The sequence below is a fragment of the Streptomyces spirodelae genome (assembly GCF_017676385.1).
Lineage (GTDB): Bacteria > Actinomycetota > Actinomycetes > Streptomycetales > Streptomycetaceae > Streptomyces > Streptomyces spirodelae.
This window is the reverse complement of sequence record NZ_JAFFZN010000004.1, coordinates 1-115343: the sequence shown is the minus strand read 5'-3', so window position 1 is coordinate 115343 and position 115343 is coordinate 1. Positions and strand designations below refer to the sequence as shown.

Genomic DNA, 115343 nt, shown 5'->3' with positions numbered 1-115343 from the left:
CTCGACGCGATCCTGGCGGAGTCCGGCGAGATCATCCACGCCCTCGAAGCCGGCGTTCTCACCAAGGACGCTCTCACCGAGCTGGGCACCGCGCTGACCGGCACCTCGGCGAATCACTCCAGGCGGACGGTGTTCAAGACCGTCGGCGTCGCCATGCAGGACTGGGCCGTCGCCCGCCTTCTGACCGACAAGTTCCTCGACTGATCGGACTCGCCTTCCGTAACTGACCGGACTCGCTCCGGGCCCATCCGCGAAGGGGCAGCAATGGCAGACAGCGCAGTGATCGTCGGTGCCGGCGTCATCGGACTGGCCACCGCCTACCGACTCGCCCGCGACGGGCTCGCCGTCACCGTGGTGGACGCGGCGAGTGGCGGTACGGCCGGGACGTCCGTCAACAACGCAGGGTGGATCGTGCCCATCATGTCGGCTCCCGTTCCCGCCCCTGGCATGGCCGGGGCGGCCCTGCGGTGGATGGCCAGGAAGGACAGTCCCCTCTACGTCCGCCCCTCGCTGCGACCGGCGCATGTGCGCTTCATGGCGAGCCTGCTGCGTCACTGCAACCATCGCGACTTCCACCACGGCGTGGAAGCCCTGACGGCATTGAACGCGCGAACGGTCCCGTTGTTCGACGCGTACGACAAGGACGGCGTCCGTTTCGAGTACCACCGCACGGGCCAGCTGATGGCCTTTCACACCCGCGAAGCCATGCGGGCGTACCAGGCGGAGACAGCGCCCCTGGAGCGGATCGGCCACACGGCTGTTCCCCTCTCCGGTGACGAACTCAGGGACCTCGAACCGGCGCTGGGGCCGCACGTACGGGCGGGCCTCCGGTGCGCACAGGAACGCCACGTCGACCCGGTCCGGCTGCTCAAGGGCCTGGAAGAGCGCTGCGCACAGCTCGGTGTCCACTTTGTGCGCAACGCCCGGGTAGATGACATCCACTTCCGGGGACCGGCCGCGACATCGGCCCGCGCCGGACGGGACGAGATCAGCGGGGATGTCTTCGTCCTCGCCGCCGGAGCACATACCGGCCCGCTGTCCCGGCTGGCCGGATTCCCGCTGCCCATCCAGCCGGGCAAGGGGTACGGCTTCGATGTCACCGACGGCCCCGTGACGCTGCGGCACTCGGTCTACCTCGGTGAGGCAAAGGTGGCTGTGACACCTCTGTCGGACCGGCTGCGGTTCGCCGGAACCATGGAGTTCGGCAGCTCCGGCAGGGCCGTCGATCCCCATCGGCTGCGCGGCATCGTCCGCTCCGCCCACGCGTTCCTTCCTGACTTCCCCGCGAGCACACAGCCGCGCGGCTGGACGGGCCTGCGTCCGATGACGCCCGACGGCCTGCCCGTCGTCGGCCCCCTGCCCGGAAAGGACAACGTGCTGGTCGCCAGCGGGCACTGCATGCTGGGCGTGACCCTGGCGCCGATGACGGCGGAACTCATCGCGGCCCTCATCGCAGGCGGCCGGCGGTCTTCCGACGCCGCCGCCACAGCCCGGCCCTTCGCCCCATGCCGGTTCGCACGGCATCGCCGTGCGCCGGCGGGTGCCTGACCGACGGAGCAGTGGGCCCCGGACCGCCCGCCTCTCGTACCTGCTCGGCCCTGCTCGGCCATGCGAGCCGGCGCGCCATGACGGCCACCGTCCTCTGCTCGTGCGGCGTCGACGGCCCAGCCGATCGACCCGCTTCGAGGCGCACACCCGCGAGTTGCCCGTCTCGGGGGCTTGAGCGGGCGAGGTCAGGAGGGAAAGGGCACGAGCGGTGATGTCCGATGCGGCGACGCAGACCTTCGCCTGCGAGGGGCGACGCAGACCTTCGCCTGCGAGGGGCCCGGTGGCGTCATCGGGGGATCGGAGTGGCGCCGGTCGCCGCGACGGACAGGTCCCACAACCGTGCGGCCGAGTCGGGGTCGACGGCGTACGCGCGGACGCCGCCGTCATCCATGGGTGCCTGGGCAGCGGAGATGCCGGCGATGTCGCAGTCCTCCAGGTAGAGGCCGCCACGGTCGTCGAGGAGGGGGGAGGTGGCGGCCCACAGGCCGGTGGCGGCACCCTGAGCGGGAGTCTTGAAGTCGGCGCCGATCACATTGCCGTGCTCGTCCACCCACCCGCGGTCGATCTGCTCCTGAAGTGCCATCTCTCGCTGAAGTCCGGTGATGATCTTGCCCGGGTGGAGCGCGAAGGCGCGGACGCCGTCACCGCTCCCGAGTGCATCGAGGTGCACGGCGAAGAGGGCATTGGCGGTCTTGGCCTGGCCGTATGCCAGCCATTTGTCGTAGCCGGTCCGGAAGTGCGGGTCGTGCCAGCGGATGCCGGTGAGAGTGTGGCCGGCAGAGCTGTTGACCACGACGCGTGCGCCGTCGGCGGCCAGGAGCGGGTAGAGCTCGCAGACGAGAGCGAAATGCCCCAAGTGGTTGGCGGCCAGCTGGCTCTCCCAGCCGGGTCCGACGTGTCGTTCGGGGGTGGCCATGACCCCGGCGACGGCCATGAGCAGGTCGATCCTGGTGAGGGAGTCGCTGATCCACGCGGCGGCGGCGCGCACACTGTCGAGGTCGGCCAGGTCCATGGGGACGACCTCGCAGCTCTTCACGTCCGCGAGTGCCGCGCGGGCGGTCTCGGGTCGTCGCGCCGGGACGATGACGTGGGCTCCGGCGGCTGTCAGTGCGCGGGTGGTCTCCAGACCGAGTCCCGAGTAGCCCCCGGTCACAACGGCGCTCTTGCCCGAGAGGTCGAGACCGGCGGTGATGTCGTGGGCGGTGCTGGTGGCGGAGAAGGGCGAGCCGAGCGGCTGCTGATCCGTGCTGGTCATGCCGACGACGCTACGAGCTGGAGTGAGGTCTAGATCAAGCCGTAGGCTGTAACGCATGGGAATCGCCGAGACCGCTGATGAGCAGCTGAGCATCGGCGAGGTGGCCGAGCGGACGGGCCTCAGCGTGCATGCTCTGCGCTTCTACGAGCGCGAGGGCCTGCTGGTCGGTCGGGTCCGACGCACCTCCGGCGGTCGGCGGAGGTACACCCCGTTCGATGTCGACTGGCTGCTGATCTGCGTCAAGCTGCGCGAATCCGGGATGCCGCTGGCCGACCTCAAGCAGTTCGCCGAGCTGGTGCGGCAGGGTCCGGGCAACGAGGCAGAACGTCTCGAGCTTCTCGATGTCCACCGGCAGCGCGTCGACGCCCAGATCCGGGCACTGGAGGAGTGCCGCTCCGTCATCGCCTGGAAGGTCGGTGTCTACGCAGAACACCTCGCCCGCGGCGAGGCCGGCGGGCTCTGGGACCCGACAGCCTGAGCCACCGCCTTCCGTGGCCCGTACGCTCCGGCTGGGACAGCTGCGGCCGCCTGCCGAGCCTGGTCGGCAGACGGCCGTATGCCGCTTCGATTCGTGGTGGAAGGGACCGCTTTCAAGCGTTCCGCTCGGTGCTCTCCTTTTCCTTGCGCCAGGCGACATAGGTCAGCCAGCCCATCGTCAGCACGGTGCCCCCGAAGAGAATCAGCGTCCAGATCAAGGTTTCCGCATCCATGGGTCAGCCTTCCTCGGTTCGGTGGGCAACTGACACATCGGCGTGGCCTTCAACGCCGGTGTCGGGTGCAGGTGCGGGCGCGTGGACGGAGCCGACGCCCTCGGCGGTGAGCGGTCCGCGACTGATCCTCCGGTAAAACAGGCTGTTGAGCAGCAGCGTGACGACGAAAACGGCCACCCACTGAAGGACCATCGTGCCGACGCTGAACGTCTGGAACGGGTCGTACCAGGTCTGCGAGGAATCGGTGATGGAGAGGTACATGAACCAGCCGAACACCACGGCGGCCATCAGCGGGAACATTCCGATCAGCACCTTCCACCAGGTGCCGACCCTGAAATCGCTGGCGCGGTCGAGTTCGCGGCGGGCACGTTCGAGGCCGTAGCGCATCATGGCGATGGCGGCGAACAGACCACTGATCAACAAGCCGACGCCCCATACGTTGTCCTGGTTGGTCAGCACGTCCAGGTCGAGCGCGGAAGGTATGCCCCCGACGAGGGTGACGAGAACGACGGCGACAACGGCCTTCTTCCGCTTGATGCCGAAGTCGATCACGTTGCGCACGGCGAGTTCCATCATGGCGATCAGGCTGGAGAGGCCCGCGAGTACGAGCACAAGGAAGAACAGCGGTCCGAAGAACCAGGTACCGCCGGGCATCTGACCGAAGAGGGCGGCGAGGTAGACGAACATCAGCCCCTGGTCACCCGCACCGACCGCCTCCTGCGCGTAGTGCGGGGACTGCATCGCGAAGACCGTGCAGATGACCGCGATACCGGCGAGCAGTGAAGCCAAGTGGTTGCCCGCGACCACGATTCCCGAGTTGAGCGCGAAGTCCTCCTTCTTGCGCATGTACACCGAGTAGGTCAGGTAGAGGCCCCAGCCCGCGCCGGTGGAGAAGGCCATCTGGACAAAGGCGCCGAGCCACATCTCGCCGTCCAGGAATCCGCTCCAGTCGGGGACGAACATGTAGCGCAGGCCGTCCCCCGCTCCCGGCAGGGTCATGGCGCGTATTGCGAGCAGTACCAAGATGACGAAGAGCGTCGGCACGGTGACATTGAGAACTTTCTCCAGGCCGCCCTTCAGACCGCGGATCACCACAAAACCCACGAGAAGCGCCGCGATCACGTGGAACAGGATCGTCTGCGCCGGAGTCGCGACGAAGTCGTCCCACAGTTTCGACGTCTGCTCCGTGCCGATGCCCGAGGTGAACTTGCCGCTCACCGCGTAGCCGAAGTAGCGGATGGCCCAGCCGCAGATCACCGTGTAGTAGAAGAGGATGCCGATCGTGACGACGGCCATGAATCCGCCCATCCAGGCGAACTTGCGTCCCATGAAGTCACGGAAGGCTCCGACAGTTCCGAGCCGGCTGCGGGAGCCGAGCAACGACTCAGCCATCAGCAGCGGGATCGCCCAGACGAGATTGGCGAGCACCACGGCGATGATGAACACTCCGCCGCCGCCCGCTCCGACATCCCGGGGAAATCGCCAAATGTTTCCGGTGCCCACCGCCATCCCGATGGCGGCGGCCACGAACGCGAAGCGGCTGGAGAACACCTCTCTCGCCGAGCCTGCTTTCTGACGCACCATGATCAGATTCACTCCGTTCGGCCGGTTGGGGACTACCGCGCCCTGACGGGTCGGAACCGCAGCTCGCCGTGTTCACCTCCCCGCGACAGCGGGTGCAGGTAGTGGTTCTGGGTGGAGTAATGTATTACACCTCACATGCTCCCCTGCCAAGGGTTGCGTCACGTTCGAAACGGGTCCGATACCACCGGCGGACGGACTCCTTCCGGCGGCCCGTCCACAGGACCGGCGATCGCCCGCCGCAGACCCGGGCGACAGCCCGCAGGATCGGCGGACCCCGCCCCGCCCCCGCCTACAGCGCCGTGCGCCATCTGTTGACTGGTCCACACCCGCCGCTCATACTGACGGCCAAATCGATTTGGCCAAATCGATTTGGCCACCGTCCGGGCCCGATTGTGCAGGCCAAGAAACCGAGCGAGCAGAACCCGAAACGGAGACTCACCCGTGTCGATACGCAACGCTCTCCGCCGAAGCCCGGACCCACGCAGCGCCTCAGGGGCCGACGGCCGACAGCCTCATCCCGTCGACGACTACCGCCCACTCCACCGGATGCTTCTCTTCGGTGTCCAGCACTTCCTGGTCATGGCTGCCACACCGATCTCCAGCGTCTTCCTGGTCAGCTCAGCGCTGCAGCTGTCCCCGTCGCTCACGGCCAACCTGCTGTCCGCCGCGTTCGTGCTCTCCGGACTCGGCTCGCTGCTCCAGTCGCTGGGCCCCTGGGGCATCGGCGCGCGGCTGCCGTTCGTGATGCTGCCCGGCGGCGCGCCGCTGATCCTCTTCCTCTCCATCGCCGACCAGCACGGTCTGCGCACCGCGACCGGCGCAGTCATGATCACCGCCGTCTTCTACTTCGTGGTGCTGCCGCTCTTCTCCCGGCTGCTGAAGTTCTTCCCGACGCTGGTCATCGGGACGATGATCGTCATCGTCGGCGTGAACCTGGTAAAGGTCGGCGCACTGCTGGTCACCGGGCGCCCCGGCAGCAGCGGGTTCGGTGAGCCGCTTGCCCTGCTGCTCGGCCTGGCCACGGTCGGCTGCACCGTCGTCGCCTACGCGCTGTTGCGCGGAACGCTGCGCCAGCTCTCCGTGCTGCTCGGCCTGTTGGCCGGTACGGCGCTGGCCGCGCTGCTGGGCCGAGTGAAGCTGGAGGCCACCGACGACGGAGCGCTGCTGCACGCGCCGCAGCTGATGCCGTTCGGCAGCCCGCAGTTCAATCTGCTCGCCTCCCTGCCACTGCTGGTCTACAGCCTCGCCTCGATGGCCGAGGCCACCGGACAGACAGTGATCAACAGTGAGGCCGTCGGCAAGGAGCCGGACGCCCGTCGCGACGCGCCGAAGACCATCCGGGGCGACGCGGTCATCTCGCTGGCGGGTGGGTTCTTCGGGCTTCCGCTGATGGTCACCAGCGGGGAGAACATCGGCATCGTACGGATCACCGGCGTCCGCAGCCGCTTCGTCACGGTCGCGGCGGGCCTCGTGCTGATCACCGTCGGCTTCCTCGCGCCGGTGGCCTGGCTCGTCAACGCCATTCCCGCACCGGTCGTGGGCGGGACCGCGCTCGTCGTCTTCGGAGTGATCACGGTGCTCGGCGTGCAGATGCTCGGGCGCAGCGGGCTGGACGACCACACTGACACCTTCATCGTGGCCGTCGCGTTGGGGCTGGGACTGCTACCGATCCTGGTGCCCGGCGTCTACGGTCACCTGCCCGCGAACCTGCGGATTCTGCTGGAGAGCGGCGTCGCGGTCGGGGCGTTCAGCGCTGCCGTGCTGCACGCGCTCTTCCACCGGACGCCCTGGCGGACGCGTACCACGACGGCTGCGGGCACCACCGCAACCACCGGTACTGACACCGGAACCGGCACCGGAGCTGCCGCTGCGGCGGATGTCGGAGAAGTCCCCGCCCGCTGACCACTCACACCTGCGCTCGGCCCACTCACCTCAACGTCCACGTCGAACAACAAGGACACCATGCACCCCCTGGACTCTTCCGGACCCGGCGCCCTCGCGCGCGGCGACGACGCCCCCCTGCTCCTCGTCCCCGAGACCGTGCTGCTCCCCGACGGCCCCGCCGACGACCACGCGGTCGTCGTGGACGGCGCCGAGTTCACCGCCGTAGGCCCGGCCGCTCGGCTGACCCGCGACTTCCCCCAGCTGACAGCTGTCCGACTGCCCGGCACCGCGCTGCTGCCCGGCTTCATCGATGCCCACCACCACCTCACGCAGAGTTTCGGCGCCGCGCTGGCCTTCGGTGAACCGTCGGAGATATTCCGTCGGGTGTGGGTGCCCTTGGAGAACGCGCTGGACGAGGAATCCGCATACGTGGCGGCCAAGCTCGCCTCGCTCGAGGCGCTGCGCGGCGGATTCACCACCGTGGCCGACGCCGGGACCCGCGCCCCGGTCGACGTCGAGGTGGTGGCGTCCGCCGCCCGCGACGCGGGGCTGCGCTGCGTGCTCGGTCAGATCTGCAACGACGCGGAACCCGGTGCCGAGTCGGACGGTTCGGGCGCAGCCGAGGACGTCAGAGCCCGAGCGGCGAAACATCTCGCCCGCTATGCGGGCGACCCGCTGATCCACCCCTCGCTGGCGGTCTCCATACCGGAGGCGGCCACCGAGCAGACCCTCGCAGCCATGGCCCGGCTGGCTTCCGAAGCGGGAGCGGTGCTGCAGATCCACGTCAACGAACACCTCGCCGCAGTCGAACGCTCCCTGGTGCGGCACGGCTTGCGCCCCCTGGAGCAGCTGCACCGTCTGGGCGTGCTCGGACCGCACCTGCTGGCCGCACACGCCACCTTGCTCACCCCGCGCGAGCTGACCCTGCTGCAGGACAGCGGCACCGCCGTGAGTTACAACCCCGTGGCCAGTGCGTGGAAGGGGAACGCCGTCGCACCCGCTCTCTCCATGGCCGAGCGCGGTATCCGGTTCGGGCTGGGCAGCGACGGCACACGCGGCGACGCCTTCCGGCTGCTCGACGCCGCCGAGACCGCCCAGCGGCTCGTCCACGGACTGGCCGGCGGAGACTCCTCGTGCGGGGGTGGCTGGACGTGGCTCGACCACGGCACCCGGCTGGGTGCCGAAGCAGTCGGGCTGGATGACGGCGCAGCGGGCAACGGAGTGCGTACGGGAGTGGTGGCGGCGGGTGCCGCAGCCGACTTCCTGCTCCTCGATCTCACGGGCCCCGAGATGTGTCCCTCCCACGACCTGCCCTGGGAGCTGGTGCGGCGCGGCAACCGCGATCAGATCAGCGCGGTCTTCACCGCCGGCCGGCTGCGCCTGTGGCACGGCTGGCCCCTCACGTGGGACGGCAGGGAACTGGTGAGGCGCGCTGCTGAGCTGGCCCGCGAGGTGGTGGCGCGGGCACCGGTCGTCCGGGTCCACCCACCCTCCACGGAAGCGGCGCAGCACACCGGGCGGGCCGGGCAGCCCGCCGCGCGAACCGGGCGGCACTCCCGTACGGCGGCCGGACCTGGCGGCAGCCACGGCGTGCCGGGGATCAGCCGATGAGCGGAGAACTGCTGCTCCTGCTGGGGCTGACGGTGGCAGCGGCCGCCTTCGTGCAAGGCGCCAGCGGCCTCGGCTACGCGCTCATCGTGGCGCCGGTGGCGGGTCTGGTGGACCCGGGGCTGCTCCCGGTCTTCCTGCTGGCGTCGATGATTCCGCTCAACCTGTACGTGGCCTGGCGGGAGCGGTCCAGCCTCGATCTGCGCGGCGCGGGGTGGATCACCGGTGCCCGACTGGCGGCGACGCCTGCGGGGCTGCTCCTGCTCGCGGCCGTTCCTGAGCACGGCCTGGGGCTCCTCGTCGGCGGCGCGACCGTACTCGCCGCGCTGGTCAGCCTGGCTGCCCCGGCGTTCGCTCCGGGGCGCGGCGCGTACCTAGGAGCCGGGCTGGTCACCGGGATCACCGAGACGGCCACCGGAGTGGGCGGCCCCCCGCTGGCCCTGGTCTACCAGCACCGGCCGCCGTCCGAACTGCGGTCGACGGTCGCCGTCTGTTTCCTGGTCGGCGAGATCGCCTCGCTGGCTCTGCTGTTCGCGACGGGGCGCGGCACCCCTGACCGGCTCGGCACGGTGCTCTGGGTCCTGCCGGCCCTCGCCGCCGGTGCGGCGCTGAGCCGGTACGTGCACCACCGGCTCGACGCACGCCGTCTGCGGCTGGCGGTACTGGTGTTCGCGCTGGTCTCGGGGCTGGTACTGATGCTCGGGATCTGACCCTCATGCCCGGGCTCCGAGCCCGGCACCGTCGGCGTCCTCGGGCCTGCGGCTGGACGACGCACGTGGCACGAGGCGGGGGTCCGGTGCTCGGAGCGGGGTGGCGGCGGAAGCCCCCCGCAACCGCCGCAGCAGCAGCTCGACCGCGTCGGCCGCGGCCTGCTCCAGGTGGAGATCGACGGCGGTCAGCGGAGGTGTGCAGGTCCTGGCGCGCAGGCCGTCGTACCGGGTGACGACCATGACATCGTCGGGAACCCGGCGTCCGCTGTCCCGGGCCGCTCGCACCGCACCCACGGCGAAGGCGTCGACCAGTACGCACAGCGCGTCGGTGCGCGGGTGTTCGTGCAGCAGCGCCGCGCACGCCTCGTAGCCGGCCTGCTCACCACCGGACTCCCCCGCCGTGGCGGTCACCGGCGGCCACCCGTACCGTTCGGCGGCGCGGGCGTAGGCGGCCCGCGCGTCCACCGCAGAGGAACGGGCACCGGCCGCCGTGACGAGGGCGGGACGCCGGGCGCCCTGCCGGAAGAGGTGGTCCAGCAGCAGCTCGGCAACCGTCTCGCCGTTCAGATCCACGTACGGCAGGTGGCTCGCGTCCGGCACCGGCCGGCCCAGCGCCACACAGGGCAGTCCGCGCCCGGTCAACTCGGCGACCAGGGGATCGTCCTCTCCCGGCTCCACGACGATCGCCCCGTCGATGTCCACGGTCCGCAGCCCCTCGCCCCTCTCCCCAGGCGGCAGCAGCACCAGCGCGAACCCGTGGGCCAGCGCGTGCTCGGCGGCTGCTGCTGCCACCTCCATGTAGAAGCCGAGGCGGGAAGGCCCCCCGGCCACCGCCAGTGGCATGGAGGACAGCAGGGCGATCGCCTTGGCCTCACCCCGGCGCAGCCGCTGGGCCCGCAGGTTGGGGCGGTAGCCCAGCTCCTCGGCTGTCCGCTTGACACGCTCCCGCGTGCGGGGGTCGACCTTGCCCAGCCCGTTGAGCGCGTGCGAGACCGTCGTAGGGGAGACGGAAGCGGCCCGCGCGACATCGGCGATCGTCGGCTGGCGCGGTGCGGAACCCCGGCGGGGACTGGCCATCGGTGCGTGAACCCCTCACAGTCTGCTGCGTACGGCACCAGTCTCCCCCGAAACCTCGGACCACGGCGACACCCTCGCCTGGCCCAAGGTCCGGCCCTCGCGCGAGGCCCGAGGCGTCCAGCCACCATCTCAGGCGGGCTGTTGGGTGTCCCCCCGAAGAGGGCCGCTGATCACCCACAGGTGGCCGAACGGGTCCCGCACCCTGCCTTGCCGCTTGCCGTACGGGCGGTCCTCGACCGGGATCACCAGCTCGCCGCCCAGCTGCACCATGCGCTCCGCCGTCCCGTCCGGGTCGGCGACACCGGCGGTGATCAGAACGGGCGAGCCGCCGACCGAAACGGGGTCGTGCCAGCCCCACTCGTGCACGCTCTGGGCCAGCGCGAGAACCGCTGAGCCCAGGGTGAGTTCGGCATGGTTCACGACTCCCGCGTCGTCGGCCACCCGCAGGGTCACGGTGGCTCCCAGAGCCTTGGCGTAGAAATCGATCGCGGCGTCGGCGTCGGACACGAGCAACTTGGGGTGGAGTTCCGTGGTCATGCCTCAAGTTTTACGGCGCCGGGTGTCTCCGGCCTTGTAGATTTCGGCCCTCCTCCGCCAGCCACGCGGTCGGTGTCGTGCACATCAGGTCACGGAAGTCATGCACGAGGTGGCTCTGGTCGTGGTAGGCGCTTTCGGCCGCGATCCGGGTCCAGGAATCGGCCCCGTCGCCGACGCGGCGGACGGCGGCGGCCAGCCGCGCGACGCGCGAGGCGAACTTCGGCCCGATGCCGAGTTCGCTCCGCATCACCTGCCGCAAGCGGCGCGGGCTCAGGTGGACCCGCCGGGCCAGCTCCTCGACGGACACCTGCCCACCGCCGACTTCGATGATCTTCAGCGCCTCGAAGGCGTCCCGTGACCCGCAGCGCTGAGCAGTTCCCTCCACACGCTCCAGCTTTTCGAGGAGCCGGAGCCGCATGAGCGCCTCGCGCTGGGACGCCGGGTGGTCGGCCAGTTCCTCGCTCAGCCGACTCACCCATGGCAGGAGTGCATCGGCGTCCACTCCGCCCGCATCCACTTCGCTCAGTGGTACGCCGACCAGACGCTGGGCGGCCACGGGCGACAGTTCGACGTAGACGATCGGCTGGCTGGGCCGCAGGGTGAGGGACGGAGTGGCCACGCCGGGTCGCATCATCCCGGCGATCACGGCCTGCGTGCTCCGGGCGTGCCCGCCGTACCGGATGTCCATGGGTGGCCCGAGGCTGACGACCAGACGCGCCGAGAGGGCCGGCAGAGCCCGGTGCGAGCGGGGCCGGCCGATGTGCTCGCTGGCGGCAACGACGCCGATACCTGCCGCGCCGGCTGCCTCACGTGGTCTCACCTGGGCATTGTGCATCACTTGCGCCTGAGTTGTGCCTCGACGGACGGTCCTGAGCCATGCTCGTTCGCGCTCCTCTGCCCTCCCCCCGGGTCCTGAGTTCCGTGGATCGGTCACATTCCGCGGCTCCGGTCCGTCATGGCGGTGTCAGCGATATGAAGCCCGAAGAGGAGACGACGATGGAAGCACGCCCGATCACAGCCGAGGTACCGAAGGGGCCGCGGATGCGGCAGGACCCCGCTGAGCTGGTCCCCGAACTGGCGGAGGTGTCGGCGGCGCTGTTCAAAGCCACCGGGAACCGCTCGATACCACGGGCCACGATCAGTCTCGTCCAGCTGCGCGCCGGTCAGATCGCCGGCAACACCTATCTGACCGTTCTGCACACGGGGTTCCTCCGCAGTGCGGGGGAATCGGAGGAGCGCATCACCGCGGTGGCGTCCTGGCAGGACGCGCCGTGTTTCACCAGCGCCGAGCGGGCCGCGCTGGCTCTGGTGGAGGCGGTTCTGCGACCGTCCGCGCCGCACAGCGAGCGGGTGCCCGACGAGTTGTACGCCCAGGTGTCCGAGCACTACGACGACAAGGCGCTCGCCACCTTGACCATCGCCATCGGGCAGGTCAACTTCTTCACGCCCATCGCACTCATCGCCAAGCCTGTCCCGGGACGGTCGTTCACCGACCCGTGGGAGTGAGCGCGGCCGTGTGACACCAGGCTGATCCGGCCGGGGCCTCGACGCGAGCCCTCGGGCCCCGGCCGGATCAGCGGACGGGACGGCGAGCCGACGGCTCCGCGACCATTCGGCGCCCGCAGTTGTGGGGGTGGTCACATCGTCGGCGTCCGATTCGTCAGTGCGGTGAGAGTGAGAGCACGGACGTCGGCGACGACAGCAACCACGGAACGACCCACAGGACGATGATGAACGAGCGAGACTTCCTGACCGAGCGGTTCGAAGAGCACCGCGCCCACCTCAGAGCGGTGGCGTACCGCATGCTCGGCTCCCTGGCCGAGGCAGACGACGCCGTACAGGAGGCGTGGCTGAGGCTCGCCAGGACCGGGACGGGCGACATCGGCAATCTCGGTGGCTGGCTGACCACGGTCGTGGGCCGGATATGCCTCGACATGCTGCGCTCACGCACACAACGCCGCGAGGACCCACTGGAGTCCCGCCTGCCGGACCCGGTCGTCAGCGAGCAGGTCACCGATCCCGAACATCAGGCCCTCATCACCGACTCGGTCGGGCTGGCCCTGCTCGTCGTACTGGAATCCCTCAACCCGCCGGAACGGCTGGCCTTCGTCCTGCACGACATGTTCGGCCTGCCGTTCGAGGAGATCGCCCCGGTCGTCGACCGCACACCGGCCGCCGCCCGCAAGCTGGCCAGCCGCGCCCGGCAGCGGGTCCGGGGCGCGGCCCCCGAACCCGACCCCGACCCGGTCGCGCAGCGCCGGGCCGTCGACGCCTTCCTCACCGCCGCGCGCGACGGCGACTTCGATGCCCTGGTAGCCGTACTGCACCCTGAAGTCGTACTGCGCGCCGACGGTGGAAAGGCGCTGCCCGGCGGCATGAGGGTCCTGCGCGGCATCGAGTCGGTGGCCGGTCAGGCCGCCACCTTCCAGCGCATGGCCACCACCTCCACCAGCCGCCCCGCGCTCGTCAACGGCACGGCCGGACTGATCAACACCGTGGACGGCGAGCTGTTCTCGGTCATCAGCTTCACCGTAAGCGGCGAGAAGATCGTCGCGATCGACATCCTCTCCGACCCCGAACGCCTCCTCGCCCTCCCCCTCCCCGACCCGACCCTCTGACCGTTCACTCCAAGACGCCGCACGCCGCCCACGTGCACCAGAATGCGAGGGTGAAATCCCCGGACGACGGGTGGGGCCTCACCCCCAACTGGCGCGCGGCCGACAACAATCTGTACGGCGTGCTGCGGGGCCGCCTGAACGCCTCCGATGTGGCCGAGTGGTTCGCTCGCACCGGCTGGAGGTCCCGGGCGTCTTCCTCGGTTGCGTATGAAGTCGAAACCAACTGGTGCCAAGTCGACCTCGTTCCTGTTGGGGGGCCAGCCATCCTCCTGCACGGCGTCATCGCCCCGGTCTGGTTCGACACCCTGGCGGCACTGCTCTCAGGGTTCGGGCTCAGCTTCGGACTCGAACTGTACGACGACGAAGGCGGCCTGCGCCGGGAGATCGACCGGTGATCGCGCACCCGCTCAGACCGGTTGGCCCGTGTGAACAAGAAGCGAGTCAACGTGGGAGGCTCCGGCCGCCTCCCTGCGTCGCCTCGCCCGCCACGCGCTCCCGTGCTGCGGCTATCCACTCCCGGACGTCTGACGCCGCGTCCGCTCCGGCTGCTTCTGTCCGGCAGGTCTGGCTGGAAGTGGCTATGTGGTGGCGGATCATGCGCAGCACGTCCTGATCGTCGAAGTACGACGTGTGCACCAGCGCCTTGGTGGAGATCTGCGGCTGCCGGCCGGAGACGACTCCCGTCAGCCGGTTGCCGTTCATGGCCGCGCGGGCGATCATCTGACGTATCTCCAGGCCCAGCAACCCCGCGTGGGCCATGGCGTTGGTCTCCAGTGCCTTGTTGACGCGGTCCGGCAGTCCGGTGGCACCCCCGTCGAGGGGCAGGGGCCACGTCGAGACGTGGACGAGATCGGTGTACGGGACATCGCACCCCTGGCCGGTGCGCAGCAGCCGTTTGGCCAGCGCCGCGTTGACGCTCGGCATGAGCCATTTGTTGATGAGGCCATAGGCGCCATCGGTCGGAGTGGAACCGGGGTAGTAGTACCCGTATCCCATCGAGGCTTGCGGAGCGAGCGCGATGTCCTTCAGCGGAGCGTTCAATCGCAGCAGCGTGGGCACGCGCGGCCACACGCCGGCCGGCTTCCGCGGCACCTCGCGCTGTGCGGCCGGTACGAAGAACTGGGAGTATCCGGGGGCGTCGGGCGGGCACAGCGTACGTAGTCCGCTGATGGCTTCGTCCGTTGCCGCGTACAGGCCCAGCCACCGTGAGTGGAAGCGTGCGAAAGCGGACCGGGCGAGCCTGGCACGGATCATCAGCGCATGGGCGAGTTCTCCCCGAGTAGCGACCCTGAATGCGTACTTCAGCCCCGCGGCTGCCAGGAGCAGCCATACCAGGCGGATGATCCACGAGAGCTCGAACCACGAGAAGGCGAGCGACAACACCATGCTCGGGAAGAACACCAGCAGCATGTAGACGAGCATGAGCAGCATCGTCCAGCGCGGGGCCTTGACGTCCCGGGGACTTACCGCGTCCGCCAAGGAGAACTCCCCCTCACGCCACCCTGTTGCCAGCAGACCGCCCTGCGGCAGATGGCACAGGAAGGGGGTTCCAATCGTCGTCCAGCTCCGCAGGCGGCCGAGCTCCAGCTCCTGGCGCACTTCCCGGTATCTCTTGGCGAGGAAGCGGCTCCCCGTAACCTCGGTGCCGGATGCGTCACCGGTGACGACGCCTCGCCGCACCAAGGGGTGGTACAGGTGGGCGGCCAGCGTTCCTCCGCGCCGCAGGACGTGGCTGGTCAGGAGGGCTTCCCAGATGACCGAGCCACCGTGGCTGTGCCCGACCAGGTGATACGGGCGGCCTTTCCGTTCCAGATCGACGAGGAGCGCCAACAGTTCCATGGAGGCGGACAGCCGCGCCGACTGGGTGTTCGCACCGCTCCAGTGGAACAGCCTGCCGCTGTGTGGAAGGCTCACCCCTGCCGGGAGGTTGTTCTCCAGCCACCTCCATGTGTCGCTGCCGCGCTGCCACCAGCGCGGCCCCTCATCGTTGCCGTCCTTGTCGCCGGCGAAGGTGCCGTGCACAAGGATCACGAGCTCGTCCTGGTCCAGCGAGTCCCCACCTGAATCCGTCACCCGAACATCATGGCGGGACCCACCGACAGAATGGCCTCCGTGCGGCAACTCGCGCTGTGAGTACGTGTTTCGGCGGTGTCACGCCGCCAGCACGTGTTTCGGCGGTGCCCGCGTACCAGCGCGTGCTAGGAAGAACGCATGCCCGCACACGAGCGATACGACGCCGTCATCGTCGGCGGCGGCCACAACGGTCTGGTCGCCGCCGCCTACCTGGCCAGGGCCGGCCGCACCGTGCTGGTGCTGGAACGTCTCGACACCACGGGCGGCGCCGCCGTCTCCACTCGCCCCTTCGCCGGGGTGGACGCCCGCCTGTCCCGCTACTCGTACCTCGTGAGCCTGCTCCCGCAGAAGGTCGTCCGGGAACTGGGGCTGAAGTTCACCCTCCGCAAGCGCACGGTGTCCTCGTACACCCCGGCCCACCGCGACGGCCGCGCGACAGGGCTGCTCGTCGGGGGCGGTCCCGACCGTACGAGGGAATCGTTCGAACGGCTCACCGGCGGCAACGCCGAGTACAGCACGTGGGAAGCCTTCTACGGGATGACACAGCGAGTGGCCGAACGCGTTTTTCCGACTCTGACGGAACCGCTGCCCACCCGGGACGAACTGCGCCGCCGCGTCGACGACGACGCGGCCTGGCAGATGCTGTTCGAAGAACCTGTCGGCGCTGCGATCGAGGCGCACTTCAGGGACGATCTGGTCCGCGGTGTCGTCCTCACGGACGGCCTCATCGGCACCTTCGCCGACGCCCACGACCCGTCCCTCAAACAGAACCGCTGCTTCCTCTACCACGTGATCGGCAACGGGACCGGAGACTGGGACGTGCCCGTCGGCGGTATGGGCGCGTTCACCGACGCGCTGGCCGACGCCGCGCGGTCGGCGGGCGCCGAGATCGTCACGGGCCACCAGGTGACCCGCGTCGAGACCGACGGCCGGGAGCACGCCGAGGTGACGTACCGGACGGCGGAATCCGAAGGCACCGTCGCCGCCCGCCACGTCCTGGTCGGCGCTTCGCCCCGGGAGCTCGCAGGGCTGCTGGGCGAGGAGCCGCCCCCGCCCGCCGAGGGCGCCCAGCTCAAGGTCAACATGCTGCTGAAGCGGCTGCCCCGGCTCCGCGACCCGGCCGTCGATCCGCGAGAGGCGTTCGCGGGCACCTTCCACATCGCCGAGGGCTACCAGCAGCTCGCCGCCGCGTACGCCGATGCCGCCGCCGGGCGACTGCCCGCCGCGCCGCCCTCCGAGATCTACTGCCACTCGCTCACCGACCCCACCATCCTCGGACCGGAACTCGCCGAACAGGGCCACCACACCCTCACCCTCTTCGGTCTGCACACCCCGGCTGGACTCTTCAGCCACGACAACGACGCCGTGCGCGACGCTCTGCTGGCCTCGACCCTGGCCCAGCTCGACGCCCACCTCGCCGAACCGCTCGCGGACTGTCTGGCCACCGACGCCGACGGCAGGCCCTGTATCGAGGCGAAGACCCCGCTCGATCTGGAACGCGAGCTGGGGCTGCCCGGCGGCAACATCTTCCACCGCGACCTCGCCTTCCCCCACACTCAGGAGGGCACAGGACGCTGGGGCGTGGAGACCCGGCACGCCAACGTCCTGCTCTGCGGGGCTGGCGCCGTACGCGGCGGTGGCGTCAGCGGCATCCCGGGCCACAACGCGGCCATGGCCGTACTGGGCCACTGACGGTCCGGTGTGGCGGGCCGGTGTGACCGGGCCGGATCGGTGCGCACGCACCGGGGGCCGACAGGGTGTTGCCGTCCGGGCGAGCGACGCGTTCCTGTGCGGAATTCCCGCCCCCACCGGAGAACCAGTGGCCGCTCACCGTCATCACATCACTCGAACGCTGATCCTGGCCATCGGGCAGCGCATACGGACAGCAGGAGGCGGTCGACGTGACCAACGGGACGGTGGACGACGATGACGGCGCGAGAGGAACGGCAACATGTGCGGAACGGCCGATTGGTGAGTACGAGTCGGCCCAACGCGGAATCGTCCGTACGACGTTCACCGTCCTGCGCCGCAACAGGCGGCACCTGCTGCGGCAGACGGCATGCGTGACCGGGCTGGCAGCGCTGGGTGGGCTGCTGGTCACAACCGTGGCGTTCCTGGTCGCCTGGCCTGTCTTCGCCCAGATACGCAGCGACGCGGCCGTGGCCCGGCAGATGGAGGACTCGTTCGCCCCCGACGGGAGCCTGGTCGATGAGCTGTGGCTCATCGCCCTTGCCGGTCTGCCGTTGTTGATACTGCTGCTGCACCTGGGCTGCGCGGCACTCCAGACCGCGTCCGCCCGTGCGGCGTCGGCCGAGCCGGGAGGCGGCCTCCGCACGCAGTCCGGCGGCCGGTCGATCGCCCGTCCCCGTGCTCGCTTCCGCGCGGTGCTGGGCGTGTACCTGCTGCGCGGCGTGTGCGTGTGGGCTCCGCTGGTGGCCGGGGTCCTGGTGGAGCAGTACTTCACGACCACCATGTTCCGGGAGCACACCGTCATCGTTCCGAAGTGGCAGTATCCCAACGGGTTCGCTCTGCTGCGCTACGGACCGCCCTTGCTGGGTCTGGTCATCACGTTGGTACTCCGGTTCAGCTGGGCACTGGCCCCGGCCGCCGCGGCACTCGAAGGTCTCCCGCCCTTTGCGGCGCTGCGCCGCTCCTGGTCGCTGGTGTGGGCGCGTGCGGCCGGCTGGCTGCGCACGGTGGCTGTCACACTGCCGCTGGGCGTGCTCACCGTCGGCATGTACGTGCTGCTCCACCTCGCCGCCCGGCCGCTGCGCTCGCGTACCGTCTCGCTCTTCCTGGAGTGGGGCCCCGACAACACCTACGGCGCGTACGTCGCCGGGCTTCTGGCCCCGATCGCCGTCGCCCTGCTCCTGACCGGTGCCCTCACCCTCCCTCCCGCACACACGGCCCTCACGGTCCTGCATCAGCGGCTCGTCCAGCTCCGCGAGCGAGCAACCTGAGGAAGCGGGTACCCGTCCGGGGCCAAGGGTGTCACTCCGTCTTGCGGACCTCCGCGACACCTACCCCCCACACCCTCACCCTCTGGGCCTGCCAGGTCCATGCGGGTCCTCAGGGCGCGTCCGGCGGGTCCTGCCGGGTAGGGGCTGCCCCCGACTGTCCGCCGCAGGCTGCGGCAGCGCCGTGGCCGGGCTCGAACACGGGGGTGGTGTCCGCGTCGTAGGGCAGGGTGGAGATCACGTCGCCGTAGCCCCGCTCCAGCGTCTCCCACCGGTGTGCGGTGTGCGGGTCGCCGGGGTGCGCGGCCAGTCGCGCCAGGCGTTCCTCGTGCGCGGCGGTGATCTCCTCGGCGGTCGCGCGCCAGTCGGCCTCGTCCGGCAGTCGGACCAGTTCGACGCAGGGCGGTTGCATGCCCTCCGCCAGTGCGGCGGCGGCCCGGTCGTGGCCGTCGAGGAGCAGCCATCCGTCCAGGAAGGACACCCACCACAGCAGGACGGGCGCCAGGATGCCCTCGCGGGCGTGCTTGCGGTACGCCTTCACGCGGGGAGCGCCCGGTGCCGGAAGCGGCCGCAGCGGCAGCACGCCGTGCCAGCCGCCTCCGCAGAGCAGTCCGATGGTGGCGTGCGGCCAGTCCTGGACGAGGTCGCAGCTCCAGATGCCGGGCGCGAACGTGGTGCGCGTGGTCAGCCGCCAGCGGCCGTGGTGCAGCGGGCCGTGCTCGGTTTCCTCGAGCCAGCGCGCGTACCGGTGGGGCCAGTTGCCCCCGGCTCGCATCATCGCGGCGGTCAGGCGCGGTAGCGGGGAGCGGTGGCCGGGCAGCCGGTGCATGCTCAGATCGCGGCAGCAGCCCTCGCCCTGTGACCGGGCCTGGATCAGCGGCCGTTCGCCCTGCCGGAGGACCCACTGGCGACCGGTGACCCGCTCGAAGCGCAGCGGGGGCGGGCCCGGCCGGTCGTCGGGTACGGCCAGGGCGAGGCCGCCCGCCGGCAGCAGTTCCCTTGTCGCCCTGGTCATGGGCCAGTGTCAGCATGAAGATCCGTGTCCGGGCAAGGGATTTCCTTGCGCGCCGAGCCCACAGCGAGCCGATGCGCGGGCCTGCGCGGGAGGGCACGGACCGGCGGGCCCGCGTGCCTGTGCGAGGCCGCGTACGCCGAGCGGTGAGCCCAGGGCCGAACGGCCCTGGTGTGGCGGCCGTCAGGCCCTGACTTCAGCGGTCACGGCGGTACCAGAGACCTGTATCGCCGGGTCACTGGTCCCTCACCACTCCGCTGGTCGGGCAAAACGGGCAGAGTCCCTGATTCTGCTTGCTATACAGGATCCGGGCCTGCCGCCTGGGCCCCGCTCGGCGCCCGGTTCCGCGCCCAGGCCCCAGGCCGCAGGCCGCACCCCAGCCCGTCTCCACCGGTTTGAGAGGTCCCATGCTGTCCGAAGAGTCCGCCGCCCTGGTCCGGGCCACCCTGCCCGCCGTATCCGGGGCGCTCGACGAGATCACGGCCCGCTTCTACGACACGATGTTCCGCGACCGGCCCGAGCTGCTGGACGGGCTGTTCAACCGCGGCAATCAGGCCGACGGAGGCCAGCGGAAGGCCCTGGCCGGATCGATAGCCGGCTTCGCCCGCGCACTGCTCGACGAGCCGGACGCCTTCCCCGACGCGCTGCTGGCGCGGATCGCCCACAAGCACACCGCAGTGGGCGTCACCGACGACCAGTACACGCTGGTGCACAAGTATCTGTTCGGGGCCATCGCCGAGGTGCTCGGCGACGCCCTCACCCCCGAGGTGGCCGCAGCCTGGGACGAGGTCTACTGGCTGATGGCCGGGGCCCTCATCGCCCGGGAGGCCCGCCTCTACCAGCAGGCAGGTCTCGAACCCGGCGAAATCTGGCGGCCTTGGACGGTCGTCGACCGCCGCGTGGAGACAGCCGACGTGGTGTCCTTCCTGCTGCACCCCGCCGACGGCCGCCCCGCCCCGGCGGCACGGGCCGGGCAGTACGTCAGCGTCAAGACGCTGATGCCGGACGGTGTGCACCAGTCGCGCCAGTACAGCCTGTCCTCCGACCCCGGTGGCGAGGTGCGCCGTATCACCGTCAAGCGCGTCGCCGGAACGGAGGGGGCGCCCGACGGCGAGGTGTCGAACCTGCTGTACGAGACGGTGCGCGCCGGGGACGTGCTGACCGTCTCCGCGCCCTTCGGCGATGTCGTCCTGGACGACGCCGACAACCCGCTGATCCTCGCCTCGGCGGGCATCGGCTGCACCCCCATGGTCGGGATGCTCGCCCGTCTCGCCGCGATCCGCTCACCCCGTCCCGTGCAGGTGCTGCACGCGGACATCTGCCCGGCGGAGCACGCCCTGCGCCCCGAGACCCGCGAGCTGACGGCCCGACTGCCGCACGGGGAAGCGGTGTTCTGGTACGAGCGGCCCGGGACCGCCGAACCGGGGGCCCGCACCGGCCTGATGGACCTCGGCGCTGTCGCCGTACCGGAGGACGCCACCGCCTACCTGTGCGGACCGCTGCCCTTCATGCGTACCGTCCGCGCCCAGTTGCTGGACCGGGGGATTCCCCCACACCGTATCCACTACGAGGTGTTCGGCCCGGATCTGTGGCTGCCGGACGCGGCCCGGGGCTGACGACGGCGCGAGGCGTCCGGCCATCCCTCGCCCACCGGCGCGCTCCACACCACTGTGGTGCCGCCGCCGGGCTGAGCGCCGATCTGCAGTCCGCCGCCCAACTGCTCGGCACGTTCGGCCATGTTCCGCAAGCCGCTGCGGCGGCCCCCGGCGGGGATGCCCCGGCCGTTGTCGCGGACCGTGAGCCGGACGTCCTGCCCGTCGGTCTCCAGCACCACCTCGGCACGGTCGGCCCCGGAGTGACGGGCGATGTTGGTCAGCGCTTCGGAGAGCACCGCGATCACATGGTCGGCGGTCTCCTTGTGCACATGTGTATCCAGCAGGCCGTCCATCCGCATGCTCGGAGGGAAGCCGAGGACCGGCGCCGCCTCGTCGAGCACCCGTACCGCCCGGGTGCCGTCGGTGCGGATGGGGACGGCGACCGCGGGGCCGAGCCCGGTGAAGCGGGCAGGCCCGGGCGAGATCCGTCTCTCGCCCTCCGCCGCGGGCGCTCCCCGCTCGCCGCGCTCGTCCTTGGAGATGTCGGGGCTGGTGACCGGCGCTGCCGTGACGAGCGCGTACCGACAGCGTTCCGTCTCCGGCTGGGGCGGCACCGGAACGGCGCGAGGAATGACCGGGGTAGGGAGTCTTGTCCGGCGGTCGCGGGCCGACGGGGCCGCTCGGGCCGGCGGGGCCGCCGGCGGGCCGGGCGGGCACCGACCGACCCGGAACGGCTTCGACGGGCCCCGTGGTCTTCAGCGTCCGCCGTGTTTGAGCCGGTCCTGGGCCTGGGTGGCGATCACGGCTGCCTGGATGCGCCGCTCCACGCCCAGCTTGGCCAGCAGCCGGGAGATGTGGTTCTTGACCGTCTTCTCGGCGAGGAAGAGCCGCTGACCGATCTGCCGGTTGGTCAGTCCCTCGCCGATCAGCGTCAGGATCTCCCGCTCCCGGTCGCTCAGCCCCGACAGCGCCTCCGGCTCCTCCTGCTGGTTGCCGCCGCGCAGCCGGCTCATCAGCTTGGTGGTGGCGCTCGGGTCCAGCAGCGACTGGCCGGCGGCCACCGTACGCACCGCGGAGACGAGGTCGGAGCCCTGGATCTGCTTGAGCACATAGCCCGAAGCGCCCGCCATGATCGAGTCCAGCAGGGCCTCCTCGTCGTCGAAGGAGGTCAGCATCAGGCAGGCCAGCTCCGGCATCCGCGAGCGCAACTCGCGGCAGACGCTCACCCCGTCGCCGTCGGGCAGCCGCACATCCAGCACAGCGACCTGCGGGCGGAGCGCGGGCACGCGGACAAGCGCCTGCTCGGCGGTGGATGCCTCACCGACCACGGTGATGTCCCGTTCGTCGCCGAGGAGGTCGTGCACCCCGCGCCGGACCACCTCGTGGTCATCCAGAAGGAAGACCCGGATCGGGTCCACCCTGCCGGGCTGCTCACTTTCCGCCATCGGAATACTCCCTCGTCGTCCATCTTCCGCACCACCGTCCCGGGCCTGTCCTGCCGGGTCGGTCCACCCAGTGATCGTGCCCTCCGCAGGGGCGAAGGGACAGGGCCGCTCGGCCCCAACCGCCGTGCGGCACCCCCGCAAGCGGCGGCAGCGCCGCTCCCTCTCTCCCGCTCAGGGCCGGTCGCCCTGCGGCAAGGCCCAATGGTCCCTGGTCTCACACCCGCGGTTGGCGTTCCATCGAGGTATCCGGACCGGTAGGCGCGAGGACGTGTTCCGCGTACCAGGCCCGGCAGCTACCACCGCGAAGCCGGGAAGGAACACCGAGATGCAGCTCCGGCCCACAAAGCCACACCCGGCCGCTCTCCGCCGGAGGGTCGAACTCGACGGTACCGAGTCCCTGCGGCTGCTCGGCAGTGTCTCGCTGGGCCGGATTGTCCTGACCCAGGATGCACTGCCCACCATTCGCCCGGTAAATCATATCGTGGACAGGGGCGACATCATCATCCGCACCCACGACGGCGCCGCCCTCACCCAGCGGACCCGCGAGGCCAACAGCCCAGGTGTGGTCGTCGCGTACGAGGCGGACGACATCGATCCGCGCACCCACCTCGGCTGGAGCGTCGTGGTCACCGGTTACGCCCAGCTGATCTCGGACCCGCTGGAGCTGGACCGCTACCGGTCGATGCTCCTGCCCTGGGTGGAGGAGAGGATGGAGCACGCCGTGCGCATCCCCCCGGACCTGGTCACCGGGATGCTGCTCGTCCCCGCCGACGGAGCAGCGCCCGCTGACCAGTTGGCCCCACCAGGGTGACCGGTCAACGCGGGCCCGCACTGCCGTAGGGGCCGAACAGGTCCAGCAGCCGGGTCCTGGCCGCGTGCAGCCGGTGGGAGAGGACCCGGGCGACCCAGCGCGCGACGGCGGCGTCCAGACGGGGATCGGCCCGGCACAGCCGGCGGACGGCATCCGCGTCGAACTCGTACGCGCGCACCGGCGACATGGCCTCCGCGCCCAACTGCCACTCGTACGGCGGGAACAGCCACGACAGGCCGACCAGCTGACCATGGCCGAGGGTCTCGATGACCGGGGACCGGCGTCCGGGCACATGCATGTCGAGGGTCACCGTGCCGGTGCGCACTATCCAGAAGTTCCCGGCGGTCTGCCCCTCCAGGAACAGTCGCGCTCCTTGCGGGAACGAGACCTGGCGGGCGATCGGCAGCAGTTGCTCGCGGTGCTCGGCGGGCAAGGCGTTCATCGTGGTGGTGGTTGCGGCATTCATCGTGGCAGCCCGCCTTCCTTCCCTGGTCGGATTCCCGGGGCGACCAGTGGTGGCGCCGCTGTGCGGACCACCATCCGTGTGTGCCCCCTGTGTTCCGATCCTGCTGCTGTGCGGACCGCTGTGCCCTGGGCCGAACGTCCCGCGGGCGGGCCCGGACGGACCGGATTCGGCCGGGGCGCCGGTGATCGTCTCGGGCTGCGGCTGGAAGGTGAACAGGCCGCGGAACCATGCTCCGGTGCACCTCCCCGCCGCTCTTCCTTCGGCCGCTTTCACCTCCGGCAGCAGACAGCCGGAGGTGAAAGCGGTCGAAGCGCGTCTGTGTGATCGTGGCTCGCCGAGCGGACACCCGCGTCACAGTGACCGCGCGCGCAAGGCGTGTCCTGACATCTGCAGGGTTGATCAATAGCGCGAACCTTCGTCTAATGATGTGACGATTTTGGGAGGTCCCATGACCCGATCAGATGCTTCGCCCACATCCCTCTCGCAGCGATGGCTGCGGCCCCTCGCTTTCGGAGCCGACCCCGCCGGTGAGCGGATGGAGCGTATCCGCCGGTCCCCGCACTTCGCCGACGGAACGTTCCGGAACCCCGAGGCGGCCCGGATCGTCCCCTCGGGATCCAGGCTCGAGTTCGCCAAGGCGTTCTTCCGCAAGGAGGCCCGCCGACGCCGTCGGCCCGCCGCGCCCATACCACTGCACCGCGGCACCCTCGACGAGCTCGGCAGGCCCCCGGCCTCCGGTCTGCGGCTGACCTGGATGGGCCACTCCAGCGTGCTCGCCGAGATCGACGGCCGAAGGGTCCTCTTCGATCCGGTGTGGGGCCGCCGTTGTTCCCCGTTCGCCTTCGCCGGGCCGAAGCGGCTGCACGCCGTTCCGGTACCGATCGCCTCGCTCGGGCCGGTGGACGTGGTCGTCATCTCCCACGACCACTACGACCACCTCGACATGCCCACGATCCGTGCGCTCGCCTCGACGGACACGGTCTTCGCCGTACCGCTCGGCGTGGGGGCCCACCTGGAGCGCTGGGGCATTCCCGGCAGTCGGCTACTGGAGCTGGACTGGCACGAGTCGGCGCGCGTGGACGGCCTGCAGCTGACCGCCACCCCGGCCCGGCACTTCTGCGGGCGCGGGCTGCGCAACCGCCAGCACACCCTCTGGGCGTCCTGGGTGGTCCAGGGAGCTGACGGCCACCGCGTCTACCACAGCGGCGACACCGGCTACTTCCCCGGCTTCCGGGACATCGGCGCCGAACACGGCCCCTTCGACGCGACGATGATCCAGATCGGCGCCTACAGCGAGTACTGGCCCGACATCCACATGACGCCCGCCGAGGGCATGAAGGCCCACGTCGACCTGCAGCAGGGCCGGACATCCGGGGTGATGCTGCCCATCCACTGGGGCACGTTCAACCTGGCGCTGCACCCGTGGGACGAGCCGGTCGAAGGCACCCTCCGAGCAGCTGAGGAGGCGGCTACGCGCGCCGCCTTCCCCCTGGTCGGTGAGCCCTTCGAGCCGACGGCGGAACACATTCCGGCCGCGCCCTGGTGGCGCTCCGTCGCCGCAGCACCGACCACCGGCGAGGCCGTCGGCTCACAGGCGTCCCCGACAGGCCAGGCCGCCACCGCCAACGACACCACGGAGGCTTCCGTGCCGGACCCGGGGCCGGCCGAGAAGGCGCCGACGGCGTAGGCGTCCTGGCGGCCCGCACCCGGTCACCGGCCCGTCGAGTTCCGGCCCGACTCGTCCCGGCCTGTCGAGTTCGGACCCCTCTCGTTCCGGGTCCTCACCAGCCCGTGTCGTCGAACTGGTCCAGCAGGGCGTCGGTCGTCAGTTGCTCGGCGGCGCGCGCTGAGGGGCCGGCGCGCAGGTACTGTTCGGTCCAGATGACCTTGCCGCCCGGGATGTAGCGAGTGCCCCAGCGCTGCGCGAACTGGGCGACGAGGAAGAGGCCGCGCCCGCCCTCGTCCATGGTGGAGGCGCGGCGCAGGTGCGGCGAGGTTCCGCTGCCGTCCGAGACCTCGCAGATGAGGCTGTCGTCGTCGTGCAGGAGCCGGACCTGGATGGGCGGCCGACCGTAGCGGATGGCGTTGGTGATCAGCTCACTGAGGATCAGTTCGGTGGTGTGGCCGATCTCCTCCAGGCCCCACTCGCGCAGCCGCGCGGCGCATTCCGTGCGGACCGGGGCCACCGCCGCCGGGTCGGGCGGCACCTGCCACTCGGCGACCTGGCCCAGGTCGAGCCGCCGGGCGCGGGCCACCAGCAGGGCGACGTCGTCGGACGGGTGCGCGGGCATGACGGTGTCCGCGACCGCGCGGGCGGTCTCCTCCGGGCTGCTGCCCGCTGTCCCCTCCAGGGTCTCCCGGAGGATCTCGAGACCGGTGTCGATGTCACGGTCCCGGGTCTCGACCAGACCGTCGGTGTACAGCACGAGATGCGCGCCCTCGGGCAGGCGCAGTTCGGTGGTCTCGAAGGGGTGGCCGCCCAGGCCGAGCGGCGGTGAGGCGGGGACGTCCGCGTAGCTGACGGTGCCGTCCGGGTACACCACGGCGGGGCAGTGGTGTCCGGCGCGGGCCAGCGTGCAGGAGCCGGTGACGGGGTCGTAGATGGCGTACAGACAGGTCGCCCCGGCCACCTCCTGGTACTGCCGCACGCTCGCCAGACCGGCGCTGCTGTCCTCGTCGTCGATGCGGACGACCAGCTCGTCCAGGTGGGCGAGCACCTCGTCGGGCGGCAGGTCGAGGGAGGAGAAGTTGTGCACGGCGGTGCGCAGCCGGCCCATCGTCGCGGCCGCGTGCAGTCCGTGGCCGACCACGTCGCCGACGACGAGCGCCACGCGCGCCCCGGAGAGCGGGATGACGTCGAACCAGTCGCCGCCCACGCCCGCCTCGGCCGGCACATAGCGCCAGGCCGCCTCCAGCGCGGAGTGCTCGGGCAGTCCGCGTGGCAGCAGACTGCGTTGCAGGGTGACCGCCATCGCGTGCTCACGGGTGTAGCGGCGCGCGTTGTCGATGGCCACCGCGGCGCGGGCGGCCAGCTCCTCGGAGAAGGACACATCGTCCTCGTCGAAGGCCGGCGAGTCGCCGCTGCGCCAGAAGTGCGCGATGCCCAGGACCACTCCCCTGGCCCGCAGCGGAACGGTGATCAGCGAGTGCACGCCGTACTCCAGGGTGCGCCGCGCGCGGTCCGGGTCGTGGCGCAGCCACGCCTCGGCCCGGTGCAGGTCCGGCTCCAGCACCGCCTGCTCGGCCTCCAGGGCCCGGGCCTGCGGGGAGCCGGCCCGGAAGGTGATCACTTCCCCGACCTCGTACAGCGGCATCCCCTCGGGCCGGTCGCTGACCGTCACCCGCCGCACCCGGCGCTGCGCCTGGGAATCCGGCTCCTGGCCGCGCACGACTTCGTCCAGCAGATCGACCGCGGCCAGGTCGGCGAACCCGGGCACCGCCACCTCGGCCAGCTCCGTGGCCGTACGCGCCACGTCCAGCGTCGTGCCGATCCGCACCCCCGACTCGTACAGTAGTTTGAGCCGCTCCCGGGCCACCTGTGCGCGGCCGGAGACGGCCGACAGCTCGGTCGTGTCACGGAGCGTCACCACGCTGCCCGGCTCGTCACCGTGCGGGGCCGTGGGGCGGATGTTCACCGCCAGCAGCAGGTTCCCGGACAGCCGCACCTCGTCGGTGACGGCCTCGCCGGAGGTCAGCAGCTGGGCCATGCCCTCGTCCAGGCCCAGCTCGGTCACGTGCCGGCGCTCGGTGCCGGTGGGCAGGGCCAGCAGGCGGCGCGCCTCGTCGTTGGCCAGCAACAGGCGCCGTTCGGAGTCGAGGATGAGCACGCCCTCCCGCACCGCGTGCAGCACGGCGTCGTGGTGCTCGTACATCCGTGTCATCTCGGCCGGCCCGAGGCCGTGCGTCTGCCGCAGCAGCCGTCGGGAGATCAGCGCTGTCCCCGCGGTGACGGCGATGAGAGCAGCGGCGCCGGCGCCGAGGATGATCGGAAGCTGCTGGTTGATCATGCCGGTGACACTGCGGATGGCGAGTCCCGCCGACGCCAGTCCGACGATCCTGCCGTCGGAGTCCCGCACCGGGACCACCGCCTGCACGACGTGGATGTCCCCGCCGGTGCGGGGGCCGGTGACCCTCTCGACGGTGGTACGGCCGCGGAGCGAGGGCTCGATCGTGCCGACGAACTTCTTCCCGATCAGTGACGGGTCGGGCTGGGTGAAGCGGATTCCTTTCCGGTTCATGAGCACGATGAAGTCGACGCCCGCGTCCTTACGGGCCGCCTCGGCGCGCGGCTGGAGCACCTTCGCCGGATCGGGGCCCTGTATCGCGTCCGCCACGCCCGGTGCGTGCGCGAACGCCTGGGCCACCGCGACCGACTTCTCCCGGGCCCGGCTGGTCGCGTCCTGCCGCGCTTGCACCACCTGGGCCGTCACCGCGGCGGCGACCAGCAGCAGGACCAGCCCGACCTGCAGAACGAACACCTGTCCAGCCGCGCTGCGCAGACGCAGCAGCGAACGCCACTGCCCTCCGGAGCGGGCCGACTGGCGCTCCGGCCGAGTCCCGGGGCGGCGGAAAGGCAGCTTCATGACTCATTCCTAACACCGCACCCCTCCCCTGGCCGCAGCTACACCCTTTTTGTCACAGCAACCATGCCTCACATGCCGGACCGTGGGGCCGGCTGCACTGCAGCATCGACCGCACTCCGTGCCTGCATGCCGGGCGGAGGGCCCTGGCGTGAGCCATATCACCACAAAAACGCGATTCGGGTGGAACAGGAGCAAGTCTGATGTCGTTGTTCCTGGTGCGGCTGCGGAAATCCGCGGACCGCCTTCGAACAGCCCCGGTCGGCATCTCCCCCCCCACCGGCCAGGGCCTTGCCCCGGTCAGCCTCTCCCCCCAGGCTGGCCGGGGCCTTTCTGCCTCAACGGCGGCAACGGCGTCAACGGCCCTCCTTGAGCGAGACCCGTCAACGCGCCAGGACGACAGAGGTCACGGCGCCATCGGCGTCACGGGCGACCCGCGCGATTTCGGCCACCGCCGCCGCTTCGGTGCGCGCTTCCGTTCTTGACACCTCCGCTGAGTGGCCGTCGCGTCATTCCGCGCGGCCGGCATGGAACAGCCGTCCACACCAAAAACACACGGCAGCTTCACAATTCAGCTCACCGGTACCCACTTCGCCCTCCACTTCGGCACACGCTTCCGCTTCCGCAGCCGCATCCGTATTCGTCAGCGAACGGGCCTCCTCGGGCACCGGGGTGGCCCCGTCCGCCCAGGTTTCTGTCATAAGCACCCGCCACGCCCACGACCGCTGCCGGCCCGCCCGGGACTCGAACTGCAGCGCGATACCAGCAGTCATCTGCTGGCCTGGCACGCGTACTTCAGCACTGCGCAGGACCCTTTTCCGCATTACTGCGCGCATTACGCGGCCTTGGGCGCTCTCGTGGGCAGCGCGCCCGGGTCACGCGTGCTGTCCTCGCTGGTCACAGCTTGCCGATCAGTACTCCGCGCCAGGTCCATCCCGCGTCGAGCACCGTGCTCCGAAGGGGTTCCCTCATCTCCGCGCTGTCGAAACGGAATGTCTGTGTCACCTCGAAGCCGCGCCCGTCCCGTTTGCGACCGATCGTCCACTCAGCGGACCTCTGATTCAACGGCCCGCGCCCGTACTCCCGGGAAACCGGAACGCCGTCGACCCACTGGATTTTCCATTGCTCTTCGAGGACACGGACCTCACGCTCTGCACGGACCAGGCGCAGGCGAATTCGGAGGCGACGACTCAACTGCTTGCTGGCAAAGAAGGATCGCCAGGCCGGCTCCATGAGCCTCCACTCCGCCACCAGGTAATCCTGGTAAGAACTCCCCTCACCACCACCGCGAATAGTGAAGGGAACGTCCGGTCCATTGAGACCGAGCAGCATGGCTTTCAGGTCCTCAGCCGGCTGCGGGGACACATCACTGCGGGGGTGCTTCGTGCCGTTCAGTTTGTCGAAGAAGCCCATCACGCCAGCCTATTGAGCTGCCGGACGCCGGGACAACCGGTGACCGACTGAGCGCGCACGCCGCAAGCCCCTCCGTATCCCGCCGATCCACCTCGACCGCATGCCAGTCGGGGCGGGTCTCCTTTCGGACGCGGGTCCTCCCTCCGGCGCATCCGCGGTACGGAGATCCGGGAGGTCCGGGGCAGGCACGGCAGCACCGCGAAGGTGAGGGCGGCGGCGACGCGCTGCGTATGTGCCGGTGGACGAGGGGGAGATCGCGAGGGCCGGGCGTCGGGAAGCCGGGCGGGGAGCCGCCCAGGGGGCCGACGGCAGCCGGGGGCGCGGCGCCGGTCGTCCGTCCCTGGCACACAGGAGCCTTTGATCACAAGTCCGGAAGGCGACATTTTTTCCCTGCAAGCGACTGCTTGACCCGGTTCCGAGCGAGCTGTTAGAAAACATGCCGTCAAAAGCACGCACCGTCTCCGGCGATGCGCTGCGCCACGGGGGAGTTTCACGGGGGAGTCTTGGGCGATACAGCCATGGGGAATTCCGGCCCCCGTCGAGCCGGAAATGCACGGGTCACAGGTTCATTCCCGTAACGCCGCAGATCGCTGACCCCGTCCGCAAGGCTGCTCACGTTGCGGCTCGGTCCTGCCGGCGCCTTTCTTGCGCACACCCACCTGTCGGTGCCGACGTGCCCCGCACGCCTGCCCGGCTGTCTGCTCTGCCATTTTCGGCCTACTGAACGGTGTGGACGTGAAAGCGTATCTGAGCATTTTACGAATCGGGGACTACCGTCTCCTCTGGTCGGCCCTGGTACTCAACCTCCTCGGTGACGGCGCCACGTACGCGGCCCTCGCCTGGATCACTCTCGACAAGGCCGGCGCGGCGGGCCTCGGTGTGCTGGGTGTCTGTCTGACGCTTCCGGTGATTCTGGGCGGCGCCGTCATCGGGCCCCTGCTCGACCGGTTCTCGCGGCGCAAGCTGTTCATCTACGACTCGGTCTTCCGGGCCGCCGTCGTGGCCCTCGTTCCGGTGCTGGCGGTGACGGGTGCGCTGCACGCCTGGCACCTGTACGTGGTGGCGCTGGTCTACGGGCTGCTGAAGATCATCCCGCTGGCCGGGACGCCCGCCGTGCTCCCTGAGCTGGTCCCGGCTGACAAGCTCCAGGCTGCGTCCGGTCTGGAGGCCACCGCGATGGGGGCGGCGAACGTGCTGGGGCCGCCGATCGGTGCGGGGCTCATCGCCCTCTTCGGCGCCCCCAATGTGCTGGTGCTCGACGCCGCCACCTACCTGCTCTTCGCCTTGCTCATCAGCCGGATCAAGGCTCCGCTCGCCCGTCCCGAACCGTCGGCGGAGCCGGGGGCGAAGGACGCGAAGCCGGGCTGGGCGCCGGTGTTCCTGCTGATCGTGCGGGACCGCTTCCTGCTGGTGCTCACTCTGTCGTTCGGGGCGTTCAACGTCTCGGCCGGGGCACTGGTGGTGGCGATCCCCTGGCTGACCAAGTTCGAGTTCGGCAGCGGCCCCGGTGTGCTCGGTCTGATGCTCGCCGTGATGGCCGCGGGTGAACTGGTCGGCTCCCTGGTCTCCGGCGCCGTGGAGACGTCCGAGAAGCAGATGCTGCGCATCGGCGTACTGCAACTGCTCTCCGGCGCCGTGCTGTTCCTGCTGCTCCCGACGGCGCTGCCGTGGATCCTGCTCGGTCTCGCGCTGAACGGCATACTCTCGGCCCCGATGACGGTACTCGGCGGCGTGGTCCGGATGACCCGGGTGCCCAACGCGATGCGGGGCCGGGCGATGACGCTGATGCGTACGGTCATGGCCGGCGCGCTGCCCGCGGGTTCGGCGCTGGGCGGCGTGCTGCTCAGCGGCAGCCACTACACCGCGCTGATCTTCTTCGTCGCCGCCCTGGCCACCGCGCCGGGCCTGCTGACGGTCGTGCTCTTCCGTGACACGCCCTTCAGACTGGAGGTGACAGCAGCCGATGAACAGCGTGCAGAGCGGGACTCCGACCCGGACGACGCGGGCACCGTCCCCGCAGCTTCCTGAGGGGGCACCCACCGCAGACGACGTGGTTGTGCCCCTCACCCCGGACAGCGCGACGATGCCCACCACGACAGATGACGCGGTGGTGCTCGTCACCGATCGCCCCCGCACCCGGGAAGCGGCCCGCGGCCCCTGGGGCACGGTCCAGCTGGCCGGTGCCGAGGGACCGGCGGCCCTGGCGGCCTTCCTCCTCGTGCTGCACCGCTGGACCGGGCAGCGACGGCTCCGGGTGGACACCGACCTCGCCGACGGCGGCGCGGGCACCCTGACCGTGGACGTGGCCGGAAACGAGCCCGTCGCCTCGCTCGCCACCCGGGTGGCTCGGACGACGCCGACGCCACGCGGCCCGCACAGCGCCACAGCCGTGCTGTTCGCAGACCGCACCCCGGCGGCCGAGAGCCCGGGCCGGGAGCCGGACGCCGGGCCGTACGAACTCTCCCTCGCCCGGAACGGCACCGGTCTGCTGCTCGGCTACCGCGCCTCCCTCTTCGCCCGGGAGACCGCCGAACGCCTCGGCCGCCACCTCACACAGGTGCTGCGGTGCCTGACGGAGCAGCCGCAGACCGCCGTGCGCGAGGTGGGGCTGCTGGACGACGGGGAGCGGGAGCTGGTCCTGCGGACGTTCAACGACACGGCCCGGCCCTACCCGTCCTCGGCCACCGTGCACGAGCTCTTCCGCGAGCAGGCGCGGCGCACTCCGGCGGCGCCGGCCGTCACCTGGCGGGACCGCACCATGAGCTACGCGGAACTCGACGCGCACACCGACCGGCTGGCCGCCGCGTTGCGGGCGGCCGGGGCGCGGAGCGGGGACCGGATCGGGCTGCACACGTCGCGCACTCCTGACCTGCTGGTCGGCGCACTCGGCATCCTGAAGGCGGGGGGTGCCTACCTTCCGCTCGATACGGAGTATCCGGCGGAGCGCACCGAATGGCTGCTCGCCGACTCCGCCGTCGTACTGCTGGTCGCCTCCACAGACCGGCCCCCGCAGTTCACCTTCGCGGGGACGGTCCTCGATCCGTGGTGCGACGCCGACACCGACGCCGGCCCCCAAGCCTCCGCCCAGGATCTCGCGTACATCTGCTACACCTCCGGGACGACCGGACGGCCCAAGGGTGTGGAGGTCACCCACCGCAATGTGGTGCGGCTCGTCCGGGGCGCGGCGTACGTGCGCTTCGGACCGGACATGAGCGTCATGCCGACGGGTTCCATCGCGTTCGACGCGAGCACCTTCGAGCTGTGGGGCCCCCTGCTGAACGGCGGGCGGGTGCATCTGACGGACAGTGACACGGTGCTCGACGCCGGATCGCTGGGCCGGGAGCTGGCCGCGCGGCGCATCACGACCCTGTGGCTGACCTCGCCGCTGTTCAACCAGCTGGTGGAGCAGGACGCGACCGCGTTCCGGCCGCTGCGGGAGCTCGTCGTCGGTGGGGACGCGCTCTCCGCCCCCCATCTGACGAGGGTGATGGCAGCCTGCCCGGAGCTGACGCTGGTCAACGGCTACGGCCCCACGGAGAACACCACCTTCTCGGTCACGCACCGGCTCACCCGGGCCGATCTGGAGCGCATTCCGATCGGACGGCCGATCGCCAACTCGACCGCGTATGTGCTGGACGAGGCGGGGCAGCCCTGCCCGGTGGGCGTGCCCGGAGAGCTGCATCTGGGCGGCGACGGGGTGGCCCGCGGCTATCTGGGACGCCCCGAGCTGACAGCGGAACGTTTCATCAAGGACCCGTTCACCCCGCGCGGCGACCGGCTGTACCGCAGCGGCGATCTGGCGCGCTGGCGCTCCGACGGGGTGCTGGAGTTCCTCGGCCGACGCGACCACCAGGTCAAGGTCCGGGGCTTCCGGGTGGAGCCGGCCGAGGTCGAGAGCGTCATGGCCGGCCACCCCGGTGTGGCGGAGGCCGTCGTGACGGCCAGGTCCCGGCCCGGCCGCAGCGACACCTACCTGTGCGGGTACTACACGGGGAAGGCGGGGCAGCATCCGCCGGCGCCGGAGGACCTGCGGAGCCTGCTCGCCCGCACGCTCCCGGGGCACATGGTCCCCTCCTACCTGGTGCCGCTGCCCCAGCTGCCGCTCAACCGCAACGGCAAGGTGGAGCGAGCGCTGCTGCCCGATCCGGACGGCTCCCATCTGCTGGCCGGGACCGCCTATGTGCCGCCCGCCGACGAGACCGAACGCGTCCTGGTGGAGCTGGCCGAGGCCGCTTTGGGCATCAGCGGAATCGGAGCGGCCCACGATCTGCGGGAGCTGGGCGCCGACTCGCTCACGGCGACGCTGCTGGCCGCCGGAGCCCGGCGGCGGCTGGGCCGTGCGTGCCCGGTCAGCGCCGTGCTGCGCTGCGGCACTCCGGCGCGGCTCGCGGCGCTGCTGCGTGACTCCTCGCCCGTCGAACGGGGTACCCAGATCCCGCCCGCGCCTCGGCGGGAGACGTATCCGCTCACTCCGCAGCAGCGGCAGCTGTACTTCGAACAGCTCAAGGACGAGCGCGCGGTGCACTACAACGTGCCGGTCACCCTCGCGCTGCCGGCCGACACCGACCCGCTGCGGCTCGCCATGGCGCTCAGACAGCTGGCCACGCGCCACGACGCGCTGCGCACCCGGTTCGTCACCGAGGGCGGCGGCGTCCGACAGCGCGTCGAGCCGGCCGTCGACGTGCCGGTCCGGGTGGCCGAGGGGCCGCCGGGACCGTTACGGGGGTTCGTCCGCCCCTTCGATCTGGGCCGGGCCCCGCTGTGGCGGGCCGAGATCAACCGGACGGCCACGGAGGTGACGCTCCGCCTCGATCTGCACCACATCGTGGTCGACGGGTTCTCCCTGGCGCCGCTGTTCGCGGACCTGGCGGCGCTGTACGGCGGCGAGGAGCCGCCCCCGCCCGGGCTCCAGTACCGCGACTACGCCGAGTGGCTGGCCGGGCCGGCCGGTACTGCGTTGCGTACGGCCCAGCGGGCGTACTGGCAGCAGGTGTTCGTCACCCCGCCCGACCCCGCCGACCTGCCGACGGACCACCCTCGCCCTGACCTGCGGTCGCTCGACGGCGATGTCGTCACCTTCGACCTCGGTCAGGTACGCACCCGACAGCTGCGCGGGCTGGCCCACGACCACGGCGTGACGCTGTTCGCCGTGCTGGCGTCCGCGTACAGTCTGCTGCTGGCCGGACTCAAGGGCACCGGCGACGTCACGGTAGGGGTGCCGGTCTCCGGCCGTACGGCGCCGGGGCTGGAGGCGACGGTCGGCATGTGTGCCGGGACGGTGTGCCTGCGTTCGGCGCCCGAACCCCAGGTGCCCTTCGGGTCCTTCCTGCGCAGCACCGCGCAGGCGGCCGAGGACGCCCTCGCCCATCAGGACTTCCCCTTCGAGGACCTGGTCTCCCTTGCCGCGCCGGTGCGCGACTACAGCCGTACCCCGGTCTTCGACGCGCTGATCGCCCTGCACAGCGGGCGCTATCTGTCGGTGGACTTCCAGGGCGCCAGGGTGCCGCTGCGCCTGGAACAGACCGGCCAGGCCGTCTTCGACCTCAACATGCAGATCTACGAGGACACCGGCACCCTGCGGGTGGCCTGGCAGTACGCCGCCCGGCTGCTCCGCCGCGAGACGGTCGAGGGCTGGCGTGAGAGCTTCACGGCTCTGCTGGACGCGATCGTGACGGACCCCTCGGCTCCGCTCGGCTCGCTTCTTCCCGCGCTCGACGCGGCACCATCCCGGCCGGCACAGCCGGCACCCGCCGCCTCGGCCTCGGGTGCGGCCGTCGCGTCCGGATCAGGCACCCACTCCGATCTCACTCCCGACTTCGACTTCGATCTCTGATCTCCCACCGCCGCTCGTCGCCCCGCCTTCGCTCCGCGACCCACCTTCGCTCGACGGGCCGCCTCCGCTCACCGAGCCGTTCCAGCCCTTCGAGTGGGCTTCTCACCACAAGTGCAGGAGACATCCATGCCTCTGCTCGCATCCGAAGCAGCATCCTCCGCACCCACCCCGCAGGCCGCGTACTGGCGATCCCAGTTGGCCGCACTCGCCGAGACCTCCGGCTTCCTGCCCGACTTCCGTCCCCCCACGACCCCGGACATCACCCCGGCGGCGGACGCGGACGACAGCGCCGGGCGCCACGCCACTCTCACGGTCACCCTGGGCAGCACCCTCACCGGGCGACTGGACCGCATAAGCCGCGGCCGCCCCGAGATGCTCTGCGTCGTTCTCGCCTCCGCGCTGGCCGCACTGCTGGGCCGCTGCACCGGCCAGGAGGAGGTGGCCGTCGCCCTGCCGAAGCGGGGCGCCATCGCCCGGTTCGCCGCCGGTCCACTGCTGATGCGTACGGACCCGTCCGGGTCACTGCGTCAGCTGCTGACCCGGGTGGGCGATGCCCTGCGGGAGGCCGAGCGGCACCAGAACTGCGACGTGGCCTCCCTCGCCACCGAGTTGGGGCGCCCCGGGGCCTTCGACACCGGTCTCGCGCTCGACGGCTTCCATGAGCCGGGGTTCGTGGCGCCCGGCGTCATGGTCAACGTCGCCCGGCGGCACGGTGAACTGTCGCTCACCCTCGCGTACGCCACCGACCGCTTCGCCGAGGAATCGGTGCGCCTCGTAGGCGCCCAGTACGCCCTTCTGCTGGAAAAGGCCACGGACGAGCCCGACCGGCCGGTGCAGACCATCCAACTGTGGACGGCCGAGGACGAGAAGACCGTCGCGGCGGCCAACTCCACCGAGCGCGGCTTCGACACGCACGCCACCTTGCACGGACTCTTCGCCGAGCAGGCAGCGCGCACCCCGGAGGCACCCGCGCTGCTGACGGAGGACGGCACCGTCACCTACGGCCGGCTCGACGCGCGCGCCAACCGATTGGCGCGCACTCTGCGGGAGCGTGGCATCGGCCCGGGCTCGGTCGTGGCGCTGCTCACTGAGCGCTCCCCCGAGCTGCTGACGGCCGTGCTGGCGGTGCTGAAGGCGGGCGCCGCCTACCTGCCGGTGGACCCGTCGTATCCGCAGGCCCGCATCGACCACCTGCTCACCGACAGCGCGGCCGGGCTCGCCCTCCACCAGAGCAGGTTCAAGGCGCTGGCGGGCTCCACCCCGGTCCTGGACATCGAGGACCCGGCGTCCTACGCGGCGTCCGCTGAGCCGCTCCGGGAGACCGGCGGCGCGGAAGATGTCGCCTACGTCATCTACACCTCCGGGTCGACCGGCCGTCCCAAGGGCGTGCTGGTCGAGCACCGCAGCGCCGTCAACCGGCTGCTGTGGATGCAGCGCGCCTATCCGATCGGCGCGGACGACGTCGTGCTCCAGAAGACGTCCATCTCCTTCGACGTCTCCGTGTGGGAGCTGTTCTGGTGGTCGTTCACCGGCGCGGCGCTCGCGCTGCCGGCCCCGGGTGTGGAGAAGGACCCGGCCGCGCTGCTGGCCGCCATCGAGAAGCACCGGGTGACCACGATGCATTTCGTGCCGTCGATGCTCAGCATGTTCCTGGGCCATCTGGACCGGTTCGGCGGCAGCGGCGCGACCCGCTGTCTGCGGCAGGTCTTCGCCAGCGGTGAGGCGCTGGCTCCCGCCCAGGCGGCCCGGTTCGCCGAACTGGTGCCCCAGGCCGGGCTCGTCAACCTGTACGGACCGACCGAGGCGACCGTGGACGTCACCCACCAGCCCGTGGAAGGTCTCACCGGCCGAGCGCGGCTGCCCATCGGCCGGCCGATCGACAACGTCCGGCTGTATGTGCTGGACGGCGAGGGACGGCAGGCTCCGGTGGGTGTGCCGGGCGAGCTGTATGTGGCCGGTGTGGGCGTGGCCCGCGGCTATCTGGGCAGGCCCGAGCTGACCGCGGAGAAGTTCGTGACCGGTGACGGGGTGCGTGCCGCCACCGGCGAGGAGCGGCTGTACCGCACCGGTGACCGGGTCCGGCGGCTGCCCGACGGCAGCCTCGACTACCTGGGCCGGGTCGACGAGCAGGTCAAGGTACGGGGTTTCCGCGTCGAGCCCGGCGAGATCGAGGAGCGGCTGCGCACCCACCCCGGGGTGCGGGAGGCGGCCGTGGTCGCCGTCGACGACGGCTGGCAGACCTCGTTGCGGGGCTTCGTCGTGCCCAGCGACGCGATGACGGGCCAGGCGACCGAAGCGGAGCTGAAGGAGCATCTGCGGGCCGCGCTGCCCGCGTACATGGTGCCGGGCCGGATACGGGTGCTGGACGAGTTGCCGCTCACCCCCAACGGGAAGCTGGACCGGGCGGCGCTGCGCAGCCCGGACGCGCTGCGCAAGAAGGCTCCCGCTCATGTCGCGCCGCGCAACGCGACCGAGGAGGCGCTGGCGCGGATCTGGCGGGAGGTGCTCGGTCTGGAGAAGGTCGGGGTGCACGACAACTTCTTCGCACTGGGCGGCAACTCGATCCACTTCGTGTCCGTGCTGGCCAAGTCCCGTGAGGCCGGGCTGGACTTCACCTTCCAGCAGCTGTTCCGGCACCAGACGATCGCGCTGCTGGTGGCGTCGATGGAGGAGCAGTCCGGCTCGGCGGCGGCGAGCGTGCCGGACGTCGCGGCGCGCGGCGCCTTCCGACCGTTCGAGCTGATCGGCCCGCGGGACAGGGAGCTGCTTCCCGAGGACGCCGAGGACGCCTACCCGCTCTCGATGCTGCAGGCAGGGCTGATCTTCCAGACCGAGATCACCGGCGGGCTGGGGCAGTACCACGACGTGCTCAGCTACGCGGTCACCGGTGCCTTCGACGCGGAGGCGTTCACCGAGGCCGTACGGCTGCTGACGCTGCGGCACCCGATCCTGCGGACCACCTACCACCTGACCGGGTACAGCGAGTTCCTGCAGATCGTGCACCGCGAGGTGGAGCCCCCGCTGACGATCGAGGACCTGCGCCACCTGGACCGGGCCGCGCAGGAGGTCTGGCACGAGGAGTGGCTGGCCCGCGAGAAGTCCCGCCGGTTCGAGTGGGAGCGGGGCGGTCTGGTCACCCTGCACATCCAGGTGCTGGATGACGAGCTGTACCGCTACACGGTCAGCCAGCACAATTCGGCGCTCGACGGCTGGTCGATCTCGCTCCTGCACACCCAGCTGTTCGAGCTCTACCACCAGGTGCTGGAGCGCCGGGACACCACCGTGCGCCCGGTCGACAACCATCTGCGCAACTTCGTCGGGCTGGAGACCGAGGCGCTGCGCTCCGAGAGCTCCAGGGATTTCTGGCGCGAGGTCATGGCCGATCCGCACCCGGCCGACGTACCCCGCAGGCCGGGCGCCGTGGAGACCGCCGACTTCCGTGTCGTACTGCGGGACGTACCGCTGCCGGCGGGGCTGACCCAGCGCATCGAGGCAACGGCGGACGCGCTGTCGGTACCGGTCAAGGACGTCCTGCTGGCCGCCCACATGAAGGTGCTCAGCCTGGTGTCGGGACAGCGGAAGGTGATGACCGGCTACGAGCACAGCGGCCGGCCCGAGCTGCCGGACGCGGAGACGACGCTCGGACTGCACCTGAACACCGTGCCGTTCCAGGTCGAGGTGGCCTCGGGCAGCTGGGCCGAGCTGATCCGGCGGGTGTACCGCGCGGAGCTGGCACTGCTGCCCCACCGCCGCTACCCGATGGCGCAGATGAAGCAGGACCTGGCCACCCAGCGGCAGCTGTTCTCGACCACTTTCAACTTCACCCACTTCTATCTGCTGAAGAACCTGCGGCACCTGCCGGAGTTCTCGCTGCTGGAGATGCGGGTGGACTCCGAGACGGAGTTCCCGTTCCGTACGGAGTTCTCCCGCAGCTTCGTCGACGACGAGGTGCAGCTGTGCCTGCACTACCACACGCATCTGTACGGCGAGGAGCAGATCGACCGGATCGGTGGCTACTTCGTGCGGGTCCTGGAGCTGATGGCGGCCGAGCCGGACGCGCCGCACGAGGCGCACCGGTTCCTGGCCGAGGAGGACCTGGCTCTGCTGAACGGCGACGCCCCGGCCGGGGGCCGGCCGGAGCCGCTGTCGCAGTCGCAGTCGCAGTCGCAGTCCGGGCCCCAGCCGCAGTCACATTCGCAACCGCACCCGCAGCCGGGCGCGTCGGCGTCCCACACGACCGTCGCGCGGATCAGGGCGGCCTGGCAGCACGTCCTCGATCTGCCCGAGGAGGAGATCGGCGAGGAGGACGACTTCTTCGCACTGGGCGGCAACTCGCTGTCCGCGCTGCGCGTCGTGCTGGAGCTGGACGGCCTGGTGACGCTCTCCGACCTGACCCGTCTGCCCCGGCTGGGCGAACTGGCAGCGCTGGTGGACAGCGGCGGAACAGTGGAGGGCGAGGAGGAGGAACTGCTGCAACTGCTTTCCTCGACCGCCGAGGGCGCCCAGGCCGCGGTGGTGTGCGTGCCGTACCCGTGCGGGCATCCGGTGAACTTCAAGCCGCTGGCCGAGGCGGTGGAGAAGCGCACCCCTGATCTCGCGGTGTACGGGCTCGAACCGCCGGGCCACAGCCCGAGCCGCCCCGGCCGCTTCACCGACGTGACCGAGACGGTGGAGCGGACGCTGGCTCAACTCGAGCAGAGGCCCGAACTGGCCGACCTTCCACTGATTCTGTGGGGCCACTGCGGTGGCGCAGCGGTGACGGTCGAGCTGGCGCGGGCCCTGGAGGAGCGCGGGTTCGACCTGCGGCAGGTCTTCATCGGCTCCAAGCTGCTGCCGTCGGCGGACGAGATGCGCGAGTCGATCGAGATGATCGAGAGCTGGAGCGACGACGACATCATCACCTACATGGTCGAGGAGACCGGCTACACCGAGATGGACGGTCTCGACCGCCGCTACACCTCGTTCATGGGCGACCTCTTCCGGCACGACGTGTGCGGCGGCTACCGCTACTTCATCCACCTGACCGAGAACGACCCTGGCTGGCGGATCGAGGCGCCGCTCACCGTCGTGGTCGCCGGGGACGACACCGGCCTGGCGCACGCGGCCGAGGAGTACCGCTGCTGGGAGCGGGTGGCGGACCGGGTGGGCTTCCACCGACTCGGCTCCGGCGGCCACTACTTCGTGCGGGGCAACCCCGCACAGACGGCTGAGCTGATCGAGCGGACGTGGGCGTCCGCCGCAGAGTTGGAGGGCTGACATGCCTGTTCCCGTATCCGGGCCGATCCCCGTGCTGTGCTTCCCCTTCGCGGGCGCCGGGGCCTCCGCGTTCCGCCGCTGCCAGGAGTACGGCAGCGACACCGTCCTGATCACACCGGTCCAGTTGCCGGGCCGCGAGGAGCGGTTCGGTGAGCCGCTGTACACCGACGTGACGGCCGCGGCGGACGGGCTGCTGCCCGAGGTGCTCGACCAGTTGTCCGGCAGGCCCGCCGTGGCGCTGTTCGGGCACAGCCTCGGCGCAGTGATCGCGTACGAGATGGCGCACAGGATCGCCGCGCTCGGCCACCCCCAGGTCGTCAAGGTGTTCGTCAGCGGCTCACCCGGGCCGTGGACACGGCGCGAGAAGCGGGCCACCGGGCTGTCCGACGAGATGTTCCTTGAGCAGGTGCAGGAGTTCGCCGGCTACACCCACCCCGCGCTGGCACACCCCGAACTGCGGGAGATGCTGCTGCCGCCGCTGCGGGCCGATGTGGAGATGCACGAGAACTATCTGGCGCCGTCCGAGAAGCCGCTGAGCGTCCCTGTCGTCTCGGTCCGGGGCGCCGAGGACGGTCTGGTCTCCCGTGAGCAGGCAGCCGAATGGGAGAGCGCCACCTCCCAGGGCTGCCGACAGGTCGAACTGCCGGGCGGGCACATGTATCTGGTCGACGACCCGGCCGGGCTCGTGCGCCTTCTCGACCAGGAGCTGGCCTCGCAGGGGGTGGGGCTGTGAACGGAGCGCTCACGGCTCCCCTGCCGGACGGAGTCACCGCAGCGGGAGCGCTCGCGGGCAAGGCAGCGCTGATCACGGGCGCCGCACGCGGTATCGGCCGGGCCTGCGCACTGACGTACGCGGGCGCCGGGGCTGATCTGCTGCTCACCGACATCGGCCACGACCTGGACGGTGTTCCCTATCCGCTGGGCAGTGCCGGCCAGTTGGCGCACACCGCCCGGCTCTGCCGGGAGCTGTCCCCCGCCTCCGTGGTGGCCACAGCCGAGGCGGACGTACGCGATCTGGACGCCGTGCGCGCGGTGGTGGACGGTGCCCTGGACCGGTTCGGGCGTCTCGACATCCTGCTCAACAACGCGGGCATCGCGGCGCCCTCGGGCAAGACCGTGCACAACATCTCGCCCGACGAGTGGGATCTGATGCTCGATGTCGATGTGTCGGGGGCCTGGCGGATGATCCGCGCGGTCGGCGCCGCTCTGACCGGCCAACGGGCGGGCAGCATCATCAATGTGGCCTCGACCGCGGGGCTGGTCGGCTACCGGCACTTCGCGGGCTATGTCACCGCGAAGCACGCGCTGATCGGGCTGACCAAATCGGCCGCGCTGGACTTCGCGCCCTTCGGGGTACGGGTCAACGCGCTGTGCCCCGGCTCGGTACGGGACGACGACGCGGCCGAGGGGCGGATGCTCAGCGAGATCGCCCGCTCCTTGGACGTACCGGTTGCCGAGCACCAGGAGACCTTCCTGGCCGCGCAGCCGATGAACAGGCTGATCGAGCCGGAGGACGTGGCCGGAGCCGCCGTATGGCTCGGCTCGGACGCATCGCGCCAGGTGACGGGCTCGACGGTCACCGTGGACGGCGGGTTCACCAGCCGGTGAGCGGCGGCGAAATCACCACGTACGGCAGGGATCACGGGGACAGCGGGGAGACGAGGACGATGAACGACACCGGCAGGCTCTGCCAGGCGCTCGCCCTGCGCCTGCACTGCGGGGCCGAGTCCGAACGCCTGCGCGGAAATCTGGCACGGCTCGCGAACGGCGCACGGCTGTGGGTGGAGGAGATCCCCGACGGCGCCGACAGCCGGCTCGCCGAGGTGCGCCGCGAACGCGAAATGTCCCGGCCGGCCGACCCACGCACCGGGCCGGGGGCACGGGCGGTGCTGCTGCGGTACGCCGACGGGACGGAGGAACTCGTCGTGGTGGCCCACCGGGCGGTGGCCGAGCCGTACGACCTTGCCAGGGCCCTGCTGGGCGAGGCGGCGGGCCTCTCGGTGCGGCCCGCGGAACAGACAGCGGAGCGGGAGGCGGAACTGCGGGCCGCCCTGGCAGAGCTCGACCGTGGCCCCGCGCCGGAGTGGGGCCTGGGTGAGACCGGGGCCGCGACGGTGGGGCACCGGAGCTTCGCGGTCCCGGCACACGCCGAGGTGCCCACCGAGGCGCTGCTCCGGGCCGCGCTCGGGCTGGTGCTCGCCCGTTGCACCGGGCAGTCCGAAGTGGTGGTGGGCAGGGACGCCGAGCACTCGGTGGAGTTCTCCGCGGCACCGTCGCAGACCGTGGCGGAGTACCTGGAGGTGGCCGGCGGCGCCGGGCCCGGGTCGGGCCGCGCCCCGGTGGTCGGGCTGACGGTCGCTCCGACGGCCGAGATGATCAGCGGCGACGGGGTGAAGGCCGAACCCTTCGAATCGAGGCCGTTCCTCGCTCCCGTGCACCCGATGTCGCTGTACCTCGCCGGCGACGGCTCCACCGTGCTGAGCGGAAGCTGCGTCCACCGGCACGCGGCGTTCGGCGACGCGGCGGTGGAGTGGTTCACCGGCATGCTCACCACCGCGCACCGGGCGCTGGTCACGGCGGCCCCCGACACGCCGGTGGGCGAACTGTCCCTCTTCGACGACGAGCGGCGGCAGGAGCTGGCCGAACTGGGCGGCCTGGGGCAGGATCTGGCCGTGCCCCGGGAGCGGATCGAGGAGGCCGTACGACGCCGTGCCGAGCGCACCCCGGACGCGGCCGCGGTCACCTGCGAGGGGGAAACCCTCACTTACCGGCAGCTCGACCGGCGCGCCGACAGATACGCCGCTGGGCTGCGCGGTCACGGAGTGGCGCCCGGCGACCGGGTGGGCGTCTGCCTGGAGCGGTCGCTCGACCTGGTGGTGGTCCTGCTCGCGGTGCTCAAAGCGGGTGCCGCCTACGTGCCGATGGATCCCGCGTACCCGGGCGAGCGGCTCGCCTTCACCGCCGAGGACGCCGGGCTGCAGCTCGTCGTCACTCGGTCGGAGAGCTTCCCGCGGCTGGAGGGCGTGCTTCTGGTCGGCCCCGCCGCGCTGGACGGTCCCGGCCGGGCCCGGCGCGGACCGGGGCAGCCGCGGGACAGCGGCACACCGCCGCGCGTCTCACCGGACGGCGCCGCGTACGTCATCTACACCTCGGGATCGACGGGCCGTCCCAAGGGCGTCGTCGTACCGCACCGCAACGTCGCCGCACTGCTCGCCGCCACCGAGGGGGACTTCGCACTCGGCGGGGAGGACGTGTGGACGCTCTTCCACTCCAGCGCCTTCGACTTCTCGGTGTGGGAGATCTGGGGCTGCCTGATGACCGGCGGAAAGCTGGTGGTGGTGCCGTACTGGGCGTCCCGCGATCCGGCCGAGTTCGCCGCGCTGCTGGAGCGGGAGCGGGTCACGGTGCTCAGCCAGACGCCGAGCGCCTTCGCCCAGTTGGCACAGGCCGACCGGGAGAGCCGGATCACCGGCTCGGTGCGGCTGGTCGTCTTCGGCGGCGAGCCCCTCGACACCCGGCCGTTGCGCTTCTGGCTGGACCGGCACCCGGAGCGGGACTGCCGTCTGGTGAACATGTACGGCATCACCGAGACCACCGTGCATGTGACCGCGCAGACCGTCGACCGCCGTGCGGCGCTGAGCGGTTCGCGTTCGGTGGGCCGGCCCCTTCCCGGCTGGCATGTGTACGTCCTCGACCCGGAGGGCCGTCCACTGCCGCCGGGTGTGCCGGGTGAGATCTGCGTCGGCGGCGCTGGGGTGGCCGGACAGTACCTCAACCGCCCGGAGCTGACCGCACAGCGTTTCGTCCCCGATCCGCATGCGCCCGGGCTGATGTACCGCAGCGGTGACCGGGGCCGGCTGCTGCCGGACGGCCGCCTGGAGCACCTGGGGCGGCTGGACAACCAGGTGAAGCTGCGCGGTTTCCGCGTCGAACTGGACGAGATCCGCGCCCGGCTGCTCGACGCGCCGTCGGTGACGGCGGCGGCCGTGGTGCTGCGCCAGGGCCAGGAGGCGGACACGGCCGGTGCCCGGCTGGACGCCTATGTCGTCCTCCGCCCGGAAGTGGCGGATCAGGCGCGCACGGGCGCCACGGAGGAGGTACGGCAGCACGCCGCGCGCTTCCTGCCCGCGCACATGGTGCCCTCCACCGTCACGGCGCTGCCCGCGCTGCCGCTGACCCCGAACGGAAAAGTGGACGCGGAGCGGCTGCCGCTGCCGCTGGAGGGCAGGTCCGACGGTGCGGAGGAGGAGCCGGCCGGAGCCGGGGACGACGTCGCCTCGCGGCTGCGCGCGGTGTGGGAAGAGGTCTTCGGCTTCCGCGTCGGCCTGGACGACGACTTCTTCGCGCTCGGTGGCAACTCCCTGCTCGGAGTGCGGCTGCTGGCGGCGCTGAAGGCGGCCGGGATGCCGGGCTTCCCGTTGCCGCAGCTGTATCTGCACCGCACTGTGCGCCAACTCGCCCCGCTGCTGGCCCAGGAGGGAGTCTCGGCATGACGCTGGTGCTGATCGGTGCGGGCTCACAGGTGTACCGCGAGTATCTGCTGGCTTCGGTCGCCACCGCGTACGACATCCACCTGCTCGCCGAGCGTGCGCCCACCTGGGAGACGCCGTATCTGTCGGGGCACACGGTGGTCGACACCTCCGATGTGGCCGCCATGGCGGCGGCTGTCCGTAAGCCCGCCGTCGAAGGGGTGCTCACCTGGGACGACACCCGCGTCGTGCACACGGCGGAGCTCGCCGAGCTGCTCGGTCTGCCCGGCAGTACCTCGCGGGCCGCGCTGCTGTGCCGGGACAAGCGCGCCACCCGCACGGCTCTGGACGCGGCGGAGGTCCCACAGGCCCGCTCGGAGCTGGTCACCTCGCTGCCGCAGGCCCGGGCCGCGGCAGCGCGGACCGGCTATCCGCTGGTTCTCAAACCGCGCGCGCTCAACGCGAGTACCGGTGTGGTGCGGGTGACCTCGGCGGACCGGCTGGCGCGCTGCTTCCGGCTGGCGCGCGGCGCAACGGCGCCGGGCGCCGTGGAGGTGGCGCCGGGCGACGTCCTGGTCGAGGAGTATCTGGACGGGCCCGAGATCAGCGTGGACGCGGCCTGGTACCGGGGCCGGATGGCGCCGGCCTTCGTGGCGCGGAAGGAGTGCGGCTTCCCCCCGTACTTCGAGGAGACGGGCCATCTCGTCGACGGCTCGGACCCGCTCCAGGACGATCCCGCGGTACTGGACGTGGTGCGGCGGGCGCATGCGGCGGTCGGGTTCGACACCGGGTGGACCCACACCGAGCTGCGGCTGACCACCGAAGGGCCGAAGGTGGTGGAGATCAACGCGCGGATCGGCGGCGACCGCATTCCGGACCTCGGCCGGCTGGCACTCGGCACCGACGCGGCGCTGACCGCGGCGCGGGTGGCCTGCGGCGTCGAACCGGACCTCGGACCCGACCGCCGCCGCGCTGCCGGGGTGCGCTTCCTCTACCCGGAGGCGGACTGCCTCGCCCGCGAGGTGCGGACCGACCAGGCCGCGCTGCCGCCCGCGGTGACGGAAGCGCTGCCGATCGCCCTGCCGGGCCAGGAGCTGCGGCTTCCGCCGCACGGCCAGGTGGCCGGAAGGTACGCGCTGGTGACGGCGGTCGCCGAGACGCCGCAGGAGTGCCATGCCGCCCTCGACAAGGCCACCGAGGCCGTCCGGCTGGAGGTGCTCAGGCCGCTCACCGACCGCCGCTCCCCCACGGTTTGACGGCCACCGTCCTCCCCCTCCGGAACCGGCTCCCTCCCGGAGGGGGAACTCCCCTGGGCTCCGGGCGCACCGCGCGCCCCTACACGCCGTACGACACGCAGGCACCGCACCACGACAGGGCATTCCTCACCGAGCCGGCCGGATGGTCGCGTACGCCTGCCGGGAGGTAGGAATTCCGGTGTACCGGAAGTGTGGGTGAGCATCATCAACTCGTCGTCGCCACGCACCACCGGGGACGGTTCCGGACCGCCGAGGACATCGGAGAGGGCGAGCGCGTCCGGGACACTCCCGTCGAGGCACAAGGTGCGCTCCGCGAACGAGGAGAGCGTACTTCCGTCGCTCCCCTTCTCCTCCAGCAACCGCCGGTTGCCCACCAGCAGTTCGGGAGCGACCCGCTGCAGCAACGGCCGGACCGAGTCGGGCGGCAGCAGCCCCGACAGCATGACCGGAACGGCGCCGATCCGCACCCCGGCAGCCGCGAGCAGCAGACAGTCGAAGTGGTTCTCCTTGTAGACGGCGAGCCGGTCACCGGAACGCACCCCCTGCCGCGTACAGCGCACCGGCGGTGTTTCTGACACATTCGGCGATCGCCGTGACGTCGAGAATTCTCTGACTCGCAGGGTCGATATCCATCGGACGGCTGAGACGGAAAAGCATGGGCTTCCCTGTTTCAGCCCTGCGGTCGAAGAGGAGCCCGACGCTCGACTCCCATAAATGGCTTCCAGGCACTGTTTTGCCCATTGATCAGTGCGAGCCCGACTGCGAGGCAGGTTACGTTCGCGTTTCACAACCGGTCAAGATGGCCAAGTGCCCCCGGGCTCCCGCCTGCCGGGCCGACAGCCCTGAGCGCGGTTCAACAGCCCTGAGCGCTGTTCACAGGACTTGGGCCACCAAGACGCCCCGACGCGCAGCGGACGAAGCCACCAGTTCGACGTGTCGGGCTTGCGTGGGTGCCTCGTCCGTCGTTGTCGCCGGTGCCTCGGCCTGGTCTCCCCAACCGTGGCCGTCGCCGCCCCCGTACATGGCGGCGGCAGCTTCAACTGGGTGCGCCAGCGGGGCGAGAAACACCCCGACTGCACCATCGCAGGCCACGGCTGTCACCCTGTTGACAACCAGACGCCCCCTATCGGTTCCCAGGTCGAGGATTCGGGCATGACGTGGAGCGAGGCTGAGTACCGCGAATGTCTGCATTCCGAGCGGCGTGCCTACGCGTGGGTGATGCGGCACCATGGCGGTCTGTCACCGGCAGCGGCATGGGAAGCGGCCCTGGAGTGCTATCCGTTCGAGCCGGACGGTGACCCCTACCGTGGCCTCGTCTTCCACGACGAGGCGTGGCACTGGGCGATGCTGGCTCTGCACGGTGAGCGGTACCCGGTGGAGCACCCCGAACTGCTCGACCCGCCGCCCGCCTACCGAGCCCTTGAGTGAGGGTCGGGCCCCTGCCAGGCAGGGGCCGTAAGGTCCTCACCCGAGGGCGCCATCCATGGAACTCAGCGATGGAAAGCCGTGGTCTCCGTGAGTGCGGCCCGTGGAGTCGCGACCCGGTTCACCGGCGCCGCCTCGTCGGCATAGCCGAAGGAGATTCCCACGAGCAGCTTTCCCTCGCTGATGCCCAACTCGTCGCGGACCGTGTCGGCGTAGAAGCTCAGCAGCCCCTGTGGACAGCTGTCCACGCCGTAGGCGGTCATGGCCAGCAGCAGGGTCTGCATATAGGCACCGACGTCCGCGGCGAGGCGCGCCCCGCCCTCGCCCGTGACGAACAGGAAGGCGACGTGCGGCGCGCCGTAGAAGCCCAGACTCTCGGCGTCGTAGGCGGCGCGCGCCGCGTGGTCGTCCTGGCCGATGCCCAGAGTGCCGTAGAGCTCGGCACCGAACGCGGCCCGGCGGGCCTGGTGCTGCTCCGTGTACATCTCCTCGGAGTACGGGAAGTCGACCGAGACACGCTTGTGGGCGTGGGCCGTCTGGAGGGAACCTGCCAGACGCTCACGCATCGCGCCGCTCACCACCTCGACCTGCCACGGCTGCGCGTTGGAGTTGGACGGAGCGGCGCCGGCCAGCGCGAAGATCGCACGCAGCGTCTCCTCGGGCACCGCTTCCGGCCGGAAAGCGCGGGTCGCATGGCGGCCCCGTATCAGCTTCTCCGCGTGTGCGCTCAGTTCGGTGGTGTCCGACCAGGTCATGGGATCTCCTCGAAAGCGACTCGATAAGTAAACGGAGGCGTTTACATTGAGTCCGACCTTAACCCACCCATCTCCGCCAAGTAAACGCGGGCGTATAGTTGGCTCATGGTTACGGCGCCGACGACGGGTCAACGACGGGGGCGCGGCGGGCGCGAGCGCATCCTGGCCGCCGCCGCGCGGCTGTTCGCGACGCAGGGGATCAACGCGACCGCCATGGAGCAGGTCGCGGAGGAGGCCCCGGTGTCCAAGCGCACGCTCTACGCGCACTTTCCGGCGAAGAGCGACCTGGTGATCGCCCATCTGAAGGACCTCGCGTCGTCGGGCGCCACCCTGGAGAGCGCGCTGACCCGTGAGGACATCTCCGTGCGGGAGCGGATTCTGAGCCTGTTCGACCAACCGACGGCGGAGGCGGCGCCGGTGCGCGGGTGCCCGTTCATCGATGCCGCGGCGGAGTTCCCCGACCCCGGGAGCAGGGTCCACTCCTACGCCCGCGAACAGAAGCTGCGGATGGTGGAGCTGGTCACCGTACTGCTGACGGAATTGGACTGCCGCAGCCCCGGGCCGCTGGCCGAACAGCTGGTCACCCTCGCCGACGGAGCGGCCAGCCGCGCCATGGTGCTGGGCGAAGCGGACTACGGTCGGCACGCGCGGGCGGCCGCGGAACTCCTCCTCGAACACGCGCTGGCGAAGCCGGGCTGACCTGGGGAGCCTCGGCGGCAGGCGCGGATGATCGCCTGAGATGCTGGGGCGACCTTGGCGGGGGTTCCGGCGCTGGAGGCGGGCACCCCGCGCCCGATCCGCCGCCGTGCGCCTGAGGACCGAGGACCGCTGCATCCGTGTATGACATATCGTTCACCGCCGTGGCGGTGCTGTGCGTCGCCGCCGCACTGGCCGGCTGGATCGACGCGGTCGTCGGTGGGGGCGGCCTGCTCCAGCTGCCCGCTCTCCTGATCGGACTCCCCCACCTGCCTCCGGCGTACGCACTGGGTACCAACAAGGCGGTGAGCCTCGTCGGAACCGCGGCCGCCGCCTCCACCTACCTGCGCAAGGCACCGGTCGATGTGCGGCTGGCGTGCCGGATGGGCGTGGTGGCGGCGCTGTCCTCGGCGGGCGGGGCGTTCTTCGCCGCCGGGGTGAACAGCGCCGTGCTCCGGCCGTTGATCATGGTGCTGCTGCTGTGTGTCGCCGCGTTCGTGGTGCTGCGCCCGCAGTTCGGACAGGCTCCGGGCGGGGTGGTCACCCGACGGCGCCTGTTGACGGCCTTCGCGGTGGCGGGGGTCGGCATCGGCTTCTACGACGGGTTGCTCGGCCCCGGCACGGGAGCCTTCCTGGTGATCGCCCTGGTGGCCCTCCTCAATATGGACATGGTCACCGCCTCGGCCACCACCAAGGTCGTCAACGTCTGCACCAATATCGGTGCCCTCTCCTTGTTCGCCTGGCAGGGCGCGGTGCTGTGGAAGCTGGCGGTGCCGATGGCGGTCTTCAACATGTCGGGCGGCCTCGTCGGCGCGCACATGGCCCTCAAGCGGGGCAGCGGCTTCGTACGGATCGTCCTGCTGACCACCGTCGTCGGCCTGGTCGGCAAACTCGCCTATGACCAGTGGTGGAGCTGAGACACCGGCAATTCTCGGCGCCGGGCCTGTCAGCGCGCGTCGATGACCATGAGTGCGGTGTGGAGCGACGTGCGTGACTCGGCCGATTCCAGCGAGACGCCCAGGATGCGCTCCAGGGTGCGCAACCGGCTGTAGAGAGTGGGGCGGCTCAGACCCGTGCGGCGGGCTGTACCGGTCTTGGAGCCGGCGCATTCGAGGTGAGCGCGCAGGAACGCCAGGAGGTTCTCTCCGGTACGCGCGTCGTGGTCGAGCAGGCGGCCCAGTTCCGTCTCGGCGAACGCCTGGAGGCGGTGGTCGTCACGGAGCAGGGCGACGAGTCCGCGCAGCCGCACGTCGGTCGAGCGGTAGAGGCGGTGCGGTTCGGGCATGGTCAGGCCGACGTCGGCGACGTGTTCCGCCTCGGTGAGGCCGTGTGCCGCCCCGATGAGGCCCGTAGCGGAGGGTGCGGTTCCGGCGGCCCAGCCCTGGGTGCCGCCACGGCCGGCCAGGCGCTCCGCCAGTCCCCTGCACAGCGCTTCCAGGGTGGGGTCGGCACCCTTGGGCGGGCAGGCGATGACCGCCGAGACGGCCCCCTCGCGGCGGATGGCGGCGATGGCGCTGCCGCCGACGGCGGTGGCCGCCTGGCGGACGGCGGTCAGCAGGCGCCGATCGGACTCGCCCTGTGCGAGTGCGTCGGTGCCAGGGTGCTGGGGGATGCGCACGGACAGCGGCGCGTACCGGCTGCCGGGAGTGAGGCCGAGTGCTGTGGCGCGGGCCATGGCCTCGGCCTCCTCGGTGACGCGGCCGCTCAGCAGGTCGTCGAGGAGGCCGCCGAGCGCCTGCACCACGAGCGCTTCACGCTCCTGCTGGATCATCCGGTGCAGTTGGAGGGACTGCGCCGCGCGCTCCAGGACCATCCGCACGCGAGAGGTCTCCCGGGTCTGCGCGGGCAGTACGAGGCGGCCCCAGCGCTCGGAGCCGACGCCCACCGGGACAGCGGGCCAGGCGAGGGTGCCCGCACGGCCGGTGGCCGCACGGCCGGTGGCTGCACGGCCGGTGGCCGGGTTGTCGGTCGCCGCGTCGTGGAGGCGGGAGCGTTCCGCCCAGCGGTGCAGGAGAGCGGTGGTCGAGGTGTCCAGGGCGCAGAAGGCCAGCACATGGCGACTGAGATCTTCCAGGACGAGCGGGGCACCGAGGGTCTGTGCCGCGCGGGTGACGATGTCAGTGGTGGAGGCCCCGGCGAGATTGAGCGAGGTGAAGACCTCGTGGGTGGTGCGGGCGAACTCGACCTCCTCGTACTGCTCGGCCACGATCAGCCGGTGCACCTGCTGAGTGACCTCGACGAATCGGATTCTGCCGGTCAGGGTCACCACGGGCAGCGAGAGGGAGTCGGCGAGGGCTCCGAGGTGTGCGGGCAGGTCCTCGATGTGGGTGCCCGGCTCGACGACGACACCAGCCACGTCCTGGGCTGCCAGCATGCTCAGATACGCCTCGGCCCGGGGACCGCCGTCGACCAGGGGAAGGCCGGTGGTCAGTACGAGTTCGCCGCCCTCCAGCAGGTCGGTGAGGTCGGGAAGATCGCTGATGTGCACCCATCTGACCGGACGGTCGAGGTGGTCACGGCCGCCGACGACGCGCGGCCGCCCGGCGGCCAGCGCTGACAGCTGGAGGACTTCCCGTACGGTCGGCTGCATTTACACATCGTAAAAAACTTGCCGCCCTGCTGTACAGACTGTCGGCGCCCCCACTGGCAGCCTCACTGTGGGCCGGGCCGGGCCGTCGGACGGCTCCCCGGTGTCCGGCCCGTGCCGCAGTGAGGTATCGAGCGAGAGCGAGGCGGTCAGTGGTGACCAGCGAGGTGACCCGGGTCGGGCATTGGGTCGACAACAAGGCGTTCCCGGGTACGAGCGGACGTGCCGCCGCAGTGACCAATCCGGCGACCGGCGCGGTCGCCCGCGAGGTGGCCCTGGCCCACGAGACGGACTCCCGCACCGTGATCGAGTCGGCCGCGGCAGCCTTTCCGGCCTGGCGGGACACGTCGCTGGCCAAGCGTGTCGCGATCGTCTTCCGCTTCCGCGAACTGCTCAACCAGCGCAAGGACGAGCTCGCCCGGATCATCACAGCGGAGCACGGCAAGGTCCTGTCCGACGCGCTGGGCGAGGTGACCCGCGGCCAGGAGGTCGTGGAGTTCGCCTGTGGCATGCCACACCTGCTCAAGGGCGCCTTCAGCGAGAACGCCTCGAGCGAGGTGGATGTGCACTCGGTCCGGCAGCCGCTCGGGGTGGTCGGCATCATCGCCCCGTTCAACTTCCCCGCGATGGTGCCCATGTGGTTCTTCCCGGTGGCCATCGCGGCCGGCAACACCGTGGTGCTCAAGCCGAGTGAGAAGGCACCGTCGGCGGCGCTGTGGCTGGCCGAGCTGTGGGCGGAGGCAGGGCTGCCCCCCGGCGTCTTCAACGTGCTCCAGGGTGACAAGGCGGCGGTCGACACCCTGCTGTCCCACCGGTCGGTCAAGGCCGTCAGCTTCGTCGGCTCCACCCCCGTCGCCCGCCACGTGTACGCCACAGGGACCGCCAACGGCAAGCGGGTCCAGGCCCTGGGCGGGGCCAAGAACCACGCTGTCGTGCTGCCCGACGCCGATCTCGACCAGGCCGCCGACGCCATGGTCAACGCCGGATTCGGCTCGGCCGGTGAGCGCTGTATGGCGATCTCGGCCGTGGTGGCCGTCGGCGCCGTCGCGGACGAACTGGTCGCGAAGATCGCCGAGCGGGCCCGGGGCATCAGGACCGGCGACGGCACCCGGGGCTGCGACATGGGGCCGCTGGTGACCGCAGCGCACCGCGACCGGGTGGCCTCCTACATCGACCAGGCCGAGCGGGACGGCGCGCGGCTGGTCGTGGACGGCCGCCAGGTCCGCGCCGACGGCGGCCAGGACGGCTTCTGGCTCGGGCCCACGCTGCTCGACCACGTCACCACCCGGATGAGCTGCTACACGGACGAGATCTTCGGGCCCGTCCTGTCCGTCCTGCGCGCCGAGTCCTACGACGAGGCCCTTGAGCTGATCAACTCCAATCCGTACGGCAACGGGACGGCGATCTTCACCAACGACGGCGGCGCGGCGCGGCGCTTCCAGAACGAGGTCGAGGTCGGCATGGTCGGCGTCAATGTGCCGATCCCGGTGCCGATGGCCTACTACAGCTTCGGCGGCTGGAAGAGCTCGCTGTTCGGCGACACCCATGCGCACGGCACCGAGGGCGTGCACTTCTTCACCCGCGGCAAGGTCGTCACCACCCGCTGGCGTGCCCCGAGCCAGGCCGGCCTCGACCTCGGCTTCCCGCAGACGGCCTGAAGGAGACACCCGCCATGACCCTCGTCCAGCACGAGCTCAACAGCCGCGCCGTCGCCCGGACCTACGAGCTCGACCGCCGCCACGTCTTCCACTCCTGGTCGGCGCAGGCCGAACTCGACCCGATGGTCGTCACCCGCGCCGAGGGCTCCTACATCTGGGACGGCGAAGGCAACCGGCTGCTCGACTTCTCCTCCCAGCTGGTGAACACCAACATCGGTCACCAGCACCCCTACGTCGTCGAGGCGATCGCCCACCAGGCCCGTACCCTGGCCACCGTCGCCCCGCAGCACGCCAACGACCAGCGCTCCGAAGCGGCCCGCCTGATCTGTGAGCGCACCCCCGGCGACCTGGACCGGGTCTTCTTCACCAATGGCGGCGCCGACGCCAACGAGCACGCCGTACGTATGGCCCGGCTGGTCACCGGCCGCCCCAAGGTGCTGACCCGCTACCGCTCCTACCACGGCGGAACGCAGACCGCGATCAACCTGACCGGCGACCCGCGCCGCTGGCCCAACGACAACGGCGACTCGGGCGTGGTCCACTTCTTCGGCCCGTACCTCTACCGCAGCCACTTCGACGCGACGACAGAGGCGGAGGAGTGCCGGCGCGCGCTCGCTCATCTCGAACAGGTCATCGAGCTGGAGGGCCCGCAGACGGTCGCGGCGGTCCTGCTGGAGGCAATCCCCGGCACCGCCGGGATCATGCTCCCTCCACCCGGCTATCTCGCCGGCGTACGCGAACTGTGCGACCGATACGGCATCATGCTCATCGTCGACGAGGTGATGACCGGGTTCGGCCGTACCGGTGCCTGGTTCGTCTGCGGCGACGAAGGTGTGGTCCCCGACCTGCTGACCTTCGCCAAGGGCGTCAACTCGGGCTATGTGCCGCTCGGCGGTGTCGCCCTCGGGGACCGGGTCGCCGACCACTTCGCCCACCGCGCCTACCCCGGTGGCCTCACCTACTCCGGCCACCCGCTGGCGTGCGCGGCAGCCGCTGCCGCCATCACCGTCATGGAACGTGACGGCATCCTGGACAACGCCCGGCGCATCGGAACCGAGGTCATCGGGCCGGAACTCGACCGGCTCGCCGAGCGGCACCCCAGCGTGGGAGAGGTCCGCGGCCGCGGTGTCTTCTGGGCCGTCGAACTGGTCGCCGACCGGCACACCAGGCAGCCCGTGGCACCGACAGGCGGCAGCAGCCCGGTGATGGCCGAGGCCGTCCGCACCGCGAAGAAGCTGGGCCTGCTCCCCTTCAGCAACTCCAACCGCATCCACCTCGTCCCGCCCTGCACCATCACCGACGCGGAGACCCGCGAGGGTCTCGCCGCCCTCGACCAAGTGCTGGAACTCGTCGACACCCTGGTCCTGGGCGAGGGCACGGGCACGGGCGCCGACGACGACCGGTAGCCGGCTGCCCGCGACACCTCCGTCGCGTACTGCGGTCGCCTGCTTCGAACGGGAGGCGGGACGGTCACTTCCCGCGTGCCCGCCGGAAGCGCTCCGACGCGGCGGCGAGGTCGACGATGGGCTCGGGGTAGTCCGGAGCAGCGTGATTCTTCCCGTGCGGGCCGCGCAGCTTCCACGGCTCGTGGACCGCACGGCCTTCGATGGCCGCCAGTTCGGGCACCCAGCGCCGTACGTAGTCGCCGGCCGGGTCGTACTTCTTGGCCTGGACGAGGGGGTTGAGGATCCGGTTGGGACGGGTGTCGGTGCCCGTTCCCGCCACCCACTGCCAGTTCATCTGGTTGTTGGCCATGTCGCCGTCCACGAGGAGGTCGAGGAAGTGGCGGGCGCCGATGCGCCAGTCGACGTAGAGGGTCTTGGTGAGGAATCCGGCGGCCAGGAGGCGGCCCCGGTTGTGCATCCAGCCCTCGTGCCGCAGCTGGCGCATGGCGGCGTCGATCACCGGGTATCCCGTGCGCCCCTGCTTCCATGCTTCGATCTGATCGCGGGCTTCCCTGGCGGAGCGCCAGCGGTCCCCGTGCGTACGGTAGTCGACCCGGGCGGCCTGCGGTCTGGCAGCCAGGACCTGGTGGTGGAAGTCGCGCCAGGCGAGCTGCCGCACGAACGCCTCGGCGCCGGTCCCGCCCCGCTCACGGGCCCTGGCCACCAGTTCGACGGGCGACAGGGTCCCGAAGTGCAGGTGCGGGGAGAGACGCGAGGTGCAATCGCCCGCCAGATCGTCGTGGTGGTCCGCGTAGGCGTCCATGCCCTTTTGCCGCCAGCCGGCGAACTGCTTGCGGCCGGCGGTCTCGCCCCCCGCCGGGACCCCGGGTGAGACACCCTCGATCCGACGGCGGGAAGGGAGCTTCTCGGTGGCGACGCCTTTGGCGGCGGTGATCCGGGCGGGCGCGCCGTGCGAGGGGCGCTGCCGGGCCTTTTCCCAGCGCCGGAAGTACGGGGTGAAGACGGCCATGTGGTCCTTGCCTGCGGGGGTGATCTCGCCCGGGGCGACTGCTGTGACCATCCGGTCGTGGACACGCAACCGCCGACCAGCGGCTGCCAGCGCCGAACTCAGCTTCTTCTCCCGCCGGTCTGCGTAGGCGCTGACGTCGGCGGACATGTGCACCTCGTGCGCGTCGGCCTCGTGCGCCACCCGGCAGACCTGCTCGACGACATCACCCGTACGTACGATGAGGCGGGCGCCCCGCTCCCGCAGCTGACGGTCGAGGTCGGCGAGGCAGTCGGCGAGGAAGGCGCGCCTGTTGGGTACGGCGTAACCGGCGGCACAGATGGCATCGTCCTGCACGAAAAGCGGAACCACGGCGTCGGCGGTGTCCTGGGCCGCACGCAACGGCGAGTTGTCGCGCAGGCGGAGATCCCGGGTGAACAGCACCACCGAGGTGGCCATCGCGCCTCTCCAGTGTCGATGTTGCCCTTCTCGACGGCTTCACTCGGCGTGATACCGCCCGTCCGCCCCGATCGGCCGCCGACTGCGCCAACCGGAATCCGGCGGCGCCCCAGCATGCCGCGCCGCGCCCGCCGCCGCTACGGCTCGCGCCTGTCCGGCGTGTCGCCCCCGGCAGGTGGCCGAGCCGGTGGGGGCGTTCCACCGAGCCCCTCAAGCGGCGGATGTCCGGCAGACGGGGCCGAACAGCTCGTTCCGTCCCGCGGAAGGCTCAGCCGGGTCTGCGTACGGCGAGCAGGGCGACATCGTCGTCGTTGTCGTCGGGCCGGACGCGGCTGAGCAGCAGGTCGCAGAAGGTGTCGAGGGGCCGACGAGCCAGCGCGGCGGCGTGCTGGCTCAGCCGGTCCAGACCCTCGCTGAGGGCATGCGACCGCGACTCGATCAGACCATCGGTGTAGAAGAGCAATGTGCACAGGGGCGGCAGCTCCACGGCAGCGTCCTCACGGCCGACGGCGAGTCCCGCGCCGATCAGCGGGTCGACGGTGCTGTCCAGGAACTGGGCCGCGCCGTCGTGCGTGACCAGCAGGGGCGGCGGATGTCCCGCGTTGGTCCAGCTGACGCGGCAGGACTTGCCGTCCTCGCCCCCGCCTTCGATCCGGCCGAAGATGAGGGTGGCCAGCGAGGCATCGGTCATGTTCCGCATGGCTTGGTCGAGCCGGTCGACGATGCCGCTGGGTGGTTCCTCGTACGACCAGGCGTAGGCGCGCAGCATGTTGCGGACCTGTGCCATCGCGGCGGCCGCGTCGGCGTCGTGCCCCACGACGTCACCGATCGCCACCGCCACCGTTTCGTCCGGTAGTGGGAAGGCGTCGTACCAGTCGCCTCCCACCTCGGAGCCCTCCGGCGCGGCCACATACCGCACGGCCATCTGCAGGCCGGGCTCGTGGGGCAGTTGCGGCAGCAAGTGGCGCTGCATGGTCTCGGTGACCCGGCGCTGGCGCTGGTACAGACGCGCGTTCTCCAGTGCCAGCCCCGCCCGGCGCGCGATGTCCTCCAACAGCGCCAGATCGGCCACCCGCTCGGGCCGTTCGGCCTGGCCCAGCGTGAGCGCCCCCAGTACCTCACGTACTCCATGGATCGGGGCGATGGCCGCGTAGCGCATCCCCGTCACCTCGAACAGCTTCCGCTGTGCGACCGCGATGCCCGCGTCCGGCGGGCCCTGATAGGTCTCGGGCCCCGCCAGCGTCGACGCGGCTCCCCGCAGCGCCCGCGACAGCGGCATCCCGGACTCCTGGGGGATGGGGGGCATCGGCCCCTGGAGGTCGTCCCGGATGACCAGGTCACCGTCCTCGTAGTGGACGACCGAAGCCCGCCAGACCTCGTCCCCCTCGGTGATCAGGTCGATGATGGCCCAGTCCGCCAGGCGCGGCACCACCAGCCGCGTGAGCCGGCGCAGCGCCTCCTGGACGTCCAGGGTCGACGTCAGCGTGGTCGTGACCTCGGCCAGCAGCGCCAGCCGGTCCAGCTCCGACAGCGGCTCCTCTTCGGCGGCCTCGCGCTCGTCCTCGCCCGCGCCTGGAGCGTGCTCGTGGAGGAGGATCATCGCGCCCTCGACGCCGTCAGCCGTCCGGCACGGCGTGATCAACCAGCGGACGGGCAGCAGGGTGCCGTCGCCGCACTCGTACCAGCCCCACTCCCCCTGAGCCGGCCGGCCGCTGTGATAGGCCCGCAGTGCGGGGCAGCTGCTACGGGGCGTCGTGTGCCCGTGCTGGTCGCGGTGCAGACGGTCGTGGGCGTCGTCGCCGAGCAGCTCGGCCGCCCGGAAACCCAGCATGCGCTCGGCCTCACGGTTCACTTCGACGATGCGCGCCTGGTCGTCCAGCAACAGCATGCCGGCGCCGTGCACCTGGGTGGGTCCGCCCGAAGGCTGCCGCCCACCGTGCCCGTCCCCGCTCGGGACCGTCATCCGTGACTCCTCGACCTGGTTGCTTCCCGTCTCGGCGCGATGATCGCCCCCGTCGCCGCCGAGCGGAAGGCGGCGCGCAGGCGCCGGGGAGCCCTCTTGTGCCCACCCGGCAGGGGCGCTGTGAAGAAATGATGCATCCACCGACTGTCGAGGGGTTCCCATCGATATTCAATGGATGCGCTGAAGATCGAGCAGGACTCCCCCGGATCTCGGCGAATCGGGCGGCCCGTCAGCCGGGTGGGCGGCGGGCCGGTGAGGCGCGGCAGGAATGGAGAGCCGCGCTTGTATCACGATCCGGAACCGATCACGGCTTCGTGTGTCGCATTCTCTCGCCAGTAAGCGCTGCCCCTTCTTAAGCTCCAGCCTCTCCCTGCCCGAGTGTGGCCGCATACGCATATGCCAAGGGTCGCTTCCGCAACACAGGAGTAATACGCATGATCGCCCTGACCGTCCCAGTCATGATCACATTCGGAGTCTTTCTGATTGCGATGGTCATGGTCGGCGTCGTGACGCATGAGGAAACGACCACATTCGACGACTTCACGGTCGGCAGTCGTAAGCTCACCGCTCCGGTGGCCGCCCTGTCCGCCGGAGCCGCCGACATGTCCGGCTGGCTCTTCCTGGGTCTGCCGGGCGCCGTGTACGCGGCGGGAATAGGCGCCACCTGGATCGCCGCGGGCCTGATCGTCGGCACGTATCTCAACTGGCGCCTCGTCGCTCCCCGCCTGCGCGTCTACACCGAGCGGGTCGGCGCTGTGACCCTGCCCTCATATCTCGAGGAACGGTTCGAGGACCGCAGCAGAGTGATCCGGCTCCTCTCGGCGACCGTCACCGTCGTCTTCTTCACCGTCTACGTCGCCAGCGGGCTGGTCGCCTGCGGGCTGCTGGCCGACGAGATCTTCGGCGCCGGATTCGAGCTAGGGCTGACCGTCTTCGCCGTGGTGATCGTCATCTACACCATCCTCGGCGGGTTCCGGGCCCTGAGCGTCAGCCACTCCATCCAGGGCACGCTGATGATCCTCACCGCCGTCGCCCTCCCCGCGATCACCCTCTGGCAGCTCGGCGGCTTCGAGGCGCTGCAGAGCGACCTCGACGCGGTCACTCCCGCGCTGCTCGACCCGGGAGCCGAGGCATCCTTCGCGGAGAAGAAGTGGACGGCGGGCGAGCCGCTCGGGGCCGTCGCGCTGATCTCCCTGCTCGCGTGGGGGCTCGGCTACTTCGGCCAGCCCCACATCCTGACCCGCTTCATGAGCATCCGCAGCACGCGGGACATACCGCTGGCCCGCCGCCTGGGCGTCAGCTGGGTGATCGTCGTCCTGGCGGGTGCCTCGCTGATCGGTCTCACCGGAATCGTCGCGCTCGACAAACCGCTCTCGAACCCGGAGACGGTCATCATCACGCTGTCCGCCCACCTGACCTCCCCCTGGGTCGCCGGGGTCCTGCTGGTGGCCGTACTGGCAGCCATCAAATCCACCGTGGACAGCCAACTGCTGGTCTCGGCCACCTCGCTCACCGAGGACCTCTACCGGGCGTTCCTCAACCGGCGTGCCTCCGATACGACACTGCTGCTGATCGGGCGGCTGAGCGTGCTGGCAGTGGCGCTGATCGCCTATGTGATCGCGCTGAGCGGCGGCGGCGTCCTCGACATCGTCGCGTACGCCTGGGCGGGATTCGGCTCGGCCTTCGGGCCGGTGATCCTCCTGTCGCTGTTCTGGCCGCGCATGACAGCGGCCGGGGCGAAGGCCGGAATGGTCACCGGAGCCCTCACCGTGCTGCTGTGGAAGCAGATCGACCCGCTCCTCGGCCCACTGGAGTCCGGCATCTACGAGATGGTGCCGGGCGTGGTCGCCGCCACCGCCGCGGCGCTGGTCTTCGGCAAGTTCGTCGGCCGCCGCCCGACGCTCGACTGGAGCAACGTCGCGCTGACCGACGCCGCCCCGCAGGCGGCGCCGGGGACCCAGAACGTCCCGCCCCCCTCCCCCGCGCCGCCCATGGACGACTCGGGGAGGTGGTGACTTCCCCGCACGGCCTAGCGGGTTGCCGAGGTGTCCGGGCCGGGTTGAAAGCCCTTTGACGTCCGTCGGCGCACGGTGTCCGGTTTCCGGATGACGTCCACGAGCACCGGGCATACGCACCTCGGCACGCATCCCGGCCCCTGTCCGGTCGACGACGGCCTCGTGCGGCGAATGATCGGCGGACAGTTCCCGCAGTGGACGGGTGCGGCGATCGCGCGCCGGCGGTCCGGCGGCACGGTCAATGCCGTCTACCGACTGGGCGAAGACAAGGCCGTGCGGCTGCCGCTGACGCGGGGCGGGGCCGACGATGTGCCGACGGAGCGGGAATGGCTGTCCCGGCTCGTGCCGCTGCTGCCCACGCGCATCCCCGAGCTGCTGGGAGCCGGGGAGCCTGCCCGCTGCCCGCGAGGCTGAGGCCCCCGGTCCGGCGTCTGGGAACGGGGGTCGTCCGGCGCCGGGGACGGCACAGCGCCCGCGGTGCCTCGTCCCCGGCTCGGCGATTCCGGATGGCTCACGCGGACGCGGACGCCGACGACCTGTCCCGGCTCACCGCGTCGAGCAGCATTTCCGCAGCCACCGTCGTCCCGTCGGTACGGATCTCCCCGGCCACGGCCCTCGCCCGGGCCCGGGTTCCGGGGCTCAGAGCCGTGGTGAGCGCCGCCGAAAGCGACTCGAAGGTCGGCGTCGGGCCGTCGTGTGCGGAGCCGATACCCAATTCGGCGATACGCGCGGCCCAATGCGGCTGGTCCGCGATCTGGGGTACCGCCACCTGGGGCACGCCGGCCCGCACCGCCGTGGTCGTGGTGCCGGCGCCGCCGTGGTGCACGACAGCAGCCACCCGCCCGAACAGCGACTGATGGTTGACCTCGCCGACGACGAAGCAGTCGTCCCGGTCGTCGATCAGGGCCAGGTCGGCCCAGCCCCGGGCGAGGAGCACGCGGCGGCCGTGCGCCCGGACCGCCTCGATGGCCACCCGCGCCATGTCCCGCGCGGTGTGCAGAGCCATACTGCCGAAGCCGACGTACACGGGCGGCTCTCCGGCTTCCAGGAACGCCTCCAGCCCGTCCGGGAGCGGGCGTTCGTCCGGCAGCACCCACGCCCCCGTCGGCACGAGGTCCAGGTCCGTCATCTCCTGCCACGGGCCCAGCACCGGCTCTGCCGCCAGCCATGGCCGGTCGGTGAGAACGTAGTCGCGGACGTTGTCCACCGGAGGCAGCCCGATCGCAGCGCGGTGGCTGTTGAGCGCCTCGCCGTACAGCCCGTTCACGCGCTCGGCGTCCTGCGCCCACAGCGCCTTGATGTCCTTCTCGCCCTCCGGAGAGGGCTTGCCCGGCCGCTGCATCGGAGGCAGGTGACGGGACGGCAGCCCGAACGGATGGAAGCAGGCGAACACGTAGGGGATGCCCAGCTTCTCGGCCACCGAACGCGCGCCGGCCGGCATGAGACCGGTCGCCAGCAGTGCGTCACACCCCTCTGCCGCCGTCATGAGCGTGTCGAACCGCGCGGCGACCAACTGGGGCGCGAGCCGGAAGGCGTCCGCCGCCGACGGCGGCCTCGCGCCGGTCACCACCGATTGCACCGTCGGACCGAGCGGCACCAGCGGCACGCCGACACCGCCGAGCAGCGCCGCGAACTCCTCGTCCGGCGGCGCGCACACCCGCACCTCCACCCCCAGCTCCCGCAGCCGCACCGCGAGCCCCGCCACCGGTTCGACGTCCCCGCGCGAACCCCAAGTCGTCAACACCATACGCATGCCGCGAATCCCCCATTTCTCCCGGCCTCCCCGCCGGGAGCGACAATCCTGCGCCCTCCCCGGGCTCTTGCCGCAAGCCCCCCGGTGCGCTATAGGTTGAGAGTGGCAGGGAGTGGTTCTCCTTGCCTCTTTTCTTTTCGTGCCGCTGAAGCGGCCCGGCCCCTTGTCCCCAGGGCTCGTGGCCGCACGGGACCGCTACGGTTCGCGTGCCGCGTTGAGCGCTTCGACGGCGCCCGCGGCGTCACCGAGGTTGGCGAAGTCGACGGCGACGAAGTTGACCGGATTTCCGCGCGCGGCCTCGCAGTGCCGGGCACGGTCGAGCACGAAGTCCTTCGCGTTGACCTTTCTGGCGTCGATCCTGCTGCCCCCTGCCCGGGTGACGAAGTGGTTCATCAGGAAGAGCTTCTTGTTCCTCCCGCCGCGGTTGGGGACGCAGTTCATGTCCTCGGGCGCCGAGAAGGCGTAGGGCGTCTCCATGCCGTACCGGTAGAAGTTGCGGTACCAGTCGGCCGGGCCGTCGGCGTGCTCCGCGAAGACCACCAGGCGCTTGTCATCCTTGACCATCTCGCCCAGCGTCGGCCACTGCGCCTGGGGGTCGTCGTCGGGGGTGAACAGGAGACGGCCCAGCCCGGCCTTCCGGAACGCGGACGCCGTCTGCTCGCCGGAGATGCCGTCCTGGACGATCAGCGTCACCACCTCGCCCGGGTGCTCGTCGAGCCAGGAGCGGATGTCGCGCAGGGTGTCGACGAGCGGGACGGCACCGCCGCGGCAGACGGCGTGGCACAGCCACAGCCCCGGCCGTGAGGGGTGGGCCTTGTCGATCAGCCCCGTGACCCGGTCCCGCATCTCCGGCGCGAACTCGGAGAGTTTCATCCGCTCCGCGATCTGGTCGGGCCGCTCCCAGGTGTGGGTGTCCACGAGCAGCGCCCGGGCACCGCCTTCGAGCTGGGCGGTGATGTCACCGTCCTGGAGCGGGCTGATGAAGCGGTCGGCGGTCGTCGACATCGAGTTGTGGGTGGCGAGGTAGGCGGCCTGGTCGTAGCGCAGCTCGCAGGCGTGGACCGAGCCGTTGCAGTGCAGCTCCTGGGTGCCGCTCGCCGTCGCGGGGACGAAGGTGACGCCCAGCACCACGGCGGTGGCGGTGACGGCGGACATCGCGGCCAGCAGCCAGGTGCGGCCGCGTGCGGTCAGGGATCGCGCGGCCCTGGGCCGCCGCCGTACGGAGGACAGGGCGGCCAGCAGCACCCCGACGGCCAGCGGAATCAGTGCGGCGACGAGCCCGGCGGTCGTCAGGGTCTCCAGCGCCGACTTCTCCAGGTCTTCCACCAGGGCGGCGAGCGACGGCGGCCAGGAGCCGGGCGCCTCCCCCCACATGCCGTCCGCCTTCCAGCGGACCGCCCCGAAGAGCGCGGCCGTCAGGCCGCCGCCCGCGGCGAGGCTCCAGCCGATGGCGCGCAGCCGCCGGAGCCTGCGGCGCGGTCCTGTGACCCACAGGAAGGCGACGGAGAGTACGCCGACGACGACGGCGAGGGTGTAGACCCATCCCAGGGTGTGGGTGATGCTCCGCGCGGACTTCAGCGCGCCGGTGTGCATCCCGGCGCTCTCCAGGTCCTCCACAACGTTCCACCGGCCACCCTCGGTGATGCGCAGCAGTTCCTGTTCGCCCTCCTCGGCACCGGCGCCCGCCCGTCCGCCGACCACATGCGGGCCGACCGCGGCCAGCGCCGTAGCCACGTCGCCCACCCGGAGCGCTCCTTCGACCTGCGGCCTGAGCGCGTCGCGTTCGCTCTCGGGAACGCGGGAGAGCAGAAAGGTGCTGACGTTTTCCGCGGCCCGGTCGCTCAGCTCGACGGTGGGCAGATCCGCCGGCCGCCGGCCGGCCGCGACGTCGTCGACAGCAGCCTCGATGCGCTTCTGTGCTGCCGGGAGGTCGACCTTCTCCCGGCCCTGCGCCTCGGAGACCAGCCCCCCGAGGTACACGTCCGCGAGCTTGTCCACGTTCGCCAGCACGGGGGTGAGGTCGACCGAGAGAGCCAGGGTGTCGGTGTCGCCGCGCAGATAGCCGGTGACGGCCCCGATCTGTTCATCCGTGAGCTCCCGTACGGTCGCCGGGGGCAGGACGGTCTTCAGGTTCGCCGTCACCACAGCGCCGGGTACCGGGAGCCGCGCCAGCAGGCTGCTGGTGACCGGCCGGGCCTCGGGGTCGACGAGCACCTCGTCGTAGAGCCGGTCGTACGCCCGTTCGTCGTCCAGCACCTGCTGGTAGAAGCCGCGGTCCAGGACCGTGTTGCGCAGCGTGCCAACCGTCGCCAGCACCGTCACGCACACCGCCGCCAGTACCGCCGCCACCGGCCGGGCGAAGCCCACCCAGCGCGCCTGGCGCCATGTGCCCCGGCGGGCGGGGGTTTTCGGCGAGCCGGGCGCGCGGTCTGGCGCGTTCTCCTCCCGTTCCGTCTCAGGGACACCTTCGTTCGCGTTGCGCGACACCCGCACTCCCGTGGTCGTGTGCTGTCCGAGCGCCCGGCGCGTGGCGTGCGCTCCGGGCGCGGCATGCCGCCGCAGCGCCGTACGACTGCGGCAGCACACAGGCTCCCATCAGGCTAGAGGAGGGCGGGCGCGTCCGGTCAGCGGGCTTCGGCCGGGGCCGGAGGGAGACGCCGTGAACGAGGGCACCGGCAACGGAGGCGCCATGGACGAGCGCCCCTTCCCGCGCGAGGGTGGGTACGGTCCGTACAGACGCTGCTACAGCGCAGCGCGGGAGGAGTTGACGACCGGGTGGTGGAAACAGTGGCAGGCGATCGTCCGGTGGTGCGGTACCGGTCCCCCGTCCTCGACAGCGCACGCTGGGCGGACTTCCCGTTCCGAGAGGGCGACATAGTGATCAGTACGCCGCCCAAGTGCGGCACCACATGGACACAGATGATCTGCGCACTTCTCATACATGGCACGGCCGAGTTCCCGCAGCCCCTGGACTCCATGTCGCCCTGGCTGGACGCCCGCTACCGGGACCACGGCGAGGTGTTGGCCTCTCTCGCGGCGCAGCCGCACCGCCGGTTCGTCAAGTCGCACACCCCGCTGGACGGGCTGCCCTACGACGCCCGCGTGACGTATGTGTGCGTGGGCCGTGACCCGCGCGACGTGGGGGTGTCGATGCAGCACCACATGGCCAACATGGACCCGGCGGCCGTCGCCCGCGCCCGCGCGCGGGCGGGCGGCGAGAAGGGAGCCGAGGAGGCGGCCAGGCGGGTGCGGGAGGCCGCAGAGCCTGGTGCTGCGGGCTTTCGGCGCTGGGTCGAGGACCGCACCCCGGTGGCCGAGGCGCCCGCGAGCCTGCGGTTCACGCTGCACCACCTGCGGACGTTCTGGGAGGCCCGGCACCTCGGCAACGTGGTGCTGCTGCACTACGACGACCTCAAGTCCGACCTGGCCGGGAGCATGCGCCGGCTGACCCGGCGGCTGGGTGTCGCGGTGGAGGAGGAGAGGTTCCCCGAACTGGTGCGGGCGGCGACTTTCGAGGCGATGCGCGGCCGGGCCGACCAGTTGGTCCCCGAGGCCGGGACGGGCATCTGGCGCAACCCCCGAGAATTCTTCCACCGGGGCTCATCCGGCCAGTGGGAGGAGATCCTGACCGAGCCGGACCTGCTCCGGTACGCGGAGGTCACAGCAGGATGCGTCAGTAGCGGCATGGCGGCCTGGCTGCACCCGGCCCACCCGCTCCCCGCCGAGGCGGAGAGCTGAGCGGACCGGGCCGAACGGGGCGTCCCTCGGCCGCCGTGGGCAACCGCCGGTCAGGGGCAGCCGGTCAAAGGCGACCGTTCAGGGGCAGCCGTTCAGAGGCAGCCTTCACTGGTCGGAGTAGCTGAGGTCCCCGACGGTCCAGGCGCTCACGTCCTTGATCGCGATCCGGTACATCCCGCCCGTTTCCGGGATGCCCACCTGACCCTGGAGAATCCTGGCCACATGGAAGTGCAGATAGGACGGCGAGGCGGCGTCCCGGGGCTCCGTGCTGTCCGGTACCGCCATGAAAGTACCGGCGAAGGGACCCAGCCGGTCCGAGTCCCTCAGGACCTCGGCCACTCGCTGCCTCCACACCGCTTCCGGCGCCAGCCGGCCTGTGATGACAGCCCCGTGCACCACGACGGTGAGAGACATCTGATTGGTTTGCTCCGACTCCACCATGGCGGCGATGTCGACGAGCAGCTCGTCAGCATTCGACATGGCTGCTGATGGTATAAGGCCGCGTACCGGCTCCGCGACGCGCGGGGTGGCGCGCCGCTGCGACGGACCGCTGTGACCGGCCCCTGCGACCCGGTCGCGTACCGGACCGCTGCGCAGGGCCGGGCCCCCTGAGCGGGGCCGGCCCGTCGAGCGCGGCTGGGGAAGCTTACGCGGCGATGCCGCCGGAGGACGGGCGGCGGCGCCCCCTGGCGGGCCTGTTCCGCCGTCCGCGGGCGGCCGCTTCGGTGCGCTTGGGCCGCTCGGCGACCGGCGCCGCGATGGTGACCGGCACGCCGGGCGGCTTCCGGGCACCGGTGATACGGCTCAACTCGGCCTCGCCGGAGCGGACCTTGGTCATCCGCGCCCCGACACCGGCGTCCGCCATCAGACGGTCCACGCTGCGGCGCTGGTCGGGCACGGCAAGCGTGACGACGGTGCCGGACTCACCGGCACGCGCCGTGCGGCCGCCGCGGTGCAGATAGTCCTTGGGGTCGCTGGGCGGGTCGACGTTGACGACCAGGTCGAGGTTGTCGACGTGGATGCCGCGGGCTGCGACATTGGTGGCCACCAGGACGGTGACGTGCCCGGTCTTGAACTGGGAGAGCGTGCGGGTGCGCTGGGACTGGGACTTGCCGCCGTGCAGCGCCGAGGCGCGTACGCCCACCGCCAGCAGCCGCTTGGTCAACCGGTCCACCGCGTGCTTGGTGTCCAGGAACATGAGCACCCGCCCGTCACGGGCGGCGATCTCCACTGCGGTGGCCTGCTTGTCGGCGTCGTGTACGTGCAGCACGTGGTGCTCCATCGTGGTGACCGCCCCCTGGGACGGGTCGACGGAGTGGACCACCGGATCGGTCAGGTAGCGGCGGACCAGGCGGTCGACGTTCCGGTCCAGGGTGGCGGAGAAGAGCAGCCGCTGCCCCTGGGGCCGTACCTGGTCGAGCAGCTGGGTCACCTGGGGCATGAACCCCATGTCCGCCATCTGGTCGGCTTCGTCCAGGACGGTGATGGCGACCTGGTCCAGCCGGCAGTCACCCCGGTCGATGAGGTCCTTGAGCCTGCCGGGGGTCGCGACGACGACCTCGCTCCCGCTGCGCAGCGCGTTCGCCTGACGACCGATCGACATGCCGCCGACCACAGTGGCGAGCCGGAGTTGGAGCGACCGGGCGTAGGGGGTCAGGGCCTCGGTCACCTGCTGCGCCAGTTCCCGCGTGGGTACGAGCACGAGCGCGAGGGGCTGCCGGGCCTCGGCCCGCTGCCCCGCGGTACGGGCGAGCAGCGCGAGGCCGAAGGCGAGCGTCTTGCCCGAGCCGGTGCGGCCGCGGCCCAGAACGTCGCGCCCCGCCAGTGAGTTCGGCAGTGTCGCCGCCTGGATCGGGAACGGCACCGTCATGCCTTCGGAGCGGAGCGCGGCGCTCAGCCGGTCGGGCAGGTCCAGCTCGGAGAACTTCTCGACGGCGGGAAGCGGCGCGGTGCTGCTGACCGGCAGGGCGAACTCCCTGGGGCGGGAGGCGACGGGACGACGGCCGTTGCGGCCCCGGCCGGAACCGGGGGCACCGCCCTTGCGGGAGCGGTGAGAGCTGTCGTTGGTGCGAGTGGAGCGATTCATGCAAAACCTTCCTCGGTGCGGCACGCATCGAGGGAATTCGTCCGGCAGCAGGAAACCGATCGAGCTGCCGGAGCATTCGCAAGAACGAGCCGGTGAGAAGACGGAGAAAACTGGCCACAGAAGCGGCCGGTTTTCCGGAAAAACGACGACGAATGGAAAAGGAGAGCGGCGGGCGGGCCTGAGCGGACGGCGGTCGCCTCGGCGGACGGGCCACGCGCCAAGCCCCGTCGCCTACGCGCGGTCACACGTACGCGGCGGTGCGTCGCTGCCGGGTACGGATGCCTCGATGCCGGCCTCAGACGGGAACGGTGTTGTCGGCCCCGGCGCGTCGGCTGATCCGGCCTTCGTGAAGCTCGCGGGGGCCGAGGCCCTTCTCCGCGTCGAGCCACTTCACGGTGCCGACCGCCATCGCATCTCCCTCGGGCAGTGACCGGACCGCTTCTTGCGGGACCGGAGTCGCTGCGATGACTTCCCTCCGGAGAACGCCGGAAATGAAAAGCGCTCTCATCGATGTAGATCGAAGGAGCGGCTGAAATCTTCGGGAACCACAACTGCAACTCGCCCCAGCGTAACACGGCCATGTGGTCCACCAGCGGTGAGTCGCCTGCCCTCGGAAGCCCGCCGGGAAATGTGCGGGGGATGTGCGGGGCCCGTGCTGTACGGGCCCCGCCGTCCCGTGACGGGGGCCGGTCAGTCGTACGAGATGTCGGACTCGGAGTAGCGGCAGGTCTTGCCGTCCGGTCCGCTGCCGATCTCGTCGGGCTCGTCGCCGCTGTCGTTGCCCTGGTAGCGGACACAGGGCTTGATCTTCTTGCCGGCGTCGCCGTGGATGCGGATATCGCGCAGGGTGGCGGTGTCGCCGTAGTTGGCGTTGACGCCCGCGACGGCCTTGCCGGGTGCGGTGATGTCCACGTCCTCGACGGTTATGGAGCGCTTGTGCTGGGTGGAGCAGTTGCCGCAGGAGCGCACCAGTTTGCCGAAGTCGGAGATCTGGAAGCCGGAGACCTTCAGCGAGCCCGCGCCGTTGAACTGGAAGACCTTGTCCTCGGCCTTGCGCGCGCCGCCGCCGATGACCGTGTAGCGGGCGGAGGAGGAGCTGCCCTTGAAGGAGGCCGCGTCCTCGCCGACGTCCTCCCACCACACGTTCTCCAGGGTGCAGCTGCCCATGCAGTGCACACCGTCCGCGGCCGGTTTGCCGAGCACGACGTTCTTGAGTACGGCCCCGTCCTCCAGCTCGAAGAGGGGGTCCTGGCCCTCGTCCTGATCGCCGCCGCCGAGGTCGCCCTCGCCGTGGAAGCGCTGCATCTCGCCGTCGTAGGTGCCGGAGACCGGAATCGTCTCGGAGACCGGCTTCTCGCCCTGGGGGTCGGGCCACTGCTCGGCGGCGCCGGCCGGGGCCGCGGAGGTGCTGAGCAGGGCGGCCCCGCCCAGCGCGACGGTGGCGAACGCCCCGGCAAGAGCTGCGCGGAGGCTCGGCCGGCGCCTGTGCAGTCCGGTTCTCATACGCGGACCTCCTTCTGTGAAGGGGTGATGTGGGGGGGTGTGGTGGGGGTGAAGGTGCGCGGAGGTCAACGGCTGGTGACGCCGAATCGGCGGGTGGCGAAGTCGAGGCCGCCGGGCGAGGAGGTGATCTCGTACCCGAACTGGACGTCGCCGATCGTCTCGTCGCCCCACCAGCCCTTGGTGTCCTTCAGCCAGCGCAGGACCGGCAGGATGTCGACCGTGCCCTGTGTCGAGTCGGAGGTGCGCACGAACGTGAAGACCTGGTTGGCGCCGTTGTCGCCCTTGTAGACACGCCAGGTGTGCCCGCCGAGGGAGACAGTGCCCTGCGGGGTGCCGATCGGACCGACCGCGCCGTGGTGGTTGACCCACAGCATGACCTCGAAGTCGTAGTCGCTGTCCCAGATGTCGTACGAGGTGTTGTAGGCGCCGGCCTGCGGGACACTCACCTGGTAGCTGCTGCTGAGCGAGGTGAGTGCGCCGATGCGCTTGCCGACGACCTTCTTGGCGTTCGGATAGGACTTGATGCCGCCGGTGTCGGGGTGGTCGGCGTGCACCCACCAGTCCGACGCCGAGTTCGCCTCGATGGTCTGCGAACCTGCGCCCTGACCCCAGATGTTGTTGTAGAGGGTGTAGCCGTCGGACGTCCGGTAGCTGCCCCAGCGGTCCGAGGAGGACCAGACTGCGGCGTGCGCCGGTGCCGCGGCGAACCCGATCAGCGCGGCGAACGCCGCCGCGGGGGCCACCAGGAGGGTCGTGCGTCTGCGGAGCCTGTGCCGTGCCTGTCGTGCCATGTGGGCCTCTCCTTCATCTCCGTGCGGTGTTCCGGTGCACAGAGGGGTGTCCCTCCCCTCTGTGCACCGGAACACCGGTGGCCAACGAGTGCTGTCTGCTCTGTCGTTGCCACCGGAGCGCGGAAAGTTGCCGCCCGGGCGCAGAATTTTCTCCGGGCGCGGAGGAGTGCCTGCGCTCCCCGCGCCCTTGGGTACCCCTGCCCGCTGGGGAGCGGGCAGGGGTATGTCGTGGTCACTCACGCGGTTCCCGCGCCCCTGACGGGGGCGCAGCTCCGTCACTCAGCGGGTGTCCAGCAGGGTTGCGGAGTGGCTGAGGGCCTGCGCGGCGACGGCGCAGCGGCGGGCGAGTTGCTCGACCTGCTGCTGGAGGGCGGCGGCGTCCGGGCCGGTCCAGTCGGCGGCGGCCCCGGCGCCGAGCCGTTCGGCGTGCGCGGCGAGCGCGGCGGCATGGGCACGCAGCTGAGCCGCCGGGGCCGCCGGGCTGGCGGAGGTGGCAGCGGCGGAGCGCGGTGCCGGGACGGGGGTCGGTGTCACAGGTTCCTCCAGGGAGCGAAGACGTTGGTCACACCGTCCAGTGCGGGGGCGAGTTCGGGGTGGTGGCGCAGCAGGACGCGGGTCATACCGTTGCGGTCGATCCACTCCAGCCCCTCGGGGGTGTAGATCTCGGGCCGGTAGTCGGTGGTGAAGAAGCGGTCGCTCTTCAGGCGCCGGCTGGCCATCAGGATGAAGATGCGGAAGAGGGAGTCGCTGAAGCCGAACCCGGCGGGGCGGGGCTCGACGAGGTTGCCGACCAGGGTGTCGACGCGGTCGAGCCGCCCCTCGTAGAGCTCCTCCAGCAACGGGGTGTCGGTCGGGTGGCCGCCGGTGAGCTCCTCGAAGGAGGTGACGGGGCGCTTGCGGAGCATCTGGCGGTAGGCGTTGTAGCGGGGGATGCCGCGTTCCCGGTCGCGGAGGATGTCGACGGTGCCCAGGTCGACGTGTTCGCCGGTCAGCCGGGTCAGATCGCGCAGCGAGTCGGGGTGGTTGTGCAGCACCAGAGCACCGGGATTGGCGGTGCCGAAGCTGTAGAACAGGTCGCTCATGCCATGCGCGTCGATGACGCTGCGAGTGGTGGCGCCCTGCATGTCGTCGAAACCGATCGTCTCGCCCCGGCGGCCCGAGCGGTGGTCGCGCAGTGTCAGCTCGTCCGGGACGAGCGGGTGGAGCCGGTAGGCGGAGACGAACTCCTCGGTCATGGAGAACGGCGCTGCATGGTGGTCGGTCGGTGAGCCGAGGATGCCGCTGAGCATCTCGCCCCGGCCGACCCGGCCGTACTTCCTGCGGACCCAGTGGGGCAGTACCCCGTACCAGTTGGCGTTCATGGCCCGGTGCAGGACGGGTGTGTCGAGAATGCCCGGGGTCCACTCCACCGTATGGATCTTCGCCATCAGGGCGCAGTTGACCAGGCGCGCGGTGTGGAAGAGCCGTTCGTCGCCCCAGGTGGGGTAGTGCGAGTGCAGATGGTCGCAGATCGCGTTGTGTTCCTTGGCGAACAGGGTGTGCAGCAAGGACAGGCCCGCCCAGTAGTCGCTGTTCATCCCCGTGGCGTCGAGACAGGACATGCCTGGCCTGGGGTCGGCGGGCAGCCGTCCGTCCGCGACGACGAGGTGTCCCAGCTCGCCGGTGCGCAGCGACCGGCAGCGCTCCTCGGAGGAGCCGTAGACCTGCGAGCCGTCCCACCAGTGGGTGAGGGTGTTCTCGTAGGTGGGCGGTGCCTCGGGGGCGGTGTGCGCGACGGTGTCGGGGCGGGTGCGGTTGACCCGCATCGGGCACTCCCCCGCCCAGTCGTCGTCCTCGGCCAGCGGCACGGTGAACGGTTCGGCCTGTTCGTTGTCGCCGTGGTTGGCCCAGCCGTGGTTCTCGAACTGAATCCAGGCGGCGGCCAGCAGGTTGAGGGTGGGGGCCGGCACGAAGCTGCGCCGGGCCAGCAGGCGGCGGCTGACCTCACGGGGGCTGGGCGACATCAGCTCGTCGTCACTCTCGGGGAATGCGAGGTGGAGCGGAGCGTTGCGGTCCAGGCGGGTGCCGGCGCGGCCCATGTCCTCGTCGTGCGGGTCGTAGGCCGAGCCGTCGTACGTACGGAAGGGCGGCAGGCTCGCCGGGGCGCGGCGCGGGCGCTCCCCGCCTGCGCAGTAGGTGTCGTGGAGGTTCTCGCGGCGCAGGTCGTCGCGGAGGAAGCGGAGGTTGAGCAGGCCGAGCGGGGTGGGCAGCTCATGCCACTCGCGGCGGCGGTTGATGCGGGCGAAGGCCGCCGAGCCGAGCCGTTCGAGGACGCCGGGCGGCCCGTAGGGCTCCGGCTGCGCCGACCGCGAGGCGTTCGACGGGCGGGACGGGGACGGGCCGTCGGGCTGCGCGTGGATGTGCGGGAGGGCGGAACCGGGATCGGCGGGCGTGCCGGTCCCGGCGGACGCGGAAGAGGGCGTGGTGTCGGTCATCGGGGACCTCCGGGCGGCGTTCGGCAAAGGTCGGGCAGATCGGAAGGCGGCAGGGCGGGGGCGGCGGCACAGCCGCGCTGGGCCGCCGGTCGCTCAGCGGTCGTGGAGGGCGAAGAGCCTGCTGACGGTTGCCCGGCCGCGGTAGGGGGCGAGCGCCGCGTCGACCTCGGCGCTCGCCTCGGGCACGTCGAACTGGAGGTTGTGCGCGTAGCGTTCGGCCGCGTGGCACAGCGGGAAGGCGTGGGTGTCGTCGGTCCAGGTGTGCTCGGTGAACTGCTCCGGGAGGGCGTAGGGAGAGACGGCGGAACGGCCCTCCAGACTGGGCACGATGTCGTGCTCGTTGATCAGCGAGAAGACGCGGGTGTCCGGGTCGGCGGGGCGTTTGCCGTCGACGGGCGAGCCGATCGCCACGGCGTGGGTGACGCGGTAGAGCGCGCAGAAGTCGGGGTCGGCCGCCAGGTTCATCGCGGTGATGCCGCCCAGGCTGTGCCCGACGAGTGCGAGCTCGCTGCCGGAAGGCACCCAGGAGCGCAGGGCCCGGGTCACGGCACGGGAGTAGGGCGTACTGGGCCTGGCGACGGCGTGCACCGCGCCGAGCACGTCCTGGGGGCTGGACTTGGCGATCGCGTCGGTGGCCATACCGGCGAGCTGGACGACGTACCGCCGCACCCCGTCCGGGCCCGTCACCTGCTGGACGAGCAGCATGCCGCCGGTTCCCACGGCCCCGATGTTGCGGATGCAGCCGACGACGGTGCACGAGCCGTCGAGACGCTCCAGCAGTGACGGGTCCGCCGCGACGGGTTCGGCGCGGCCGGGACCGCGGTCCAGCAGCGCCCAGACACGGGGGCTGATACCGAGGACCGGTTCGGCCTTGGTGAGGGTACGGCCGGTGGCGATCTCCCAGGCGGCTTCGTCGTTGAAGGGGTTCTCGTCGGTGAGCGCGTTCCAGGCGAGGATGTCGCCGAAGGACGGTGCGAGCAGCGCGAAGGCGCGCTCGGCGCCCTGGCTGCCGACGATCGACTTGAAGGCGCGCAGGGCCTCGCGCTGCCGGTCCTCGTCGATGGCCCGCAGCACCCGGGCCGTGTCGGGGTCGGTGAGCAGTTCGGGATGGGTGACGGCGGCAGCCCGGACGCGGGCCTTGAGACCCACGACGGCCAGGCTCACCGCGAGGCACTCGCGGCTGGTGAGCACTCCGGCCAGCCGCGCCGCGCGGGCCGCCGGGCTCCGGCCGCCGGCCGGCCAGCCCAGTCCTGCCGGGTCGGTGAGGGCGCGGAGCAGGGAGCGCAGTGCCACGCGGGCCCGGCGGCTGCCGAGGGCACGCGCCGGAAGGCCGGTGCCCAGGGCGAGCTCCCCGGCGTACTGGGTGGCTTGACGTACGGCATCCGCGGCTTCGCCCAGCTCACGGCAGAGCGCGTGCAGGCGGTCCACATCCGGTTCGGTGGTGGTGCCGGTCTCGGTTCCGGTTTCGGCCATGGGGTGATGCCTCCAGGACGGCGGTCCGGTGTGGTCAGGAGCGGGCCAGTGTGAGGCGGATGCCGGAGGCGTTCAGGGCACCCGGCAGCGAACGGTGCGGGTCGAGCCGGGGGCTGCCTTTGGTGAGGTGGTGGGCGCGGAGGAGCTGTGCGCAGATCTCGGTGGCGACCATCAGCCCGAGCCGGTCGCCCGGGCAGCGGCCCTCACCGTGGCCGAACGGCGCCATCCGCGGGTCGTGTTCCGCGCCCTCGGTGTGCCAGCGGCCGGGGGCGAACAGCGAGCCGCCGGGCACCAGGCTGCTGTCGCGTTGGAGGAACCCGATGGGGACCAGGACGTGGGTTCCGGCCTTGTAGGGCACCCCGCGCCAGGTGGTGTCGGCGCGCAGGATGCGCAGCAGGTCGTTTACGAGGGGATACAGGCGCAGGGTCTCCAGGACGCAGGCGCGCAGCCGGCCGGTGTCCGGCGCGTGCGGCGCGTTGTACAGCGCTGTCTGTTCGGCCGGATGCGCGGCGAGGAGCAGCAGGGTGCGCGCGACGATGAGCCCGATCGCGTCCAGGGCGAGGAGCCAGTGGTGGGCCTGCCCCACCGCGTCGACGTCCGGATCGCAGGCCGTTTTCATGGCCTGGCCGAGCAGGGTGGTGCCGGGCGCGTGCGGGGCGTAGACGTGCAGCCGGTCGGTGGCGGCCTGGTACAGCCGTCGGTTCGCCGGGGTGGGGCCGCGCCGGACCGCTCCCCAGTTGCCCTCCTGGCGCAGTGTGAGCAGCCAGCGCGCCAGTTCCTCGTCCCCGGCGGCCTGGTCCCCCAGCACGATGCGGCGTGAGATGCGCTGAGCGGCGCGCTCCAGCCGGGCGTACGGCAGGGTGGGCCCGGTGGTGAGCCGGACGCACTCCTCGGCGATGACGGTACGGAACGTCTCGCAAGAGGGGTGGGTCTCCTCATGGTGGCCCAGCACCCGGTCGTTGAGGGCGCGGCGGGCTTCGCGCAGGTCGCCGTGCGCGCAGATGACGCCCGTTGGTTCGAGGACCGAGAAGATCTTCGTCTTGTCCACCGCGTCCAGGGCCAGTTCGCGCACCGGGCGGGCGAAGAAGTCCTCGACGTCAGCGGGGTCGAGGAGGACCAGCGTGTCACCGGAGGCGCCGCCGAGCAGTACGGGCGCACCCCCGTAGCGGTCGCGCAGCGAGCGCAGCGTCGCGGCCGACCACCGGGGCTGGCCCACCGCGCCCAGCAGCGACCCCACCGCCGGGCGGGGAGCGGAAACGCCCCGGGCGAAGGCCGGCAGGGTGTGGGTGACGGCGAAGCGGAGGGATTCACCACGGCCGGCGCGGTGCGGTCGCGCCGCGCCGCTTCGGGGCGACGGGCCGGCGGGTTCGCCAGAGCCCGCGCCCCGGGAGGGGTCCGGCGCTCCGATGGAGCTTCCGGGGTAGGGGCTTCCGGGGTCGGCCGCGGGTACGGGCCCGCTCATGCCTCCACCACCTTTCCGGGGTTGAGCAGGTTGCGGGGGTCGAAGAGTTGCTTGATGCCCCGGTGCACCTCGAGGCTGACGGCGTCGAGCTCCCGGCCGAGCCACTCGCGCTTGAGGGTCCCGATGCCGTGTTCGCCGGTGGTGGTGCCGCCGAGTGCCAGACCCGCCGCCATGATGTCGTCGTAGGCGGTGCGGGCCCGGCGGACCTCGTCGGGATCGGATTCGTCGAAGAGGACCGTGGGGTGCAGATTGCCGTCCCCGGCGTGGCCGAGCGTGAAGATGCGCAGCCGGTGCCGGTTGGCGATGTCCTCGATCGTGCCGACGAATTTGGGCAGTTCGGAGGGTGGTACGGCCACGTCCTCGATGAAGGCCGTGGGCCGTCCGCCGAGGGTGGCGGCGAAGGCACCCAGCGCCGGGGAGACCAGCCGCCGGGCCTCGATGATCTTCTGGGACTCCTCGGCGGTGGTGGCGGCGACCACCTGGTCGGCACCGGCGCCCTCGCACAGCGCCTTCATCGCCGCCAGGTCGGGCGCGGGATCGGGCGCGTCGCTCTCGACGATGAGCGTTGCGGCGCTGTCGGGCCGCAACAGCGCGTGCCCGTACTCGGCGACGGCCTGCGAGGTCGCCCGGTCCAGCAGCTCGACGGCCGAGGGCAGGTGCCCTCCCCCGGTGATGGCCGCGACGGCGTGCCCTGCCGCCGCCAGGCTCGGGAACTGGGCGAGGAGGGCGAGCGGCGCGGGCCTGACGGGCCGTAACGCCAGGGTGGCGCCAACGATGACACCGAGGGTGCCCTCCGAGCCGACGAAGAGCCGGGTCAGGTCGTATCCGGCCACTCCCTTGGGGGTGTCGTGTCCGGTGCGCATCCGCCGCCCGTCGGGGAGCACCACATCGAGGCCGAGGACGTAGTCGGCCGTCACGCCGTACTTCACACAGCAGATGCCTCCCGCGCCGGTGGCGATGTTGCCGCCGATCGTGCACGTCTCCCAGGAGGCGGGGTCGGGCGGATAGGCGAGACCGTGCTCGGCGGCAGCGTCGTTGAGGCGCTTGGTGATCACGCCGGGCTCGCACCGGACGAGCCGGTTGACCTGGTCGATGGTGCCGATCCGGTCCATGCGGACCGTGGAGAGCACGACACAGCCGTCCACCGCGTTCGCGGCGCCGGCCAGACCGGTCCTGGCGCCCTGCGGAACGACGGGAACGTGGTGCGCGTACGCGCTCCGCATCACCTCCTCGATCTGCTCGGCGGTGCGCGGCAGCACGACGGCCGCGGGTACGCCGGGGGCGGAGAACGGAGCGGCGTCCCGGGCGTGGGCCGCCAGCGATTCCGGGTCGGTCAGCAGGGTGTCGGCGGGCAGTCGGTCGCGCAGCTCGTCCAGCAGCTGCGCAGGGTCGGGGTAAGCGGCGTGCGGGGGCATCGGCCCTCCAGGGTTCGTGCGGCGGTGCGGGGGTGTGGCGTTGGGAGGTGCTGGGGCGCGGTCGCGGGTCGCGGTCGATGGCCGCGGGTACTTCACAGCGACGGGAGCTCCGTGGTGACCGGTACGTCGATCAGTACGGGGCCTTCGCGCCCGCCCGTGGCGTCCCGTACGAGCTTGGTGAGCTCTCCCGCACCCGCTGCGCGGAACGAGCGCACGCCGTATCCGGCGGCGACCGTGGGGATGTCGAGTCCGGGGATGTCCAGCCCCGGGGCGCCTTGCGCGTGTTCGAGCTGTGCGAACCACTGCAGGATCGCGTAGCGGGCGTTGCTGAGCACCACGAAGGTGACGGGCACCCGGTATGCGGCCGCGGTCCACAGCGCCTGCACGGCGTAGTGGACCGAGCCGTCCCCCAGCACGGCGACGACCGGCCGGTCGGGAGCGCCGAGTTGCGCACCGACCGCGGCGGCGGCCCCGAAACCGAGCCCGCCGCCCGCGGAGAAGAGGTAGGAGCCGGGGGCGCTGATCCGTGCCGCCTCGTGGAACTGCGGGACGTTGGAGGGCGACTCGTTCACCCACAGCGTGTTCGCCGGAGCACCTGCCACCACTGCGGCCAGCGCGGTGCCGGGCGGCAGGGGCCCGTCGGCCGTCTGTGGTGCCTTGGTTGGCCGGTCCGGTACGGGGGCGGGGTCGCAGGCGGGAAAGTGGTCGGCGAGCGCCTGGGCCGTCACCCCGAGGTCGGCGACGACCGCGTTGCCGACGGGGGCCTTGGCGGCCTCCTCGGCGTCCCTTGTGACGAGGACGAGTTCGGTGCCCCCGGGCAGGTAGGGGCCCGGCACGTAGGGGTAGTAGCGGAAGACCTGCGCCCCGACCACCACGACCAGGTCGTGACCGTCGAGCGCCCTGGTCAGCGGGCCGATGGCGGGCGGCAGTTCGCCCCGGTGGAGCGGGTGGGTGCGGGGGAAGGAGACGCGGGCCGAGGCAGGCGCTGCCCACACCGGGAGTCCGCCGCGCTCGGCGAGGCGGAGGACGGCCTCCCAGGCGCCGGACGCGTCCACGTCGTCGCCGACGACCAGAGCGGCGGAGCCTGCCCGCTTGATGCGGTCGGCGAGCGACCTGACGGTCTCCGGCCGCGGCGCCGCGGCGTGCTCGATCCTGCGCGCCGCGGTCACCTGTGCGGCCTGGTCCTCCTCCTCCGTGACCGTGGCGTCGAAGTCGTCCATCGGCAGCGAGAGGAACACCGGGCCGTGCGGCGGGGTTTCGGCAAGCTGGACGGCGCGGGCCAGGGCCGGCGGCACATCGGCCGGACGGGGCGGCTCGTACGCCCATTTGACGGCCGGCTGCGGCAGGAGCGCGGGCTGCGGGTTGGAGAGCAGGGCCTCCATGGTGAGCATCGCGCGCACCTGCTGGCCCGCGGTGACGACCATCGGGGTGCGGTTGGCGCGAGCGTTGAGGAGGGCGCCCATCGCGTTTCCGGTGCCCGGGCCGGTGTGCAGGTTGACGAGGGCCGTGGTGCCGGAGGCGAGCGCGTAGCCGTCCGCCATGCCGACGACCACGGCCTCCTGGAGGCCGAGGACGTACCGGAAGTCGTCGGGGAAGTGCTTGAGGAAAGGCAGCTCTGTCGAGCCGGGGTTGCCGAACACCGTGGTCATGCCGCGTGTTCTGAGAACATCCAGGGCGGATTCCCGGACTGTGCGCATGGGGGTCCCTTCCCGCAGTGCTGACGGTGACCGGGGTGCCGGTCCCGGCGTGCGGAGGCCAATGCAGCACGACAGCCACACTTCAGCAAAATGTCCTACTATACCGGGATTCGCTCTGCCGCAAGGCGGTCATGTCGGGCTTCCCCGGCCGCCGGGCCCACCGCCGCGTCAACGGCTCGTTCGGCAAACCCCCGGAATGGTGTGTTCTTCACAGCGGTCCGGCCCGCACACCGGCTCCCGTATCGGTCAGTTGAGCAGGAGCAGGGTGTCCCAGCCGCTGGCGGCGGTGTCGGTCGCGTAGGCGTGGAGCGCGAGAGCGGTGCCGGCCGCGCCGTAGCACCACGAAGGGCGCGCGGGCAGCGGAGCCGGGTGGCGGTGCCGGTCGGCGTAGTAGCGCGGCGGGAGATACGGCGTGGCCCCTCCCCCGTTCCCTCACCGCCGCTGGACCGCCGACCCCGAGGGTGCCGGAGAGGCCGACGGGGCCGGCGGCGGTCGCTCAGTGGTGCGTCGGCGCCGGCTCAGCAGACGGGACACCCACGGCGACGCCGATGCCGTAGGTGAGAGCAATGAGCCGGGAGTGCGAAACATGACGCAGCGAGTCTGGAGGAGCCGCTCTGGAGGGGAAGTTGGGGGGACTGAGGAGACAGCGACCGTGGTCGCCGGAGCTGCGGTGACCGCCCTCAGTGGCCGTGGCCGATGTGTCAGCTCGACCTGGGGCGGCGGATACGGCGGGCGATCTCGCGCCAGCCCGTGCGGCGACGGTCGGGCACCTCGGGCTTTTCGGGCTCGGCGGTTTCGGAGGAGGTGCGCGGCTCGGGCGGGACCGGGGTCGTGGTGCGGACGGCTTCGGCACGTGCCAGGGCAGCGATGGCCCGGAAGGGGTCGGTAGGCATGGCTCTCCTACGGCAGGGTGAAGGATCGGAGCAGCAGCAGCCGGCCGGGACACCCGCGATCGTCGCGCTGGACGCGGCCGCCTCACCGGAGGCGGTCGTCGCGCTCGTCACGGGTTTTCCGGGCAGGCGGGTCCGATCAGCAGCGCAGGATCTGCCGCTGGGCCACGCGTGGATGGCAGTCGACCGTGACGCGTGGAGCCGAGTCGGTGGGAGCGGCCTCGGCGGGCAGCAGACCACTGACTGCCGGAGAGTCGGTCACAGGCAGAGACGAGTGACAGTGCGGCCGATGGGTGGCGGTCGCCACCAGGAACGCCTGGGCGGAGGAAGGGTCGTGGCCAGGGTGCCGGCCATGTTCCGGTTCGTCGACGGACACCTGCGGGCAAGGCAGGGTGGCGGCGGCTGTGAGGGAGGCCCCGCCGTCGACGCACCCTGCCTCCTCGACGGACAGTTCGGCGCCGCCGAGTGCGAACAGGGTGAGCAGCAGAGTGAGCGCAGCCGCCATGGTCGCGGCCGCCGCGTGGAAGCAGCCTGCCCGCCGGGGACGGCATCCCGTGACCGGCACGCGAAGGGGGTGTCCCGAGGATGGCATATGAAGGGGCATATGTGCACGCCTCCTGCCATCCCGGTCGTACCTTCCATTTCCATGCTCAAGGCGATCGGCCCGTAGCGCGGTGGCGGTCACTCGTACGGGAGCCGGGTTTCACCCGTGTCGGCTAAGGAAGCGCGTGGCAGCCGCGTTCGGCCACGTCAGTCCGTCAGCTCGGCAGTCCGTCAGCTCGGCAGTTCGTCAGCTCGCCCGGATGGCGTCGCGGACGCGGTCGAGGAGTGCGGCGAAAGGACCGAGGGTCCACTGGGCGGCCGGAGAACCAGCGGTGGCAGGGTGCGGGTGGGTGGGCGCGGCTCTCTCGACGGCCAGGAGCCGCCGCCCCATCCTGCGCAGCTCTTCCGGGGTGCACAGGCGGCGCAGCGAGGAGAACTCCTCGCGCTCCTCGCGGGCGGCATGTTCCTTCACCGACTGCTCGAAGCCGGCGAGCGCCGAGGTGAACTGCTCGCTGCCGAACTCCAGCTTCTCCAGGCGGGCCAGAACCGTGCTGGCCTCCTTCTCCTCCCTGTTGCGGGCGGCGGCCTCCTCCTCGCCGCCGATGTGCTTCACCGTGGGGCGCACGATCATTTCCTCGGCGGTCTCATGGACGGCCAGCAGGGCACGGAGTTCGAGGAAGCTCGCCCTGCGCCCGTCGACGGTCCCGTCGCGTACCGCGTCGAACAGCTCCCGGATTCTGGCGTGCTGTCTCAGCAGCACCTCGACAACATCGTCAGGCGGCAGCTGGGCGGTCTCGTCACGGTTCGGCCCTGCCTGATTCACGGGTCGCTCCTCGCTCGGGAAACGCTGGCGCGTACGCGGACACGAGGCAGCTGTTCCCCCTCCCCGTCGGCTCCGTCACCTCCGCGTTCCAGGGCTACCTCCCCGAGGAGGGCGGTTCACCCGAGCAGCAGCGGCAGCGCTTGCCGGTCGTCAGCCGAGGACGAGTGGGAGCTTCGCGGCGAAGTCACCCAGCGCGGGCTGCTCCGCGGCGGCGCGCCCCGCGGCGGAACCGGCCCGCGCGTCCGCCGTCCTCGCTGACTCGCCGTCCTGCCGTCGCGCCACCTCGCCGTTCGGACGGTGGTCGTCCCGGCCGCTGGCCTGGTCGGGTGCCGTCGCGCCCGACCAGGCTGTCCGCGGTTACAGGTACGGGCGGGTGATCAGCTCCATCGCGTGGCCGGCCGGGTCCTTGAAGTAGACACCCCTGCCGCCGTGTTCGTTGTTGATCTCGCCGGGGCGCCGCATCTGCGGGTCGGCCCAGTGTTCGATGCCCTGGTCGCACAGCCGCTGATACGCCCGGTCGAACAGTTCGTCATCGATCAGGAAGGCGTAGTGCTGCATCTGGATCTCCACCGGCGGCTCGGCGAACTGGATCAGCACGCCGTCGGTGAGCTGGATGTTGGTGAACGGGCCCCAGGACGGCGCTTCCGGCAGTTCCAGCAGTTCGCGGAAGAAGGCGGCGGACTCGTTGCGGTCCTTCGAGGCGATGATGGTGTGGTTGAACGTGACTGTCATGTGGTTGACCTCGCTGCGGCTCGACACGGAGAAGGGACTCGTGGTGCACGAGCACTGGGAGGTCCGCGTGCCGAACCGGGTGGGTGCCTCTGCCGCACCCACTGAGCGATCAGCCCTCCACCGGATCGCCGATCCGTGCGTGGCGTAGCGCCTGTCCGGTGTTCACGGCGGCGACTCTACTCGATCAAGTCGAATGCGACAACGGCCAGTTGGCGGGCCCTCTGTGGGCCGTACCGGACGCCATCCACGCGACACGCACCCGCTCCGCGCTGTACGGCGCGGAGCGGGGCTGAGCCTGCCCGGGCGCGGGTCAGGCGCCGACGTAGGCCGCCAGGTGCTCCCCGGTCAGGGTGGAGCGGGCGGCGACAAGGTCGGTGGGTGTGCCCTCGAAGACGACCCGGCCGCCGTCGTGGCCGGCGCCTGGGCCGAGGTCGACGATCCAGTCGGCGTGGGCCATCACCGCCTGGTGGTGTTCGATGACGATGACCGTCTTGCCGGAGTCGACCAGCCGGTCGAGCAGGGCGAGCAGCTGCTCGACGTCGGCGAGGTGAAGGCCGGTGGTCGGCTCGTCGAGGATGTAGACGCCGCCCTTCTCCGCCATATGCGTGGCCAGCTTGAGGCGCTGGCGCTCGCCGCCGGACAGCGTGGTGAGCGGCTGGCCGAGGGTGAGGTAGCCGAGCCCGACGTCGGCGAGCCGCTGCAGGATCTTGTGGGCCGCCGGTGTCCGCGCTTCGCCGGAGACGGAGAAGAACGCCTCGGCCTCGGTCACCGGCATCGCGAGCACCTCGCTGATGTCGCGGCCGCCGAGGCGGAGTTCCAGCACCGCCGGCTGGAACCGCTTCCCCTCGCAGTCCTCGCAGGTGGCGGCGGTCCCGGCCATCATCGCCAGATCCGTGTAGATGACGCCGGTGCCGTTGCAGGTGGGGCAGGCGCCCTCGGAGTTGGCGCTGAACAGCCCCGGCTTGACGCCGTTGGCCTTCGCGAAAGCCTTGCGGATCGGGTCGAGCAGCCCGGTGTAGGTGGCCGGGTTGCTCCGCCGCGAGCCGCGGATCGGGCTCTGGTCGATCGCCACCACACCCGCTTCCGCGGCTTTCGGGTCTTTGACCAGCGACCCGTGCATCAGCGAGCTCTTACCGGAGCCGGCGACACCGGTGACGGCGACGAGCACCCCGAGCGGGATGTCGACGTCCACGTCACGCAGGTTGTTCGCCGTCGCGCCGCGGATCTCCAGCGTGCCGGTCGGCTTGCGTACCGTCTCCTTGAGCGCTGCGCGGTCGTCGACGTGGCGGCCGGTGACGGTGCCGGCGGCCCGCAGCCCCTCGACGGTGCCCTCGTAGCAGACGCTGCCGCCTGCCGTACCGGCGCCGGGGCCGAGGTCGACCACATGGTCGGCGATGGCGATGACCTCCGGCTTGTGCTCCACGACCAGCACCGTGTTGCCCTTGTTCCGCAGCCGCAGCAGCAGGTCGTTCATCCGCTGGATGTCGTGCGGGTGCAGGCCGATGGTGGGTTCGTCGAAGACATAGGTGACATCGGTGAGCGAGGACCCCAGGTGGCGGATCATCTTGACGCGCTGGGCCTCACCGCCCGAGAGCGTGCCCGAAGGCCGGTCCAGTGAGAGGTAGCCGAGCCCGATCTCGACGAACGAGTCGAGGGTCTGCCGCAACGTGGTGAGCAGCGGCGCCACCGAGGGCTCGGCGACCTTGCGGACCCATTCGGCCAGGTCGCTGATCTGCATCGAGCAGGCATCGGCGATGCTGATCCCGTCGATCTTCGAGGACCTGGCGGCCTCGCTGAGCCGGGTGCCGTCGCACTCGGGGCAGGTGGTGAAGGTGACGGCCCGCTCCACGAACGCCCTGATGTGCGGCTGCATCGCCTCCTTGTCCTTGGAGAGGAACGACTTGTGGACCTTGGGGATCAGCCCCTCGAAGGTGAGGTTGACGCCCTCGACCTTCACCTTGGTCGGCTCCCGGTACAGGAAGTCGTGCATCTCCCGCTCGGTGAACTCGCGGATCGGCTTGTGCGGGTCGAGCAGGCCGGAGTCGGCGTAGACCCGCACGGTGAAGAAGCTGTCCGACTTCCAGCCGGGGATGGTGAACGCGCCTTCGGCGAGCGACTTGGAGTCGTCGTAGAGCTGCGTGAGGTCGATGTCGGAGACCGTGCCCCGGCCCTCGCAGCGGGTGCACATGCCCCCGGTCCGGGTGAAGGTCGCCTTCACCGCCTTCTTGGCGCCCCGCTCGACGGTGATCGCCCCGCTGGCCCGTACCGAGGGGACGTTGAAGGCGTACGCGCTGGGCGGGCCGATGTGCGGCTGCCCGAGCCGGCTGAAGAGGATGCGGAGCATCGCGTTGGCGTCGGTGGCCGTGCCGACGGTGGAGCGCGGGTCGGCCCCCATCCGCTGCTGGTCCACGACGATCGCACTCGTCAGCCCCTCGAGCACGTCGACCTCGGGCCGCGCCGTCGTCGGCATGAAGCCTTGGACGAAGGTGCTGTAGGTCTCGTTGATCAGTCGCTGCGACTCAGCGGCGATGGTGCTGAAGACCAGGGAGCTCTTGCCCGAGCCGGAGACGCCGGTGAACACCGTCAGCCGGCGCTTCGGAATCTCGATGCTGATGTCCTTGAGGTTGTTCTCCCGCGCGCCGTACACGCGAATCAGCTCGTGGGTGTCGGCAATGTGCGGCGAAGGCGACTCCGTGTCCGCCCCGTTATCCGTATTCATGCGCTGCTCGTCTTCTGCTGAATGTCTTCTACTGCTCGGGCCTGTGCTGAATCCGCACCATATTGCCCGAGGGGTCGCGGAAGGCACAGTCCCGTGGTCCCCAGGGCTGGTCGACGGGCTCCTGGAGTACCTCGGCGCCGGATTTCCGTACCCGCTCGAAGGCCGCGTCGACATCATCCGTGCCGAAGACAGCCATCGGCAGCACACCCTTGGTGAGCAGCTCTTGCAGAGCGTCACCGTCGGCCTGGGAACGACCGGCGTGCGGTTGGGAGAGCACGATTTCGAGGTCCGGCTGGGCGGGGCTGCCGAGGGTGACCCAGCGGAAAGCGCCGGAGGCGATGTCGTTGCGTACTTCGAGGCCGAGCGCGTCGCGGTAGAAGGCGAGCGACTCGTCGAGTTCATCGACGGTGATGTGGCAGTAGCGGAGTGAGATGTTCATGCGGCCGAGATTAGGCGTGGCCGTCAGTACCCGCTTCTTGAATCCTGCTCGGTTTCCCAGCGTGCGGGCTCAGCGGTGGCGAGCGCCCAGTTCCTTGTCCCGGGGGAACACCCGGACCAGCGTGTTCACCAGGTGATCGACGGCGTCGGCCCCCGGGCGGTCGGAGAGGTTCGACAGCAGCCGCACCATGGCGGCCATGACGGGAGGCGATTTCACGGCGTTCTGGGTGACGAGCGAGGTGAACAGCGGGCGCGCCATGAGGGAGGAGAAGACACGGCCCAGCCGGTAGTAGCGGCCCAGCCGGGTGGCGACCTCGCGGGGGTACCGCTCCAGCAGCTGGTCCCGTGAGGGGCCCGAGGGGCGGCTGAGGGCCTGGGGCACGAGGTCTGCCACGAGTTCCCCGGCTTCCATCGCGTAGGCGATTCCCTCGCCGTTGCACGGATTGACCATGCCGCCCGCGTCGCCGATCAGCAGGAGCCCCTGCCGGTGGTGCGGGAGCCGGTTGAAGCCCATGGGCAGCGCCGCGCCGCGCAGCGGGCCGTCGGCGTGTTCCTCGCCGCGCAGTCCCCATTCCCGCGGTGTCCGCTCCAGCCAGGGAGCGAGCATCTTGCGGATGTCGGTGGTGCCGGTGCGGGAGTCGTTGAGCACCCCGAGGCCCACATTGACCCTGCCGTCGCCCAGCGGAAAGATCCAGCTGTATCCGGGCAGGATGCGGCCGTCCGGGCGGCGGAGGTCGAGCCAGGACTCGAGGTAGGGGTCCTGGTGCTTGGCAGGGCTGCGGTAGTAGCGGCGTACGGCTGTGCCCACGGGGCGCTTGCCGAGCCGGGTGACGCCCATGGCCAGTCCGAGCCGTCCCGCGACGCCGTCGGCGGCGATCACCACAGGGGCCGAGAAGTCGCGTGGCTCCCCGTCGGGGCCGCATACCGCGCGAACTCCTGTGATGCGGCCCGACGCGTCCCGCAGCGGCGCCGTCACCTTGGTCCGCGTGTACAGTACGGCACCGGCGGCGACGGCCCGTTCGGCGAGAAGCTGGTCGAAGTCGTGGCGGGTGCGGGTCAGTCCGTAGCCCGGAAAGCTGTTGCTCTCCGGCCAGTCCACCTCGAGGGTCACCCCGCGTGAGACGAACCGCAGTCCGCGGTTGCGGCTCCACCCGGGAGCGGAGGTGTCGACACCCATACGTACGAGGTGCCGCACGGCACGCGGAGTCAGGCCGTCCCCGCAGACCTTCTCCCGTGGAAAGCCGGACTTCTCCAGCACGGCCACCTCCACCCCCTGGCGGGCGAGGTGGTAGGCGGCCGTGGCTCCGGCCGGCCCGGCTCCCACGACGAGTACCTGCGCTTCGCTGCGCGGCCCTGTCATACGGCGGGCTCCCGGCGTGGTGCCGTGTGCGGTCGCGGTGCCGTACGCGGTTCCTGCGGTGCCGTGTACGGTTCCTGCCGCGGGCCCTCGCCGGGCGGGCCGGAGCCCTGGGCCGGTGCCACGGCACGGTGCAGCGCGACGATGCCGCCCGTCAGGTTGCGCCAGGAGACCCGCGTCCAGCCCGCCTGCTGGATCAGCGAGGCGAGTGAGGGCTGGTCGTGCCAGGCGCGGATGGTGTCGGACAGGTAGGTGTAGGCGTCCGGGTTGCTGGAGATCCGGTCGGCGATACGCGGCAGCCCGCCCATCAGATACCGCAGGTACAGGGTGCGGAAGGGCGCCCAGGTGGGGTGGCTGAACTCGCAGACGACGAGCCGTCCGCCGGGCCGGGTCACCCGCGCCATCTCCCGCAGGGCCGCGCCGGGGTCGACGACGTTGCGCAGGCCGAACATGATGGTCACCGCGTCGAAGGCGGCCGTCCCGAAGGGGAGCCGCAGGGCGTCGCCGACCCGCAGGTCGAGGGAGCGGGCAGCGCCGCGGGCCACCATTCCGGGTGAGCGGTCGATGCCGGTGACGGTGGCCCCTGAACGGGCGAGTTCCGCGGTGGAGACCCCGGTGCCGCAGGCGACGTCCAGACATCTCTCGCCCGGCTGGAGGGCAAGCGCCGCACGGGTGCGGGCCCGCCAGAGCCTGTCCTGGCCGCAGGAGAGCAGGGTGTTGGTGCGGTCGTAGCGCCCGGCCGCTTCATCGAACATGCGGGTGACCTCGTCCGGGTGCTTGGCGAGACTCGCACGGCTCATGGGCAGCTCCTTGGTTCGGCGGCGGCTAGAGGTTTCCTCGCCGGTCCTGCTCACGCTCGACGGCTTCGAAGAGGGCCTTGAAGTTGCCCTTGCCGAAGCCCTGGCAGCCGTGCCGCTCGATCAGTTCGATGAAGAACGTCGGGCGGTCGACGAGGGGGCGCGTGAAGATCTGCAACAGATATCCGTCCTCGTCCCGGTCCACGAGTACGCCGCGCTCGCGCAGCTCGGCGATGTCCACGCGGACATCCCCGATACGGGCGCGCAGTTCGGGGTCGTCGTAGTAGGCGTCCGGGGTGGCCAGGAAATCCACTCCGGCTGCCCGCAGGGCGTCCGTGGCGGCCAGAATGTCGTGCGTTTCCAGCGCGATGTGCTGGACTCCGGGCCCGCGGTGGTACTGGAGGTATTCATCGATCTGGGAGCGCTTCTTTCCTGGGGCCGGTTCGTTCAGCGGGAGTTTCACCTTCCCGGTGCCGTCGGCGACGACCTTGCTCATCAGCGCTGAGTATTCGGTGGCGATGTCCTCACCGACGAACTCGGCCATCGTCGTGAAGCCCAGCACGCGCCGGTAGAAGTCGACCCACTTGTCCATGAGGCCGTGCTCCACACAGCCGACGGTGTGGTCCACCTGGTGGAAGAGCGGCGGCGAGGAGGGAGAGGGAACCACCGGCGGCGGCCCGAAACCCGGCAGGAAAGGCCCGGTGTAGGAGCCGCGCTCCACCAGGGTGTGCCGCAGTTCGCCGTACGTGGCGATCGCGGCGGTCCTCACCTGGCCGAACTCATCGGTGTGCGCCGTCGGCTCCTGGAGCACGGTCGCACCCGCCGCGGCCGCGTACGCCAGGCCCTCGTCGAGATTCGCGACCTGAAGTGCGACGTCGCTGACCCCGTCCCCGTGAGCGGCGGCCCACCGGGCGGCGCCGCTGTCCGGGGAGGCGCCGCCGGTGATGAGGAAACGCACCTGGCCCGAGGTGAGCAGGTACTCCGTCAGCCCGCTGCCGGAGGTCTCGTCACCCCGGTAGGCGGTCACTTCCATGGCGAAGGTGTTCACATAGAAGTGCACCGCCTGCCGGGCGTTGCCGACGCAGAGCCGGATGTGGTCGATTCCCAGAAGGTCGCACGGACGGTTCCCGGTGGCTTCGTTCAGGGGCGGGGAAATCCCTTCCGCCAAAACGGTGGCCTTGAGTTCCATAACCGAGGTCCTTTGCACTGCGTCACCTGACATGGCGGCACCTGACGGCACAAAGCCACCTGGCGCAGACGGTACGTGCTGTCGTACTGCAGGCCAGGCTCCTGGTGTGTGTCCGCCACGTCCGGTCACTCAGCCAAGTGAATATTTGACGCCGCAGGCCCAGCGGAGGCTTACCGCCGGGCAACGGCTGCAATTATTCGCCGGGCCGTGGAATGCGGACCTGTTCATCGAGAAGAAGGGTTCCAGGTGACCTCCTCGACGACCACGCGGCCGAGCGGTGTCGACCACGTCTCCGCCCCGGCGGTGCCCCCGCTGACCATGGACCGCTTGTCGTTCATCCTGTTCGGCCACTCCGCCTTCCAGTATCTGAACGCGGCCTGCGAGCTGGGACTGCTCGACCTTCTGACGGAGCGGGGCCCGCTGACCGAGGAGGAGATCCGGGCCCGGCTCGGGCTCCAGGAGCGGTCCTGCGCCGTCCTGCTGCTGGGCTGCACAGCGCTCGGCCTGACCGTCAAGGACGGATGCGACTACCGCGTCGCCGACCTCGTCACGGCACTGCGTGCGAACGGCACCTGGCAGAACATCAAGGACACCGTCGCCTTCGAGCAGGACATCGTCTACGAAGGGCAGGCCGACTTCACCGAATCGCTGCGGCGGAACAGGAACGTGGGCCTGCGCCGCATCCCCGGGGACGAGCCCGACCTCTACCAGCGGCTGAGCGGCAACCCCCGCCTGGAGTCGGTCTTCTACCGCTATATGAAGTCCTGGTCCGAGCTGGCCAACGAGCACCTGGTGCGTACCCTGGATTTGACGCACGCGCGTCGCCTGCTGGACTGCGGCGGCGGTGACGCGGTCAACGCCATCGCGCTGGCCCGGCACAATCCCGCGCTGGAGGTCACCGTGCTGGAGATCCCGGCCTCGGCCGGGATGACGTCGGACCGTATCGCTGCGGCCGGTCTGTCCGACCGGGTCGCTGTGCGCCCCTGCGACATGTTCGCCGATCCGTTCCCCACCGGCGTGGACTGCGTGCTGTTCGCCCATCAGCTCGTCATCTGGACGCCGGAGCAGAACACTGCGCTGCTGCGCAAAGCCTACGCGGCCTTGGCGCCGGGCGGCCGGGTGGTCGTCTTCAACTCGATGTCGAACGACGAGGGTGACGGTCCGCTCGTCGCGGCGCTCGACAGCGTCTACTTCGCCGCGCTGCCTGCCGAGGGCGGCATGATCTACCCCTGGCGGGTCCATGAGCGGTGTCTGCGGGAGGCCGGATTCGGGGCGGTGGAGCGCTTCCCCGTGCCCGGCTGGACCCCGCACGGGATCATCGTGGCCACCAAAGAGGCTCCGTGAACCCGTCCGAGCCGGCCGGCCCGGCCACGGCACCCGGCGCGGCCCCGGGTACGGCCTCGGATACGGCAGCAGGCACGGCCGCGGGTGCGGCCCCGGGCGGACTGGCCGCCTTTCTGCGGCTGGCGCGCGTGAAGTTCCTCTTCCAGAGCATGATGGTCACCGGATTCGGCGTCACCCTCGCCGTCCACGCGACCGGCGCGTTCTCGCTCGCCTGGTATCTGCTCACTCTGGGCTTCGCCTGGTCGACCCATCTGATGACGCACTTCTGCAACGAGTACTTCGACCTGGAGGCCGACCGGGCCAACTCCTCCCCCACCTCCTGGACCGGCGGCAGCCGCACTCTGGTGGACGGGCTGCTCAGCCCCACGGTGAGCCTCGCCTCGGCTTTCGTCACGCTCTTCGTCGGCATCGGGCTGACCGCCGTGATGCCGACCCTGCCCACCCGGCTGCTGGCCGTCTCGCTGATGGCCCTTGCCTGGTTCTACACGGCGCCGCCGCTGCGGCTGAACTACCGGGCGCTCGGGGAGGTGACCTGTGCGGCCGTGCTGTACGGCATGGGGCCGTTGCTGGCAGCGCTGCTCCAGTCCGATCAGCTCTCCCCGCTCCTGCTGTGGTGCACGGCGCTGGTCTGTGTGCTCCAGGTGCTCCGCTGCCTGATCATGAATCTCGCCGACATCGAAGGTGACCGGCTGGTCGGCAAGAACACGCTCGCCTCGGCCCTCGGTCCCGCGAGGCTGACCCGCCTGTACGCCTCGGGGCAGGCCACCCTGTACGCCGCTGTGCTCGCGCTGGCCGCGACCGGAGAGCTGCCGCCGCTGGTGGCGGTGGCTCAGCTGGCCTGCGCCCCGGTGGGACTCCACGTGCTGCGCGCCCTGTACACCGGCGCGATGGCCGACCGGCGCAAGGCGGACGGCGTCACCTTCTGGGCGTCCATGCAGCTGCCCCTGACCACCTGCGGGACGATCGTGGCGCTGTTGGCCGATCTCGCGCTGCGGGGCACTCCGGCCCCGGCCGAGTGGGTCGCCGTCGCCGCGGGCACCACCGTGCTGTTCGCCGGATGGCTGGCACGTACCGCACTGGCCGCCCGGCGCCGGCCGGCGGAGCAGCGGGCTGCGGAGCGCGCTCCGGCGGTCGGCGGGCAGGCGGAGAAGGCATGACCACCGTGGCGGGGGCGACTCCGGCCGACATCCGGGCTGCCCAGCAACTGTGCGAGCGAGCCCGCCTGCGGACGCTGCCGGCCCTTCGCCGGGCCGTCGGCCGCCTGCCAGGACCGCTGGCTCCCGCCGGCGCCTACCACTTCGGGTGGCATACCCGACCGGACACGTCGGAGATGACGGACGAGGCGGCTGAGGAGGTCGCGGGGCAGGAGGCGGAGGCGGCGGACACCGCGTGGGAGCCCGGTCCGGACAGCGGGAAGGCCGTACGCCCGGCACTGACGTATCTGGCCGCCGAGGCGCTGGGCGCGCCAGCGGAGCGTGCCGTTCCGGGAGCCGTCGCCGTCGAACTGGTGCACAACTTCACGCTGGTCCACGACGACATCACCGACGGGGACGCCACCCGCCGCGGCAGGCCCGCGCTGTGGAAGCGGTTCGGCGTGGGCCCGGCGCTGCTGGCCGGTGACGGGCTCCACGTGCTGGCCATGGACGCACTGCTGAGGCAGTCCGACGACCGTTCGGGTACGGCGGCGGCGCTCCTCAACCGCGCCCTCATCGCCACCATGTACGGGCAGGTGCGGGACCTCGGCTTCGTCCAGCGGCCCTGGGCCGGGCCGTCCGCTGTCTCGGTTGCCGAGTACCGCGCCGCCGCCAAGGGTAAGACGGGAGCGCTGCTGGCTTGCGCGGCCGCGCTGGGCGCCCTGCTCGCGGGCGGCCGGCCGCGCGAGGTGGCGCGTTTCGCCGCTTTCGGCCGCCATCTGGGCGTCGCGTTCCAGTGCGCCGACGACATCCTCGGGCTGTGGGGTGACCGGCTGCGCACAGGCAAGCCGGTCGGCAACGACCTTCTGCTGGCCAGGAAGACGATTCCGGTCCTGCTCGCGCTCAACGCCGACGCGCCTGCGGCCGCGCGGCTGCGGGAACTCCTGAGCCGCGAGGGCGGCTCTCTCACCCCGCAGGAGGTGCCGGAGGTCCTCGGACTGATCGGCGAGGCCGGTGGTGAGCAGGCCACCCGGCGGGAAGCCGAGCATCAGACGGCGATGGCGCTCCGGGCGCTGGCGGCGGTGCCCATGTCCGGTGAGGCGCGCCGGCGGTTCGCCGCCATGACCGCCTATCTGACCCGGCGGAGCTCCTAGCGGTGCTGCGTCAGTGGTGGCGGCGCACCGGCGCGGACCTGCCGTGGGGTGATCCGCTGCTCTCGCACCGGTCGGCGATGGAAGGCCATCTCTGGCGGTTCACCGACCCCGCCCGGCGCCGGGTGCTGCTGGTGGCCTGTGGCGTCAACGAGCGGCGCGGCCGCCGCTGGGGGACGGTGGTGGTGGCGGCCAGCCCCTCCCTCGTACGGTCGGTGACGCTCGACGGCGTACGCGCGGACACCGACCGCTTCGCCGTGCATGCCGCTCCGGCGCTCTCCTTCGCGCAGGACCGCCTGCGGGTGTCCCTGCCGGATGTGGACCTGGAGCTGGCCGTCGTTCCCCGCGCCCGCCGCCGTACGCTCCTGCCCGCCGCCGGGGTCTTCTCGCTGGTGCCGTGGCTCAACCACTATTGGTATCCCTACCTCTTCGACGCCCGGGTCGAGGGCACGGCACGGCTCGCGGGCGAACACTGGGACCTGACGGGTTGCCAGGCGTACGCGGAGAAGTCGTGGGGGCGCGGCTTTCCTCCGGCCTGGTGGTGGGGCCAGGCCCACGGTTTCGACCGCCCCGACGTGAAGGTGGCGTTCGCCGGGGGGCTGCTGGGGAGGGGGCGCTGTACGGTGCCCGTCGGCGGGCTGGTGCTGGTCGCGGGGGACCACCGCATCGATCTGTTCCCGCCCTCGGCCGTGGTCCGGGGTGGCGCTCGGGGTGACCGCTGGTCGCTCACGGCCCTCGGTCCGCGCCACCGGGTACGGCTGAGCGGCCAGGGCGCGGGCAGCCCATTGCTGCGGCTGCCCATTCCCGCGCTGAGCCCGCATCGGCTCGGCCACTCCGAACAGCATCTGACCGGCGAGGTCAGCCTGGAGGTCCAGCGCTGCGGCCGACCGCTCTACTCGGGCACCTCACGCCTCGCCGGGCTGGAGACGGGGCGAGCGCCAGGGACCCGTTGAAGGACGGTCGACGGTCATCGTCCGCCTGGCGGCAGCGCGGGAACGGGGACGAAGGCTCGGATGCGGTGGCGTGGCCCGCGGCGCGGTTCCGAGCCTTCGTCCGGGGAACCGCTCAGTCGGTGCCGGATTCCATCGCGGCGCGGTCCAGCAGTTCGTCGTCGCCGGAGACCTCGCCACGGGAGGCGATGGCCTCGGCGCCGCCCTCGGGCAGCGCGCCGATCAGCCCGGTCGCTGCGGCCTGGTCGGCGCCGATGGCCGGGTCGGAGGTGCTGATCAGCCCGAGCCCGGCGTACTGCTCCAGCTTGGCGCGCGAGTCGGCGATGTCCAGGTTGCGCATGGTGAGCTGGCCGATGCGGTCCACGGGGCCGAACGCGGAGTCCTCGGTGCGCTCCATGGAGAGCTTGTCCGGGTGGTAGCTGAAGGCGGGCCCCGTGGTGTCGAGGATGGAGTAGTCCTCACCCCGCCGCAGCCGCAGCGTGACCTCGCCGGTGACGGCCGCACCGACCCAGCGCTGCAGCGACTCGCGCACCATCAGCGCCTGCGGGTCCAGCCAGCGGCCCTCGTACATCAGCCGGCCGAGGCGCCGCCCCTCGTTGTGGTACTGCGCCAGGGTGTCCTCGTTGTGGATCGCGTTGACCAGGCGCTCGTAGGCCGCGTGCAGCAGGGCCATGCCGGGCGCCTCGTAGATCCCGCGGCTCTTGGCCTCGATGATCCGGTTCTCGATCTGGTCCGACATCCCCATGCCGTGCCGCCCGCCGACGGCGTTGGCCTCCATCACCAGGTCGACCGGGGAGGCGAACTCCTTGCCGTTGATCGTCACCGGGCGGCCCTGCTCGAAGCCGATCGTCACATCCTCGGTGGCGATCTCGACCGAGGGGTCCCAGAACCGGACGCCCATGATCGGCTCCACGCTCTCCACGCCGGTGTCCAGGTGCTCCAGGGTCTTGGCCTCGTGGGTGGCGCCCCAGATGTTGGCGTCCGTGGAGTACGCCTTCTCCGTGCTGTCCCGGTAGGGAAGGTCGTGGGCGAGGAGCCACTCCGACATCTCCTTGCGGCCGCCGAGCTCGGTCACGAAGTCGGCGTCCAGCCAGGGCTTGTAGATCCGCAGGTTCGGGTTGGCGAGCAGACCGTAGCGGTAGAACCGCTCGATGTCGTTGCCCTTGAAGGTGGAGCCGTCGCCCCAGATCTGCACGTCGTCCTCGAGCATCGCCCGGACCAGCAGGGTGCCGGTGACGGCGCGGCCGAGCGGCGTGGTGTTGAAGTAGGCGCGCCCGCCCGAGCGGATGTGGAAAGCGCCGCAGGTGAGCGCCGCGAGGCCCTCCTCGACCAGCGCCGCGCGGCAGTCGACCAGGCGGGAGATCTCGGCGCCGTAGGTCTTCGCACGTCCGGGCACCGAGGCGATGTCGGGCTCGTCGTACTGGCCGATGTCGGCGGTGTAGGTGCACGGGACGGCGCCCTTGTCGCGCATCCATGCGACGGCGACGGAGGTGTCGAGGCCGCCGGAGAAGGCGATGCCGACGCGCTCGCCGGCGGGCAGGGAGGTGAGGACCTTGGACATAGGAAGATTATGCATAATCACGCATGCTCATGCAAAGGGAAATCTGCAACGGCCCGCGCCGAGCCGCACCAAGGCGGAGCTGAACTCCCCTGCGCCGGCCCGAAACCGCCCGTGCCGGCCGCGGCTAGAAGACGTCCGGGATCTCCGGGAGGGAGCCCGAGAGCCCTGCCGAGGGGGCGGGGAGGTCCTGCTCGGCCCAGATGATCTTGCCTCCCTCGGTGTAGCGGGTGCCCCAGCGGCGGCTGAGCTGGGCGACGAGGAACAGGCCGCGTCCCCCTTCGTCGGTGGTGCGCGGATGGCGCAGCCGTGGCGAGGTGCTGCTGCCGTCGGTGACCTCGCAGCTGAGCACCGTATGACGGATGAGGCACAGCCGGATGGGGCCCGCGCCGTGCCGGATGGCGTTGGTCACCAGCTCGCTGACCATCAGCTCCGTGGTCAGCAGCAGGTCCTCCAGGCCCCACTCCCTCAGCTGGCGGGCGGCCATCGACCGGGCCTTGGAGACGATGGCAGGGTCGTTGGGCAGGTCCCAGGAGGCGACACCGGTCTCGGTCAGGGCGCGTGTACGGGCGATGAGCAGGGCCGCGTCGTCAGAGGGCGGACTGGTCAGCAGGCTGTCCAGCACGGCCGAGCTGAGGGCCTCCAGCGGCAGCTCCCGCTGCGCCAGGACGTTTGTCAGCCGGCCCAGGCCCACCTCGACATCCGGATCGCAGGCGCTGAGCAGACCGTCGGTGTAGAGAGCGAGGAGGCTCTCGGAGGGCAGCTCCAGCTCAGCGGACTCGAAGGGCAGACCTCCCAGCCCCAGCGGGGGTCCGGCGGGCAGGTCGGGGAACGTGACGGTGCCGTCCGGGTACACCACCGCGGGCGGCGGGTGGCCGGCACGCGCCATCGTGCAGCGCCCGGTCACCGGGTCGTACACGGCGTACAGGCAGGTGGCGCCGAGCACGGTGATCGCGCTCACATCCGGCGACGGCTCATCGGCCGGGGATGCCTCCTCCTCCGTGAGGCGCATGACCAGGTCGTCCAGGTGTGCCAGCAGCTCGTCGGGAGGCAGTTCCATATCGGCGAGGGTGTGCACGGCGGTACGCAGCCTGCCCATGGTCGCCGCCGCGTTGATGCCGTGGCCCACCACATCGCCCACGATGAGGGCCACGCGGGCCCCGGACAGCGGGATCACATCGAACCAGTCGCCGCCGACGCCGCCACCCGCGCCGGAGGGGAGATAGCGGGACGCCACCTCGATGGCCGTGCCGCCGCTCAGGGCGTGCGGGAGCAGGCTGCGCTGGAGGGTCAGCGCCGCCGTGTGCTCGCGCGTGTAGCGGCGGGCGTTGTCCACGCACAGCGCGGCCCTGGAGACCAGATCCTCGGCGAGCAGGACATCATCGTCCTCGAACGGCGTCGGGTACCGCGAGCGGACGAACGAGGCCACGCCCATGATGGTGCCGCGCGCACGCACCGGAACCGCGATCAGCGAGTGCATGCCGAATCGGCGGATCTTCTCCACCCGTGCGGGATCGTCCTCGAGCCACTGGCTGCTGCCGACGAGGTCCCGGTCCAGCAGCGCCTCGCCTGTCGTGAACGCGCGGACGAAGGGCGAAGTGGGGTCGATGGTGACCTGCTCTCCCCGCTGCGCCACCGCCTCCGGGGTCCCCTCGGTGACCGACCGCAGCCCCGAGCGCCGGAAGGTGGGCAGGCCGCCGACCGGCCGCGGTGCCGGCTCCTCGCCGCTGACCACCGACTCCACCAGGTCCACGGTGACGAAGTCGGCGAAGCCCGGTACGGCGACATCGGCCAGTTCCTGCGCGGTGCGCTCCACATCGAGCGTGCTGCCGATACGGGTGCCGGCCTCATTGATCAGCATGAGGCGCTCGCGGGCCCGCCACCTCTCGGTGACATCCATGACGACGTAGCACAGCCCCAGGACATTGCCGCCCGGCTCGTCGAGGCGGAAGAACGAGGTGGAGTAGGCGTGCTCCCGGTTCGGGTCGGCCATGGTCCAGCCCCGGTACTCGTAGTCGATCACCGGAGTGCCGGTCGTCAGGACCTGCCGCATCTGAGCCTCCAGCGCTTCGGTGTCCAGGCCCGGGAGCGTGTCCGCCAGACGGCGCCCCAGCCGCTCCTCGCGCGGGACCCCGCCGCGGCGTTCGAGCTCGTCGTTGATCCACACGTAGCGCAGGTCCGGGCTGAGGACAGCCATGGCCAGCGGGGACCGCGTCAAGAACGCCTCCAGCACCGAGCCGCCCAGCGCCCACGAGGGCGCCTTCCCCAGGTCGACAGCGGAGACGAGCCAGGAATCGCTGCCGTTCAGATCGGACAGCGGGCAGGCGCGCAGGCCCACCTCCACCGGGCGGCCGCTGCGGTGCCGTACGGTCGCCAGCCCTGACCAGCCGCCCTCGGCGCGGCTGTGCTCGGCCACGATCGCGGCTCTGGCCACGTCCTCGCCGGAGGTCAGCAGCTCCTGGGCCGACCGGCGCACCACATCTGCGGCCGGGTAGCCGACCAGAGCCTCGGCGGCGGGAGTCCAAGCGATGATCGTCCCCTCGGCGTCGATCACCGCCATGGCGGGGTCGGGCGCGTCGAGCGGACGCAGCGGTTCGGTTGGGGGTGGCTGTTCGGAAGAAACCATGGGCAGAGCCCTTCTGCGGGCTTCCTTCCTGCCTCCAGTCTACGAGCACCGGGCAGACCGCGCCGGGCCAGTGACTCCCTCCGGGGGTCGGTCCTTGCGGAAGCCGTGCGACCGGCGGAAAGACGACGGTGCCGAGGCCGGGCGGCCTCGGCACCGTCGTTTTTCCGTGTTCCGGTTTGCTCAGCGTTACCGGTGTGCTCAGCGCGCGAGCAGCTGGGCGCAGCGGATGAGGCCCAGGTGCGAGTACGCCTGGGGGTGATTGCCCAGGGAGCGCTCGGCGATGGGGTCGTACTCCTCGGACAGGAGCCCGGTGGGGCCTGCCGTGTCGACGATCTGCTGGAACAGTTCGGCGGCTTCGGTACGGCGCCCGGTGAGCAGATACGCCTCGATGAGCCAGGCGGCACACAGGTGGAAGCCGCCTTCGTCGCCGGGCAGACCGTCGTCACGGCGGTATCGGTAGACGGTCGAGCCGCTGCGCAGCTCGGCCTCGATGGCGGTGACGGTGGCGGTGAAGCGCTCGTCGGTGGGATCGATGAGGCCGGAGAGCCCCACGTGGAGGGAGGCCGCGTCCAGGTCGAGCCCGTCGTAGGCGGTGGTGAAGGACTGGACCTTGGGGTTCCAGCCCTTCTCCAGGACGTCCTGGGCGATACGGTCGCGCAGGGGCGCCCAGGACGGGTCGGCCCTGCGGTCGTAGACGGCGGCGAGCTCGACCGCACGGTCGAGCGTCACCCAGCACATGACCTTGGAGTAGACGTGGTGGCGGGGAGCGTCGCGCTCCTCCCAGATGCCGTGGTCGGGCTCGTCCCAGCGGCGCGAGACGGCGGCGGCCATGGACTCGACCAGCTCCCAGTCCCGGTCGCGGATATGGCCGGTGGCCTGCGCCAGGTGCGCGATCAGCTCCACGACGGGGCCGAACACATCGAGCTGGACCTGCTGGTCGGCCAGGTTGCCCACCCGCACGGGGCGCGAGCCGGCGTACCCGGGCAGGCCGTCGATGACGGCCTCGGGGCCCAGACCTGTGCCCTGGAGGGTGTAGAGGGGGTGCAGCCGCTCGGGTCCTGGCAGGCTGTCAAGCACCCGGTGCAGCCAGTCCAGAAACGCCTCGGCCTCGCCGGTCGAACCGAGGGTGACCAGCGCCTGCGCTGTCATCGACCCGTCCCGTACCCAGCAGTAGCGGTAGTCCCAGTTGCGTACGCCGCCGATCTCCTCGGGCAGCGAGGTGGTGGCAGCGGCCATGATGCCGCCGGTCTCGGAGTCGCACAGGCCCCGCAGGGTCAGCGCGGAGCGGGCCACCAGCTCTTGCTCGACGGCGGGCAGGGTCAGCTTGCTCACCCACTCCGACCAGTACCGCTCGGCCGTCTCGCGGCGCTCCGGTTCCGGGGCGGGAGCGGCCGTCAGGTCGTCGGTGCCGCAGCGCAGCTCCAGTACCACCGGCTCCCCCTCGACCAGGTCGACGACCGCACGGGCGGTCTCGTTCACGCCGTCGGAGGTGACCTCCCAGCGGACTCCGGGCGAGCGCAGCACCATCGGCTCGGCGGTGCCCAGCACCCGCAGCCCCTCGCCCTCGGCCACCAGCCGGACCGGTACCTGGCCGAACTCCGGACGGGGAGCGAACTCCACCTCTGCGGCCGTGCTCCCGGTCAGCACCCGGACCACCTGAGTACGGTGCGCGGGCAGCCCGTGCTCCAGGTAGTCGGTCACCAGCAGCCGCGACCAGCGGGTCTCGACCGTCATGGTCCCCGGCACATAGCGCTGCCCCAGGGGGAGCGGGCTGCGCGGCCCCGCGCCCGCGGCGCCGGCCCCGCCGCCCGCGCGACGGTGGGGCCGGACGGAGAAGTGGCCGGCTCCGGGGCCGCCCAGCAGGTCGGCGAAGACCGCGCCCGCGTCCGGGCCCGGGTGGCACATCCAGGACAGCCGCGCGTCCGGGGTCAGCAGCGCGACGGTGTTCTCGTTGGAGAGCATCGTCAGCCGCTCGATCGGCGGGCTGTGCTGCCCGTACAGCCAGGCGCGCCGCTCCTCCAGCAGGAACGCCAGCGCGGTCGCCACCTCGGTGGCGTCGGCGATCCGGTAGCCGGCCAGGGTCTCGCCCTCACCGACCTTGATACCGACGTCCGGGCCCTGCAGGCGGGCGAAGGCACGCTCGTCCGTGGTGTCGTCACCGAAGTAGACGGCCGCACTCGCGCCCACCTCGTGCCTCAGTGCCTCCAGCGCGTTGCCCTTGTCGGTCGCGATCACCGACAGTTCGATGACGGCCTTGCCCTCGGTGACGTGTATGCCCTCCCAGGTGGCGGGGCCCGATCGGACCGCCTCCAGCGCCCACTGGGCCGCCTCGGCCTCGGCGCGCCGCAGATGCACCGCGACGCCGGCCGGCTTGGACTCCAGCGTCACCCCGGCCGCCCGCGCCGCCACCTCTTCCAGTGCGGTCTGCAGCTCGGCTCGCAGCCTTGCCGCCTCCGGTTCGAGCTGATGCACGAAACCCACATCGAACTCCGAACCGTGGCTGCCCACCAGATGCACCTCCGAGGGCAGCCGCGACAGGGTCGCCAGGTCACGCAGTGCCCGACCGGAGATCAGTGCAGCCGTCGTCGCGGGCAGTCCCGCCAGCGAACGCAGCGCGTGCACCGACTCGGGAACCGGCCTGGCCTGGGCCGGATCGGGCACGATCGGCGCGAAAGTACCGTCGTAATCACTGGCGACCAGCAAGCGCGGAACACGGGCAAGCTGCACCAGAGCACGCCGCAACTCGGCGGGCAGGGCCTCGGCGGTCAACGCCTCACTCTCCAACTTGTGTAGTGACAGAACAGGCAGGAAGAACAGCGGTGGGGGCTCGGGGGCCGTGGCGGCCCCGTCCGGTCGGGGCGCGTCCAGCACCTCGGTGACCGGTTTCATCGAGCGGTGACCGGTTTCATCCGGCGCACGATATCCGTCGCGGTGGGGGTGGCAGCCGCCGACTGTCCCGGCGCCGGTGCCAGAGACGTCGAAGGAGCCGCAGGCGTACTCGCGGAACGTCCGACCCGAGCATAGGGAGGAGCAGTGCCGCCGGAGCGCGTGTCTCAAGGACCGGAATCAGGGGGTCTTCGCCGGCGTCGCCGAAGGTGCCGACCGCCTGCGGACGCCCGCTCTCCGGGGTCCCCGAACGGCCGTTGTGCCGAGCACAGTTGGTGCTCCCGGTCGGCGGCTGCAATGTCACGCACCGAAGGCTAGGAGGGACCCGGCAGCGTCGTCAACACTTTGATCGAAGCACTTCGAAAGGCCCTTCGAAAGCACGCGGAGTCGGCCGGTGAGCTGGCCGGTGAGCGGCGGGGCTCGGGGGTCGCGCGGTAGTCGCGGGTCAGGCGGTGGCGCGCGAGACGTAGGAGAGTTCGAGGCGGGTGTGCTGGATGGGGCGGTCGGGTTCGCGGATGCGGTCGAGGAGTATCTGGGCCGCCAGTCGGCCCGACTCCCGGAACGGCTGCCGGACAGTGGTCAGATCCAGCGCCTCGGCGAAGTCTCCGTCGTCGAATCCCACAACGGCCAGGTCTCCGGGGACACGCAGCCCGCGCTCACGTGCGGCCCGCAGCACACCGGCCGCCAGACAGTCGTCGTGGGCGAAGACGGCCGTGGGCGGCTGCCCGGACGCCAGCAGCTCCCCGGCAGCCTGCGCAGCGGCCTCCACGCTGTGCTCGACCAGCCGCACCCCCTCGTCCGGCAGCTTCAGCCCGGCCTCGCCCAGTCCGGCACGGAAGCCGCCCAGCCGCTCTTTGCACTGCGAGGCGAACTCCGCCGACGCCTGGACCTCGCCCACGAAACCGAACCGGGTGTGTCCAGCGTCCACCAGCCGCCGCGCGACCAGCCGCCCCCCGGCCGCGTCATCGATCTCCACACTGCTGAAGTCGGCCCGCGCCAACTCCACCAGCACCGTCGGCAGCCCCCGGCTACGCAACCGGTCAGCCACCTCGCCGACCAGCGGCAACGACATCACGATCAGCCCGTCCAGCCGCCGGGTCAGCGGCAGACCTGCCAGCACAGGCGCCGCAGCGGCAGCCGAGACCTCGTCGTAGACCACCACCTCGAAGTCCAGCCCCTCGACCGCCTCCAGCACCCCCTCCAGCCGCCGGGCGAACGTCGGATACGTGGTGAACGGCGCCATCACCCCGATCCGTCCCACGCGCTTCCGCGCCCGGGACGCCGCCTCGGCGCGCGGCACGAACCCCAGCTCGTCGACGGCCGTCATGATCCGGCCCAAGGTCGCAGGGCGCACCTTCGACGGAGCGTTCAACGCCAGCGAGACCGTCGAGATGCTGACCCCGGCCCGCTCGGCGACGTCGTAGATAGTGGCCCGGCTCATCCCCGCATCCTCCCTCACGCCCCACCCACGCCCGACGACAACCGACGCCGCCGCGAACCGGCACTGTCCCGGCCGGGGGGCTGGTGAGTGGTCAGGGCCGACGATCCCGACCCCGGCTCCTGGCCTGCTCGACACACCGTGCGTCACGATACCAATCCGTATCGAAGTGCTTCGGCGAGTGGCGGGCGACAGGCGGTCGGGAAGTCGAACTGCGCCACTTGTGTGCATATGGAGGCTCGGACCTGCAGCCGACGTGGTGGCGGGGTACCTCGCTTGTATGAGGCCATCGCCCTGTGCCGGCTGCGGCTGCGGCCGCGGGAGGAGTCGCCCGCGCCCGGAACCGACAGCGAGGCGCTCTCCGCTCCCTCGGGCGCGGTGAGAAGTGACCGAGCACCGGCGGGGCACCTGAGACGCACACGGCCGGCCGCACGACGACATGTGCAGGTCCCAGGTGCCGCTGGTCGGCCACCCTGCCGAGCTCACGCCGCCCCCGCTCCGGTGCGCAGCGGGAAACGGCAGCCGCTCCGGAAGGAAGAGAGAAAGGAAACGAGATGACCACCGGAAAAGTGAAATGGTTCGACTCGGAAAAGGGCTACGGGTTCATCGAGCAGGACGAGGGCGGGCCGGATGTGTTCGCCCATCAGACCAATATCGACGTCCCCGGCTACCGGGAGCTCACCGAGGGCCAGCAGGTCGAATTCGATGTCACGCAGGGGCAGAAGGGGCTCCAGGCCGAGAACATCCGGCCGCTGTGAGCGCGGGCGCCCGACTCCTCAGGTGTTGGGCGCCTCGGCGCTGATCCCGCCGGGCACCGAATGCGGGTCCTCGAGGTCGGCCACATCGCCCAGCGAGACGACGCCACCACGTCACCGCCCTCGGCGAGGCCCCGGATGACCAGGTCGCGGCCGGTCACCAGGCCCTGCGGCCTGTCGCCCTCGGTCACGACCACAGCGCCGGGCGGGCCGTGACCTGGCCCTCGTGGCCCGACGGCGGGTCGACCAGTCCGATTGTTCCGCCATAGCGGGAATCATTCCGCCCCGCCCTCTTGATTTGTGTGTGCTGCGCTTTCTTCGCCGTCGGCTCTGGTGCAGTTGTGCTTCGTCAGGTGGCGGCTGCGTGACAGCCGGACAGCGGAAAGGACATCGGGGTGGCGGTAACCACTGATCGGCCCGCGGGCGAGGAGTCGTCCGGGAAGACGGGCAGAGCCGGACACGCACGGGGATCGATCGTCGTGGCCTGGATGAGCACCACCGATCACAAGAAGATCGGCTCCCTGTACATGAGCACGGCCTTCGTCTTCTTTCTGCTCGGCGGCCTGCTCGCGCTCGGCATGCGGATCGAGCTGGCCCGGCCCGGTCTGCAACTGCTGTCGAACGAGCAGTACAACCAGGCGTTCACCATGCACGGCACGATCATGATGCTGATGTTCGCCACCCCGCTGTTCGCCGGTTTCGCCAACGCGATCATGCCGTTGCAGATCGGCTCACCGGACGTGGCCTTTCCGCGGCTGAACATGCTCTCGTACTGGCTGTTCCTGTTCGGCTCGCTCATCGCCGTGGCGGGATTCCTCACCCCTCAGGGCGCGGCGGACTTCGGCTGGTTCGCCTACACGCCGCTGTCGGCCGAGGTCAGATCGCCCGGCCTGGGCGGCGATCTGTGGGTGATGGGGCTCGCCATGTCGGGCTTCGGCACCATCCTCGGAGCGGTCAATTTCATGGCCACCATCGTGTGCATGCGGGCGCCCGGAATGACGATGTTCCGCATGCCCATCTTCAGCTGGAATGTGCTGCTGACCAGCGTGCTGGTCATCATGGCCTTCCCTGTGCTCGCGGCCTCGCTCTTCGCGCTCGAGGCCGACCGGAAGTTCGGCGCCCACATCTACGACGCCGCCAACGGCGGCCCGCTGCTGTGGCAGCACCTCTTCTGGTTCTTCGGCCATCCCGAGGTCTATATCGTCGCCCTGCCCTTCTTCGGCGTGATCACCGAGATCATCCCCGTCTTCGCCCGCAAGCCGATCTTCGGCTATGTCGGACTCATCGGTGCCACCATCGCCATCGCCGGGCTCTCGGTCACCGTCTGGGCGCACCACATGTTCCCCACCGGCGCAGTCCTGCTGCCCTTCTTCTCCTTCATGTCCTTCCTGATCGCGGTGCCCACCGGGGTGAAGTTCTTCAACTGGATCGGCACCATGTGGAAGAGTTCGCTCTCCTTCGAGACCCCGATGCTGTGGGCCGTCGGGTTTCTGGTCACCTTCTTGTTCGGCGGACTGACCGGCGTTCTCCTGGCCTCGCCCCCGCTCGACTTCCACGTCACGGACAGCTACTTCGTCGTGGCCCACTTCCACTACGTCCTGTTCGGGACGGTGGTGTTCGCGATGTTCGGCGGTTTCCACTTCTGGTGGCCGAAATTCACCGGCCGCATGCTCGACGAACGCCTCGGCAAAATCCACTTCTGGACCCTGTTCGTCGGATTCCACACCACGTTCCTGGTCCAGCACTGGCTCGGCGCCGAAGGCATGCCTCGCAGATACGCCGACTATCTGGCCGCCGACGGCTTCACCGCTCTCAACACCGTCTCCAGCATCGGCGCCTTCCTCCTGGGGCTGTCCACCTTCCCGTTCCTCTACAATGTCTGGAAGACCACGAAGTACGGCGAGAAGGTCACCGTCGACGACCCGTGGGGCTTCGGCCGCTCGTTGGAATGGGCCACCTCCTGCCCTCCGCCCCGGCACAATTTCCTCGCCCTGCCCAGAATCCGTTCCGAGTCCCCCGCCTTCGACCTCCACCATCCCGAGACCTCGGAGATCGACCAGATCGAGAACATCGATCGCCGCGACGTCGTCGAAGCCGGAGAAGGAGTGGCCGGCCCTTGGGGAGGACAGGAGGGGAGGCAGGGTGAACAGTGAGCGCAAGGGCGGACAGAAGCCGTCGCCCGGCCCGCAACCGCCGAGCCGCTCCGTCGAGAGCGACCGGCCCCGCAGCACCGACGGGACCGACCGGACCGACACGGCCGGCGAGGCCGCACGTGGAGTCGCGGAGCTGGAGCGCTACCTCCTCCGGCAGACCGAGACACACAACGCCCAGCAGGACGCCGCCTGTTTCACGGCCGAACTGCCGTGGCTGACGTCCGCACAGCGCGAGCAGATCATCCGCCTCTACGTACGCGAGCGCCGAGCCCTCGCCCGGCGGACACACGGGCTGGTCGAGACCGCTCTCGAAGAGCGCACAGCGGAGCTTCACGCCGCCTACGCCATTCTGCGGCGCCGCATGTGTGTGACGGTCAGCGTGCTCATCAGCGTCCTCACCTTCGCCCTGTGCCTGCTCACCCTCACCGCACTGGTGTGACCCTGGACCGTCCCGGTGCGACCTCCGGGATCGCCGCCGTCCTGCGCTGAAGCGCGTGCCGGTCCGGCTCAGCGCGGAGTCCGGGCGGCGCCGCCCCTCCGCAGCAGGTCGACCACCTGGGTGTGCAGAGCGGCCAGTCCGCCGGGCGGGAGAGGTACGGGGCTGCCGGTGAGGGTGTACCACTCCTCAGCGCCGGTGTACTGGACGTCGATCGCCCCGCGTCCACCGGGCGCCGAGCGGGTCACGACAGTCACCTCGCCGGTGATGACGCCCACCTCGTCGGTCATCACGCCGCCCGGCCCGGCCTGGACCCGGTCCTCGTACCGGTCCGGGCCGCGGCCGGACCCGCGGCCGCTGTCGGGTTGCGTGCCGCGGCCCGTCATCGGTCGCAGGTGTCCAGCATGTCGCCGAGCTCTTTCTTCTCGGCCCGGGTGGCCGTCAGCTCGTAGGTGGCTTTCACCGCGGTCCAGGCCCGCGCGTAGGTGCACCAGGAGGATTTGGCCGGCGGCTGCCACTCCTCCGGCCCCTGGTCGCCCTTGGTCCGGTTGGTGGAGGCGGTCACGGCCAGCAGCTGAGGGTGAGTCAGGTCGTTGGCGAACGCCTCGCGCTTGTTCTGCGGCCAGGCGTCGGCTCCCGAGCGCCAGGCGTTGGCCAGCGGGACCATGTGGTCGATGTCCAGCTCCGAGGCGTCGGTGACCTTCTCGCCGTCGTAGAGGCTGGTCCAGCGGCCGGAGACGGCCCGGCACTCCGCGTCGCGCTCGACGTCCGTGCCGGAGCGGGAAAGGACCTTCTCGCGGGTGTCGCAGCGGTCGCCCTGCGCGCTCCAGTGCGGGAATCCGGCCCGGCTGTAACCGGACATCGAACCGTGCGGCGCCACTTTCAGTTCGGACAGCTGATGTCGGGCCTTCCTCGCTGACGGCACGCCCGGCAGGCCCTTCTCACCGGCCACCCGGTCGCCGCCGGCCGGGCTGGAGGCGGGTGGCTTGTCCTCCGCGGGCGGCGCACTGTCCTCGCCCTCCGGCGAGCAGCCGGCGACCACGAGCACGACCAGAAGCGCCGCTCCCCTACCCCACCTCGGCAGACGCCTCATGACCCTCCCGCATCCTCACCGTTCCCGTTCGACGGCTCTCCTGCGGAGACTAACCCGCGCAGAACCGGGTCCCATACGCAGGGACCCACGAAGGGCCTCACGCCGGGACCCCCGAAGGGCCCCGAAGGGACGGTGCCGGGACGGCGCCGGGACGGCGCAGGCGAAGCCTCCCCCTCCCGTTCCGCCGTGCGGGACAACTTCCCCCGCAGAGGTGCTATTTCTCACACTGTGTTCACCGGAACACCGGGCGCAAGCCACACCCCATCCGGTTCGGCACCCCATCCTCTGTGCAGCTCACGAGCCCAACGGTGCCTCGCTTGTTAGGCGTTGATCGTTTCTGGTTATGCTGCATCAGCCCAGCCTCGGCATGACGGAGTCTCACCGAGTTCCCCGGTCACATCGTGTCCTGCTGCGGGGCCCCGGAGAGACGGGGTGAGACCCGTCGCGCAGGACCGGAGGTGGACTCGTTGCTCCACACATCGCCCCTTTGCTCAGTCTGTCGAACGATTTGAGGACGCTGATGATGCCCACGGGATCGTCGCCCGGAGGTCAACGGTCCGCCCAACTGTTGTGGTGGCTGCCCACCCTCGCCATGGCCCTCGCCACGACCGTCGCGGCCGTCCAGGTCCCCGGGGACGCCCGTGCCGCAGTCATCGGCTGCGGAGCTCTGGGCACGGCCGCCGTCGCACTCACTGCGGGCGAACTGTTCCGCAGGAACCGCGCTCTGGCCCAGGTGCGGGCCCAGTACGCGGAGCAGCAGCAGCTGCTCCAGTACCACCTGCGGCAGCAGGAGGCGGCGACCGTGCAGCTGGCCAAGGAGCGGCTGCCCGAGGCGGTGGAGCGGCTGCGCCGGGGCGAGTTCGCCGAGGAAGTGGTGCGCTCCCTGGCGGCTACCGGCCCTGAGTCGGGGCTCGGAGCCGAGTTCGAGGCGGCCCACCACGAGTTGCTGCGCTCGGTGGTCGAGGCGGTGCGCGCCGAGGAGTCCCTGCGTGACTCCGCGCAGCGCGGTGTCGTCAACATCGCCCGCCGCGTCCAGGCGATCGTGCACCGGCAGGCCACCGACCTGCGGGAGATGGAGGAACGTCACGGCGGTAGCGGCGAGTTCTTCGCCGACCTGCTGCGGCTGGACCACAGCAACGCCCTGATCAGCCGGCTCGCCGACACCATCGCGGTACTCGGCGGTGCGCGTCCGGGCCGGCAGTGGAGCCGGGCCGTACCGATCTACAGCGTGCTGCGCGGCGCCATGTCGCGGATCGCCGACTACCAGCGGGTATCGCTGCACTCGGTCGCGGAAGTCGCCGTCGTGGGCCGTGCCGTGGAGCCGCTGATCCACGCGCTGGCGGAGCTGCTGGACAACGCCACCACCTACTCGCCGCCGCAGACCCGGGTCCATCTGACGGCGAGCGAGGTGCACGCGGGCATCGCCATCGAGATCGAGGACGGCGGGTTCGGGCTGAGCGAGGAGGCCAGGGAGCGGGCCGAGCACATGCTCAAGACCGCCCGCGAGGGCATCGACCTGAACGACCTCGGGGAGGCGCCGCGGCTGGGCCTGACCGTGGTGGGGCGCCTGGCCCAGGAGTACGACTTCCAGGTGTCGCTGGCGCCCTCCGCCTACGGGGGCGTGCGCGCGGTTCTCGTCGTCCCGCACGATCTGATCACCACCGCGCCCGCGAGCGGGCGCGCCCACGGTATCGGCGCCACCTCCGGGCAGCGCCCCTCCGACCGCGACCGGACCGCACCATCCGCGGCACCGGCCGGGAAACTCGCGCCGCCGACCGCCGGCCCCGGGGAGCAGGAGCGGATGGACGAGGAAGAGGAGACGCCACAGGTCGTCGAGCGCACGGCCAGCGGGTTGCCCCAACGCCGTAGCCGCCGCGGCCGGTCCGGCAGCCGCCCGGCGACCGGCACCCCCGCGCCGGAGCGGGAACAGCGGGAGGCGGCAGCACCGGAGGATCCCGCGCCCGGGATGTGGATGGGTGCTTTTCAAGAAGGTCTGTCCGGCAAGCGATCGGCAGCGGCTGCCGCCCAGGGACACAGCGACACGACGTCGAATGAAGGTGAGTAAGCGATGGTTCGGCAGCCCGACATGGACTGGATGCTTAAGGACTTGGCGGAGAGCGTCCCGCAGACTCGCCATGTCGTCCTCCTGTCCTCGGACGGCTTGTGCATGGCCCAGTGCCCTCAGGAGGAGGACACGTCCGACCGGCTGGCAGCGATCGGAGCGGGCCTCCAGAGCCTGGCCGGGGCGGCCGCCCAGGAATTCCCGCACAGCAGTGGCCGGATGCGGATGGTCGTCATCGAAGTGGACGGCGGCTTCCTCCACCTGATGGCGGCAGGTGAGGGAGCGCATCTGGTCGTGCTGGTCGACGAAGGCGTCGACATGGGCCTGGTGGGGCAGCAGATGCGGGATCTCGTCGCCCGTATCGGCGCCCACCTCACCAGCCCGCCACGTGGCGACCGGCTGGCGCGATGACGGCGGATGAGGAATGGGACGAGGGCACCCCGGAGCGGCTTTACATCCTTACGGGCGGGCGCAGCGGGTCCGAGGACGCCGGTTTGGACCTGGTCACGCTGATCGTGGCCCGGACCCCGCCCAGGATCGGCATGCAGCCGGAGCACGAATCCATCCTGCGGGTGTGCGAGTCCCCGCTGTCCGTGGTCGAGATCTCGGCACACCTGGAACTCCCGGTGAGCATCGTCACGGTCCTGCTCGCGGATCTCTTGGCCGAAGAACATGTGGAAGCCAGGGCGCCTGCCCCGTCTCTTCCCGACATCGACATCATCAAGGCGGTGATCCATGGTCTCCAGAACCTCTGAGACGGTGGCGGGGCCTCGGACCGAGGACGCGCTGCCCTCGTCGGCCACCTCTGCTGTCAAGATCGTCATCGTGGGCGGCTTCGGCGTGGGCAAGACGACCCTGGTCCGCTCGGTCAGTGAGATCCGGCCGCTGACGACCGAGGAGACGATGACGCAGGCGAGCGTCAGCGTCGACGACCTCGCCGGCGTCGAGCGCAAGAACATGACGACCGTTGCCATGGACTTCGGCCGGATCAGCCTCAACGACGAACTGGTGCTGTACGTCTTCGGCACGCCGGGTCAGCAGCGCTTCTGGTTCCTGTGGAACGGCCTGTTCGAGGGCGCGTTGGGCGCCGTGGTACTGGTGGACACCCGGCGTCTGGAGGCGAGCTTCGACGTGCTCGGCCGGCTGGAGGAGTCGCAGACGCCGTTCGTCGTGGCCGTCAACGCGTTCGACGAGGCGCCCTCCTACTCCGACGACGAGCTGCGCGAGGCGCTGGACCTGACCAACGACGTACCGCTCCTGGTGTGCGACGCGCGCAGCCGGGAGTCCAGCAAGGACGTCCTGCTGGCTCTGATGCGGTACCTGTACTCCCTCGCCAAGCCATCGGAGGCGATGTGAACGCGCAACCCCCTCATTCGCCGGACGAGCCGACCGGGCCGCAGGCAGCGTCTCCGCCCCCGTCACCGGGCGGCGAGCCGGTGGGCGCGGCCCTCTCCCCGCCGCCGGGCTGCCCCGCGCACTCCGGTGGAGCAGGCGGCGGCAGCGCCGAGCTGCGCCGGCTGTTCGGCCCCGAGGCCGAGGCCGACCCCATGGCACTGTACGAGAAGCTGCGCGCCGAACACGGCCCGGTCGCCCCCGTGCTGCTGCCGGGGGACGTACGCGCGTGGCTGGTGCTCGGCCACCGCGAGATCCTCGAAGTGGCACGCACACCGTCGCTGTTCTCCCGCGATTCGCGTCACTGGCGCGCCATGCGGGAGGGCCGGATCGGTCCGGACCATCCTCTGGCTCCGGTGACCATGTGGCAGCCGCTGTGCGTGTTCGCGGACGGGGTGGAGCACCGGCGGCTGCGCCAGGCGCTCACCGACAGCCTGTCCCGCTTCGAGTCGCGCGGCATCCGCCGCTATGTCATCCGCTTCACCCATCAGCTCATCGACGAGTTCGAGGACGCAGGACACGCGGACCTGGTCGAGCAGTTCGCCGAGCAGCTTCCGCTGCGCGTCGTCACACAGCTGTTCGGCATGGAGGAGGAGTACGGACCCCGACTGGTCCAGGCAGCCAAGGACTTGATCAAGGGCACCGAGACCGCCGTCGAGAGCAACAACTTCATCACCGAGACACTTCAGCGGCTGGTGGACCGCAAGCGGGTGAGCCCAGGGCACGATGTGGGTTCCAAACTCATCGAGCATCCGGCCCGACTGACCGACGAGGAGGTGCGGGAGCACCTGCGGCTGACGCTGGTCGCAGCCAACGAGCCGACGGTGAACCTGATCGCCAACACCCTGCGGCTGCTGCTGACCGACCGCAGGTTCCGGGCAACTCTGGCAGGCGGGCACACGACACTGCCCGACGCGCTGGAGCAGGTCCTGTGGGACGAGCCGCCGCAGACGACGACCATCGGCCGCTGGGCCACGGGCGACACACAGCTGGCGGGACGGCAGATCAAGACCGGCGACCTGCTCGTCCTCGGGCTCGCCGCCGGTAACCGGGACCCGGCCGTCCGGCCCAACCTGTCGGTTCCCCTGCACGGCAACCGCTCCCATCTGGCCTTCGCCGCCGGACCGCACGAGTGCCCGGGCCGGGACCTGGGCCGCGCGATCGCGGACACCGGCATCGATACGCTGCTCTCCCGGCTGCCGGACATCCGGCTGACCGTCCCGAAAGAGGAGCTGCGCCGGGACAACGCCCTGATGTCCCAGCGGCTGGTCTCGCTGCCCACATCGTTCACCCCGCCCCGCCGGGCGGGGCGGCCCAAGGCGGGTGAGAACGGGCCGGCCACCCGGCAGCCGCTGCCGCCCCCGGTGTCCCAGCCTCATACGGACACGCCTCACCAGAAACGGCTGTCGGTGTCCACCGGCCCGACCGGAACGGTCGCGGGTGCCCAACCTCCGGACAAGCCGAACCGCGCCTCACGGTGGGCGACGGTGCGGCGACGTGTGAGAAACGGCCGGTAGCAGCGGCCTCCCGAGGGTCCAGGTCCTATGGGACTGCTGTTACGCGAATAGCCTGTTGTTGAAGTGGATACATATGAGCGGGAGAGGGGTCACACCACGCCAACCACTCCCTGCCGCTTACCGACCCGCCCCCCCGGGGGGCGGGTCGTGGCATGAGTGCTTGCCGTCATGCCCAGCGCCGCCAGCGTCAACCGGTGTGCCGCTGGGGACTTCTCGTGAGTTCGGGCACGAAGCGGCTTGGGCCGCAGGACGACTGAGGTGATCGACAGTGGAACACGGTGTGCTCATCCCACCCGTCTATTCTCCGATTTCCCCCGCTATACATCCCCGGCACCAGCTGATCAACCAGCAGACCGCAGACTGGGCCCGGAACTTCCGTATCGGCTCTCCCGAACTCCGCGAGAAACTGATCGGACACGACATCGGCACCTTTGCCGCCCGCATCCTCCCCGGCGGTGACGAGGAAGTAATCTCGCTCCTCGCCGACTTCGTCCTCTGGCTCTTCGGCGTCGACGACGGTCACTGCGAGGAGGGAGAACTCGGAACCGACCCCAAACAGCTCGTCCCCGAACTCTCCCGGCTGCTGCGCATAGCCCAGAACCCCGAAGTGTCCATGCTCACCGAGGACTCGCTGGCCGCCGGGCTGCGGGACCTGCGTCGCCGTATGGACCAGCGAGCGACCCCCGGTCAAGTGGCGCGCTGGGTGGACGCGCTGCGCGAGTACTTCCTCTCGGTGGTGTGGGAGGCGTCGCACCGCAATGAGGGCACCGTGCCCGGCCTCAACGACTACACCCTGATGCGGCTGTACGACGGCGCCACCTCCGTTGTCATGCCACTGCTGGAGATGGGGTACGGCTACGAACTCCAGCCGCACGAGCGGGACAGCACCCCCGTGCGGGCCGCCGCCGAGATGGCCTATTTCGTCATCACATGGGACAATGACCTCTTTTCGCACCACAAGGAATCCCGAGGGCAGCAGTACTACCTCAACGTACTGCGCGTGCTCGAACACCACCACGGACTGGCGCCGGAAGACGCCCTGGACACCGCCGTCGCCCAACGTGACCGCGTCATGTGCCTCTTCCTGCGGATGTGCGCCGGGCTGAACGCCTCCGGCAGCCCCCAACTGCGCCAGTACCTCGAAAGCCTCGGCTCCTTCATCCGCGCAGCACAGGACTGGGGCATCTCCTCGCACCGGTACACCACCCCGGAAGACCCAGCCGACCTGCCCACCACGTTCCGGGACACCCCCACCGACGACAGCACCGAGCCGCTCGGCATCCCGGCTGTCGCCTGGTGGTGGGACGCCGTGCCCGACGAACCGGCGCCCGTCCTCGCCCAGAGCGCCCAGCCCGCCGAAGTCGGCACCGGGACGGGACTCCCCCGCCTCCCGGTCACCGACCGGCTGGCCGCGGTCGGAAACCGCAGCCGGACCCGCGCCTGAACAAGCAGCCATGAGGCTGAGGAAGAGGAGCGTCCTTTGAGCACCGCGTTGCGCGCGATACCCCGGGCTCCCGGGCGACTGCCGCTGATCGGCCACGTCGTCCCCCTCCTGCGCCGGCCGCTCGACTTCGTGCAGTCCCTGCGGTCGGCCGGTGACCTGGTCCGGGTGCATCTCGGCACTCTGCCCGTCTACTTCGTCACCAGTGCCGACCTCACCCACGAGCTTCTCGTCACCAAGGCCCGGCACGTGGAGAAGGGCAGGTTCTTCGTCCGGGCCCGTATTCTGATCGGAGACTCGCTGCCGACCGCTCCGGCACACATCCACCGGCCGCACCGCCGGTTGATGCAGCCGGCTTTCCACCGGGAGCGGATTGCCGGGTACGTCCGGGTGATGGCCGCTCGAGCCCGGGCCATGACCGATGCCTGGGCTCCGGGGCAGACCGTCGCCGTCGACGAGGAGCTGATCGATTTCTCGGTCGGCACGCTGGCCGAAACCATGTTCTCGACAGACATCACTCCCGCCGCCGCGGAGTCGGTACGCAGGGATGTACCGGTGCTGCTGAAGACCGCGATGTTCCGCGCGGTGACGCCGAAGCTGCTGGACCGGCTACCGATCCCGGCCAACCGGAAGTTCGACAGAGCGGCCGTCCGGCTGCGCGAAGTCATCGACGAGGTCATCGCCGCGTACCGGAAGCACGACGAAACCGAGGGCGAAGACCTGCTGTCCACCCTGCTCGCCGCCCGTGACAGCGATACCGGAGAGGCTCTCAGTGACCGCGAGGTGCGCGACGAGTTGGTCGCCATCCTCTTCGCCGGCACGGAGACCACGGCATCGACCCTCGCCTGGGCCTTCCACGAACTGGCCGCCCATCCCGAGGTCGAGAACCGTCTCCTGGACGAGATCAGGACCGTGGTGGGGGACCGTCCCGTCACCTTCGAGGATCTGCCCAAGCTGGAATACACCGACCGAGTAGTGCGCGAGGTCTCGCGTCTGCACTCGATCCCGCTGCTGATGCGCCGCGTGGCCACACCCGTCGAACTCGGCGGTGTGGAGCTGCCGGTCGGCACCGAGATCGCGTTCAGTCTCTACGCGCTGCACCGCGATCCCCGGCTGTACGAGGCACCCGAGCGGTTCGACCCGGACCGCTGGCTGCCGGAGCGCAGCGAGGGCCGGCCGCGCGAGAGCTACATCCCCTTCGGGGCCGGCAACCGGAAGTGCATCGGGGACGGCTTCGCCTGGACGGAGATCGTCATCACGCTGGCCACCGTGCTGGCCCGGTGGCGGATGGAGCCGCTGCCCGGCCACTCCGTCCGGGAAGTGGCCTCGGCGGTCGCGCACCCCGACCGGCTGCCCATGCGGGCGGTTCCACGGGCTGCGACGGCCTGAGCCGGGCAACACCGCCGGTGCCCACACGGACGCGTGACGTGTGGGCACCGGCGGCTACTCGGCGTGCTCGACTCCGAGGTCTCCGTCATCCAGCCGACCGCCCGGTCGTGAGGATTGTCTCTTCCCGCGACAACGACGCGATCGCCGCTCCCGCAACGGCCGCGCGCCGCGTAAGCTCGCGCGTCGGGCAGGGGTACGGCGCTCGCGTACAGCCGCGGGCCGTTCACGGAACGCGACCGGGGTTCCCCCTCCCTCCCCCGCCATGGAAGGTGCGCGCATCGGAGCCCGCACCCGGCACCGGGCCATCGGCGCCTGTACGGCCGCCCAGCGGTATCTCCCGGCGCGGTCGCACCGCACTCGCCCCGGTTCCTCGGTGCCCGACTCGCATGCCACTCAGTACGCCCGTCGCGACCACGACCAAGCACCGAACGGGGAGACCCGCATGAGGAAGAGCAGAGGTCTGACGCACACCGACCCGAGCGGCGGCTCCGGCACTCCCGACGGCCGTGGCGATCTCGGCAGCCCGCGGGACGGCATACCGCACGCCTCGGCCGGGCCGCGCGGCCGCGCACGCCGCCTGTGCAGGTGGGGCGCGCTCGCCCTGCTGGTCGCCGTGCTGGCCGGTGGAACGACCGCCGGGACGCTTGCCGCGGCGGACGGAGCCGCGGCCACCACCGCGCACGCCAGGGTCGGCGGCTCCCAGGTGACGTGCAGCTCGGACGACGGCGGTCTCGCCGACCGGTTGTCCCGGAGGATGGCCACGGCGCTGCGCGAGCGCCACGGCAGCACGGCGGTCGCGCTCTACGACCGCTCGACCGACACCTCGTGCACCTACCGTGCGCACTCCCGGTACGACTCGGCGAGCGTGGTGAAGGCCACTCTGCTCGGCGCACTGCTGCGGCAGGCCGAGGAGGACCATCACCGCAAGCTCACTCCGGTGGAGAAGAAACGCGCAACCGCCATGATCACCAAGTCCGACAACGACTCCACCACCGCGCTCTGGCGCGAGGTCTCACGCGGCGGCGTGCAGCACTTCCTCGACCTTGCCCGTATGAGGGACACCGAGCCGGGCCGCCACGGCTACTGGGGCCTCACCCAGATCACGGCGCATGACGAGGTCAAGCTGCTGAAGCTGCTCACCTCGCGCAACCGGGTACTGGACGCCAAGTCCCGCGCCTACGCGCTCCGTCTGATGAACAAGGTCGACGACGGTCAGCGCTGGGGCACTCCCGCCGGGGCACCGAAGGACGCGACCGTGCATGTGAAGAACGGCTGGCTGTCGCGCGCCGAGCACGGCTGGCGCGTCAACAGCGTCGGGGCCTTCACGGGTAGCGGCCACGACTACGGCATCGCGGTCCTCTCGCAGGACAACAAGACGATGGACCGCGGTATCGAGACCGTGGAGGCCGCCTCCCGTGCCATCCACCGCGAACTTGCCGCGACCGGCACCCACTGACTCACAGGGGTCGACACCCTGGTGGATGCCATGCCGG

At 71.0% G+C, this 115343-nt stretch carries 86 protein-coding genes and 5 pseudogenes (1 of these 91 running past the window's edge); 45 read left to right on the top strand and 46 right to left on the bottom strand.

What is annotated here, in order from left to right:
- Both JW592_RS06350 and JW592_RS06345 read left to right on the top strand, forming a co-directional pair.
- Positions 1-204: the 3' portion of an ornithine cyclodeaminase family protein gene (locus tag JW592_RS06350; protein WP_209263915.1), read on the top strand. 717 nt of this gene lie to the left of the window's left edge; the window shows 204 of its 921 coding nt (coding positions 718-921); its start codon lies beyond the left edge, outside the window; it ends in the stop codon at positions 202-204.
- 60 nt (positions 205-264) lie between these two features.
- Positions 265-1548, top strand: a complete 1284-nt coding sequence (locus JW592_RS06345) for an NAD(P)/FAD-dependent oxidoreductase (protein WP_209263914.1) — start codon at positions 265-267, stop codon at positions 1546-1548.
- A 286-nt stretch (positions 1549-1834) separates the two neighbouring features.
- Here the strand turns inward: JW592_RS06345 and JW592_RS06340 are convergent, their stop codons facing one another.
- Complete coding sequence (locus JW592_RS06340) at positions 1835-2803, bottom strand: SDR family NAD(P)-dependent oxidoreductase (protein ID WP_209263913.1); 969 nt, start codon at positions 2801-2803, stop codon at positions 1835-1837.
- A gap of 55 nt (positions 2804-2858) precedes the next feature.
- On the opposite strand from JW592_RS06340, the gene JW592_RS06335 reads away from it, so the two are divergent.
- Positions 2859-3281 carry a MerR family transcriptional regulator gene (locus tag JW592_RS06335; RefSeq protein WP_209263912.1) on the top strand — a complete coding sequence of 141 codons (423 nt, stop codon included), beginning with the start codon at positions 2859-2861 and terminating at the stop codon, positions 3279-3281.
- 235 nt (positions 3282-3516) lie between these two features.
- Here the strand turns inward: JW592_RS06335 and JW592_RS06330 are convergent, their stop codons facing one another.
- The gene (locus JW592_RS06330; protein ID WP_209263911.1) at positions 3517-5097 is read right to left on the bottom strand and encodes a sodium-dependent transporter; all 1581 of its coding nucleotides are present in this window, start codon (positions 5095-5097) and stop codon (positions 3517-3519) included.
- Positions 5098-5643: 546 nt separating this feature from the next.
- Between JW592_RS06330 and JW592_RS06325 the strand changes: the two genes are divergently transcribed.
- The 3 genes from JW592_RS06325 to JW592_RS06315 are packed head-to-tail and all read left to right on the top strand — an operon-like array spanning position 5644 to position 9299.
- A complete protein-coding gene (locus JW592_RS06325) occupies positions 5644-6999 on the top strand; it encodes a uracil-xanthine permease family protein (protein WP_209263910.1) in 1356 nt (451 codons plus the stop codon).
- 60 nt (positions 7000-7059) lie between these two features.
- Positions 7060-8592: an amidohydrolase family protein gene (locus JW592_RS06320; RefSeq protein WP_209263909.1), complete on the top strand. Its 1533-nt coding sequence runs from the start codon at positions 7060-7062 to the stop codon at positions 8590-8592.
- Complete coding sequence (locus JW592_RS06315; RefSeq protein WP_209263908.1) at positions 8589-9299, top strand: sulfite exporter TauE/SafE family protein; 711 nt, start codon at positions 8589-8591, stop codon at positions 9297-9299. The genes JW592_RS06320 and JW592_RS06315 overlap by 4 nt, the downstream gene beginning before the upstream one ends.
- A gap of 3 nt (positions 9300-9302) precedes the next feature.
- Here JW592_RS06315 and JW592_RS06310 read toward each other — a convergent pair whose 3' ends face one another.
- From JW592_RS06310 to JW592_RS06300, 3 genes are all read right to left on the bottom strand, one after another.
- Positions 9303-10376 carry a LacI family DNA-binding transcriptional regulator gene (locus JW592_RS06310; RefSeq protein ID WP_209263907.1) on the bottom strand — a complete coding sequence of 358 codons (1074 nt, stop codon included), beginning with the start codon at positions 10374-10376 and terminating at the stop codon, positions 9303-9305.
- Positions 10377-10505: 129 nt separating this feature from the next.
- On the bottom strand, positions 10506-10913 hold the full coding sequence (locus tag JW592_RS06305; protein WP_209263906.1) for a VOC family protein: 408 nt from the start codon (positions 10911-10913) through the stop codon (positions 10506-10508).
- 10 nt (positions 10914-10923) lie between these two features.
- The gene (locus JW592_RS06300) at positions 10924-11733 is read right to left on the bottom strand and encodes a helix-turn-helix domain-containing protein (protein WP_209263904.1); all 810 of its coding nucleotides are present in this window, start codon (positions 11731-11733) and stop codon (positions 10924-10926) included.
- A gap of 176 nt (positions 11734-11909) precedes the next feature.
- Between JW592_RS06300 and JW592_RS06295 the strand changes: the two genes are divergently transcribed.
- The 3 genes from JW592_RS06295 (at position 11910) to JW592_RS06285 (ending at position 13926) form a co-directional block, all read left to right on the top strand.
- Positions 11910-12419, top strand: coding sequence for a carboxymuconolactone decarboxylase family protein (locus JW592_RS06295; RefSeq protein ID WP_209263902.1), 510 nt, complete (start codon positions 11910-11912; stop codon positions 12417-12419).
- A 224-nt stretch (positions 12420-12643) separates the two neighbouring features.
- Positions 12644-13531: an RNA polymerase sigma factor SigJ gene (gene sigJ / locus JW592_RS06290; RefSeq protein WP_209264117.1), complete on the top strand. Its 888-nt coding sequence runs from the start codon at positions 12644-12646 to the stop codon at positions 13529-13531.
- 50 nt (positions 13532-13581) lie between these two features.
- Positions 13582-13926, top strand: coding sequence for a hypothetical protein (locus tag JW592_RS06285; protein ID WP_209263900.1), 345 nt, complete (start codon positions 13582-13584; stop codon positions 13924-13926).
- A 46-nt stretch (positions 13927-13972) separates the two neighbouring features.
- On the opposite strand, the gene JW592_RS06280 is transcribed toward JW592_RS06285, so the two are convergent.
- A complete protein-coding gene (locus JW592_RS06280; protein WP_209263899.1) occupies positions 13973-15604 on the bottom strand; it encodes a hypothetical protein in 1632 nt (543 codons plus the stop codon).
- A 138-nt stretch (positions 15605-15742) separates the two neighbouring features.
- On the opposite strand from JW592_RS06280, the gene JW592_RS06275 reads away from it, so the two are divergent.
- Both JW592_RS06275 and JW592_RS06270 read left to right on the top strand, forming a co-directional pair.
- Positions 15743-17296 (top strand): phytoene desaturase family protein, encoded by a 1554-nt coding sequence (locus JW592_RS06275; RefSeq protein WP_209263898.1) that lies wholly within the window; start codon positions 15743-15745, stop codon positions 17294-17296.
- Positions 17297-17505: 209 nt separating this feature from the next.
- Positions 17506-18564: a hypothetical protein gene (locus JW592_RS06270; RefSeq protein WP_209263897.1), complete on the top strand. Its 1059-nt coding sequence runs from the start codon at positions 17506-17508 to the stop codon at positions 18562-18564.
- A gap of 109 nt (positions 18565-18673) precedes the next feature.
- Here the strand turns inward: JW592_RS06270 and JW592_RS06265 are convergent, their stop codons facing one another.
- Positions 18674-19576, bottom strand: a complete 903-nt coding sequence (locus JW592_RS06265) for a hypothetical protein (RefSeq protein ID WP_209263895.1) — start codon at positions 19574-19576, stop codon at positions 18674-18676.
- 404 nt (positions 19577-19980) lie between these two features.
- Here JW592_RS06265 and JW592_RS06260 point away from each other — a divergent pair, with 404 nt between their 5' ends.
- The gene (locus JW592_RS06260) at positions 19981-21189 is read left to right on the top strand and encodes a globin domain-containing protein (protein WP_209263894.1); all 1209 of its coding nucleotides are present in this window, start codon (positions 19981-19983) and stop codon (positions 21187-21189) included.
- Here the strand turns inward: JW592_RS06260 and JW592_RS06255 are convergent.
- Together JW592_RS06255 and JW592_RS06250 are read right to left on the bottom strand one after the other, a co-directional pair.
- Positions 21138-21581: pseudogene (locus JW592_RS06255) on the bottom strand (sensor histidine kinase); the annotation flags it as partial. The gene JW592_RS06260 and the pseudogene JW592_RS06255 sit on opposite strands and share 52 nt — an antisense overlap.
- A gap of 342 nt (positions 21582-21923) precedes the next feature.
- Positions 21924-22613, bottom strand: a complete 690-nt coding sequence (locus tag JW592_RS06250; RefSeq protein ID WP_209263893.1) for a response regulator — start codon at positions 22611-22613, stop codon at positions 21924-21926.
- 325 nt (positions 22614-22938) lie between these two features.
- Here JW592_RS06250 and JW592_RS06245 point away from each other — a divergent pair, with 325 nt between their 5' ends.
- Positions 22939-23424, top strand: a complete 486-nt coding sequence (locus JW592_RS06245; RefSeq protein WP_209263892.1) for a pyridoxamine 5'-phosphate oxidase family protein — start codon at positions 22939-22941, stop codon at positions 23422-23424.
- A gap of 4 nt (positions 23425-23428) precedes the next feature.
- Here the strand turns inward: JW592_RS06245 and JW592_RS06240 are convergent, their stop codons facing one another.
- On the bottom strand, positions 23429-23890 hold the full coding sequence (locus JW592_RS06240; RefSeq protein ID WP_209263890.1) for a Crp/Fnr family transcriptional regulator: 462 nt from the start codon (positions 23888-23890) through the stop codon (positions 23429-23431).
- 448 nt (positions 23891-24338) lie between these two features.
- Between JW592_RS06240 and JW592_RS06235 the strand changes: the two genes are divergently transcribed.
- Complete coding sequence (locus tag JW592_RS06235; protein ID WP_209263889.1) at positions 24339-25577, top strand: MBL fold metallo-hydrolase; 1239 nt, start codon at positions 24339-24341, stop codon at positions 25575-25577.
- Positions 25578-25671: 94 nt separating this feature from the next.
- Here JW592_RS06235 and JW592_RS06230 read toward each other — a convergent pair whose 3' ends face one another.
- Positions 25672-28473, bottom strand: coding sequence for a SpoIIE family protein phosphatase (locus tag JW592_RS06230; RefSeq protein ID WP_209263888.1), 2802 nt, complete (start codon positions 28471-28473; stop codon positions 25672-25674).
- An 894-nt stretch (positions 28474-29367) separates the two neighbouring features.
- Positions 29368-29883: a hypothetical protein gene (locus JW592_RS06225; protein ID WP_209263887.1), complete on the bottom strand. Its 516-nt coding sequence runs from the start codon at positions 29881-29883 to the stop codon at positions 29368-29370.
- Positions 29884-30618: 735 nt separating this feature from the next.
- On the opposite strand from JW592_RS06225, the gene JW592_RS06220 reads away from it, so the two are divergent.
- From JW592_RS06220 to JW592_RS06190, 7 genes are all read left to right on the top strand, one after another.
- On the top strand, positions 30619-31911 hold the full coding sequence (locus JW592_RS06220) for an MFS transporter (RefSeq protein ID WP_307805306.1): 1293 nt from the start codon (positions 30619-30621) through the stop codon (positions 31909-31911).
- Positions 31912-31966: 55 nt separating this feature from the next.
- Positions 31967-35716: a non-ribosomal peptide synthetase gene (locus tag JW592_RS06215; RefSeq protein WP_229375279.1), complete on the top strand. Its 3750-nt coding sequence runs from the start codon at positions 31967-31969 to the stop codon at positions 35714-35716.
- A 126-nt stretch (positions 35717-35842) separates the two neighbouring features.
- Positions 35843-40972 carry a non-ribosomal peptide synthetase gene (locus tag JW592_RS06210; RefSeq protein WP_209263884.1) on the top strand — a complete coding sequence of 1710 codons (5130 nt, stop codon included), beginning with the start codon at positions 35843-35845 and terminating at the stop codon, positions 40970-40972.
- Between the two features lies 1 nt (position 40973).
- Positions 40974-41705, top strand: a complete 732-nt coding sequence (locus JW592_RS06205) for a thioesterase II family protein (RefSeq protein WP_209263883.1) — start codon at positions 40974-40976, stop codon at positions 41703-41705.
- Entirely contained in the window at positions 41702-42580 is an 879-nt protein-coding gene (locus tag JW592_RS06200; RefSeq protein ID WP_307805305.1) for an SDR family oxidoreductase, read from the top strand. Before JW592_RS06205 ends, JW592_RS06200 begins: the two co-directional genes overlap by 4 nt.
- 59 nt (positions 42581-42639) lie before the next feature.
- The gene (locus JW592_RS06195) at positions 42640-45465 is read left to right on the top strand and encodes an amino acid adenylation domain-containing protein (RefSeq protein ID WP_209263882.1); all 2826 of its coding nucleotides are present in this window, start codon (positions 42640-42642) and stop codon (positions 45463-45465) included.
- Positions 45462-46697, top strand: coding sequence for an ATP-grasp domain-containing protein (locus tag JW592_RS06190; protein WP_209263881.1), 1236 nt, complete (start codon positions 45462-45464; stop codon positions 46695-46697). Before JW592_RS06195 ends, JW592_RS06190 begins: the two co-directional genes overlap by 4 nt.
- Before the next feature lie 191 nt (positions 46698-46888).
- Here JW592_RS06190 and JW592_RS33545 read toward each other — a convergent pair.
- Positions 46889-47236, bottom strand: a pseudogene (locus tag JW592_RS33545) (long-chain acyl-CoA synthetase); the annotation flags it as partial.
- 613 nt (positions 47237-47849) lie between these two features.
- On the opposite strand from JW592_RS33545, the gene JW592_RS06185 reads away from it, so the two are divergent.
- Positions 47850-48125: a hypothetical protein gene (locus JW592_RS06185; RefSeq protein ID WP_209263880.1), complete on the top strand. Its 276-nt coding sequence runs from the start codon at positions 47850-47852 to the stop codon at positions 48123-48125.
- Positions 48126-48187: 62 nt separating this feature from the next.
- Here the strand turns inward: JW592_RS06185 and JW592_RS06180 are convergent, their stop codons facing one another.
- Positions 48188-48877 carry a nitroreductase gene (locus tag JW592_RS06180; RefSeq protein ID WP_209263879.1) on the bottom strand — a complete coding sequence of 230 codons (690 nt, stop codon included), beginning with the start codon at positions 48875-48877 and terminating at the stop codon, positions 48188-48190.
- 105 nt (positions 48878-48982) lie between these two features.
- Here JW592_RS06180 and JW592_RS06175 point away from each other — a divergent pair, with 105 nt between their 5' ends.
- Positions 48983-49576 (top strand): TetR/AcrR family transcriptional regulator, encoded by a 594-nt coding sequence (locus JW592_RS06175; protein WP_209263878.1) that lies wholly within the window; start codon positions 48983-48985, stop codon positions 49574-49576.
- A 137-nt stretch (positions 49577-49713) separates the two neighbouring features.
- On the top strand, positions 49714-50490 hold the full coding sequence (locus tag JW592_RS06170; protein WP_209263877.1) for a sulfite exporter TauE/SafE family protein: 777 nt from the start codon (positions 49714-49716) through the stop codon (positions 50488-50490).
- A 29-nt stretch (positions 50491-50519) separates the two neighbouring features.
- Here the strand turns inward: JW592_RS06170 and JW592_RS06165 are convergent, their stop codons facing one another.
- Entirely contained in the window at positions 50520-52163 is a 1644-nt protein-coding gene (locus JW592_RS06165; RefSeq protein WP_209263876.1) for a PucR family transcriptional regulator, read from the bottom strand.
- A gap of 164 nt (positions 52164-52327) precedes the next feature.
- Here JW592_RS06165 and JW592_RS06160 point away from each other — a divergent pair, with 164 nt between their 5' ends.
- A complete protein-coding gene (locus JW592_RS06160) occupies positions 52328-53818 on the top strand; it encodes a CoA-acylating methylmalonate-semialdehyde dehydrogenase (protein ID WP_443742753.1) in 1491 nt (496 codons plus the stop codon).
- 14 nt (positions 53819-53832) lie between these two features.
- Positions 53833-55224 carry an aspartate aminotransferase family protein gene (locus JW592_RS06155; RefSeq protein WP_209263874.1) on the top strand — a complete coding sequence of 464 codons (1392 nt, stop codon included), beginning with the start codon at positions 53833-53835 and terminating at the stop codon, positions 55222-55224.
- Between the two features lie 64 nt (positions 55225-55288).
- Here JW592_RS06155 and JW592_RS06150 read toward each other — a convergent pair whose 3' ends face one another.
- On the bottom strand, positions 55289-56668 hold the full coding sequence (locus JW592_RS06150; protein ID WP_209263873.1) for a cryptochrome/photolyase family protein: 1380 nt from the start codon (positions 56666-56668) through the stop codon (positions 55289-55291).
- A gap of 268 nt (positions 56669-56936) precedes the next feature.
- The gene (locus JW592_RS06145; RefSeq protein WP_209263872.1) at positions 56937-58631 is read right to left on the bottom strand and encodes a SpoIIE family protein phosphatase; all 1695 of its coding nucleotides are present in this window, start codon (positions 58629-58631) and stop codon (positions 56937-56939) included.
- Positions 58632-59089: 458 nt separating this feature from the next.
- Between JW592_RS06145 and putP the strand changes: the two genes are divergently transcribed.
- Both putP and JW592_RS06135 read left to right on the top strand, forming a co-directional pair.
- Entirely contained in the window at positions 59090-60646 is a 1557-nt protein-coding gene (putP, locus tag JW592_RS06140; RefSeq protein ID WP_307805304.1) for a sodium/proline symporter PutP, read from the top strand.
- Between the two features lie 90 nt (positions 60647-60736).
- Positions 60737-61042: pseudogene (locus JW592_RS06135) on the top strand (phosphotransferase); the annotation flags it as partial.
- A 115-nt stretch (positions 61043-61157) separates the two neighbouring features.
- On the opposite strand, the gene JW592_RS06130 reads toward JW592_RS06135, so the two are convergent.
- A complete protein-coding gene (locus JW592_RS06130) occupies positions 61158-62399 on the bottom strand; it encodes a glycosyltransferase (RefSeq protein ID WP_209263869.1) in 1242 nt (413 codons plus the stop codon).
- A gap of 195 nt (positions 62400-62594) precedes the next feature.
- Positions 62595-64886 (bottom strand): phosphoinositide-specific phospholipase C-related protein, encoded by a 2292-nt coding sequence (locus JW592_RS06125; RefSeq protein ID WP_209263868.1) that lies wholly within the window; start codon positions 64884-64886, stop codon positions 62595-62597.
- A 300-nt stretch (positions 64887-65186) separates the two neighbouring features.
- Between JW592_RS06125 and JW592_RS06120 the strand changes: the two genes are divergently transcribed.
- Entirely contained in the window at positions 65187-66137 is a 951-nt protein-coding gene (locus JW592_RS06120) for a sulfotransferase domain-containing protein (RefSeq protein WP_209263867.1), read from the top strand.
- Between the two features lie 105 nt (positions 66138-66242).
- On the opposite strand, the gene JW592_RS06115 is transcribed toward JW592_RS06120, so the two are convergent.
- From JW592_RS06115 to JW592_RS06050, 15 genes are all read right to left on the bottom strand, one after another.
- Positions 66243-66617, bottom strand: a complete 375-nt coding sequence (locus JW592_RS06115) for a GvpU-like protein (RefSeq protein ID WP_209263866.1) — start codon at positions 66615-66617, stop codon at positions 66243-66245.
- A gap of 166 nt (positions 66618-66783) precedes the next feature.
- On the bottom strand, positions 66784-68223 hold the full coding sequence (locus JW592_RS06110; protein WP_209263865.1) for a DEAD/DEAH box helicase: 1440 nt from the start codon (positions 68221-68223) through the stop codon (positions 66784-66786).
- A 690-nt stretch (positions 68224-68913) separates the two neighbouring features.
- The gene (locus tag JW592_RS06105; RefSeq protein WP_209263864.1) at positions 68914-69726 is read right to left on the bottom strand and encodes a pectate lyase; all 813 of its coding nucleotides are present in this window, start codon (positions 69724-69726) and stop codon (positions 68914-68916) included.
- 65 nt (positions 69727-69791) lie between these two features.
- Positions 69792-70517, bottom strand: a complete 726-nt coding sequence (locus JW592_RS06100) for a GH12 family glycosyl hydrolase domain-containing protein (RefSeq protein ID WP_209263863.1) — start codon at positions 70515-70517, stop codon at positions 69792-69794.
- 279 nt (positions 70518-70796) lie between these two features.
- A complete protein-coding gene (locus JW592_RS06095; protein ID WP_209263862.1) occupies positions 70797-71051 on the bottom strand; it encodes a hypothetical protein in 255 nt (84 codons plus the stop codon).
- Positions 71048-72991: a peroxidase family protein gene (locus JW592_RS06090; protein ID WP_209263861.1), complete on the bottom strand. Its 1944-nt coding sequence runs from the start codon at positions 72989-72991 to the stop codon at positions 71048-71050. Before JW592_RS06090 ends, JW592_RS06095 begins: the two co-directional genes overlap by 4 nt.
- 93 nt (positions 72992-73084) lie before the next feature.
- Positions 73085-74464: an alpha/beta hydrolase family protein gene (locus tag JW592_RS06085; RefSeq protein ID WP_209263860.1), complete on the bottom strand. Its 1380-nt coding sequence runs from the start codon at positions 74462-74464 to the stop codon at positions 73085-73087.
- Between the two features lie 34 nt (positions 74465-74498).
- The gene (locus tag JW592_RS06080; protein ID WP_209263859.1) at positions 74499-75926 is read right to left on the bottom strand and encodes a cytochrome P450; all 1428 of its coding nucleotides are present in this window, start codon (positions 75924-75926) and stop codon (positions 74499-74501) included.
- Positions 75923-77341: an FAD-binding oxidoreductase gene (locus tag JW592_RS06075; protein WP_209263858.1), complete on the bottom strand. Its 1419-nt coding sequence runs from the start codon at positions 77339-77341 to the stop codon at positions 75923-75925. The genes JW592_RS06080 and JW592_RS06075 overlap by 4 nt, the downstream gene beginning before the upstream one ends.
- A gap of 92 nt (positions 77342-77433) precedes the next feature.
- Entirely contained in the window at positions 77434-79038 is a 1605-nt protein-coding gene (mdlC, locus tag JW592_RS06070; protein WP_209263857.1) for a benzoylformate decarboxylase, read from the bottom strand.
- A gap of 701 nt (positions 79039-79739) precedes the next feature.
- The gene (locus JW592_RS06065) at positions 79740-79931 is read right to left on the bottom strand and encodes a hypothetical protein (RefSeq protein ID WP_209263856.1); all 192 of its coding nucleotides are present in this window, start codon (positions 79929-79931) and stop codon (positions 79740-79742) included.
- 136 nt (positions 79932-80067) lie between these two features.
- Positions 80068-80493, bottom strand: coding sequence for a hypothetical protein (locus JW592_RS06060; RefSeq protein ID WP_209263855.1), 426 nt, complete (start codon positions 80491-80493; stop codon positions 80068-80070).
- Positions 80494-80718: 225 nt separating this feature from the next.
- Positions 80719-81294: a hemerythrin domain-containing protein gene (locus tag JW592_RS06055; protein ID WP_209263854.1), complete on the bottom strand. Its 576-nt coding sequence runs from the start codon at positions 81292-81294 to the stop codon at positions 80719-80721.
- A 150-nt stretch (positions 81295-81444) separates the two neighbouring features.
- Positions 81445-81576, bottom strand: coding sequence for a hypothetical protein (locus JW592_RS33145; protein WP_267877972.1), 132 nt, complete (start codon positions 81574-81576; stop codon positions 81445-81447).
- A gap of 75 nt (positions 81577-81651) precedes the next feature.
- Positions 81652-82026, bottom strand: coding sequence for a VOC family protein (locus JW592_RS06050; RefSeq protein WP_209263853.1), 375 nt, complete (start codon positions 82024-82026; stop codon positions 81652-81654).
- Here JW592_RS06050 and JW592_RS06045 point away from each other — a divergent pair.
- Positions 82016-82174: a hypothetical protein gene (locus JW592_RS06045; protein WP_209263852.1), complete on the top strand. Its 159-nt coding sequence runs from the start codon at positions 82016-82018 to the stop codon at positions 82172-82174. The two genes, JW592_RS06050 and JW592_RS06045, sit on opposite strands and share 11 nt — an antisense overlap.
- A gap of 162 nt (positions 82175-82336) precedes the next feature.
- Here JW592_RS06045 and JW592_RS06040 read toward each other — a convergent pair whose 3' ends face one another.
- The 5 genes and pseudogenes from JW592_RS06040 to hppD form a co-directional block, all read right to left on the bottom strand.
- Complete coding sequence (locus JW592_RS06040; protein ID WP_209263851.1) at positions 82337-84745, bottom strand: ATP-binding cassette domain-containing protein; 2409 nt, start codon at positions 84743-84745, stop codon at positions 82337-82339.
- Positions 84746-84773: 28 nt separating this feature from the next.
- A complete protein-coding gene (locus JW592_RS06035; RefSeq protein WP_209263849.1) occupies positions 84774-85184 on the bottom strand; it encodes a VOC family protein in 411 nt (136 codons plus the stop codon).
- 69 nt (positions 85185-85253) lie between these two features.
- Positions 85254-86543: a geranylgeranyl reductase family protein gene (locus tag JW592_RS06030; protein WP_209263848.1), complete on the bottom strand. Its 1290-nt coding sequence runs from the start codon at positions 86541-86543 to the stop codon at positions 85254-85256.
- Between the two features lie 113 nt (positions 86544-86656).
- Positions 86657-87340 (bottom strand): annotated as a pseudogene (locus tag JW592_RS06025) (demethylmenaquinone methyltransferase); the annotation flags it as partial.
- A gap of 25 nt (positions 87341-87365) precedes the next feature.
- Complete coding sequence (gene hppD / locus JW592_RS06020) at positions 87366-88526, bottom strand: 4-hydroxyphenylpyruvate dioxygenase (RefSeq protein ID WP_229375277.1); 1161 nt, start codon at positions 88524-88526, stop codon at positions 87366-87368.
- A 318-nt stretch (positions 88527-88844) separates the two neighbouring features.
- Between hppD and JW592_RS06015 the strand changes: the two genes are divergently transcribed.
- The 4 genes from JW592_RS06015 to JW592_RS06000 are packed head-to-tail and all read left to right on the top strand — an operon-like array spanning position 88845 to position 93107.
- Positions 88845-89870, top strand: a complete 1026-nt coding sequence (locus JW592_RS06015) for a methyltransferase (protein ID WP_209264114.1) — start codon at positions 88845-88847, stop codon at positions 89868-89870.
- Positions 89867-91027 (top strand): prenyltransferase, encoded by a 1161-nt coding sequence (locus JW592_RS06010; RefSeq protein ID WP_307805303.1) that lies wholly within the window; start codon positions 89867-89869, stop codon positions 91025-91027. The genes JW592_RS06015 and JW592_RS06010 overlap by 4 nt, the downstream gene beginning before the upstream one ends.
- Positions 91024-92157: a polyprenyl synthetase family protein gene (locus JW592_RS06005; protein ID WP_209263845.1), complete on the top strand. Its 1134-nt coding sequence runs from the start codon at positions 91024-91026 to the stop codon at positions 92155-92157. Before JW592_RS06010 ends, JW592_RS06005 begins: the two co-directional genes overlap by 4 nt.
- Before the next feature lie 2 nt (positions 92158-92159).
- Entirely contained in the window at positions 92160-93107 is a 948-nt protein-coding gene (locus JW592_RS06000) for a tocopherol cyclase family protein (RefSeq protein WP_209263844.1), read from the top strand.
- 112 nt (positions 93108-93219) lie between these two features.
- Here the strand turns inward: JW592_RS06000 and argG are convergent, their stop codons facing one another.
- The 4 genes from argG to JW592_RS05980 all read right to left on the bottom strand — a co-directional run bounded on the left by argG (position 93220) and on the right by JW592_RS05980 (position 101615).
- The gene (gene argG, locus JW592_RS05995; protein WP_209263843.1) at positions 93220-94665 is read right to left on the bottom strand and encodes an argininosuccinate synthase; all 1446 of its coding nucleotides are present in this window, start codon (positions 94663-94665) and stop codon (positions 93220-93222) included.
- A gap of 124 nt (positions 94666-94789) precedes the next feature.
- Entirely contained in the window at positions 94790-97288 is a 2499-nt protein-coding gene (locus tag JW592_RS05990) for a SpoIIE family protein phosphatase (RefSeq protein ID WP_209263842.1), read from the bottom strand.
- A 198-nt stretch (positions 97289-97486) separates the two neighbouring features.
- Entirely contained in the window at positions 97487-100177 is a 2691-nt protein-coding gene (gene otsB / locus JW592_RS05985) for a trehalose-phosphatase (protein ID WP_209263841.1), read from the bottom strand.
- A gap of 442 nt (positions 100178-100619) precedes the next feature.
- The gene (locus JW592_RS05980; RefSeq protein WP_209263840.1) at positions 100620-101615 is read right to left on the bottom strand and encodes a LacI family DNA-binding transcriptional regulator; all 996 of its coding nucleotides are present in this window, start codon (positions 101613-101615) and stop codon (positions 100620-100622) included.
- Between the two features lie 551 nt (positions 101616-102166).
- Between JW592_RS05980 and JW592_RS05975 the strand changes: the two genes are divergently transcribed.
- Positions 102167-102370, top strand: a complete 204-nt coding sequence (locus JW592_RS05975) for a cold-shock protein (RefSeq protein WP_209263839.1) — start codon at positions 102167-102169, stop codon at positions 102368-102370.
- 110 nt (positions 102371-102480) lie between these two features.
- On the opposite strand, the pseudogene JW592_RS32550 reads toward JW592_RS05975, so the two are convergent.
- Positions 102481-102570, bottom strand: a pseudogene (locus JW592_RS32550) (CBS domain-containing protein); the annotation flags it as partial.
- Positions 102571-102840: 270 nt separating this feature from the next.
- Between JW592_RS32550 and ctaD the strand changes: the two are divergent.
- Together ctaD and JW592_RS05965 are read left to right on the top strand one after the other, a co-directional pair.
- A complete protein-coding gene (gene ctaD, locus JW592_RS05970; protein WP_307805320.1) occupies positions 102841-104520 on the top strand; it encodes an aa3-type cytochrome oxidase subunit I in 1680 nt (559 codons plus the stop codon).
- Positions 104510-104959, top strand: a complete 450-nt coding sequence (locus JW592_RS05965; protein ID WP_209263837.1) for a hypothetical protein — start codon at positions 104510-104512, stop codon at positions 104957-104959. The genes ctaD and JW592_RS05965 overlap by 11 nt, the downstream gene beginning before the upstream one ends.
- A 68-nt stretch (positions 104960-105027) precedes the next feature.
- Here JW592_RS05965 and JW592_RS05960 read toward each other — a convergent pair whose 3' ends face one another.
- Positions 105028-105342 (bottom strand): hypothetical protein, encoded by a 315-nt coding sequence (locus JW592_RS05960; protein WP_209263836.1) that lies wholly within the window; start codon positions 105340-105342, stop codon positions 105028-105030.
- Positions 105339-106049 carry an HNH endonuclease family protein gene (locus JW592_RS05955; protein ID WP_209263835.1) on the bottom strand — a complete coding sequence of 237 codons (711 nt, stop codon included), beginning with the start codon at positions 106047-106049 and terminating at the stop codon, positions 105339-105341. Before JW592_RS05955 ends, JW592_RS05960 begins: the two co-directional genes overlap by 4 nt.
- 520 nt (positions 106050-106569) lie before the next feature.
- On the opposite strand from JW592_RS05955, the gene JW592_RS05950 reads away from it, so the two are divergent.
- The 8 genes from JW592_RS05950 to JW592_RS05915 all read left to right on the top strand — a co-directional run bounded on the left by JW592_RS05950 (position 106570) and on the right by JW592_RS05915 (position 115306).
- Positions 106570-108114, top strand: a complete 1545-nt coding sequence (locus JW592_RS05950; RefSeq protein ID WP_209263834.1) for a sensor histidine kinase — start codon at positions 106570-106572, stop codon at positions 108112-108114.
- A gap of 3 nt (positions 108115-108117) precedes the next feature.
- Positions 108118-108522, top strand: a complete 405-nt coding sequence (locus JW592_RS05945; RefSeq protein ID WP_209263833.1) for a roadblock/LC7 domain-containing protein — start codon at positions 108118-108120, stop codon at positions 108520-108522.
- Positions 108519-108866, top strand: coding sequence for a DUF742 domain-containing protein (locus tag JW592_RS05940; protein ID WP_209263832.1), 348 nt, complete (start codon positions 108519-108521; stop codon positions 108864-108866). Before JW592_RS05945 ends, JW592_RS05940 begins: the two co-directional genes overlap by 4 nt.
- Positions 108847-109467, top strand: a complete 621-nt coding sequence (locus JW592_RS05935) for a GTP-binding protein (protein ID WP_209263831.1) — start codon at positions 108847-108849, stop codon at positions 109465-109467. Before JW592_RS05940 ends, JW592_RS05935 begins: the two co-directional genes overlap by 20 nt.
- Before the next feature lie 80 nt (positions 109468-109547).
- Entirely contained in the window at positions 109548-111020 is a 1473-nt protein-coding gene (locus JW592_RS05930) for a cytochrome P450 (RefSeq protein WP_307805319.1), read from the top strand.
- A 268-nt stretch (positions 111021-111288) separates the two neighbouring features.
- On the top strand, positions 111289-112464 hold the full coding sequence (locus tag JW592_RS05925; protein WP_209263829.1) for a selina-4(15),7(11)-diene synthase: 1176 nt from the start codon (positions 111289-111291) through the stop codon (positions 112462-112464).
- Between the two features lie 36 nt (positions 112465-112500).
- Positions 112501-113850: a cytochrome P450 gene (locus JW592_RS05920; protein ID WP_229375276.1), complete on the top strand. Its 1350-nt coding sequence runs from the start codon at positions 112501-112503 to the stop codon at positions 113848-113850.
- 442 nt (positions 113851-114292) lie between these two features.
- Positions 114293-115306, top strand: coding sequence for a serine hydrolase (locus JW592_RS05915; RefSeq protein ID WP_209263828.1), 1014 nt, complete (start codon positions 114293-114295; stop codon positions 115304-115306).
- The last annotated feature ends 37 nt before the right edge of the window (positions 115307-115343 follow it).

What these genes read in the sequence shown, in the direction of transcription:
- JW592_RS06345 (WP_209263914.1), top strand. Translation starts at nt 265, where the DNA reads ATGGCAGACAGCGCAGTGATCGTCGGTGCCGGCGTCATCGGACTGGCC.
- JW592_RS06340 (WP_209263913.1), bottom strand. Translation starts at nt 2,803, where the DNA reads ATGACCAGCACGGATCAGCAGCCGCTCGGCTCGCCCTTCTCCGCCACC.
- JW592_RS06335 (WP_209263912.1), top strand. Translation starts at nt 2,859, where the DNA reads ATGGGAATCGCCGAGACCGCTGATGAGCAGCTGAGCATCGGCGAGGTG.
- JW592_RS06330 (WP_209263911.1), bottom strand. Translation starts at nt 5,097, where the DNA reads ATGGTGCGTCAGAAAGCAGGCTCGGCGAGAGAGGTGTTCTCCAGCCGC.
- JW592_RS06325 (WP_209263910.1), top strand. Translation starts at nt 5,644, where the DNA reads ATGCTTCTCTTCGGTGTCCAGCACTTCCTGGTCATGGCTGCCACACCG.
- JW592_RS06320 (WP_209263909.1), top strand. Translation starts at nt 7,060, where the DNA reads ATGCACCCCCTGGACTCTTCCGGACCCGGCGCCCTCGCGCGCGGCGAC.
- JW592_RS06315 (WP_209263908.1), top strand. Translation starts at nt 8,589, where the DNA reads ATGAGCGGAGAACTGCTGCTCCTGCTGGGGCTGACGGTGGCAGCGGCC.
- JW592_RS06310 (WP_209263907.1), bottom strand. Translation starts at nt 10,376, where the DNA reads ATGGCCAGTCCCCGCCGGGGTTCCGCACCGCGCCAGCCGACGATCGCC.
- JW592_RS06305 (WP_209263906.1), bottom strand. Translation starts at nt 10,913, where the DNA reads ATGACCACGGAACTCCACCCCAAGTTGCTCGTGTCCGACGCCGACGCC.
- JW592_RS06295 (WP_209263902.1), top strand. Translation starts at nt 11,910, where the DNA reads ATGGAAGCACGCCCGATCACAGCCGAGGTACCGAAGGGGCCGCGGATG.
- sigJ (WP_209264117.1), top strand. Translation starts at nt 12,644, where the DNA reads ATGAACGAGCGAGACTTCCTGACCGAGCGGTTCGAAGAGCACCGCGCC.
- JW592_RS06275 (WP_209263898.1), top strand. Translation starts at nt 15,743, where the DNA reads ATGCCCGCACACGAGCGATACGACGCCGTCATCGTCGGCGGCGGCCAC.
- JW592_RS06265 (WP_209263895.1), bottom strand. Translation starts at nt 19,576, where the DNA reads ATGACCAGGGCGACAAGGGAACTGCTGCCGGCGGGCGGCCTCGCCCTG.
- JW592_RS06260 (WP_209263894.1), top strand. Translation starts at nt 19,981, where the DNA reads ATGCTGTCCGAAGAGTCCGCCGCCCTGGTCCGGGCCACCCTGCCCGCC.
- JW592_RS06250 (WP_209263893.1), bottom strand. Translation starts at nt 22,613, where the DNA reads ATGGCGGAAAGTGAGCAGCCCGGCAGGGTGGACCCGATCCGGGTCTTC.
- JW592_RS06245 (WP_209263892.1), top strand. Translation starts at nt 22,939, where the DNA reads ATGCAGCTCCGGCCCACAAAGCCACACCCGGCCGCTCTCCGCCGGAGG.
- JW592_RS06240 (WP_209263890.1), bottom strand. Translation starts at nt 23,890, where the DNA reads ATGAATGCCGCAACCACCACCACGATGAACGCCTTGCCCGCCGAGCAC.
- JW592_RS06235 (WP_209263889.1), top strand. Translation starts at nt 24,339, where the DNA reads ATGACCCGATCAGATGCTTCGCCCACATCCCTCTCGCAGCGATGGCTG.
- JW592_RS06230 (WP_209263888.1), bottom strand. Translation starts at nt 28,473, where the DNA reads ATGAAGCTGCCTTTCCGCCGCCCCGGGACTCGGCCGGAGCGCCAGTCG.
- JW592_RS06225 (WP_209263887.1), bottom strand. Translation starts at nt 29,883, where the DNA reads ATGGGCTTCTTCGACAAACTGAACGGCACGAAGCACCCCCGCAGTGAT.
- JW592_RS06215 (WP_229375279.1), top strand. Translation starts at nt 31,967, where the DNA reads ATGCCCACCACGACAGATGACGCGGTGGTGCTCGTCACCGATCGCCCC.
- JW592_RS06210 (WP_209263884.1), top strand. Translation starts at nt 35,843, where the DNA reads ATGCCTCTGCTCGCATCCGAAGCAGCATCCTCCGCACCCACCCCGCAG.
- JW592_RS06205 (WP_209263883.1), top strand. Translation starts at nt 40,974, where the DNA reads ATGCCTGTTCCCGTATCCGGGCCGATCCCCGTGCTGTGCTTCCCCTTC.
- JW592_RS06195 (WP_209263882.1), top strand. Translation starts at nt 42,640, where the DNA reads ATGAACGACACCGGCAGGCTCTGCCAGGCGCTCGCCCTGCGCCTGCAC.
- JW592_RS06190 (WP_209263881.1), top strand. Translation starts at nt 45,462, where the DNA reads ATGACGCTGGTGCTGATCGGTGCGGGCTCACAGGTGTACCGCGAGTAT.
- JW592_RS06185 (WP_209263880.1), top strand. Translation starts at nt 47,850, where the DNA reads ATGACGTGGAGCGAGGCTGAGTACCGCGAATGTCTGCATTCCGAGCGG.
- JW592_RS06180 (WP_209263879.1), bottom strand. Translation starts at nt 48,877, where the DNA reads ATGACCTGGTCGGACACCACCGAACTGAGCGCACACGCGGAGAAGCTG.
- JW592_RS06175 (WP_209263878.1), top strand. Translation starts at nt 48,983, where the DNA reads ATGGTTACGGCGCCGACGACGGGTCAACGACGGGGGCGCGGCGGGCGC.
- JW592_RS06165 (WP_209263876.1), bottom strand. Translation starts at nt 52,163, where the DNA reads ATGCAGCCGACCGTACGGGAAGTCCTCCAGCTGTCAGCGCTGGCCGCC.
- JW592_RS06155 (WP_209263874.1), top strand. Translation starts at nt 53,833, where the DNA reads ATGACCCTCGTCCAGCACGAGCTCAACAGCCGCGCCGTCGCCCGGACC.
- JW592_RS06150 (WP_209263873.1), bottom strand. Translation starts at nt 56,668, where the DNA reads ATGGCCACCTCGGTGGTGCTGTTCACCCGGGATCTCCGCCTGCGCGAC.
- JW592_RS06145 (WP_209263872.1), bottom strand. Translation starts at nt 58,631, where the DNA reads ATGACGGTCCCGAGCGGGGACGGGCACGGTGGGCGGCAGCCTTCGGGC.
- putP (WP_307805304.1), top strand. Translation starts at nt 59,090, where the DNA reads ATGATCACATTCGGAGTCTTTCTGATTGCGATGGTCATGGTCGGCGTC.
- JW592_RS06130 (WP_209263869.1), bottom strand. Translation starts at nt 62,399, where the DNA reads ATGCGTATGGTGTTGACGACTTGGGGTTCGCGCGGGGACGTCGAACCG.
- JW592_RS06115 (WP_209263866.1), bottom strand. Translation starts at nt 66,617, where the DNA reads ATGTCGAATGCTGACGAGCTGCTCGTCGACATCGCCGCCATGGTGGAG.
- JW592_RS06110 (WP_209263865.1), bottom strand. Translation starts at nt 68,223, where the DNA reads ATGAATCGCTCCACTCGCACCAACGACAGCTCTCACCGCTCCCGCAAG.
- JW592_RS06105 (WP_209263864.1), bottom strand. Translation starts at nt 69,726, where the DNA reads ATGAGAACCGGACTGCACAGGCGCCGGCCGAGCCTCCGCGCAGCTCTT.
- JW592_RS06100 (WP_209263863.1), bottom strand. Translation starts at nt 70,517, where the DNA reads ATGGCACGACAGGCACGGCACAGGCTCCGCAGACGCACGACCCTCCTG.
- JW592_RS06090 (WP_209263861.1), bottom strand. Translation starts at nt 72,991, where the DNA reads ATGACCGACACCACGCCCTCTTCCGCGTCCGCCGGGACCGGCACGCCC.
- JW592_RS06085 (WP_209263860.1), bottom strand. Translation starts at nt 74,464, where the DNA reads ATGGCCGAAACCGGAACCGAGACCGGCACCACCACCGAACCGGATGTG.
- JW592_RS06080 (WP_209263859.1), bottom strand. Translation starts at nt 75,926, where the DNA reads ATGAGCGGGCCCGTACCCGCGGCCGACCCCGGAAGCCCCTACCCCGGA.
- JW592_RS06075 (WP_209263858.1), bottom strand. Translation starts at nt 77,341, where the DNA reads ATGCCCCCGCACGCCGCTTACCCCGACCCTGCGCAGCTGCTGGACGAG.
- mdlC (WP_209263857.1), bottom strand. Translation starts at nt 79,038, where the DNA reads ATGCGCACAGTCCGGGAATCCGCCCTGGATGTTCTCAGAACACGCGGC.
- JW592_RS06065 (WP_209263856.1), bottom strand. Translation starts at nt 79,931, where the DNA reads ATGCCTACCGACCCCTTCCGGGCCATCGCTGCCCTGGCACGTGCCGAA.
- JW592_RS06050 (WP_209263853.1), bottom strand. Translation starts at nt 82,026, where the DNA reads ATGACAGTCACGTTCAACCACACCATCATCGCCTCGAAGGACCGCAAC.
- JW592_RS06040 (WP_209263851.1), bottom strand. Translation starts at nt 84,745, where the DNA reads ATGAATACGGATAACGGGGCGGACACGGAGTCGCCTTCGCCGCACATT.
- JW592_RS06035 (WP_209263849.1), bottom strand. Translation starts at nt 85,184, where the DNA reads ATGAACATCTCACTCCGCTACTGCCACATCACCGTCGATGAACTCGAC.
- JW592_RS06030 (WP_209263848.1), bottom strand. Translation starts at nt 86,543, where the DNA reads ATGACAGGGCCGCGCAGCGAAGCGCAGGTACTCGTCGTGGGAGCCGGG.
- hppD (WP_229375277.1), bottom strand. Translation starts at nt 88,526, where the DNA reads ATGGAACTCAAGGCCACCGTTTTGGCGGAAGGGATTTCCCCGCCCCTG.
- JW592_RS06015 (WP_209264114.1), top strand. Translation starts at nt 88,845, where the DNA reads ATGGACCGCTTGTCGTTCATCCTGTTCGGCCACTCCGCCTTCCAGTAT.
- JW592_RS06005 (WP_209263845.1), top strand. Translation starts at nt 91,024, where the DNA reads ATGACCACCGTGGCGGGGGCGACTCCGGCCGACATCCGGGCTGCCCAG.
- argG (WP_209263843.1), bottom strand. Translation starts at nt 94,665, where the DNA reads ATGTCCAAGGTCCTCACCTCCCTGCCCGCCGGCGAGCGCGTCGGCATC.
- JW592_RS05990 (WP_209263842.1), bottom strand. Translation starts at nt 97,288, where the DNA reads ATGGTTTCTTCCGAACAGCCACCCCCAACCGAACCGCTGCGTCCGCTC.
- otsB (WP_209263841.1), bottom strand. Translation starts at nt 100,177, where the DNA reads ATGAAACCGGTCACCGAGGTGCTGGACGCGCCCCGACCGGACGGGGCC.
- JW592_RS05980 (WP_209263840.1), bottom strand. Translation starts at nt 101,615, where the DNA reads ATGAGCCGGGCCACTATCTACGACGTCGCCGAGCGGGCCGGGGTCAGC.
- JW592_RS05975 (WP_209263839.1), top strand. Translation starts at nt 102,167, where the DNA reads ATGACCACCGGAAAAGTGAAATGGTTCGACTCGGAAAAGGGCTACGGG.
- JW592_RS05960 (WP_209263836.1), bottom strand. Translation starts at nt 105,342, where the DNA reads ATGACGGGCCGCGGCACGCAACCCGACAGCGGCCGCGGGTCCGGCCGC.
- JW592_RS05955 (WP_209263835.1), bottom strand. Translation starts at nt 106,049, where the DNA reads ATGAGGCGTCTGCCGAGGTGGGGTAGGGGAGCGGCGCTTCTGGTCGTG.
- JW592_RS05950 (WP_209263834.1), top strand. Translation starts at nt 106,570, where the DNA reads ATGATGCCCACGGGATCGTCGCCCGGAGGTCAACGGTCCGCCCAACTG.
- JW592_RS05945 (WP_209263833.1), top strand. Translation starts at nt 108,118, where the DNA reads ATGGTTCGGCAGCCCGACATGGACTGGATGCTTAAGGACTTGGCGGAG.
- JW592_RS05940 (WP_209263832.1), top strand. Translation starts at nt 108,519, where the DNA reads ATGACGGCGGATGAGGAATGGGACGAGGGCACCCCGGAGCGGCTTTAC.
- JW592_RS05935 (WP_209263831.1), top strand. Translation starts at nt 108,847, where the DNA reads ATGGTCTCCAGAACCTCTGAGACGGTGGCGGGGCCTCGGACCGAGGAC.
- JW592_RS05915 (WP_209263828.1), top strand. Translation starts at nt 114,293, where the DNA reads ATGAGGAAGAGCAGAGGTCTGACGCACACCGACCCGAGCGGCGGCTCC.